101 protein-coding genes, 1 tRNA gene, 2 rRNA genes, 2 pseudogenes and 1 riboswitch (1 of these 107 running past the window's edge) are annotated in these 102,500 nt (G+C 57.3%); of the genes and pseudogenes, 60 read left to right on the forward strand and 46 right to left on the reverse strand.

The window, feature by feature from the left end:
• Positions 1–237 precede the first annotated feature (237 nt).
• Together EO133_RS06495 and EO133_RS06500 are read left to right on the forward strand one after the other, a co-directional pair.
• Positions 238–1,833: an L-aspartate oxidase gene (locus EO133_RS06495; protein WP_127071856.1), complete on the forward strand. Its 1,596-nt coding sequence runs from the start codon at positions 238–240 to the stop codon at positions 1,831–1,833.
• Between the two features lie 112 nt (positions 1,834–1,945).
• The gene (locus tag EO133_RS06500) at positions 1,946–2,983 is read left to right on the forward strand and encodes a sulfate/molybdate ABC transporter ATP-binding protein (protein WP_127071857.1); all 1,038 of its coding nucleotides are present in this window, start codon (positions 1,946–1,948) and stop codon (positions 2,981–2,983) included.
• A gap of 67 nt (positions 2,984–3,050) precedes the next feature.
• Here the strand turns inward: EO133_RS06500 and EO133_RS06505 are convergent, their stop codons facing one another.
• Complete coding sequence (locus EO133_RS06505) at positions 3,051–4,019, reverse strand: helix-turn-helix transcriptional regulator (RefSeq protein WP_127071858.1); 969 nt, start codon at positions 4,017–4,019, stop codon at positions 3,051–3,053.
• Positions 4,020–4,171: 152 nt separating this feature from the next.
• On the opposite strand from EO133_RS06505, the gene EO133_RS06510 reads away from it, so the two are divergent.
• Positions 4,172–4,657 (forward strand): RidA family protein, encoded by a 486-nt coding sequence (locus EO133_RS06510; RefSeq protein WP_127071859.1) that lies wholly within the window; start codon positions 4,172–4,174, stop codon positions 4,655–4,657.
• A 206-nt stretch (positions 4,658–4,863) separates the two neighbouring features.
• Here EO133_RS06510 and EO133_RS06515 read toward each other — a convergent pair whose 3' ends face one another.
• Positions 4,864–5,898 carry an aldo/keto reductase gene (locus EO133_RS06515; RefSeq protein WP_127071860.1) on the reverse strand — a complete coding sequence of 345 codons (1,035 nt, stop codon included), beginning with the start codon at positions 5,896–5,898 and terminating at the stop codon, positions 4,864–4,866.
• Between the two features lie 259 nt (positions 5,899–6,157).
• Here EO133_RS06515 and EO133_RS06520 point away from each other — a divergent pair.
• Positions 6,158–6,234: transfer RNA gene (locus EO133_RS06520), tRNA-Met, on the forward strand.
• Here EO133_RS06520 and EO133_RS20510 read toward each other — a convergent pair.
• Positions 6,191–7,000 (reverse strand): recombinase zinc ribbon domain-containing protein, encoded by an 810-nt coding sequence (locus EO133_RS20510; RefSeq protein ID WP_127071945.1) that lies wholly within the window; start codon positions 6,998–7,000, stop codon positions 6,191–6,193. The two genes, EO133_RS06520 and EO133_RS20510, sit on opposite strands and share 44 nt — an antisense overlap.
• 160 nt (positions 7,001–7,160) lie before the next feature.
• Here EO133_RS20510 and EO133_RS06530 point away from each other — a divergent pair, with 160 nt between their 5' ends.
• Genes EO133_RS06530 through EO133_RS06540 form a run of 3 tightly spaced genes read left to right on the forward strand, consistent with a single transcriptional unit; the run spans position 7,161 to position 8,639 of the window.
• The gene (locus EO133_RS06530; RefSeq protein ID WP_127071861.1) at positions 7,161–7,796 is read left to right on the forward strand and encodes a TetR/AcrR family transcriptional regulator; all 636 of its coding nucleotides are present in this window, start codon (positions 7,161–7,163) and stop codon (positions 7,794–7,796) included.
• A complete protein-coding gene (locus EO133_RS06535) occupies positions 7,793–8,338 on the forward strand; it encodes a GFA family protein (protein WP_164734912.1) in 546 nt (181 codons plus the stop codon). Before EO133_RS06530 ends, EO133_RS06535 begins: the two co-directional genes overlap by 4 nt.
• Positions 8,325–8,639, forward strand: coding sequence for a DUF6958 family protein (locus EO133_RS06540; RefSeq protein WP_127071862.1), 315 nt, complete (start codon positions 8,325–8,327; stop codon positions 8,637–8,639). The genes EO133_RS06535 and EO133_RS06540 overlap by 14 nt, the downstream gene beginning before the upstream one ends.
• 760 nt (positions 8,640–9,399) lie before the next feature.
• On the opposite strand, the gene EO133_RS06550 is transcribed toward EO133_RS06540, so the two are convergent.
• Positions 9,400–10,305 carry a LysR substrate-binding domain-containing protein gene (locus tag EO133_RS06550; protein ID WP_127071864.1) on the reverse strand — a complete coding sequence of 302 codons (906 nt, stop codon included), beginning with the start codon at positions 10,303–10,305 and terminating at the stop codon, positions 9,400–9,402.
• Between the two features lie 104 nt (positions 10,306–10,409).
• On the opposite strand from EO133_RS06550, the gene EO133_RS06555 reads away from it, so the two are divergent.
• Positions 10,410–11,285 (forward strand): NAD(P)-dependent oxidoreductase, encoded by an 876-nt coding sequence (locus EO133_RS06555; RefSeq protein ID WP_127071865.1) that lies wholly within the window; start codon positions 10,410–10,412, stop codon positions 11,283–11,285.
• Positions 11,282–12,268: an alcohol dehydrogenase catalytic domain-containing protein gene (locus EO133_RS06560; RefSeq protein WP_127071866.1), complete on the forward strand. Its 987-nt coding sequence runs from the start codon at positions 11,282–11,284 to the stop codon at positions 12,266–12,268. The genes EO133_RS06555 and EO133_RS06560 overlap by 4 nt, the downstream gene beginning before the upstream one ends.
• A 70-nt stretch (positions 12,269–12,338) precedes the next feature.
• Here the strand turns inward: EO133_RS06560 and EO133_RS06565 are convergent, their stop codons facing one another.
• Together EO133_RS06565 and EO133_RS06570 are read right to left on the reverse strand one after the other, a co-directional pair.
• Entirely contained in the window at positions 12,339–12,620 is a 282-nt protein-coding gene (locus EO133_RS06565; protein WP_127071867.1) for a hypothetical protein, read from the reverse strand.
• A 6-nt stretch (positions 12,621–12,626) separates the two neighbouring features.
• Positions 12,627–14,063: an MFS transporter gene (locus EO133_RS06570; RefSeq protein WP_127071868.1), complete on the reverse strand. Its 1,437-nt coding sequence runs from the start codon at positions 14,061–14,063 to the stop codon at positions 12,627–12,629.
• Between the two features lie 104 nt (positions 14,064–14,167).
• On the opposite strand from EO133_RS06570, the gene EO133_RS06575 reads away from it, so the two are divergent.
• Entirely contained in the window at positions 14,168–14,764 is a 597-nt protein-coding gene (locus EO133_RS06575) for a TetR/AcrR family transcriptional regulator (RefSeq protein WP_127071869.1), read from the forward strand.
• A gap of 262 nt (positions 14,765–15,026) precedes the next feature.
• Here the strand turns inward: EO133_RS06575 and EO133_RS06580 are convergent, their stop codons facing one another.
• Entirely contained in the window at positions 15,027–15,506 is a 480-nt protein-coding gene (locus EO133_RS06580) for an Lrp/AsnC family transcriptional regulator (RefSeq protein ID WP_127071870.1), read from the reverse strand.
• A 105-nt stretch (positions 15,507–15,611) separates the two neighbouring features.
• On the opposite strand from EO133_RS06580, the gene EO133_RS06585 reads away from it, so the two are divergent.
• Complete coding sequence (locus tag EO133_RS06585; protein WP_127071871.1) at positions 15,612–16,526, forward strand: EamA family transporter; 915 nt, start codon at positions 15,612–15,614, stop codon at positions 16,524–16,526.
• A 138-nt stretch (positions 16,527–16,664) separates the two neighbouring features.
• Here EO133_RS06585 and EO133_RS06590 read toward each other — a convergent pair whose 3' ends face one another.
• Complete coding sequence (locus EO133_RS06590) at positions 16,665–17,579, reverse strand: LysR family transcriptional regulator (protein ID WP_127071947.1); 915 nt, start codon at positions 17,577–17,579, stop codon at positions 16,665–16,667.
• Between the two features lie 80 nt (positions 17,580–17,659).
• On the opposite strand from EO133_RS06590, the gene EO133_RS06595 reads away from it, so the two are divergent.
• Positions 17,660–18,550 (forward strand): NmrA family NAD(P)-binding protein, encoded by an 891-nt coding sequence (locus tag EO133_RS06595; protein ID WP_127071872.1) that lies wholly within the window; start codon positions 17,660–17,662, stop codon positions 18,548–18,550.
• 237 nt (positions 18,551–18,787) lie between these two features.
• Here EO133_RS06595 and EO133_RS06600 read toward each other — a convergent pair whose 3' ends face one another.
• The 3 genes from EO133_RS06600 to EO133_RS06610 form a co-directional block, all read right to left on the reverse strand.
• On the reverse strand, positions 18,788–19,762 hold the full coding sequence (locus tag EO133_RS06600; RefSeq protein WP_127071873.1) for a DMT family transporter: 975 nt from the start codon (positions 19,760–19,762) through the stop codon (positions 18,788–18,790).
• Between the two features lie 98 nt (positions 19,763–19,860).
• Positions 19,861–20,388 (reverse strand): MarR family winged helix-turn-helix transcriptional regulator, encoded by a 528-nt coding sequence (locus EO133_RS06605; protein ID WP_127071874.1) that lies wholly within the window; start codon positions 20,386–20,388, stop codon positions 19,861–19,863.
• Between the two features lie 172 nt (positions 20,389–20,560).
• Positions 20,561–21,661, reverse strand: coding sequence for an alpha/beta fold hydrolase (locus EO133_RS06610; RefSeq protein ID WP_206513469.1), 1,101 nt, complete (start codon positions 21,659–21,661; stop codon positions 20,561–20,563).
• 123 nt (positions 21,662–21,784) lie between these two features.
• Between EO133_RS06610 and EO133_RS06615 the strand changes: the two genes are divergently transcribed.
• Positions 21,785–22,480, forward strand: coding sequence for a TetR/AcrR family transcriptional regulator (locus EO133_RS06615; RefSeq protein ID WP_127071875.1), 696 nt, complete (start codon positions 21,785–21,787; stop codon positions 22,478–22,480).
• A gap of 21 nt (positions 22,481–22,501) precedes the next feature.
• Positions 22,502–22,843 (forward strand): annotated as a pseudogene (locus tag EO133_RS06620) (integrase core domain-containing protein); the annotation flags it as partial.
• Positions 22,844–23,065: 222 nt separating this feature from the next.
• Here the strand turns inward: EO133_RS06620 and EO133_RS06625 are convergent.
• Together EO133_RS06625 and EO133_RS06630 are read right to left on the reverse strand one after the other, a co-directional pair.
• On the reverse strand, positions 23,066–23,407 hold the full coding sequence (locus EO133_RS06625; RefSeq protein WP_127071877.1) for a YciI family protein: 342 nt from the start codon (positions 23,405–23,407) through the stop codon (positions 23,066–23,068).
• A gap of 130 nt (positions 23,408–23,537) precedes the next feature.
• A complete protein-coding gene (locus EO133_RS06630) occupies positions 23,538–23,861 on the reverse strand; it encodes an ArsR/SmtB family transcription factor (protein WP_127071878.1) in 324 nt (107 codons plus the stop codon).
• Positions 23,862–24,097: 236 nt separating this feature from the next.
• Between EO133_RS06630 and EO133_RS06635 the strand changes: the two genes are divergently transcribed.
• From EO133_RS06635 to EO133_RS06660, 5 genes are all read left to right on the forward strand, one after another.
• Complete coding sequence (locus tag EO133_RS06635; protein ID WP_127071879.1) at positions 24,098–24,523, forward strand: YdeI/OmpD-associated family protein; 426 nt, start codon at positions 24,098–24,100, stop codon at positions 24,521–24,523.
• Positions 24,524–24,767: 244 nt separating this feature from the next.
• Positions 24,768–25,193 (forward strand): SRPBCC domain-containing protein, encoded by a 426-nt coding sequence (locus EO133_RS20815; RefSeq protein ID WP_371870934.1) that lies wholly within the window; start codon positions 24,768–24,770, stop codon positions 25,191–25,193.
• A gap of 291 nt (positions 25,194–25,484) precedes the next feature.
• Positions 25,485–25,658 (forward strand): DUF4180 domain-containing protein, encoded by a 174-nt coding sequence (locus EO133_RS20725; protein WP_345842242.1) that lies wholly within the window; start codon positions 25,485–25,487, stop codon positions 25,656–25,658.
• 126 nt (positions 25,659–25,784) lie between these two features.
• Entirely contained in the window at positions 25,785–26,210 is a 426-nt protein-coding gene (locus tag EO133_RS06655) for a VOC family protein (protein ID WP_127071880.1), read from the forward strand.
• Positions 26,211–26,212: 2 nt separating this feature from the next.
• Positions 26,213–26,668, forward strand: a complete 456-nt coding sequence (locus EO133_RS06660; protein WP_206513470.1) for a hypothetical protein — start codon at positions 26,213–26,215, stop codon at positions 26,666–26,668.
• 763 nt (positions 26,669–27,431) lie between these two features.
• On the opposite strand, the gene EO133_RS06665 is transcribed toward EO133_RS06660, so the two are convergent.
• Positions 27,432–28,163, reverse strand: a complete 732-nt coding sequence (locus EO133_RS06665; protein WP_244640849.1) for a FadR/GntR family transcriptional regulator — start codon at positions 28,161–28,163, stop codon at positions 27,432–27,434.
• Between the two features lie 180 nt (positions 28,164–28,343).
• Between EO133_RS06665 and EO133_RS06670 the strand changes: the two genes are divergently transcribed.
• The gene (locus tag EO133_RS06670) at positions 28,344–29,492 is read left to right on the forward strand and encodes a mandelate racemase family protein (RefSeq protein WP_127071882.1); all 1,149 of its coding nucleotides are present in this window, start codon (positions 28,344–28,346) and stop codon (positions 29,490–29,492) included.
• Positions 29,493–29,530: 38 nt separating this feature from the next.
• On the forward strand, positions 29,531–31,120 hold the full coding sequence (locus EO133_RS06675) for an ABC transporter substrate-binding protein (RefSeq protein ID WP_127071883.1): 1,590 nt from the start codon (positions 29,531–29,533) through the stop codon (positions 31,118–31,120).
• A 108-nt stretch (positions 31,121–31,228) separates the two neighbouring features.
• Here the strand turns inward: EO133_RS06675 and EO133_RS06680 are convergent, their stop codons facing one another.
• The 5 genes from EO133_RS06680 to EO133_RS06700 all read right to left on the reverse strand — a co-directional run bounded on the left by EO133_RS06680 (position 31,229) and on the right by EO133_RS06700 (position 35,854).
• Entirely contained in the window at positions 31,229–31,975 is a 747-nt protein-coding gene (locus tag EO133_RS06680) for an ABC transporter ATP-binding protein (RefSeq protein ID WP_127071884.1), read from the reverse strand.
• Complete coding sequence (locus EO133_RS06685; RefSeq protein WP_127071885.1) at positions 31,972–32,814, reverse strand: ABC transporter ATP-binding protein; 843 nt, start codon at positions 32,812–32,814, stop codon at positions 31,972–31,974. The genes EO133_RS06680 and EO133_RS06685 overlap by 4 nt, the downstream gene beginning before the upstream one ends.
• Before the next feature lie 6 nt (positions 32,815–32,820).
• The gene (gene nikC, locus EO133_RS06690; RefSeq protein WP_127071886.1) at positions 32,821–33,723 is read right to left on the reverse strand and encodes a nickel transporter permease; all 903 of its coding nucleotides are present in this window, start codon (positions 33,721–33,723) and stop codon (positions 32,821–32,823) included.
• Positions 33,720–34,742: an ABC transporter permease gene (locus EO133_RS06695; protein ID WP_127071887.1), complete on the reverse strand. Its 1,023-nt coding sequence runs from the start codon at positions 34,740–34,742 to the stop codon at positions 33,720–33,722. The genes nikC and EO133_RS06695 overlap by 4 nt, the downstream gene beginning before the upstream one ends.
• A gap of 197 nt (positions 34,743–34,939) precedes the next feature.
• Positions 34,940–35,854 carry an AraC family transcriptional regulator gene (locus EO133_RS06700; protein ID WP_127071888.1) on the reverse strand — a complete coding sequence of 305 codons (915 nt, stop codon included), beginning with the start codon at positions 35,852–35,854 and terminating at the stop codon, positions 34,940–34,942.
• Between the two features lie 263 nt (positions 35,855–36,117).
• Between EO133_RS06700 and EO133_RS06705 the strand changes: the two genes are divergently transcribed.
• From EO133_RS06705 to EO133_RS06730, 6 genes are all read left to right on the forward strand, one after another.
• Complete coding sequence (locus tag EO133_RS06705) at positions 36,118–37,011, forward strand: carbohydrate ABC transporter permease (RefSeq protein WP_127071889.1); 894 nt, start codon at positions 36,118–36,120, stop codon at positions 37,009–37,011.
• 8 nt (positions 37,012–37,019) lie between these two features.
• Positions 37,020–37,925 carry a carbohydrate ABC transporter permease gene (locus EO133_RS06710; RefSeq protein WP_164734914.1) on the forward strand — a complete coding sequence of 302 codons (906 nt, stop codon included), beginning with the start codon at positions 37,020–37,022 and terminating at the stop codon, positions 37,923–37,925.
• A 5-nt stretch (positions 37,926–37,930) separates the two neighbouring features.
• Positions 37,931–39,055, forward strand: coding sequence for an ABC transporter ATP-binding protein (locus tag EO133_RS06715; RefSeq protein WP_127071890.1), 1,125 nt, complete (start codon positions 37,931–37,933; stop codon positions 39,053–39,055).
• Between the two features lie 23 nt (positions 39,056–39,078).
• Entirely contained in the window at positions 39,079–40,347 is a 1,269-nt protein-coding gene (locus tag EO133_RS06720; protein WP_127071891.1) for an ABC transporter substrate-binding protein, read from the forward strand.
• Between the two features lie 68 nt (positions 40,348–40,415).
• Positions 40,416–41,942: a polygalacturonase PglA gene (pglA, locus tag EO133_RS06725; protein ID WP_127071892.1), complete on the forward strand. Its 1,527-nt coding sequence runs from the start codon at positions 40,416–40,418 to the stop codon at positions 41,940–41,942.
• Positions 41,936–43,054 carry a glycoside hydrolase family 88/105 protein gene (locus EO133_RS06730; RefSeq protein WP_127071893.1) on the forward strand — a complete coding sequence of 373 codons (1,119 nt, stop codon included), beginning with the start codon at positions 41,936–41,938 and terminating at the stop codon, positions 43,052–43,054. The genes pglA and EO133_RS06730 overlap by 7 nt, the downstream gene beginning before the upstream one ends.
• 499 nt (positions 43,055–43,553) lie before the next feature.
• Here the strand turns inward: EO133_RS06730 and EO133_RS06735 are convergent, their stop codons facing one another.
• Positions 43,554–44,576, reverse strand: coding sequence for a LacI family DNA-binding transcriptional regulator (locus EO133_RS06735; RefSeq protein WP_248297987.1), 1,023 nt, complete (start codon positions 44,574–44,576; stop codon positions 43,554–43,556).
• A 290-nt stretch (positions 44,577–44,866) separates the two neighbouring features.
• On the opposite strand from EO133_RS06735, the gene EO133_RS06740 reads away from it, so the two are divergent.
• The 13 genes from EO133_RS06740 to EO133_RS06800 all read left to right on the forward strand — a co-directional run bounded on the left by EO133_RS06740 (position 44,867) and on the right by EO133_RS06800 (position 59,008).
• Entirely contained in the window at positions 44,867–47,191 is a 2,325-nt protein-coding gene (locus EO133_RS06740) for an alpha-L-rhamnosidase (protein ID WP_127071952.1), read from the forward strand.
• Positions 47,192–47,248: 57 nt separating this feature from the next.
• Positions 47,249–48,538, forward strand: coding sequence for an ABC transporter substrate-binding protein (locus EO133_RS06745; RefSeq protein ID WP_127071895.1), 1,290 nt, complete (start codon positions 47,249–47,251; stop codon positions 48,536–48,538).
• A gap of 76 nt (positions 48,539–48,614) precedes the next feature.
• On the forward strand, positions 48,615–49,526 hold the full coding sequence (locus EO133_RS06750; protein ID WP_371870935.1) for a carbohydrate ABC transporter permease: 912 nt from the start codon (positions 48,615–48,617) through the stop codon (positions 49,524–49,526).
• Positions 49,523–50,350 carry a carbohydrate ABC transporter permease gene (locus tag EO133_RS06755; RefSeq protein ID WP_127071896.1) on the forward strand — a complete coding sequence of 276 codons (828 nt, stop codon included), beginning with the start codon at positions 49,523–49,525 and terminating at the stop codon, positions 50,348–50,350. Before EO133_RS06750 ends, EO133_RS06755 begins: the two co-directional genes overlap by 4 nt.
• 22 nt (positions 50,351–50,372) lie before the next feature.
• On the forward strand, positions 50,373–51,479 hold the full coding sequence (locus EO133_RS06760) for an ABC transporter ATP-binding protein (RefSeq protein ID WP_127071897.1): 1,107 nt from the start codon (positions 50,373–50,375) through the stop codon (positions 51,477–51,479).
• Between the two features lie 638 nt (positions 51,480–52,117).
• Positions 52,118–52,828: a FadR/GntR family transcriptional regulator gene (locus EO133_RS06765; protein ID WP_127071898.1), complete on the forward strand. Its 711-nt coding sequence runs from the start codon at positions 52,118–52,120 to the stop codon at positions 52,826–52,828.
• Positions 52,828–53,847: a zinc-binding alcohol dehydrogenase family protein gene (locus EO133_RS06770; RefSeq protein ID WP_127071899.1), complete on the forward strand. Its 1,020-nt coding sequence runs from the start codon at positions 52,828–52,830 to the stop codon at positions 53,845–53,847. Before EO133_RS06765 ends, EO133_RS06770 begins: the two co-directional genes overlap by 1 nt.
• 136 nt (positions 53,848–53,983) lie before the next feature.
• Positions 53,984–54,961: a C4-dicarboxylate TRAP transporter substrate-binding protein gene (locus tag EO133_RS06775; RefSeq protein ID WP_127071900.1), complete on the forward strand. Its 978-nt coding sequence runs from the start codon at positions 53,984–53,986 to the stop codon at positions 54,959–54,961.
• 86 nt (positions 54,962–55,047) lie between these two features.
• Positions 55,048–55,521 carry a TRAP transporter small permease gene (locus tag EO133_RS06780; protein WP_127071901.1) on the forward strand — a complete coding sequence of 158 codons (474 nt, stop codon included), beginning with the start codon at positions 55,048–55,050 and terminating at the stop codon, positions 55,519–55,521.
• Positions 55,514–56,791 carry a TRAP transporter large permease gene (locus EO133_RS06785; RefSeq protein WP_127071902.1) on the forward strand — a complete coding sequence of 426 codons (1,278 nt, stop codon included), beginning with the start codon at positions 55,514–55,516 and terminating at the stop codon, positions 56,789–56,791. Before EO133_RS06780 ends, EO133_RS06785 begins: the two co-directional genes overlap by 8 nt.
• 19 nt (positions 56,792–56,810) lie before the next feature.
• Positions 56,811–57,503 carry an RraA family protein gene (locus EO133_RS06790; protein WP_127071903.1) on the forward strand — a complete coding sequence of 231 codons (693 nt, stop codon included), beginning with the start codon at positions 56,811–56,813 and terminating at the stop codon, positions 57,501–57,503.
• Positions 57,504–57,506: 3 nt separating this feature from the next.
• The gene (locus EO133_RS06795; protein WP_206513471.1) at positions 57,507–57,812 is read left to right on the forward strand and encodes a UxaA family hydrolase; all 306 of its coding nucleotides are present in this window, start codon (positions 57,507–57,509) and stop codon (positions 57,810–57,812) included.
• Positions 57,809–59,008, forward strand: coding sequence for a UxaA family hydrolase (locus EO133_RS06800; RefSeq protein WP_127071905.1), 1,200 nt, complete (start codon positions 57,809–57,811; stop codon positions 59,006–59,008). The genes EO133_RS06795 and EO133_RS06800 overlap by 4 nt, the downstream gene beginning before the upstream one ends.
• A gap of 76 nt (positions 59,009–59,084) precedes the next feature.
• Here EO133_RS06800 and EO133_RS20395 read toward each other — a convergent pair.
• The 3 genes and pseudogenes from EO133_RS20395 to EO133_RS06815 form a co-directional block, all read right to left on the reverse strand.
• Positions 59,085–59,228, reverse strand: a pseudogene (locus tag EO133_RS20395) (transposase); the annotation flags it as partial.
• Positions 59,229–60,116: an inositol monophosphatase family protein gene (locus EO133_RS06810; protein WP_127071906.1), complete on the reverse strand. Its 888-nt coding sequence runs from the start codon at positions 60,114–60,116 to the stop codon at positions 59,229–59,231. It lies immediately after the preceding pseudogene.
• A gap of 4 nt (positions 60,117–60,120) precedes the next feature.
• A complete protein-coding gene (locus EO133_RS06815; RefSeq protein ID WP_127071907.1) occupies positions 60,121–60,939 on the reverse strand; it encodes a phosphodiesterase in 819 nt (272 codons plus the stop codon).
• A gap of 304 nt (positions 60,940–61,243) precedes the next feature.
• Between EO133_RS06815 and EO133_RS06820 the strand changes: the two genes are divergently transcribed.
• The 4 genes from EO133_RS06820 (at position 61,244) to EO133_RS06835 (ending at position 65,497) form a co-directional block, all read left to right on the forward strand.
• The gene (locus EO133_RS06820; RefSeq protein ID WP_127071908.1) at positions 61,244–62,413 is read left to right on the forward strand and encodes an ABC transporter ATP-binding protein; all 1,170 of its coding nucleotides are present in this window, start codon (positions 61,244–61,246) and stop codon (positions 62,411–62,413) included.
• Positions 62,406–63,332, forward strand: coding sequence for a carbohydrate ABC transporter permease (locus EO133_RS06825; protein WP_127071909.1), 927 nt, complete (start codon positions 62,406–62,408; stop codon positions 63,330–63,332). The genes EO133_RS06820 and EO133_RS06825 overlap by 8 nt, the downstream gene beginning before the upstream one ends.
• 14 nt (positions 63,333–63,346) lie before the next feature.
• The gene (locus tag EO133_RS06830; protein WP_371870937.1) at positions 63,347–64,183 is read left to right on the forward strand and encodes a carbohydrate ABC transporter permease; all 837 of its coding nucleotides are present in this window, start codon (positions 63,347–63,349) and stop codon (positions 64,181–64,183) included.
• An 84-nt stretch (positions 64,184–64,267) separates the two neighbouring features.
• Complete coding sequence (locus EO133_RS06835) at positions 64,268–65,497, forward strand: extracellular solute-binding protein (protein ID WP_127071911.1); 1,230 nt, start codon at positions 64,268–64,270, stop codon at positions 65,495–65,497.
• 288 nt (positions 65,498–65,785) lie between these two features.
• On the opposite strand, the gene EO133_RS06840 is transcribed toward EO133_RS06835, so the two are convergent.
• The 10 genes from EO133_RS06840 to EO133_RS06885 all read right to left on the reverse strand — a co-directional run bounded on the left by EO133_RS06840 (position 65,786) and on the right by EO133_RS06885 (position 78,039).
• Positions 65,786–67,231 (reverse strand): ABC transporter ATP-binding protein, encoded by a 1,446-nt coding sequence (locus EO133_RS06840; RefSeq protein WP_127071912.1) that lies wholly within the window; start codon positions 67,229–67,231, stop codon positions 65,786–65,788.
• On the reverse strand, positions 67,228–68,052 hold the full coding sequence (locus EO133_RS06845; RefSeq protein ID WP_244640850.1) for an ABC transporter permease: 825 nt from the start codon (positions 68,050–68,052) through the stop codon (positions 67,228–67,230). Before EO133_RS06845 ends, EO133_RS06840 begins: the two co-directional genes overlap by 4 nt.
• Complete coding sequence (locus tag EO133_RS06850) at positions 68,049–68,984, reverse strand: ABC transporter permease (RefSeq protein WP_127071913.1); 936 nt, start codon at positions 68,982–68,984, stop codon at positions 68,049–68,051. The genes EO133_RS06845 and EO133_RS06850 overlap by 4 nt, the downstream gene beginning before the upstream one ends.
• The gene (locus EO133_RS06855; protein ID WP_127071914.1) at positions 68,981–70,483 is read right to left on the reverse strand and encodes an ABC transporter substrate-binding protein; all 1,503 of its coding nucleotides are present in this window, start codon (positions 70,481–70,483) and stop codon (positions 68,981–68,983) included. The genes EO133_RS06850 and EO133_RS06855 overlap by 4 nt, the downstream gene beginning before the upstream one ends.
• A gap of 110 nt (positions 70,484–70,593) precedes the next feature.
• Complete coding sequence (locus tag EO133_RS06860; protein WP_127071915.1) at positions 70,594–70,932, reverse strand: hypothetical protein; 339 nt, start codon at positions 70,930–70,932, stop codon at positions 70,594–70,596.
• A gap of 34 nt (positions 70,933–70,966) precedes the next feature.
• Positions 70,967–71,293: a hypothetical protein gene (locus tag EO133_RS06865; RefSeq protein WP_127071916.1), complete on the reverse strand. Its 327-nt coding sequence runs from the start codon at positions 71,291–71,293 to the stop codon at positions 70,967–70,969.
• A 178-nt stretch (positions 71,294–71,471) separates the two neighbouring features.
• A riboswitch (cobalamin riboswitch) is annotated at positions 71,472–71,660 on the reverse strand.
• Between the two features lie 328 nt (positions 71,661–71,988).
• On the reverse strand, positions 71,989–75,084 hold the full coding sequence (locus tag EO133_RS06870; RefSeq protein ID WP_127071917.1) for an efflux RND transporter permease subunit: 3,096 nt from the start codon (positions 75,082–75,084) through the stop codon (positions 71,989–71,991).
• Positions 75,081–76,472, reverse strand: coding sequence for an efflux RND transporter periplasmic adaptor subunit (locus EO133_RS06875; protein WP_127071918.1), 1,392 nt, complete (start codon positions 76,470–76,472; stop codon positions 75,081–75,083). Before EO133_RS06875 ends, EO133_RS06870 begins: the two co-directional genes overlap by 4 nt.
• On the reverse strand, positions 76,465–77,106 hold the full coding sequence (locus EO133_RS06880; protein ID WP_206513472.1) for a TetR/AcrR family transcriptional regulator: 642 nt from the start codon (positions 77,104–77,106) through the stop codon (positions 76,465–76,467). The genes EO133_RS06875 and EO133_RS06880 overlap by 8 nt, the downstream gene beginning before the upstream one ends.
• 282 nt (positions 77,107–77,388) lie before the next feature.
• Complete coding sequence (locus tag EO133_RS06885; RefSeq protein ID WP_244640851.1) at positions 77,389–78,039, reverse strand: TetR/AcrR family transcriptional regulator; 651 nt, start codon at positions 78,037–78,039, stop codon at positions 77,389–77,391.
• A 412-nt stretch (positions 78,040–78,451) separates the two neighbouring features.
• Here EO133_RS06885 and EO133_RS06890 point away from each other — a divergent pair, with 412 nt between their 5' ends.
• The 5 genes from EO133_RS06890 (at position 78,452) to bfr (ending at position 80,838) form a co-directional block, all read left to right on the forward strand.
• Positions 78,452–79,120, forward strand: a complete 669-nt coding sequence (locus tag EO133_RS06890; RefSeq protein WP_127071920.1) for a DUF599 domain-containing protein — start codon at positions 78,452–78,454, stop codon at positions 79,118–79,120.
• Between the two features lie 19 nt (positions 79,121–79,139).
• Complete coding sequence (locus EO133_RS06895; protein WP_206513473.1) at positions 79,140–79,685, forward strand: lysozyme inhibitor LprI family protein; 546 nt, start codon at positions 79,140–79,142, stop codon at positions 79,683–79,685.
• Positions 79,686–79,750: 65 nt separating this feature from the next.
• Positions 79,751–79,972 (forward strand): DUF3329 domain-containing protein, encoded by a 222-nt coding sequence (locus EO133_RS06900; protein ID WP_127071921.1) that lies wholly within the window; start codon positions 79,751–79,753, stop codon positions 79,970–79,972.
• A gap of 100 nt (positions 79,973–80,072) precedes the next feature.
• Positions 80,073–80,387: a (2Fe-2S)-binding protein gene (locus EO133_RS20895; RefSeq protein ID WP_127071922.1), complete on the forward strand. Its 315-nt coding sequence runs from the start codon at positions 80,073–80,075 to the stop codon at positions 80,385–80,387.
• Entirely contained in the window at positions 80,353–80,838 is a 486-nt protein-coding gene (bfr, locus tag EO133_RS06910; protein WP_127071923.1) for a bacterioferritin, read from the forward strand. Before EO133_RS20895 ends, bfr begins: the two co-directional genes overlap by 35 nt.
• Positions 80,839–80,900: 62 nt before the next feature.
• On the opposite strand, the gene EO133_RS06915 is transcribed toward bfr, so the two are convergent.
• A complete protein-coding gene (locus EO133_RS06915) occupies positions 80,901–81,935 on the reverse strand; it encodes an NAD(P)H-binding protein (RefSeq protein ID WP_127071924.1) in 1,035 nt (344 codons plus the stop codon).
• A gap of 103 nt (positions 81,936–82,038) precedes the next feature.
• On the opposite strand from EO133_RS06915, the gene EO133_RS06920 reads away from it, so the two are divergent.
• Positions 82,039–82,941 carry a LysR family transcriptional regulator gene (locus EO133_RS06920; protein WP_127071925.1) on the forward strand — a complete coding sequence of 301 codons (903 nt, stop codon included), beginning with the start codon at positions 82,039–82,041 and terminating at the stop codon, positions 82,939–82,941.
• 6 nt (positions 82,942–82,947) lie between these two features.
• Here the strand turns inward: EO133_RS06920 and EO133_RS06925 are convergent, their stop codons facing one another.
• From EO133_RS06925 to EO133_RS06945, 5 genes are read right to left on the reverse strand one after another with little or no spacing between them, the layout of a single operon-like run.
• Positions 82,948–83,361, reverse strand: coding sequence for a DUF1801 domain-containing protein (locus tag EO133_RS06925; protein ID WP_127071926.1), 414 nt, complete (start codon positions 83,359–83,361; stop codon positions 82,948–82,950).
• Between the two features lie 3 nt (positions 83,362–83,364).
• Entirely contained in the window at positions 83,365–83,787 is a 423-nt protein-coding gene (locus EO133_RS06930) for a DUF1801 domain-containing protein (protein ID WP_127071927.1), read from the reverse strand.
• 3 nt (positions 83,788–83,790) lie between these two features.
• Positions 83,791–84,018 carry a hypothetical protein gene (locus tag EO133_RS06935; protein WP_127071928.1) on the reverse strand — a complete coding sequence of 76 codons (228 nt, stop codon included), beginning with the start codon at positions 84,016–84,018 and terminating at the stop codon, positions 83,791–83,793.
• Between the two features lie 23 nt (positions 84,019–84,041).
• A complete protein-coding gene (locus tag EO133_RS06940; RefSeq protein ID WP_127071929.1) occupies positions 84,042–84,470 on the reverse strand; it encodes an SRPBCC family protein in 429 nt (142 codons plus the stop codon).
• Positions 84,467–84,790, reverse strand: coding sequence for an ArsR/SmtB family transcription factor (locus EO133_RS06945; protein WP_127071930.1), 324 nt, complete (start codon positions 84,788–84,790; stop codon positions 84,467–84,469). The genes EO133_RS06940 and EO133_RS06945 overlap by 4 nt, the downstream gene beginning before the upstream one ends.
• A 343-nt stretch (positions 84,791–85,133) precedes the next feature.
• Here EO133_RS06945 and EO133_RS06950 point away from each other — a divergent pair, with 343 nt between their 5' ends.
• The 5 genes from EO133_RS06950 (at position 85,134) to EO133_RS06970 (ending at position 90,378) form a co-directional block, all read left to right on the forward strand.
• Positions 85,134–86,222: a polyamine ABC transporter substrate-binding protein gene (locus EO133_RS06950; RefSeq protein ID WP_127071931.1), complete on the forward strand. Its 1,089-nt coding sequence runs from the start codon at positions 85,134–85,136 to the stop codon at positions 86,220–86,222.
• Between the two features lie 91 nt (positions 86,223–86,313).
• The gene (locus EO133_RS06955) at positions 86,314–87,453 is read left to right on the forward strand and encodes an ABC transporter ATP-binding protein (RefSeq protein ID WP_127071932.1); all 1,140 of its coding nucleotides are present in this window, start codon (positions 86,314–86,316) and stop codon (positions 87,451–87,453) included.
• Positions 87,450–88,406, forward strand: coding sequence for an ABC transporter permease subunit (locus tag EO133_RS06960; protein ID WP_127071933.1), 957 nt, complete (start codon positions 87,450–87,452; stop codon positions 88,404–88,406). The genes EO133_RS06955 and EO133_RS06960 overlap by 4 nt, the downstream gene beginning before the upstream one ends.
• Positions 88,403–89,203, forward strand: a complete 801-nt coding sequence (locus tag EO133_RS06965; protein ID WP_127071934.1) for an ABC transporter permease subunit — start codon at positions 88,403–88,405, stop codon at positions 89,201–89,203. Before EO133_RS06960 ends, EO133_RS06965 begins: the two co-directional genes overlap by 4 nt.
• A complete protein-coding gene (locus EO133_RS06970; protein WP_127071935.1) occupies positions 89,200–90,378 on the forward strand; it encodes a pyridoxal phosphate-dependent aminotransferase in 1,179 nt (392 codons plus the stop codon). The genes EO133_RS06965 and EO133_RS06970 overlap by 4 nt, the downstream gene beginning before the upstream one ends.
• A gap of 4 nt (positions 90,379–90,382) precedes the next feature.
• Here the strand turns inward: EO133_RS06970 and EO133_RS06975 are convergent, their stop codons facing one another.
• From EO133_RS06975 to EO133_RS06990, 4 genes are all read right to left on the reverse strand, one after another.
• The gene (locus tag EO133_RS06975; RefSeq protein WP_127071936.1) at positions 90,383–91,267 is read right to left on the reverse strand and encodes an alpha/beta hydrolase; all 885 of its coding nucleotides are present in this window, start codon (positions 91,265–91,267) and stop codon (positions 90,383–90,385) included.
• A 51-nt stretch (positions 91,268–91,318) separates the two neighbouring features.
• Positions 91,319–92,212, reverse strand: a complete 894-nt coding sequence (locus tag EO133_RS06980) for an alpha/beta hydrolase (protein ID WP_244640853.1) — start codon at positions 92,210–92,212, stop codon at positions 91,319–91,321.
• Positions 92,213–92,313: 101 nt separating this feature from the next.
• Positions 92,314–92,928 (reverse strand): flavin reductase family protein, encoded by a 615-nt coding sequence (locus EO133_RS06985; protein ID WP_127071937.1) that lies wholly within the window; start codon positions 92,926–92,928, stop codon positions 92,314–92,316.
• Positions 92,929–92,955: 27 nt separating this feature from the next.
• Positions 92,956–93,747 carry an IclR family transcriptional regulator gene (locus EO133_RS06990; protein WP_127071938.1) on the reverse strand — a complete coding sequence of 264 codons (792 nt, stop codon included), beginning with the start codon at positions 93,745–93,747 and terminating at the stop codon, positions 92,956–92,958.
• 141 nt (positions 93,748–93,888) lie between these two features.
• Here EO133_RS06990 and EO133_RS06995 point away from each other — a divergent pair, with 141 nt between their 5' ends.
• The 5 genes from EO133_RS06995 to EO133_RS07015 are packed head-to-tail and all read left to right on the forward strand — an operon-like array spanning position 93,889 to position 98,943.
• Positions 93,889–94,659 carry an SDR family NAD(P)-dependent oxidoreductase gene (locus EO133_RS06995; RefSeq protein ID WP_127071939.1) on the forward strand — a complete coding sequence of 257 codons (771 nt, stop codon included), beginning with the start codon at positions 93,889–93,891 and terminating at the stop codon, positions 94,657–94,659.
• A gap of 6 nt (positions 94,660–94,665) precedes the next feature.
• Positions 94,666–95,583 (forward strand): 2-dehydro-3-deoxygalactonokinase, encoded by a 918-nt coding sequence (locus tag EO133_RS07000; RefSeq protein WP_127071940.1) that lies wholly within the window; start codon positions 94,666–94,668, stop codon positions 95,581–95,583.
• Entirely contained in the window at positions 95,580–96,185 is a 606-nt protein-coding gene (locus EO133_RS07005) for a 2-dehydro-3-deoxy-6-phosphogalactonate aldolase (protein ID WP_127071941.1), read from the forward strand. Before EO133_RS07000 ends, EO133_RS07005 begins: the two co-directional genes overlap by 4 nt.
• Entirely contained in the window at positions 96,182–97,045 is an 864-nt protein-coding gene (locus tag EO133_RS07010; RefSeq protein WP_127071942.1) for an SMP-30/gluconolactonase/LRE family protein, read from the forward strand. Before EO133_RS07005 ends, EO133_RS07010 begins: the two co-directional genes overlap by 4 nt.
• Entirely contained in the window at positions 97,042–98,943 is a 1,902-nt protein-coding gene (locus EO133_RS07015) for a beta-galactosidase (RefSeq protein WP_127071943.1), read from the forward strand. Before EO133_RS07010 ends, EO133_RS07015 begins: the two co-directional genes overlap by 4 nt.
• A 49-nt stretch (positions 98,944–98,992) precedes the next feature.
• Here the strand turns inward: EO133_RS07015 and EO133_RS07020 are convergent, their stop codons facing one another.
• From EO133_RS07020 to EO133_RS07030, 3 genes are all read right to left on the reverse strand, one after another.
• Positions 98,993–99,703: an alpha/beta fold hydrolase gene (locus EO133_RS07020; protein ID WP_127071944.1), complete on the reverse strand. Its 711-nt coding sequence runs from the start codon at positions 99,701–99,703 to the stop codon at positions 98,993–98,995.
• A gap of 711 nt (positions 99,704–100,414) precedes the next feature.
• Positions 100,415–100,530, reverse strand: a 5S ribosomal RNA gene (gene rrf, locus EO133_RS07025).
• Positions 100,531–100,617: 87 nt separating this feature from the next.
• Positions 100,618–102,500 (reverse strand): 23S ribosomal RNA (locus tag EO133_RS07030) (it continues 851 nt past the right edge of the window).

Consider the following 102,500-nt stretch of genomic DNA (forward strand, 5'->3'; position numbering starts at 1 on the left):
AGCCGGAGGGCCAGTGAAATCCATAGGGCGGCTTTAGCCCGTCATGGATTTCACGGTACGGCCCGTGAGGCAGAACGATAAGCGAAGCGGTGCGGCCCGTGAGGCAAAACAAAAAAGCGCTACGCGCCGTGAGACAAAACGAGGCTGCGGCACGCAATACAAAACAACCACCGCTATTGATCCCGAACCCGAACCCGCCGATAAAACGGCAACCTTTTGCGGAGGAGCCCGACCGAAGTGGAAATATTTGACAACACCCTGAATGCCGAAGGCGTCGTCATTGTCGGGGCTGGTCTGGCCGGACTGTTCTGCGCCCTGAAACTGAGCCCGCGGCCCGTAACGGTACTGTCCCCCACCCCACTTGGCTCGGGCGCATCCTCGAGTTGGGCGCAAGGCGGAGTTGCGGCGGCGGTCGGCAAGGGCGATAGCGCCCGTGCCCATGCGCGCGACACGCAAATGGCCGGTGCGGGTATTGTCGATCACGGCATTTCCGAATCCGTTACCGCCGAAGCTGCGACCCGGATCGAGGACCTTGCGCAACTCGGCACCCCCTTCGATCGCGACGATTTCGGCAATTATGTGCTCTCGCGTGAAGCGGCCCATTCCATGAACCGGGTTGTGCGGGTGTCCGGCGACCGTGCCGGGCAAGCCATCATGCAGGCGATCATTTCCCAGGTCCGGCAAACGCCCTCGATCCGCATTGTCGAAGGCATTACTGCCGTTGATCTTGCACGCGCAGATGGACGCGTGGTTGGCGTTTTCTGCCGCAAGCTCGGCGATCGCTATGTCGAACCGGTCTTTATCCGCGCCCGCGCCACGGTTCTGGCGGCTGGCGGATTGGGCGGGCTCTATGCCACCACAACCAACCCGCCATCGGTACGTGGACACGCCATGGGTATGGCCGCGCGCGCCGGAGCGGTGATCGCCGATGCTGAATTTGTGCAATTTCACCCAACCGCAATCCTGACGGATCGAGACCCTGCCCCGCTGGCAACCGAAGCCTTGCGCGGAGAAGGCGCCATTCTCGTCAATGATCAGGGTGAGCGCTATATGGCACAAATTCATCCTGATGCCGAACTGGCGCCGCGCGACATCGTGGCCCGCGCCAATTTCCGGCAGATCAAATCGGGCCGGAAAATCTATCTCGATACCCGCAAGGCTTTAGGAAGCCGCATTCTTAAAGCCTATCCGACCGTCGCCCAATATTGCTTTGAAGCAGGGATCGATCCGGCTACCGATCTTATCCCCGTCACCCCTGCTGCCCATTATCATATGGGCGGTGTGAAAGTGGATGGTGATGGCAGATCGTCGCTCCCCGGTCTCTGGGTGTGCGGCGAAGCCTCATGTACGGGGCTGCATGGCGCCAACCGACTGGCGTCGAACTCTCTTCTGGAGGCAATCGTCTATGGCGCACGCATTGCCGAGGATATCTCGGGACTGGAGCCTGCCCGCACAACGCTCCACCCTTTCGAGGGCATCTCTTGGGATGCGGAAAAAGGGGCTCAGGCCGAGGCGCTTCTGCGCAACCTGCCTGCTGTCCGCAATTTACGCGCCATCATGACCGAGCATGTGGGCGTGGAACGCGATGCAGCAGGCTTGCGTAAGGCCCTGCGCGGCCTTGATGAGCTCGAACACACCGCTCAAGGTGTAACCCGCGCCTATCTCAACATGGTGACGTCCGCAACGCTGGTCGCGGCTTCGGCCTTACTGCGCACTGAAAGCCGGGGCGGACATTTTCGCACCGACTTCCCCGAGACCGATGCCACCTGGGAACGGCACACCGAGATCACGCTGCCCCAAGCGCTCGCCATCCGTGCGGAAGCCGCAGGTTAGTCGGAGCGCTTGCCATTCCCGGAAGCCTTGCGATGCGTGTCGATTATGAGTAACGAGGGGCCGACTAGCTCAACCGAAGGGCATCGGCTAGCAGCACGAGGAGCTGATCTGTATGGAAGTTCGCGTAAAAAACGTGCGCAAGGAATTTGACCGCTACCCGGCGCTACACGATCTATCGCTCGATATTCGTTCGGGTGAATTGATTGCGCTGCTTGGCCCCTCCGGCTCGGGCAAGACCACATTGCTTCGCCTTATTGCAGGGCTCGATTTCCCGACCGAGGGCGCAATCTATTTCGGCGATGAGGATGCCTCGCTCAAATCCGTTCAGGAGCGCAATATCGGTTTCGTGTTCCAGCACTACGCGCTGTTCAAGCACATGAGCGTACTCGACAATATCGGTTTCGGTCTCAAGGTGCGTCCACGCTCGACGCGTCCGCCCAAGGCAGAAATCCGCAGCCGCGCACTAGAACTGCTCGATCTGGTGCAGCTCAAGGGTTTGGAAAACCGCTTTCCCAGCCAGCTTTCGGGCGGTCAGCGCCAGCGTGTCGCCCTGGCGCGTGCCCTGGCCATCGAACCCACGGTCTTGTTGCTGGACGAACCCTTCGGCGCGCTCGATGCGCAGGTCCGCAAGGGATTGCGCCGCTGGCTGCGCGAGATTCATGAAAAGACCGGGCATACCACCATTTTTGTGACCCATGACCAGCAAGAAGCGCTGGAACTTGCCGATCGGGTCGTGGTCATGAGCCAGGGCAAGATCGAGCAGGTCGGCGGTCCCGACGAGGTTTACGATCACCCCAATTCTGCGACTGTGTTCTCCTTTATCGGCGAATCTGCCCGACTCCCGGTCACAATCGACAAGGGACAAGTTTATCTGGCCGGCCGTACGCTTGGACTTGATAGCAAGGGCGTTGCCGGCAGAAGCGGAACTTTGTTCTTCCGTCCCCACGACGTCCAAATCGTTGAAAACGACGAAGCGTCAATCGTGGGCACCGTGGTAGGAACCCGGCGAACCGAAGGCACACGTCAGGTGGAACTGGAAGTCGATGGCACGCGCGATCGCGTGGAAATCGAAATTCCGGCGGATCATCCGGCCACCCAAAAGACGCGCATTGCCTTCCGGCCAAAAAAATGGAGCGTTTTTGAAAACTAGAGCCAGTTCACGTTATGCAAGTAGTGGTTGGCTGACCGCGACAAGCCCCCTTGCGCCGGGCGTATCCTTATTGGCTCTCGCTGTCATAGGTCTCGACCAGCAAGGCAACGATCTTGGCCATTTCCGCGCGCAGTTCGGGCGGCCCGACGACCTCGGCTTCCGCGCCAAAGCGTAATATTTCCATAGCTGCATGGGTGGCTGACCCGACCGAAAGCGTAACCCGCTGCCAGCCCCGCGCGTCGGTTTCGCTGGAAACCACCGCGCCTGACCGAACGGACGGCGGAAGAAATTCGTCCATGACCTCGATAGCCCAGGGTGAAAGAAAAAGCTCAGCCTGGTTGGGATGAAGCGCGGTTTCGTAGCGCCGTGTACTCTCCGCCCAATAGGCCTCGAGATCGAAGGCCTCCGGATATCCGAAGCGATCTTCGAGTATGTCGAGTTCGAGAATGCGGGCAATGCGATATGTTCGCGTGTTGCCATCGGCTCGAGCGACCAGATACCAGACACCGCCCTTCAAGACGATGCCGAGCGGCTCGACCCGTCGTTCCGTCTCTGCCGCCCGGCTCTGATACCGCATCCGTATTGCACGCCCGTTCCATACCGCATCGGCAACGTGCGGAAGGTTAGCTAGGGTTTCCCCTTCCGAAAACCAGCCCGGTGCATCGAGGTGGAAGCGCGCCCGCATGGCGCCGGACCGCAATGTTTCGGGCAATGCGGCGAGCAGTTTCTTGCGCGCGCTGGCCGCAACAGAGCCCAATCCCATATCCGCCGCCTGTCGCGTGAGCCCAGCCAAAAACAAGGCTTCAGCCTCTGTGGAGGACAGGCCATTGAGTCGGACCCGATAACCGTCCAGCAACCGGTAGCCGCCACTGCTGCCCCGCTCGCTATAAATCGGGATCCCCGCCGCGCTCAGCGCGTCAACATCGCGATAGATTGTGCGCAACGACACTTCACACTCATCGGCGAGGGCCTGAGCGGTGACATGTCCCTTGGCCTGGAGGGTCGTCAGAATGGAGAGAAGACGGCTTGCACGCATCAAAAAAGCATAATCGAACCTGACACAAATTGACAGGTATCAAGACGTACTGTTTCAGCGCCGACCCAAGCGAACTTCCCGCCGGCGGTCGCTCCGGCTTGTCGAGAAGCCGGAAACCTGAACCAAGACACAACCTGCGAGCTCAACAAACCATGTCACGAGCCATCAACCATTTACTTATTGGGGTGCTGATCACCATGACCACAGGACTTAACCCGGCAACGGCCGGGGAGAACGACCGCAAACTGACCATCGTCAATCCAGCCAATCTCTACGATCCAACGCCGAACGGGTATAGCACGGCCGTGATCACCCCCGCCAACGCGCGGATAGCCTATATCTCCGGACAGGGCGGACAGGATGCCACCGGGAGCCTGTCACCAGACTTCGCCGATCAGGTCAGGCAGGCCTATGCCAATCTGGGCTCCGCGCTCGAAGGGATCGGTGCAAGACCCGATCAGGTGGCTAAGCTGACCGTCTTTGTCGTCGATCACGACATGTCCAAGCTGGAGGTGCTGACCGCCAGCGTCATTGAAATGTTTGGCGAGAACCTGCCGGCTCAAACGCTGGTTCCCGTTCCAAAGCTCGCCATTGATCCGATGCTCTTTGAGGTCGAAGCCATGGTGGTGCTCGACTGACAGGAACATTAGACCCGCTGCGAACCAGGATCGCCCAAGAGGGCAGCAATGCCGGGACAGCGGATGGCGTGCGTTCTCGTCGCCATCCGTATCCCAGCAGGGTTCACCGCTTCACTTGTGTCCATGATGCAGCCCGATTGAGCAATGGCAAATCCCCGGATACCCCGCAAGTCCTCGCGGCTCTCGAGAAGCGGTGTCTGCCGTGCTCAGACAGGCTTGGGGAACTGCCTGTGGATGGCTTCGATACCATCGAGCACGGCATCGGACAGCTTAATATCATAGGCACCAATATCGGCCTTGAGCTGTTCCATTGAGGTCGCGCCGATAATGACCGAGCCCATGAAGGGCTTGCTAAGGCAATAGGCAATTGCCATCTGGCATGGATCGAGGTTGTGGGACTTTGCCAGTTCCACATAGGCGCGGGTCGCTGCATCGGAATACGGGTTCTGCCGCCACATCTCGCCGATATCGCCACGCGATCCTTTGGGGCAGGCCCCATCGAGATATTTTCCGCTCAAGAGCCCCGCAGCAAGCGGGGAATAGGCAAGCAAGGAGACATCTTCAAAAAAGCTCACCTCCGCCAGATCGTGATCGTATTGGCGGCGCAGGAGGTTGTATTCGTTCTGTATGGAAGCGACACGCGGCAGGCCATGCTGTTCTGCGAGCCGGATAAATTCGAGAGTCCCCCAGCTTGTATCATTCGACAGACCGATTGCACGAATCTTGCCGGCTTTGACCTGCCGGTCGAGCGCATAAAGAATATCCGCGATATTTTCCCGCACCGCATCGCGATCCTGCCCGTAAGGATCGAACGTCCAGCCGTTGGAAAAATTGTAGTGCTCGCGATTGGGCCAATGAATCTGGTAAAGGTCGACATAATCGGTCTGCAGGCGCTTGAGACTTTCATTAAGGGCCAGTTCAACCGATTCGCCGTCGGCCGGTGCTCCGTTGCGAAGCCAGGGCCTGCCAGGTCCGGCAATCTTTGTTGCCAGCACCCAGTCCTCGCGACGGCCATTTGCAGCAAACCAATTCCCGATGATCGTTTCGGTTGCGCCCTGAGTTTCGGCGCGGGGTGGGACGGCGTACATTTCGGCAGTGTCGATGAAATTGATACCCCGATCGAGCGCATAATTCATCTGGGCGTGGCCTTCGGCCTGGGTATTCTGCTCGCCCCAGGTCATGGAACCGAGGCAAATGCGGCTCACGGAGATGCCGGTGCGGCCAAGTTCGCTCATTTGCATTGTGATGCCCTCATCGGAAATGATTTGCGCGCCGGAAACGGCGAAAAGAAGTGGCTCTGCATAACCCGGGATCGGCCATGGCGCAAATGCCGCGCGTTTAAAAATAACGGAAAGAGGCCGTAAAGTTCGAAACTATTTTCACAGGTGTCAAAAAAATGTCGTGCTTTGGTCGTGCGAGGGGTTTCCAAATCGAAATTGCCCCCCTATATAAGCGGCGTCCAAGCGGTTCATTCAGCCGCTGCACGATGGCACACATTGGCGCGGGGTGGAGCAGCCCGGTAGCTCGTCAGGCTCATAACCTGAAGGTCGCAGGTTCAAATCCTGCCCCCGCAACCAACGATACTTGCGATACCTCCGTAGGCCCAGCCGCGGAGGTTTTTGCATTTCTACGGCCACCCTTCCGCGAAGCACCCGACTGTGCCAGCAGGTTGTCCAGTGCCTCGACTTCCGCAAGGAAGTCGGGGTTGTTCTTTCCGGCTGCAAACCGCAGGATCGCATCCATGATCTTGTCGAGTTCTCGGTCGACGCGCTGGAGTTCATGCTTCCATCCCTCAAGGTCGGCGCCACGCTCGATGCGCAGCCGGTTCACCTCTTTGGTCAACTCGTCGCAGAACTCCCTGAACGACGCGGGCTCCATCAAGTGCTTGCGCAGCCCGTTCAGGATCGACGCTTCCAGCGCATCGCGCCGGATGTTGAGGCGGTTGTCGCAGGTGCCCTTGTTGCGCGCCGTCGCACAGCCGAGCAGGTCCTTCGAGATCATCGAATAGCCGCCCCCGCGGCAACCGCATTTGACCAGACCTGCGAAGAGGTGATTCGGGCGCCGCCGGTCATTCATGGGGTTCGGCCTGGTCTCGACCACATCATAGGCGAGCCGCTTCTGGCGTGCCTTGACCGCATCCCAGACGTCTTGGTCTATGAGGCGCAGTTCAGGCACGTCGTGGATCACCCATTCGCTTTCCGGGTTCACTCCAATCCCGGGGCACTTCTCAACGACAATCAACATATCACCGATCTCGCGCGCGATTTGGCCAGCGTCGGCGAGAGGGAAGAGGCGTTCCCGCAGCCCCACGCACGGGGAGACGAGTTCTGGCACGGCCGCCATCGTCGGATTCGCCCGGCAATGGCATCAGGGTACGGACGCGGGATTTCCGGTGAGGGTCGGTTTGGGCCCATCTTGTACTTTTGCTGCGACCTGACGAAGGGTCGCTTTGCGTCGAAATACGGGCTTGAATTACATACCAACCGTATAGTATGTATTTTTCATGCCGAGACCGTCCAAACTCTCCCCAGAACGCGGCGATGCCCGCACCCGCCTTCTTGAGGCAGCGCGCGATATCATCCGTGCAAAGGGATTTGCTGCCACCACCGTTGACGATCTGTGCAAGCAGGCCGAGGTCACAAAAGGCGCGTTCTTTCATCATTTTGGCTCGAAAGAAGCCCTCGGTGTCGGAGCGGCCGAATTCTGGACGGAGACGACCTCGGCGTTTTTCGAGGCGGCGCCCTACCACCTGCCCGACGATCCGCTGGACCGTGTGTTGGCGTACGTAGCCTTCCGCAAGGCGATCATCGTTGGCAAACTCGCCGAATTCACCTGCCTGGTCGGAACCATGGCGCAGGAGGTCTATGTCACCTCGCCCGATATTTGCGAAGCATGTGGCAAAAGCATATTCGGGCATGCCGCAACGCTGGAGGCGGATATCGAGGCGGCCATGCGGGCTCGCGGCATTCGCGGCGACTGGACGCCGGAGAGCCTTGCCCGTCATACGCAGGCCGTCATCCAAGGAGGCTTCGTATTGGCCAAGGCCGGCAACGACCCCGATCTTGCCCGCGAAAGTCTCGATCACCTGGATCGGTACATCCGCGGCCTGTTCAATTTGCCCGAGAGGTTTGATGCATGAGCAACGTGATACGCATACAATGCCGCTGCGGCGAGGTCGAGATGGAGGTCGAGAACCCGCCCATCATGAGCACCGAGTGCCTGTGCAACTCGTGCCGGACCGCCGCGGGTGCGATGGAAGCGCTGCCGGGCGCGCCGCGGCTGCGGGAGGCGACGGGCGGCACGCGGACGGAGATGTACCGCAAGGACCGCGTCCGATGCCTAAAGGGCGCCGCCAACCTGCGGGAATTTCGCCTGACGGAGACGACCAAGACCCGCCGGGTGGTGGCGGTTTGCTGCAACACGCCAATGTTCCTCGACTTCACCGATGGTCACTGGGTCGATCTTTATGGTCCGCTCTGGCCCGAAGGCACCCTGCCGCCGCTGCAAATGCGGACGATGACAGGCGATCTCGACGATCCGTCGGCGCTGCCGAACGATGTGCCCAATCTCAAGGGGCATTCGGCCGGGTTCTTCGTCCGCCTGATCGGCGCATGGGCCGCTATGGGGTTTCGCCGACCGAAGATCGACTATGTCCGGGGGGTGCTCGATGTCCGCTACTAACGACAAGATTGAAATCGAGAACGTCAACACGCCGGGAAAAACCGAACGTGTTGACCGCGCGAAGTACGAAGCCATGCGGGTGGCGCTTCTGTCCGTCCTGCCGGACGAAGAGCCAGGTTCGACCGTCGCGGAGGCCAAATCCGCCTTGTTATCCCAATTGCCTGAAGCGCTGTATCCGGAAGGCAAGACCGCCGGGTGGTGGCTGAAAGCGGTTCAGCTCGATCTGGAAGCAAAAGGTATCATAGCACGCGCCCCGACCAAGCCGGTCCGCTTGTACCGGATCGCGCATAGCGCAATCTGATCGCCTCTTGTGTCCCGGCTAACCGACTGCTTGGAAAAATCACCAAGCGATAGCAGGCATTCGTGCAAGCCAGATGAAGGTCGAGTTTGTCCCGCATAGCTGCAAAACTGCCGGAAGGGCGGCATTTGGAGTACTGCAGCGCCAAAAGGCGGCTTGGCGCCCAAATTGCGCAACGCATGAACACCGGCTTTGGTGTCAGTTTCAGCTCATTGGCCAGACTTCGACAACACCATGTGCAACGGCGCAAGGAGGAAAGGATCCGCATCGTGCTTGAGGGCCTGCGAGGCGAGGAGTCGATCGCCGCGCTGTGTCGATGCGAAGGGCCTGCGCGTTTACTTCCAGCAGCGCCATCTGCTTGCTCACCAACAGGGCATCGTTGACGGCGACTACATGAGCCGCGGCGGCGACACGAGCTAAGCGGTTGATCATCACGGATAGCGCGGTCCTGGGGTTCGCCGATCTTGTGGAACAGCTCGGCACCGCACGCCTAGCCCGTTGCATTCTCTGAATAGAACCAGGCTGTAGCCATACGACTCTGCCTTGTGCCGAACACCACCATGTCACCGGTACTGTCGATGGCCGGTCGTCGGCCGGCGCACTGGAAAGATGAAGCTACGATCCATCAAGCCCGAGGAGGCATCCGTTGCCACGTTGGTGGCAATATGCATGGACGAAGGCAACGCTGATACGCTCAAAAAGCCGGGCACGACATGAATTTTGCCGAAGAGTTATTTTCGCGTTTGTTGACGAGGACCCACGATCAGCCAAAAAGCTGCGAGGGCAAGCGACGGGCCAAGAAGTCGACGACCACACGGATCGAGGGGAGCTGTCCGCGTCGGTGGGGCGTGAGGATTGTCGTCGTGGCACCTTGAGCGTGCCAATCTGGTAAAATACGTCGCAGCCTGCCTTCCGAGATCGCCTGAGCGCATAGCCCGCTCGGCAAACAAGCGATGCCAAGCCCAGCGATAGCCGCCTGCATTAATGTCAAGGGTTCATCGGAAACGAACCGGCGCCGCGGTTTCACCTCCGTGATTGCTCCATCGCGATTGTAGAGCGACCAAATCAGTGCCCTATCGGAAGCTCCGCCTAGTAGCCCATCACAACCTTCGAGATCTTCTGGATATCTGTGAGGAGAGCGTGCTTGCAAATACGTGGGTGCAGCGACCAATTGGTTCTGCGCTGTGCCAACCCGGCGCTGCACGAGGTCCGAATCAGACAATGGCCGGTAGTGGGCTCGTATCGCGATGTCGAAACCTTCTTGGGCCAGATCAACAAAGCGGTCCGTGGCATGCAATAAGATCTCAATCTTCGGGTAGAGAAGCGCTACCTCCGGCAGCACTTCCGTAAGGGCCATCTGGGCGACCGTCGCCGACGTGGTGATCCGCACTGACCCGCTAGGCTCCGCCAAGCGCTCTTTCAACATCTGCTCGGCGGCCTCAGCCTCGATCAGCACCGCTGCAGCGTGACGGTACAGATCCTGGCCGATTTCGGTGATCGTAAATCTGCGCGAATTTCGTTGAAAGAGACGAATACCTAGGGTCTCTTCAAAGTCTGCGATGCGTTTCGCTAGCGTCGATTTCGGTATGCCGAGTGAGCGGGACGCACCCGCGAACCCCTGATGGTCCGCGACTTGGACGAAGAGATAGAGGTCGTTCAGATTCAGCATTGGCATATTGTCCAAAAAATGGGACGCTGGGTCCAAAGATTGCCGTATTATCGGCGATCGTGCAACTGGGTATACATTCTTCGAGGCTAACATCGGAGAATGGTATGAAGCACGTTGTTGCAATAATCGGCACGGGTCGGATGGGCTCAGCCCTTGCCACGGCACTTTTGAACGGCGGACATCAGGTCCGCGTCTGGAACCGCAGCCCATCCAAATATGCAGATCTTGTTCGGCTTGGCGCTCAACCATCGGCAACAGTCGCCGAGGCAGTTGCGGATGCCGACGTGGTGATCGTTAACGTCAGCGACTATGCCGCTAGCAGCCAGGTCCTCGATGTTGCGGAGGTCAGAACTGCACTTGCAAGCAAGCTGCTGGTTCAACTGACGTCTGGTTCGCCTCGGCAGGCCCGAGATAGCGCGGCATGGGCTACTGAGCATGGGATACGCTATCTCGATGGCGCGATCATGGGTACGCCCAACTACATCGGTAAGCCCGAAGGAACCATTCTGTACGCCGGCCCGGAAAAGGAATTCAACGACTATCACAACATCTTCCTTGCCCTTGGCGGTAATGCTCGGCACGTCGGAACTGATGTTGGTCATGCTTCAGCACTCGATTGCGCTCTGCTCGGATCGATTGTCGTCGACGTTGAAGGGATTCCACCTGACCTTTTCACGACCTTTTTCGCGGCGTTCAAGCCCGTGGTTGACGATGCTGTGATCGACGTCGCGACCCGGGTGCGCGATGGCCGGCTTAAAGGCGATGAAGCCACGCTCGCCTCGCTCGACGCCCATTACAGCGCATTTAAGCAATTGCTTGAGCTTACCCGAGAGCGCGGCCTTGATCCGACGCTGCCCGATGCCTTCGATCAGTTGTTCCGGCGGGCGATGCATGCAGGGCTGGCACAGGCTGACTTTGCTGCTCTCAGTGCCTTTCTGCGCCGGCCCATCGAGGCGCATCGCGTCGGAGAACTGGCATGAGGGCTGCGATCGCATCGGGAGCAAAACAGCCTTGGCAGGTTCACACCCTCGCCGATCCCGAACCGGGCTTCAACCAGGTGCTTGTCCGCGTGCGTGCGAGCGGCATCTGTCACAACGATCTACGTCAATCGAGCGGCGAATTCGGCGGTCACTTTCCCAAGACTTTGGGCCATGAGCCAGCCGGTGAAATCGTGGCCGTCGGCCCAGGGGTACATCACCGAAAGGTTGGTGATCGTGTGGGCGTGATGCTGTGGCAGGGCGCGTGTGGCCGTTGTGAATGGTGCCAGCGAGGCAAGCCGATCTTTTGCGCTGAGAGTGTTGGGACAAGTATGCATATGCCAGGCAGTCATGCGGAACTGATGATCGCCTTGGCCGACGCGACGGTGCTGCTGCCTGATGGGCTATCATACGAACAGGCGGCTCCGATTTTCTGTGCAGGGTACACTGCCTATTCCGGATTAAGGTCTGCTGAGCCACGCCCCGGGGATATCATCGCCGTCGTGGGCATTGGTGGACTAGGACATCTGGCAATTCAGTACGCTAAGGCTGCAGGATTCCGCACGATTGCACTCTGCCGCAATCCGGACAAGGACTCACTGATCCGGAAGCTTGGCGCGGACGAAATCGTGCGCGATGGCAATGGCCTTGCAGCCGCCGGCGGCGCAGACATTGTCCTGGGCACCAGTGTGTCGACAGAAGCTCAAATTGAAGCAATGCAGGGTCTGCGCCCCGAAGGTCGTCTCGTGGTTATGGGGTTTGAACGTAAACCCCTTCCACTTCCCGTCGGCGCTATGATCGCGAGGCGTCTGCGAGTGATTGGCAGCCAGCACAATGAAAGGGAGCATCTTTATGAAGCACTCGCCCTTTCGGCGCAGGGCAAGGTCACTGCGTTCACCGAAACGTATCGATTGGACGATATCGACACCGCACGGGAGCGACTTGAGCAGGGAAAGGTCCGCTTTCGTGCAGTTGTTGTGATGTAGTTGCACCACCCCTAGCCACTTTAGGGGCGTTGATTGTCACTTATAAATGACCCAGCGGCAGTCAGAATTGTCACCAGGAAATGCCCCAAGTCCAGCCTTGCACCTGGTGGATTTCGCTGGGGGTGGTGACGTACCAGGACGAGATGTAGCTGAGCAGCGCGGTGGTCATCCGCGCTGTCCGGTAGGGTTTGGTTGTCGGCACCAACTCCTGACTGGAAGGAACACCGATGACCGACAACATGATGAATCTGCGCACTCTGATGGAGAAGGCCGTTGACGCTATTCTCTTTGGCGAGATGATCGGTTTTGCCGTCGAAGATATGACGGAAATGGAGGAGGCACGGCCATCCATCCTCACTCACTCGGCAGCAAGCTTGGCTTTGACCGGCAGGGCGAAAGCCGCAACAAGGCTGACAAGGATGCCGACGGCGGCCAGCAGAAAGGCAAATTGTGTGCCCTGCGCCACGGCGTCACGCAGGGCATCGCCCTCCAGCCCACCCACGTGCCGATTGGCGATGGCGATCAAGACAGCGAGGCCGATGGCGTTGCCGACGCTCAGTGTCGTGGATGCCATGCCCGAGGCGACGCCCTGCTCGTCGTGATGCACGCCAGAAGACGCGGCGATGAACATGCCTGTCCAGACAATGCCCTGACCGATGCCAGAAACGACCATGCCGGGGACAATGGCGAGATAGATACTATCCGCATTCGCCCCGGGAACCAGCAATGCTGTGCCTACTGCTCCTACCGCCATGCCCACGATTAGCGTCGTGCGGGTCGAGAGCCGCGTGGCCAATCGCGCACCGATTTGCGTGCCGGTCAGAATAGCGATGGAGGGGACTAGGAAGGCAAAGCCTGTTTGCAGGGCCGAGAGACCTTGCACGGTTTGGAACAGCACGGTCAGGAAGTAAGGTAACGCACCGAAAGTGCCCATGAAGAGGAAAGTGATCGTCATGCCGACGACGAGGCTGCGATTGCGGAACAGCCGCAGCGGCATCAACGGATCGGCGCTGCGGGCCTCGATGACCACGAAAGCGGTAAGAAAGACCACCGACAAAATAAGTGACCAAACCACGCTGATTGCCCCCCAGCCAATTTCCGGCCCTTCGACCAGAGCGAAGACCAGCAGTGTTGCACCGCCCGTCACAGTCAGCGCGCCTGGAAAATCGAAGCTTCGGTGCTGATGGCGCTTCGGATCGCGTGGGATAAGGAAAAAGGCGGCGATGATAGCAACGCCGGCCAGCAGCACGTTGACGTAAAAGACGGCGGGCCAGCCCCAGGTGGCGGTCAGGAAGCCGCCTGCCAGCGCGCCGATGCTCAAACCGCTCGCGCCCGCGCCACCCCACACGGCCAGCGCCCGGTTGCGCTCCGGTCCTTCTGCGAACAGGCGGTTGATGAGCGAGAGCGTTGCCGGAAACAGGAAGGCGGCTCCTATGCCCTGCACGGCGCGCGCCGCGACGATTACCGTGGGCGATGTGGCAAGTCCCCCGGCGAGCGAGGACAGTGCGTAGAGCGATAGTGCGAAGACGAACATGCGGCGCTGGCCGATCAGGTCGGCCGCCCTGCCACCGAATAGGAGGAAGCCGCCGCAAAAGACCATATAGGCGCTGACCACCCATTGCAGGGTATGGCCCGAGAAGCCAAGTTCCGCGCCGATCTCCGGCAAGGCCACAAAGACGATGTTGATGTCCAGCGAATAGATGAGCTGGGCGAAGGCGAGCAACGCGAGAGCAGCTCCCCTTCGGGCGCCGATATCTAATGTCGGCGCTGTGCCGGCGTGTTCCGATGCAGTCATGTCGAACTCCAAGATGACGATTCTTTGTCGATCACTAAAGAATTAGATCTTGCATCGCGCTGTCAAGCGAATTATTTGTGGTTCACTCAAGAATGGAGGTGGCGATGGCGGGGCGCCCAAGAGAGTTTGATCGGGACACTGCACTGGCCAAGGCACGCGATGCCTTCTGGTCGCGTGGCTACGAGGGCGTTTCGATGGCCGACCTGGTGGAGAAGCTAGGGATTGCCTCGGCGCGCATCTATGCCGCGTTCGGATCGAAGGCGGCACTATTCCGTGAAGCTGTCGCGCTCTATGACGCCGAGGAAGGCAGTTTCGCTGCTCGGGCATTGGCGGAAGAACCGAAAGCCACGCAGGCAATCGAGCGGAGTCTGCGTGAAGCGATCGAAAACTGCACGCGAAAAGGACGGCCGCAAGGCTGTATGGTGGTGTCGGCGGCAACCAACTGCGCTGCGGAGAACGATGGTGTGCGGGAGTTTCTGGCCGACCATCGCCGTCGGCGCACGGCGCTGTTGCGCGAACGTCTGGAGCGTGCCGTTGCCGAGGGTGAATTACAACCCGAAGCAGATACTCAGGCTCTTGCCGAGCACTATGCCACGATCTTGCTCGGTATCGCGGTACAGGCGCGCGATGGTGTGTCGCGCCAGCGGCTGATGGCGACGATCCCCGCGGCGATGTTGGCGATCCGCGCCGCCGCGATCTGACTGATTGGCGGACCCAGGTTTTAGAGCAAGTCCGGAAAAGTGGGAACCGGTTTTCCGAAAAAACTTGCGACACAACAAAAGGTTAGATTGTGTCAGTGATTCAATGAAGCGCTGACACGATCTAGAATCGCGGTTGGCTAACTTCAGCCATTGGGCAAAGGTTTCCTTCGGGTAGACAGGGACTTTACGGGCAAGAGTCTGAAGGTCGCGGATGCCGACAATGCTGACATGCAACGCATTTCCGCTTCAACGCGACTGATAGTCATTTCCGGTCAGGGCCGGGTAGTGGCGGCAATCTCTTTTCGACCGGGGAGGACTGAATGATCGATGTATTGGTCATCGCATAAGGCACAATCAGGTCTATCACGCGTTCCATATCCGCGATGGAAGCCAGATGGGCTCGTGCGAGAAAACAGTCCTCGCCTGTCACGCGGTCGCATTGCGTGATTTCTGGAATGCCTTGAATGATCTCGGCCACGCGCTGCATTTCGCCGGGAACCGGACGGACCCGGAGCCAGACAGCGATGGGAAGCCCGATGGCTCTGGGCGAGATTACCGCGCTGTAGCCGGTGATGATCCCCGCCTCTTCCAGCCGCCTGACGCGCTCAGCGACGCTAGGTGAAGACATTTTCACCTTCCGGGCCAGTTCCGCGGTAGTGGTGCGGCCGTTCTCGATCAGCGTTGTCAGAATCACCGCGTCGATCTCGTCCAGACCGGCACTTTCATAGCCAAGGCGTTTCATGCCAAATTGCCTTATTTTACGAGGTAATTAGTCACATAATCCTTATCACATCTATATAAGATGAGAATTCTACCCTTCATACTGTAGATATGAAAGGGATATGTGATGTCATCCGAAATTGCCACACCCACCGGTCTCAACCGCGCAGCACAAGCTGTGCCGCCCCATGCGTGGTTCGGCGTCAGCGCGATATTTCACTATCTAGGCCCGGCCTTTGCCATTCTACTGTTCCCAGTGGTGGGTGTCCTTGGTGTGGCCTGGTTCCGCATCGCGACGGCCGCCCTGATCTTCGCGCCCATCACAAAGCCCTGGCGTACCATTCGGGAGGCAGACGCCAAGACGCGCTGGCTACTGATTGGTTTGGGCATCTGTCTGGCGGTGATGAACACGTCCTTCTATCTCGCCCTCGACAAGCTCCCAATGAGCCTGGTCGCGGCGATGGAGTTCGTCGGAACGATCGGCGTCGCCCTCTTTGGGCTTAGAACCAAACGAAATGCCTTGGCGCTTGTTCTCGCCGTCATAGGCGTGTTCATGCTGATCGACGTGAAATGGGCGTCTGACCCGCTCGGTCTGTTTTGGGCGGCCCTGAATGCCGCTTTATTCGTCGGATACATCATCCTCGGACACAAGGCGTCCGAAGGGGGCGCAAGTGGTGGGGTCGAGCGTCTCGGCGCGGCGATGGCGATCGCCTTCGTGATCCTCATGCCCATCGGTTTCCTGGAGGCGGCCCGGGCCTTCGGAATGCCGTTTGTCGTCTTGGCTGGGATAGGCGTGGGCATTTGCTCGTCGGTGATCCCCTATGTCTGCGACCAACTCGCCATGTCGCGACTGCCACGAGCGTCATTTGCCTTGCTACTGGCGATCCTGCCTGCGACGGCGACGATCATCGCCGCCATCGTCCTGGCGCAGATCCCAACCTTGCAAGACCTTTTTGGCATCGCCCTCGTCATGATAGGGATCGCGCTGCACAGACCGCCACCAATTTCTAAACAGGTAATCAAGCAAGAACGCGTTGCCTGACCTCACTAGCGCGCCGTTCGCTAACTGCGCCAAATGCCGTGGTTGGGCTCAGGTGCTCGTTCACCCAATGTCAGGTGTCCGAAAGCGGGATTTGTTGTCGCGACTATCCCCACGGCGACATGGATCCGGATGGGACTACTACGGCTCATTATTGGTTAGGGCAGCCACAATCGTTTTGCGCAGCCAGACATGTCTTGGGGCATCCTGGTGGCGTGCATGCCAGGCGAGGCTCATGACCACGCTGCCGAGGTCGAGCGGCGGGTGCGCGGTCACGAAGCGCCGCATGTCTGCGGCCGTACGAGCCAGGCTGGAGGGCAGCGTCATGACCAGGTCAGACCGCGCGGCGATTTCGACTGCCGCAAAGAAGCTTGGGACCCGAACCTTTACCCGGCGTTGCCTGCCCGAGCGAGCGAGGACTTCATCGACCCACGCTCGGCCGGTCCCTGTGATGCTGACGACGACATGATCCAACTCCAGGAACCGTTCCAGCGTGAGCTTCCTGCCCGCAGCTGGATGCTCGGCGCGCATCAGGGTCACGAATTGATCCTCGTAGAGCTTGCGTTTCCGGATTCCCGCAGGCGCGTCCTCCACCACGCCGATGAGAGCATCCACAGCATCGGCTTCAAGCAAGTCCAGGGGCCGCGGCCCTGGTGGCACCACTTCGAGATCCATGGCCGGAGCTTGAGCGGCGAGACTGCCAATCAGCTGTGGTGCGAGAACGGCCGCCTCAAGATCCAGCATCGAAAGGCGGACGGGGCCGCTCGCGTGCATCGGATCGAATGTGCTGCCAGCGAGAAGCGCACTCACGCCTACCAAGGTGTGGCGCAGTAAAGGGCGCATCTCCTCTGCGCGGGCAGTGAGGACGTAACCGCCTGGCCCGTCCACCAGAAGCGTATCGGAAAAAAGTAGCCTCAGGCGCGCAAGCGCTCGGCTGGCTGCGGGTTGGCTCATGCCGAGCCGTATTGCGGCGCGCGTTACGCTCCGCTCGTCCAGCAGCACACTGAGTACAACCAGAAGGTTGAGGTCGGCGCCTCTTAAATGCGTTTCATGCATACGAACTATACTAGACATGCATTCGACGCATGACAAGCTATGTCCTAAACTCTTCAGGACCACAAACAAGGAGAACCGACATGTATGTAGTTCTTGGAGCAAACGGGCGAGCCGGCAGCGAGACCGCCCACGCCTTGATCGAATTGGGCAAGCCTGTCCGCGTCGTGCTGCGGCGACCGGAGCGGGCCGAGAAGTGGACGACGCTAGGGGCTGAGGTCGCGATCGGCAGCATTGACGATGCGTCAAGCCTGGCCGCAGCATTGGGAGGTGCAACTGCCGCATTCCTGCTCTCTCCCGCGCCTGCAAGCGGCGATCCCTATCGACGCGCAGACGAGATCGGTAGGGCGCTTGCCGAAGCGGTGCGACAGGCGAGCTTGCCAAAGGTCGTCGCCCTGTCCTCCATCGGTGCCCAGCACGAAACGGGCACAGGCATCGTCGCAACGCTCAACCTCCTCGAGAAGCATCTCGATGGCGCAGCGCCGTCGACCACCTACCTGCGGCCGGGCTATTTCGTCGAGACCTGGGGCGAGGTAGCGTCGGCGGCGATCACCGACGGCGTGCTTCCGAGCTTTCTCGAGCCCGCGCAGAAGATCCCGATGGTGAGCACGATCGATGTCGGGCGCGCCGCTGCCCGGCTGCTCATTGACGACTTCAGCGGCAAGCGGATCGTCGAACTGCGGGGGGCGCAGGACTGGAGCGCGAACGACGTTGCAGCCGCATTCAGCAGGGTGCTCGGTCGCCCTGTGGAAACGGCATTCGTTCGGCCTGAAGCTCGCGCTGCGATCCTGGCGCAAGAAGGTGTCCCTGGGCAAGTCGCCGATGCGCTGCTCGGGATGTATGAAGGCATTGCCAGCGGCAGAGTCGCGCATGAAGAGTGTCACGAAAAGCGTCGCGGCTCCGTTGCCTTGTCCGACGCGGTCCAAAGGATCGTACGCAGATTGGAAGAGGATGCGGGGGGGCTGGCTGCCTGAGGCTGCGCTGCCTCATCCTCAAAGGAATGTGGCCATACCACTCGGTCTTGGTGCTGCCGGATCGAGTGGTATTATCGGATGGTGGATCGTGACGGTATCGCTGAGCTGGACGTTGCAGTGGGTGGTCGCGTCAGTGCTCCGCTCCTTTCTCACAAACATGCACCGCCATTGCAGGCGATGCCTTCTGCGAGGATCGGGCCATGCCACAAAGGTTTCTGGCGCAACATGGCTGCATTATTATCCGCCTACGTGCTGTTTGTCCCGATCCGGAGCGCTTGGTCTGCCGCGACTGAACCACCGCGTCTGAAAGAGGAACAGCCCGAGAATAATAAACACCATCGCTATGCCGGAGTTGTTCGGCAGCGGCTCTCCCAAGAAAAGAAGTGCTGCGGGGATGCCGAAGGCGGCGGCAACAGATCCTATCTGACTAAGATAAACTGGGCCTGCGAGACGCTGAAGTCGAAACAGCAACAGGTACTGGGCCGCGAAGGTTATCACTGCGATTAGCTGGATAGCTAAGCGGCCGCTATCTGTGAAAGCAAGTAAGGCGAGAGGGCCATCGATCCAAAAGGCGAAGGGCAACGTCAGACCACCGCCAGAAATCAGCATCAGGGCAGCCAGGACACGTGAATCCACGCCTACAGGCCAGAACCGGGTCCGGAATACATTGCCGACAGCAAGGATGAGCGGAATTGCACTGGCTGCCAGGATATGCCCACCCATGCCCGGCGGCGTGCTCATACCCTTACTGAACGCTAAAATTGCTCCTCCCACCAGTGCGAAAAGAAGACCGAGTCCACGCAAGAGGTCATACCGTTCGAGCCTGAGCATCAGCGAAAGCCCCCAGGTGATCATTGGGGGGAATGCGATCGCGAGGGATATGTAGGCGGCGCCCACCACATGAATGGTCAGATAGCCGGCCGCACTGCCCAGTGCCATCAGGCCGCCGGCGATTGCACTGTAGATCCACACCTTGCCGCGCAGCGCGGCGCCTTGGTCGCTCCGCCGCAAAACAAAAAGCAAAATCGTACCCGATCCGACCATGGCAAATGCGAGATAAGTCAGCATCGGCATATTCAGACCAAATGCCACCTTTGACAGAAGGACCGAGACCGCCAGAAACGCACCGACCGATAACAGAAGCAGCAGAGGCATCTGACTGTTGCACTGCGGGACGGCGGGAGAAGCTGGCATGCGATTATCAGTTGGCATTTGATACGTCCTTCAAGTCAAAGGCTGCAGTGCCCCTCGGAATTGTGGTTCCTGGAGATGTTGCTGTTCAGTGGCTGTTGATGGCAGAGCGGGGTTGTTTAGCCGTCTGGCTCTTTTGCCTGCGACGCGTCCGGTATGGCTCTGTTCAGCTTTCGCAGCAGAGCCGCCAGTTGGGCGCGCTCGCCGGGCAAGAGTGACGCCAGCCACCGAGCTTCGAGTTGCATATCTTCCTCAAAAGCGGCGCGGGCGCGGGCATTGCCGATATCGGTAAGCTCCACGATGGTGCTGCGCCGGTCATCCGGCGAGGGCACACGACGAATAAAGCCGGCCGCTTCAAGCCGCTTTAGTCGGTGGGTGAGCCCGCCGGATGAGACCATGAGTGAAGTATAGATCGCCGTCGGGGTCATTCTATATGGCGGGCCACCGCGCTGCAGGGTCGCAAGAACATCGAACTCACCGCGCTCTAGGCCATGGCGCGCAAAAATCGCTTCCATATGTGGTTCTATCCGCGTGGCAATACGATAGATGCGCCCGAAAATTGCCATGCCTTCGGTGTCCACGCCCGGCGACTCGACGTCTCGTTGGGCCCGAAACACATCAACCTCATCGCGTTCATAATGGCTCATCGCCGGCCCCATTTATCTTTGCATAAAGGTAAATGGAGTTTATCTTCTCGTCAAGATAAATGTGTTCGGCGTCCAGCATCCGGCTCGAGGAGGGTCACTGGCGTGCAAACGATGGGCGAGGTGTGCTTACAAACCCCTTTCATCGCTACATATCCAATCAAGCCACTACAGATCATTTGATGGCGAAGGGTCGGACCCGGCTCACCAGTTCATCAAGGAACTGATCAGGACGGGTGAAGGCGGCGAGGTGACCGGCTTGTCCGATGGTGACGAACTCCTTATGTGGCGCGTTGACCGCCTCGAAATAGGCCTTTGCGCTCGTGGTGGGCGTGATGCCGTCGGTGTCACCCTGAAGGATGAAGAAGGGGATATCGAACTCTGTGCCGAGAGCGTAGGCGTCGAATGCGACCAACTCAGGATAGAGCTGGCCCATCGAGGCTTCCATGGCGCTCTGGACGTCCTGAATGTCGGCCATTGTGTGAGAGGGAGAGGTCATCAATGCCGGAAAGACGACGTCCATCACCATGTCGGGAATTTTGGGATTGGCCTCGATCGTCCAATGGTTAAGAGCGGCATATTGCGCCAAGGACCACTGTGCTGGATTGCTCCCCATTTCTTCCAATGCCCTGACACCTTTATCGGGGCCGTATTGCGTCAGCCAATCGAGCGTTATCCGCCACGATTCCCCAAAGGCATCCCCGCCCACATTCTGATCTGTGCCGACATAAGCGTGAAACAGTTCGGGATGGTTCCGGGCCAGGCTTAGCCCCACGATGCTTCCGACCGAACTGGCGACGAGAATTACCTTGTCTGCGCCTAGACGTGCCCGCACATACTCGACTGCCTCCAGAGCATCGAGCTCCAGCTGGGCAAAGCTCAGCTCGCCTGACTGCAACTGCGCACCGTTGCGTCGGAATGTCTTGCTCGCCCCGCGCTGGTCGTACTGAACAATGGTGAAGTACCGCTCCCATGGCTGAGTGAGCGGGTTGAACATGGTATGACCAGACCCCGGTCCGCCGTGCAGAAACACTAGCACCGGGTTGCTGCGGTTCTCGCCCCGGATGGTCATCCAGTGCTCTATGCCGCCGATCTCTACGAATTGCTCCTCCACGATGCCGTCGGGTGCCGTCATGCGCAGTGTCTGGGCATTGTAGTGCTGGGCGATGGGGCGCAGGATCATCGCCTTTGTAACGCGGGCTGCGTAGCTATCAGATAACGCGACAAAAAGAGTTGCGGTGCCTACTAACAGGGCGATGGAGGCTACTATGATCATTTTCGGTCGCATTTCTGTTTCCGTGAGTGTGTTGCAGGTCATAATTGTGTCTTGAGGACACAATTAAACTGTGTCCTATATACGCAATTAAATCCGCAATGCAACAGCCATTAGGGAATCGGAATGGATGAGACGATCGCTCAGGCGATGAACATTCTTTGGCGTGGCCCTGCCAGTCCAACAAGGGGACCGAAGCCCAAACTTACCCATGGGATGATTGCGCGGGCGGGGATCGCCCTGGCTGACACCGAAGGTCTTTCCGCCGTCTCGATGCAGCGGATTTCGGAATCTCTCGGGGTGACCAAAATGGCACTCTATCGCTATGTCCCGAGCAAGATTGTGCTTCTTGCGTTGATGACGGATGAGGCGATGCACATGCCCCACGGAATTGATCTCGATCCGAATGACTGGCGCGCCTCCCTGACGCGCTGGGCGCACGGGTTAGCCGATCTTCTGATGCAGCATGGCTGGGTTCTCGAGGTAACCCAGGGGCCCCGTCCGGTCGGGCCGACGGAAACCCTTTGGCTGGACCGGGCGCTTGCCTGCCTCGAACACGCGCGGCTCGACGGACAAGCGCGTATCAGCACGGTGGCGGCGATCGCGGGCATGGTGCGCGGTGTTGTTCAACAGCAACTTGCTGCGCCAAGCGGGGGTGAAGAAAGTTCCCACTTTATTGAGGCAATACGCGATGCCGCCAGACGGGGCAGAAAGTATCCTGCGTTGGCGGCTGCAATCTCTGAGAGGTCAGGGGTCAGAAGGCAGGCTCTGGATCACGGCTTGGATCTCATATTCGACGGACTCGAACGTCACATGGGATGAAGCGGTAGTCGACCCGCTATGATCGCGGCCGACAAACTCGCCGACTGGCGTGAAACACATGAGATAGGACTCGTCCGCGGCTCGCCCAACCATCCCCAGACCCTGGGCAGGATTGAGCGCTGGCACCAGACGTTGAAGAACCGCGTCCTGATGGAAAACGACTTCCTGCCCGGCGACCTCGAGGCTCAGATCGCCGCCTTCGTCGAGCACTACAACCAAAAGCGCTACCACGGGAGTCCTGGCAATCTCACCCCGGCCAACGTCTATTTCGTGGGCGGCCAGACCATCATGCTGGAAAGCGAAAGGATCAAACGCGAAACCTTCAACCAGAGGCGCTTGCCACATCGCAAGGCAGCCGCCTAAAATGCTACAATTGAAGGGCCAGAACTTCCTTTGCATCAGAGCGCCACTGCAGACGAACCGCTCGTTTGCCGTTGCATCCTCAACGGAGACCTCAATCACATCTCAACTGGAATCAATAGGTCCTGCCAGGCAGGCGGTTCCAACTGCTATGTTCCCTATGCACTTAGGAAAACACCGGAAGCACCGGTCGTGAACGCGATGCTTTCGGAAGGTCGTTTTTTGCTACTGCTGGATGGGCCGGATTTCGACGCCACCATAGCGAGCATCAGGCACGCGCTCTGCTATTTTTATGGCCGCGTCAACATCGTCAGCTTCAATGAGGAAAAAGCCGCCGACCTGGTCTCCGGAGGTGACATAGGGCCCCTCGGAGGTAAGTGTTTCGCCATCCCGTAGGCGAACAGTTGTGATATTGGCTGGCCATGTCGCAGTTCCTCGCCCCACGCCATCGTCTTGGTTTAGCAATGCGTTGAGTTCTCCGTATCCCTTGCCGTGTGCCGCCTTGTCTTCCGCGCTGGCTGCCGCCAGCATGGCTTCGTCTTTGTAGATGAGCATCAAATATTGCATGTCTTCTCCTTGGTTGGCGGGCTATCCGCCGGTTAGAACAGCACGCCGGGCGCCACACCCCCGTGGCGGTATGACTAGACCTGCTGTTTGGGATAGGGCGGCACTGGGATAGCCGCTGGTGTGAGCTGCTCTACTGATCCATTCGCTGCAGCAGATCTTCTAGTCGGTCGAACCTACTTTGCCAAAACCCCACCATCTGACTGGTCCAGTCCATTAAAGGGGACAAACCATCGAGCTTTGGGCTGTAGTGGGTTTGCCGCCCCTCATGTCGGGCGCGAATGAGGCCCGCCGACTTCAGCACTCCCAAGTGCTTGGATACACCTGGCTGAGATATTCCCGTCTGTTCGGTCAACTCGGAGACCGTCAACTCGCCTTGACGGCAAAGCCGTTCGAACATGGCCCGCCGGGTCGGGTCGGAAAGGGACTTGAAAAGTAGATCTTGTGTGGCTGACATTGCGATCACTTGACTGTTCGGCTATGTTCATTAGATAGCCAGATAGAAATATGGAGTCAAGCAGGATACCGAAAAAATCGGAAAATTACCTATATATACTGAATATTTGGTGCTTCCGACACATTCGAATTTGGTTATTTGATCTCATGAATATGAAACCACCAAGCCTACCTAATGCGAATCTGGTGATGATAGACAGTCAGTGACTGGCGCAACAAAACGGAGGTGCTCGATCGATGAAGTTTAGCGCAAAAGTTATTCCAGCTGGAAACGCAACGGCAGTCGAGATCCCCGAAGAGGTGATGGAGGTTCTCGGTCCCGAAGGTCGCCCGCCGGTGAGCGTCAAGATCAACGCTCACAGCTGGCGCACTAGGGTCGCGGTAAAGAGCGGGCGAAGGCTGATCGGGATCAGTGCCGCGAACCGTGAGGCGTCAGGCATTAGCGAAGGCGATATTGTCCAGGTGGAGATCGAGCGCGACAACGAATCAAGGGCCATAGTTCTGCCAAGCGATCTTTCTGCTGCTCTGGAGAGCGTCGGGCAGGCAGCCTTTGAACGTTTGCCCTTTGGCCTACGACAAAGGCTCGTCCGAGAGATAGAGCAAGCTAAGTCGCCTGCCGTGCGTCAACGCCGAATCCAAAAACTGGTGAAATCGTTGGGTTAGCAGCAGAGTTTGGCGGCTGACACGATATTTCGGGCGCTTGGCGATCCAATGCGGCGGGCCATGTTCGAGCGGCTCTGCATGACCCGGTACTGGGAAGGCCGCTTCGACGATTTGCTCAAGAGGATAGATGATGACTGCGACTGACGGTGAAACCCTGACATATCTTGTCGAGCGTGAATTCACGCATTCGCCAGAAAAGCTGTGACGGGCTCTGACCCAGCCAGACCTGATCGCTGAATGGCTGATGAAGAATGATTTCCGTGCCGATGTAGGCCACAGGTTCAAGTTTGCCGGTGACTGGGGTGGCGTGCTCAATTGCAAGGTTCTGGAAGTCGAACCGACCACCCGTCTGGCTTACACATGGGACTTTGACCATGATGATCCCACATATGCTCTCCAGAGCGTTGTGACGTTTACACTCAGCCCCACGGCTTCGGGAACGACCGCAGTTGCTTCATCGATCCTGCCGCGTGTCATCTGCCGAGACAGCGCTTCGGCCGCTCCGATGATGCCGACGCAGCTCAGCGTGCAGGTGCGGCAATCATCAAGGCTCCGCAGGACACGTTCTATGGTGGTTACGCCGGGTATTTCTGCGACCTCGACAAACACCTATGGGAAATTGTCTGGAATCACAGATGCTACCCGCGGACGAGTAACATCAACCTCATGATGTCACTGGTTTCCAGATCGGGAACCAGTGACTGCTGACTGCTCGGTGCCTGCGCGCGATGCGGGGCCAATTGGAACCTGGGGCGGACGACATTGAGTGCTGAACGAATGGAAGTCTGAACCTTTACTTCGCTTCCGTGCAGGGGCCAGCACTGGCCAGCGAGCAGGATGCGCTGGTCCTGTTAGGTGCAACTTATGGCATTGGGACGGAAATTTTCGTTGTCCCGGTCCATAGTTTTGCGCCTGCGTTTTTCGACATTAGCAACAGACAAGCCGGGCATTTTTCCAGAAGATGCAGAACTACCGCATGGGCCTGGTCATGCTCGGTGACATCTCCGGTCAGATTGCACGCAGCAAGGCATTCAGCGAATTCGTCGGCGAGATCAATCGTATCGGGTATCATCTGTTCGCTGCTGATCGAAGCGAACATTGTCCCGACAATCTGAACGGCTGCAAACTGGTTTGATGGCAGTCAACTCTACTGACAAGTTCTGTCATCGCATTCTGTTTTATCTCGGCAAAGAGACGGCTGAACGAACCCGTTCGCTCCGCTGTTGTGTCCATTGTCACGTGGTAAAAGCAGGGTTTCATAATGTTGAACGAACAAGCATTTCTAGGTCTCGCCCAAGTAAATCTCTCAGCGGTCGATGTCGCGGCCGCAAGAGATTGGTATGCCAGCTTTCTTGGCATCGATCCCTATTTCCAGCGGCCTGACGAAAGCCGTCCGGCCTATGTCGAGTTTCGACTGGGCGCTTTCCAGGATGAACTGGGGATCATTGATCGCAGATATCTTCCGCCCACGACAGCTCAGCCGTCCGGCGTTATCGCGCGATGGCACGTTGCCGATATCGACGCAACCATGGCGCGGCTTCTCGATCACGGTGCCAGCGAGTATGAACCGGTGACCTTGCGTGAGGCCGGGTTCGCCACGGCATCGGTGACAGACCCCTTCGGCAACATCCTGGGCCTGATCCATAGTCCCCACTTTGCCGATGTGCTTTCCGCGAAAAACGGTTAGGGATGCGGACCGTCGCTGAAAAGATGGGGTTGCGCGATGGCATGCGCGCCTATCTTGCTCGGGCCGATGAGACAGTGCTTGAGGCAATGAAACTACCACGGCTTGAGCTTTCGCCTGAGCTTGTCGGCTGCTTCGACTACCTGCACGTCTTTGTCACTACGCAGGACGCCCTCGAAAATGCGTTTGCCACCATGAGACCGCACTTGGCCAAGCGTGGTTCGCTCTGGGTTTCCTGGCTCAAGGGCACACCCAAAGGGTCCGACCTAAACTTGCAATCGGTGATCCGTATTGGATATGATTACGGTCTCGTCGAAAGCAAGACACTGGCGGTCGACGCGCTCTGGTCGGCCATGAAGTTCACCCATCCAATTCCGGGCAAAAACTACCAGAACAGCTTTGGGTCTCTGAAGGATCCATGCGCGCTGCCATGGCAGTCGTCTTGCCGCAACGGAGGATGACTTGGTTCATGGTCACGAATAGCTAAGTCTTTATTGGCCGCATGGCTGCCGTTAGGCCAGCGTTGGACCGACCATTAAAGTCTGCAATGAGGTCAGAGCTGCCGTTCAGAAGCGGCGTGTTGTCGGCCCATTTATCACCGCACAGCTGCAAATCTGCGCGGGTCAATTGGTCGCTACTGACCGATTCCCAGCTTTTCGTTTATAGGGCTATGGCGAAGACGAAGTTCTCATTTGCGCCCGGTGCGGGGGCGCCATTTGCTTGAGATGACGCCGCGTAAGCATGGGTATTTTAACGAATACAAGCCTAACGGCGTCTTCAAGCACTACGACTGGACGGCATTGTCTTTAGCCTTGATCACGCGGCAGGTGTTTTCCTAGTACCGAGACAGAAGGCTCAACGCATTGGGGGTAGCATATTGATGGCCATAGGGGGGAATGTCGCGCTTGGCCGGCAATAACTGGTGCCGTGCATATAGATCTTGCTTGAGCGCGTCGGTTCTGCAGACGGATGCGCCCTACAAAGGCTGCCAAAGTAGGTTCCCTATCGAAACTTTGGGATGTGTAGTTCAACGATCCCACAGCGACTCCCCTTCCCGTCGAGGCAACCGTCGTGCTGGGCTATAGATCAGGAAGCGGGCCTGATTTGGCGCGGCTCAGGCAGCAAGCTTCAGGATCTGGCGCTCGACCAATCGCAAGTATCGTTGGCTGACGCGCCCTGAAGATATCGGCGCGGGTGTTGCTCGATTGAATAAGGCCCAAAGGGCTACTTGGCCGGATGGCGGAGCAAGGCGCGGTAGCGGTCAAGGCTATCTTCGAGGTGATCTTTCATAGCTCTTTCCGCGGCTTCAGAATCTCCCACAATAATGGCATCGATAATGCGCTCATGTTCTATGACAATGCTGGGATTGGGAACATAGGCTTGCACCGGCCCATCACCTGCTTCCAGTTCCACACGGGGTGTCAGGCTTGGGCGGATAAGCGTTAGCAATTCCGGGAAGAGCATATTCTGCGATGCCTCGGCGATCGCATGGTGGAAAGCGAAATCGGCATCGCGGGTCGATTGCCCGGCTTCCAGCAATTTGGCCAGTCCGGCGTTTGCCGTAACGATTGCGTCGATTTGGGCGCCAGAACGCCGCTTGGCCGCAAGTCCGGCTGCCCTGATTTCAAATGCCGACCGCATTTCGAAAAGCTCGATTACGCCCGACAGGCGCGCCATGTTCAGACCGGAAAACGGTTTTGTGTTTGCTTTGGCCGGATCCAGAGCATAAACGCCCGATCCTTTTTTCGCCTCAATCAGCGCTTCGGCCCGCAATTGACTGAAGGCTTCGCGTACGACCGTTCGGCTGACCGCATATTGGCGCGTGAGTTCGGCTTCACTGGGTAGGCGCGCGCCGGGTTTGAATTGACCAGTCTCGATAGCGAGACGCAGATCACTTGCTATCGTGGCCGCCCGTGTCAGGACCGAACCGTGGAAATTTTCAGAATCTTGCGGCAACGGTGAGGTTATTCCTTTTTGACAGCAGTCACAGACCTTTGCAAATGCGTCGGGTCCGCCTGCCCTCTTATATATGACAGATGGCCTCATGCAAAAGGCATATTGCTCTAGCTTCCCGGGTATGCCATACATGCTGTAATACAAGTTAGATCGACTTATGCGACTGAAGGGGCGAGGCCATTGATTATCACCGACGTGCAGGTTCGTGTATTCAACCACAAGACACGCCGCCATTCCGACAGCGCCGGCCATGCCCATCCCGGTCCCGAGCATACGGTCCAGCAGGCGATGCTGACCATTCGGACCGAAGACGGCCACGAGGGGCACAGCTTCACGGCCCCTGAAGTCGCACGTCCGCATGTGATCGAGAAATTCGTCAAGAAAGTGCTCATCGGGCAGGATCACCGCGACCGTGAACGGCTATGGCAGGACCTCGCGCATTGGCAGCGCGGCTCGGCCGCGCAATTGACCGATCGCACGCTGGCGGTCGTCGACTGCGCCCTCTGGGATCTGGCGGGCCGCACGCTCAACCAACCGGTTTACAAGCTCATCGGCGGCTACCGCGACAAGGTTCTGGCCTATGGCTCGATCATGTGCGGGGATGAGATCGAGGGCGGATTGGCGACTCCGGAGGACTACGGCCGTTTTGCCGAAAAGCTGGTGGCGCGTGGATATAAGGGCATCAAGCTTCATACCTGGATGCCGCCGGTGAGTTGGGCACCAGACGTTCGCATGGACATCAAGGCCTGCGCCGCTGTGCGCGAGGCCGTTGGCCCCAATATTTCCCTGATGCTCGACGCCTTCCACTGGTACACACGCACCGAGGCGCTGGAGCTGGGCCGAGGGCTCGAAAAGCTTGGATTTGACTGGATCGAGGAACCCATGGATGAGCAATCCATGTCGTCCTACAAGTGGCTTTCCGACCAGCTCGATATCCCGGTTGTCGGCCCTGAAAGCGCCGCTGGCAAGCATTGGCATCGCGCCGAATGGCTCAAGAGCGAGGCTTGCGACATCCTGCGTACCGGCGTCAACGACGTGGGTGGCATCACCCCTGCCCTCAAGACCATGCATCTGGCTGAATCCTTTGGCGTGCAATGCGAGGTGCATGGCAACACCGCAATGAATTTGCACGTGGTTGCCGCGACAAAGAATTGCCGCTGGTACGAGCGCGGCCTTTTGCACCCGTTCCTCGAATATGACGACGGGTTCGACTATCTCAACAGCCTTTCCGACCCTATGGACAGCGACGGTTACGTGCATGTGCCGGACCGTCCGGGCCTGGGCGAAGACATCAATTTCGATCACATCGAGAACAACCGGGTGGCCTGATGCCGGCCGGTCAATGCCGACACTATGGAGGAGGTGGCATGAACAAGTTTTTCGCTAGCGTATCGATCGCGGTCCTTTTGGCAGGAACCAGCCCGATCATGGCGCAAACGCCGGCCGATCAGCTGATCGTGGCCATGAACATGAACAATGTGCTGACCATGGACCCTGCCGCAATCACGGGCGGCGAAGCGGTTCAGATCCTGAACAATGTGTATGACAGCCTTGTTTCGCTCGAGCCGCAGAACAAGACATTGCTGCCGCGCCTGGCAGAACGCTGGGAGATTTCGGACGACAATCGTTCAATCACCTTCCACCTGCGCCCCGATGCGGTGTTTGCGTCGGGCAATCCGGTGACGGCAGAGGATGCGAAATTCTCGTTCTCGCGCACGCTTTCGCTCAACCTCGCACAATCGTCGGGCCTCAACAGCCGCGGCTTTACCGCCGATGCAGTGGATGACCTGTTCGTTGTGGTCGACCCGCACACCTTCGTCATCAACCTGCCCCAGGAAGACGATCCGCGCCTGATCCTGATGTACCTCACCCAGGCGGGTATCGGTTCGATCCTGGACAGTCAACTCGTTCAAGAGAACGCCGGGGACGACATGGCGCAGTCCTGGCTGACCACCAACTCCGCAGGCTCGAGCGCATTCATGCTCACCGAATGGCGGTCCAACGAGTATGTGATCCTTTCGCGCAATCAAAATTACTGGGATGCCGCGCCGGAGATGGCGCGTGTTCTGATGCGCCATCTTCCCGAATCTCAATCCCAACGGCTCGGGCTTGAGCGTGGCGACATTGACGTGGGCTTCACTCTGGCCGCCGCCGATCTGCGCGCGCTGACCGATAATCAGCAGATCACGGTTTCGACCGAGCCATCGTCAAATTTCTATTATCTGGCGATGTCCATGCAAGACGAGCGCTTTCAGGATCCTAAGATTCGTGAGGCGTTCCGCTACCTTATCGACTATGACGGCATCAATTCGGCAATCATGCCGTTCTTTGGCGTCAAGCGTCAGATGCCGGTCAATTCGACCGCCTTTGCCGCACTGCCCGATCCCAGGTACACGCTCGATGTTGAACGGGCCAAGGCACTTCTGGCCGAGGGCGGTTATCCCGATGGCTTCGATGTCACCCTGCGCGTGATCTCGACCCAGGAGTTCCTCGACAGCGCCACTGCAATTCAAGGCACGCTGGCGCTGGCCGGGATCAATGCAGAAATCATCACCGGCGACGGCGGGCAAATCTATGGCGCGATGCGCGAGCGCAATTTTGAACTGCTCGTGGGCCGTGGCGGCGGTGGGCAGCAGCCCCACCCAGACAGCAACCTCCGGGCCATGGTTTACAATCCCGACAACAGCCAGGAAGCCGGGCTGGACAATTACCAGGGCTGGCGGACCTCGTTCTACGATGCGGAGCTGAACGCCATGATCGAAGCGGCGCTGATCGAGCGCGACGAGGATGTGCAGCACCAGATGTATGAAGACATCCAGCGTATGACCCAGGACCTCGTTCATCCGATCATCCCGTTCTCCGAACGTGTCGTTACCGCTGCCTACCAGAACGAAGTCAACGGCATCATTATCGATCCCTGGGTGTCGCGCTTCGAATATGTGACCAAGAACCGCTGATACCGGCGACACACGAAAAACATCAAAGGCGCGGGGTCTTCGGAGCCCGCGCCTTTTTCATGTGCATTTGGTTCATGCGAAGGGGAAGTCGGCACAAAAAGGAGGGCCCTAGATGGCCCGTTCATATTCGATGCTGGCGGCGATCAATTCGCGGGCGTAAGGGTCTCTGGCCGATCCGTCCAGTATCGCCTCGCGCGGCAGCACCTCGGCGATCCGGCCGTGCTGCATGATCGCGAAGCGACCGCACATGTGATCGACCACCGCGAGATCGTGACTGACCATAAGGTAGGTCAGCCCTTTCTCCTCGCGCAGACGCACAAGGAGATTGAGGACTTCAGCCTGAACCGAAACGTCCAGCGCAGAGGTCGGCTCATCGAGCAGCAACAAATGAGGTTCGAGTACGAGCGCGCGGGCAATGGCAACGCGCTGCCGCTGGCCGCCGGAAAGCTGGTGGGGATAGCGGTCCAGAAATTCGACTGGCAGGCCCACATCGCGCATGGCCTGCGCCATCTTGGTCTCGCGGTCATCGACCTTGTTGACGATCAGACCGAGTTCGAGCGCAGACCGGATCGAGTGGCGAGGGTGTAGCGAACCGTATGGGTCCTGGAACACCATCTGCATGGTACGGCAGCGCTCCTGTATCGACATGGTGCGAATGTCCTTGCCGTCGATTTCGATTTTCCCGCTCCAGGTTGCGTTAAGCAGGGATGCGCAGCGCAGGACGGTCGACTTGCCCGATCCGCTTTCGCCGACAAGCCCGAAGCACTCCCCGGCGGCGATTTCGAGGTCGACGTCATGAAGCACAGTGACGGCACCGAAGCTAACAGAAAGCTGTTTGATCGAGATTGATTTCATGGGTGGGCCCCATCGGGTTCGAGCCAGCTATCCTGACGCTCGAGAACAGGCAACGGCGTGCGTGCGCCGCCCAGACGCGGTTGCGCTGCAAGCAGGCCACGCGAATAGGGATGCTGCGCGTTGTCGAGATCGCGCGCCGCCAAAGTTTCAACGACCCGACCGGCATACATGATGAGCACCTTGTCGCAGAAATTGCGAACCAGATTGAGGTCGTGCGAGATCATGATGAGGCCGATGCCCTTTTCTCTTACCAGCCCGTCGAGTATCCGCAGCACCTGCAGCCGGATCGTGACGTCGAGTGCTGAGGTCGGCTCATCTGCAATGACGAGTGCCGGATCTGTGAGGAGCATCATGGCGATCATGATGCGCTGCCCCATACCACCAGAAACCTCATGGGGATAGAGATTGTAGACCCGCTCGGGGTCTCTGATATGCACCTGCTCGAGCATTTCGAGCGCCCGGGTTTTCGCTTCCGCTCTGGAAGAACGGAAATGGGTCAGATATGCCTCCGAAATCTGGTCGCCGCAGCGCTGCGTGGGGTTAAGCGAGAACTTGGGATCCTGCAGGATCATCGAAATGCGCTTTCCGCGCACCGAAAGCATTTGCTTTTCGGAAGCGTTGAGCAAATCAATATCCTCGAACCGCATGCGGTCAGCCGTGACGTCGGCGGTGTCGAGCAGCTTGAGCAGCGCGCGCCCGACCGTCGACTTGCCCGATCCGCTTTCTCCCACAATGCCGAGCCGTTCGCGACCAAGCTGGAAACTGACGCCGCCGACAGCAGGATTTGGGGCGCCGCGATAGTGGACCGCGAGATTATGGACATCCAGAATGGGTTCCATCGCCAACTACCTCCGGTTCATCTGTTTGGGGTCGAGTGCATCCCGCAATCCATCGCCGAGAAGGTTGAAAGCGAGGCTGACGGCAAGAATGGCCAGGCCCGGGAAGGTTACGAGCCACCAGCTATCGATCATGTAACGCCGGCCTGTCGCAATCATTGCGCCCCACTCGGGCAGAGGCGGTTGCGCGCCAAGACCGAGAAAGCCCAGTCCCGCGGCCGTCAGGATGACGGTTGCCATGTTGAGCGTCAGACGGATGATGACCGAGGGCAGGCACATGGGGACGATCGAAGTCCAGATGATCCGAGCGGATGACGCGCCCTGCAACCGTGCGGCCGAGACGTAGTCCGCCGAACGGAAGGTGAGCGTTTCGGCGCGAGCCAGACGCGCGATAGGGGGCCAGGACGTCAGCGCGATGGCGATGATTGCGTTGTTGAGACTTGGCCCGAGCGCGGCAACGAAGGCGAGCGACAGGATGAGCGAGGGGAACGAAAGGAAAATGTCGGTTATCCGCATCAGGACAGTATCGATCTTGCCACCGAAATATCCGGCGACCGTACCGAATAAAAGCCCGATGGGACCAACCACGATGCTGACAAGCGCGATGATGGTGAGCGTGATGCGGGCGCCATGCACGAGGCGCGAGAAGATGTCCCGGCCCAGCTCGTCGGTGCCGAAAAGATGCGCCATCGAGGGCGGCTGGAGCGTGTTGGCGAGGTTCTGGATATAGGGGTCATGTGTTGCGATGAGCGGAGCAAAGGCTGCCATCACAACCAGCAGCGCGATTACCACAAGTCCAAAAAGCGAAGTGGGCGTGCGGGCCAATACCGAAAGGATGTTGCCGAGCATCACAAGGCCCTGAGGAAGCCTTGTGCGGTTTGTCGTCAGCGATGGTTCTGGAGCTTGGGTCATCTGGTCCTTGGATCAAACACGCGATAGAGAATGTCGGAAAGAAGGTTTAGGCTGATAAAAATCAGCCCAACGATGAGCACACAGGTCATCACCGCATTCATGTCGCCGATGAGAAGATTGGCCGTGAGGTACTGGCCGAAACCGGGCCATGCAAAGACTGTTTCGATGAGCACGGCGCCTTCGAGCAGCGAGCCATAGGCAAGCGCCACGATGGTCACCAGCTGAACGCGGATATTGGAGAAGGCATGGCGCCAGATGGTCTGGCGGCGGCTGAGGCCCTTGACGCGTGCCGTCGTAATATATTCCTGGTTGAGTTGGTCGAGCATGAAGCTACGCGTCATGCGGGTAATGTAGGCGGCTGATGAATATCCCAGCAGCGAGGCCGGCAGGATGATGTGGTTGAGCGCGGAACGGAATACGTCCCATTGCCCGGCAAGGGCGCTGTCAATGAGCAGGAAGTTGGTCCGTTCGGGCACCATGCCGATATAGAACTGGCTCATCCTGCCTGAGCCGCCAACCCAGCCCAGTCCGGCATAAAAGACCAAAAGCGCGATCATCCCGGTCCAGAAAATCGGCATTGAATGACCCATCAAGCTCAATATGCGCACGAGATGGTCGGGCCAGCGGTCCTTGTTGACCGCTGCGACTACGCCCATGGGGGCGCCGAGGCCGGCCCCGATGATAATGGCGAAGGTGGCGAGTTCAATCGTTGCGGGCAGGACGCGCCCGATATCGTTGAGAACCGGCTGGCCGGTCCTTATCGAATTGCCGAAATTGAGCGTGACCACATCGCGCAGATAGAAGAAGAACTGCTGCCAGATGGGGCGATCGAGGCCAAGCTGGCGATAGACATTTTCATAGACCTCGCGGGTCGCATCTTCGCCGACAATCGCCCGTACTGGATCGACGGGCATAACGCGCCCGATTACAAAGGTCAGCACCAGAAGGCCGAACAATGTGATCAGGATCGAAATGGCCTGATTCCCAAATGCGCTCGCATATCGCTTGCGCTCGATCATGCTACCTCCCTTATGCGAGCAATAGCCACGCAATACAGTCATACACATCCGAATTTTCTGTATGACAAGTTAGCGTCCGTCAAGCAAAATCTCGATTGCGCGTTCTTATGTTCGCATTTTCCGGCCAGCATACCGGCGCAAGTCATTGCGCTTCACTGGCCCCTTGCTCGTTATGCCAATGGTCGAGCGCCTCGGGTCTAAACGTCACCCGAAGCTCTATTTATATCCGCGGGGTAGAAACTGCCGTCGATGAATTGGCCGGATTCCTTAGCGCGGTTACGCAATCGATAGGCCGAGGGCGACGTGCCTATATAGCGCTTGAACTGGCGGGAGAAATAATAGACGTCCGGGTAGCCGGTGAGAGCGGCAGTTTCCTTGACCGAATGGCCCGCAGCCAGGATGTTCATCGCCTGTTCGAGACGCTTGAATTCGAGAAACTTGGTTGGGGTGTAGCCAAGCCGCTCCTTGAAGGCTCGGCGGAAATAGTCGGCGTTGTAGGGCAGCTTGCCCAGCGCTTCGTTCAGGATGTCGCGCTTGAACGGGTTGCCAGTGATCCTTGCGGCGGTCAGCATAACGTGCAGAGACAAGGCATCGGGACCTGCGGTGTTGATGAGAGCCTGCTCACGCCAGCGAATGAATGCCTCTTCAATATATTCAATCAGTATCACCATGAAGAGGTGATACTGCGCCAGCGTTGTCGCAGAGACTGGAGAGGTGTCGCGGTAATGGCGCACCAAAGGCTCAATGACCTCCCATCGGCTAAAGCGAGCTGTGCGTTTGAGATCCATTTGGCTAATGAGATCGACATGACCGAACAAATCCAGCGTGAAATGCTGGGCGAACCCGGAATAGACCGGCCCTTGCTCGATGCGTCCGACAAAACGTGCGCCTGCGGGGATCAACATTGCCTCGCCCGGCGAAAGGGTCGCTGCTTCGCCATCAAGTTCGTAATGGGCTCCGCCAGAAATGCAGACGACGAGATCATGGACCTCGTTGGACTTTTCGACGCGCCAGGTTGAAGTGTGGCGCATCTTGATGGTCGAGCGAGACAGCTTGAGCGAGAGCGCATCGGCAGGAATGCCGGCCAAAACTTGGCCTTCGCTTTTATCCATCTTTTTCTCCAAAAGCGTCAATGTTGTTTTCCGGATATGTAATATTCAATGAAGTCATATGATAACTATGGCCGCAATTGGCGATGTTATATGGGAGGAGCGAGGGAAGCAACGGCGGACCGTATCGTGGCGCGTCTGGTTTGTTGTTGGCCCGAATTTGCCATGATGCACATTTCCGTACCTCTGCCGCGTTTTCAGTTCATGATCCCCTCGGGCGCGCCTGTCCGTAAGGCTGCGAATCTATTTTCTTGGGGAGGCGCATAATGGGTGGCAGTGACAACAGATGGGTCGGCTTGGCCTATGTAGCGCCCTATGTTGTGGGCTTGCTTATCTTTACGGCAATCCCGTTCGGTGCGTCCTTCTACCTCTCGTTTACCGATTATCCCTTGCTACGTGATCCGATCTGGATCGGGCTTCAAAACTATATCGAACTGATCTTTCACGACCGTACGTTCCATCGCGCCCTGCAGGTTACGTTGACATATGTGTTCATAACGGTGCCGCTCAAGCTCACCTTCGCGCTGCTGATCGCCTATGTCCTCAACTACAAGCTCAAGGCCATCGGCTTTTTCAGAACTGCCTATTATGTTCCTTCGATCCTGGGGGGATCTGTCGCCATCGCTGTGCTGTGGCGCTATATTTTCGCCGACATCGGGTTGGTCAACATGATCATCACCGGGTTGGGATTCGAGGCGATCAATTTCTTTGGCGATCCGCGCTATGCGCTTTTCACCATCACCTTGCTGCGCGTCTGGCAGTTCGGTTCGGCCATGGTGATCTTTCTTGCTGCTCTGCAATCGATCCCGGCTCATGTCTATGAAGCTGCAGCCATCGATGGCGCGAACAAAGCGCAGACCTTCTTTTATATTACCCTGCCGCTTATTACCCCGGTAATCTTCTTCAATCTGATCCTTCAGATGGTTGAGGCGTTCCAAGAATTCAACGGGCCGTTCATTATCACTGACGGCACGGGCGCGCCCCTGCGCTCTACTTATCTGGTCCCGCTCTACATCTACGATAAGGCATTCCGCCAGTTCGACATGGGCTATGCCTCGGCCATCGCCTGGATTCTGTTTGCGATCATCATGGTCCTCACCGTTGTTGCCTTCTGGTCGTCGCGCCATTGGGTTTATTACGCCGGCGACAAGCGGAGCTGAGAGAAACAATGACTTCACTTGCCAATCAGCCTCAGACCTTGCTCGAACAGGCCCGCGCTCACAATGCGCGCACCCGCCGCAACCAGATGATTTCGACAGTGGTCCGCTATGGAATCCTCGCCATTGTCGGGTTCATCATGCTCTATCCGCTGCTCTGGCTGGTAGGTGCCTCATTCAAGACAAATGCGGAAATTTTCGCTTCGCCCAGCTTCATTCCGGAAAACCCTACACTGGAGGGTTATCAGCGCGGTTGGGATACTTCGACGCGGTGGAATTTCGGGCACTTCTTTCTGAACACCTTGTGGATCATCATCCCCAAGACAATCGGCACGGCGATTTCGGCAACCCTGGTGGCCTATGGCTTTGCGCGCTTCGAGTTTCCGTTCAAAAAAATTCTGTTCGCGACTGTGATCGCAACGCTGCTTCTGCCCAATGTGGTAACCCGCATTCCCCAATATCTTCTGTTCCGCGACCTGGGTTGGCTCGACACCTATCTGCCACTCTGGGTGCCCTCGGCGCTTGCCGGCGATGCGTTCTTTGTTTTCATGCTGATCCAGTTTCTGCGCGCCATCCCGCGCGACATGGAGGAGGCGGCGCGTGTCGATGGCGCAAACACCATCCAAACCCTAGTTTTCATAGTTATCCCAATGCTGGCCCCGGCCATCATTTCGGTGTGCCTGTTCCAGTTCATGTGGACGATGAACGATTTCCTCGGGCCGCTGATCTACATCTCATCTGTCGAAAAATACCCGGTTTCCCTTGCGCTGCGTCTTTCGCTCGACGTCACAGAAGCTTTCCAATGGAACCAAGTGCTTGCCATGTCGGCACTGACATTGGCGCCATCGCTGATCGTGTTTTTCGTCGCCCAGCGCTACTTCATCGAGGGCATCTCGACTGGCGGCGTGAAAGGATAAAACCAATGGCCAATCTGCAACTCAAAAAGGTCGAGAAAGTCTACGGCAACTCGTTCAAGGCGGTTCATGGCATTGACCTTGATGTCAAGGACGGCGAATTCATGGTGTTGGTCGGCCCGTCGGGCTGCGCCAAATCCACCACCTTGCGCATGATCGCTGGCCTCGAAACCATCACCGGCGGGGAAATTCGCATCGGCGATAAGGTCGTCAACAACCTTGTTCCGGGCGATCGCGGCATAGCAATGGTGTTCCAGAACTATGCTCTTTATCCACATATGAAGGTGAAGAATAATCTCTCTTTCGGGCTCAAGATCAAGCGCACGCCAAAAGAGAAAATCGCAGCAGGGGTCGAGAATGTTTCGGGTATTTTAGAGATCGGCGAACTGCTCGAACGGCTGCCCAAGCAGCTTTCCGGCGGCCAGGCTCAGCGCGTGGCGGTAGGTCGGGCACTGATCAAGCAACCGGAAGTGTTTTTGTTCGACGAACCCCTCTCCAATCTCGACGCCAAGCTGCGCGCTTCGATGCGTGTACGCATCACCGACCTGCACAAGCAGCTAAAGCAATCGGCAACCTCCTCAACCGTGGTTTACGTCACCCATGACCAGACCGAGGCCATGACCATGGGTGATCGGATCTGCGTGATGAAGGACGGGCACATCATGCAGGTGGCCGATCCGGTAACGCTCTATAATCGCCCTGAAAACGAGTTCGTGGCCGGGTTCATCGGTTCGCCCGAAATGAACCTCATACCCGTCAAGCTCAGTCGTAACGGCGCGCCCGCAATCACGCTGGGCGGGCAGACGGTGACCTTCGGCAACCAGCTTGCTTCGCGCCTATCGGCCAATTTGGGCGAGAAGCTGACTATGGGAGTACGCCCGCAACACATGCAGATGGTTTCGTCCGAAACCGAAAACGCGTTTTCGGGCAAGGTCAGCCATGTGGAATTCATGGGCCACGAAGTCAATCTCTACGTCGCTATCGCTGGACATCAGGTCACCGTCGTGATTCCGGGCGACCACTACAATCCATCAATGCTGTCGGACGGGGCCATAAGGCTCGCACCGCATGAATCGCGGCTGCACCTGTTCGATCCTGAAACGGGGCAGAACATTTCGCTGTCTCAAGACTAAAGCTCATCGAAGGGAGGATTACGATGAAAAATACTGTCACCATGGGCACTACGCTCGCACTGATGCTGACAACCGCCTTGGGTTCGGCCCAAGCCGCCGATCTGCGCGTCTCCTGGTGGGGCGGCGACGCCCGCCATGCGGCAACCCAGGAAGCACTGCAGATCTGCGGCGACAAGCACGGGCACAATATCAACCCGGAATTTACTGGCTTCGACGGACATCTTGAACGTCTGACTACCCAGTTGGCTGGCCGGACCTCACCGGATCTGATGCAGGTCAACTGGCCGTGGCTACCACTGTTTTCGCCCGACGGAACGGGACTGGCCGATCTCAATGAGTTTTCCGACATTATCGATCTGAGCCAGTGGGATGCAACGCTGCTCGAGTCGGGCATGCGCAATGGTGCGCTCAACGGTTTGCCTGTATCGATCACCGGGCGGGTTCTGTTCTACAACGCCGATACTTTCTCTGAGGCTGGTGTCGAGCCCCCCGCCACATGGGAAGACATGATCGCTGCTGCCGAGACGTTCAAGTCTGAACTGGGCGACGCCTATTACCCATTCAGCGCCTCGCGCTATAACGCCATGCTCTTGGTTGCGCTTTATGCAACACAGAAGACGGGTGTGGGCTTCATCGATCCTGAAACCAACGAAATAGCATGGGACGAAGCGACGCTTGTTGACGCGATCAACTTCTATCAGAGCCTCGTTGACGCCGGTGTGATGAAGAGTTGGGAACAAGATGCCGCAATGGGTAATCCTGGGCTGCACGAGCGTGGCGACTGGGCATCAGGTGAAATTGGTTCGTCTTATGAATGGGATACCACTGTGTCCCAGATCGCAGGCCCGTGGGGCGCTGACCATCCCTTGGTTCCTGTCATGGCGCCGCGCATAGACGGGGCGGTCAGCGACGGCATCTTCCGCAAACCCTCAATGATGTTTGCGATTTCAGCCAGTTCTCCCAATCAAGAAGCTGCCGCAGAAATCTTGAACTGCTTGATGGTCGAGGATGAAGGTGTGCGTGTGATGGCTAGCCATCGCGGCATTCCGGCTGCGGCTTCGGCTGTAGCGCTTCTAGAAGCCGAGGGGCTGATCGACGCAAACGTCAAGGCTGCAAATGATCTGGTCTTGGCTGCTGACACGCCACCTGCTTCGCCCTATTTCGAGGATCCGGCCGTACGCACCGCCTTTGAAGGCGTACTTGAAGAGTTCGCATATGGCCTGATGTCAGCCGAGGATGCAGCACGCGAAATCATGCGTGGCACTGAACAGGCGCTGCGCCGCGTGCAGTAAAAGCCAAACGACGGGCCGGCTCTTTCCATCGAGTTGGCCCGCGTCTTTTATTCAGAGAGTCTTTCTCCATGTCCGCACGGATCCCTGCAATACTTGTTCTGACTCCGCGCACGGTCACGGTCGAATTGGCCGGCGTCAACGCTCATCACAGACTTGATGAGCCAGTTGCGTTTCACTTGTCGTCAGATGGGGCAACAGTAATCGAGGGCGCGCTGGATTTTCCGGTGAAGACTTTCGAGAACCTTATGCCGGGAACGCGATACCGGCTCGAAATCCAGGGTTGGAATCGTCTTGAGTTCAGCGCTCCGTTCGAGACCGGGTTCGTCGATGTCCGCGATTATGGGGTCAGCGAGGCGGCAGCGGACAATACTTCTGGTTTCAAGGAAGCTATCCAGGCAGCGCCAGACGGGGCGACGCTTTACGTTCCACAGGGCACTTGGCGCACGGGGCCGCTGTTTCTGAAGTCAAACCTCACATTTTGGCTGCCCGAAGGCGCAGTCATCACCGGGCTATCGGATCGTGCTGCCTACCCGATCCTTCAGGCCTTTTCGGAGGATGGCCTTCAGCAGGCGAGCTGGGAGGGGGTGCCCGCCAAATGCTATGCCTCGCTGTTGACAGCGTTCGATACCAGCGGACTTTCTATCGTCGGCAAAGGGATTATTGACGGAGCGGGGGACCGGGGCGATTGGTGGAGTTGGCCCAAGGAAACCCGGAACGGCGCAAGGCGTCCGCGTACGGTTTTTGCCAATCGTTGTACCGGCTTTTCGATGGCGGGGGTGGCGGTGCGCAATTCGCCCAGTTGGACCATACACCCCATCGATTGCAACAAACTGATCTTTGCCGACCTCGACATTTCGAACCCGCCCGACAGTCCCAATACTGATGGGCTAAATCCCGACAGCTGCACCGATGTGACAATCAGCGGCGTCAGGTTTTCGGTGGGCGACGATTGCATCGCTATCAAGGCGGGCAAAATCTGGCCCGATGGCAAAGTTCCCGCGCCGACGCGCAATGTCGGCATCCGCCATTGCCTTATGGAGCGCGGCCATGGTGGGGTGGTCATCGGCTCGGAAATGAGCGGTTCGGTGACCGATGTGACGGTCACCAACTGCACGATGATCGACACCGATCGAGGGCTGCGCATCAAGACCCGGCGCGGCAGAGGCGGACAGGTTGCGCGTATCGCAGTGACCGACTGTGTTATGGATGGGGTTCTAACCCCGCTGTCAATCAACGCTCACTATTTCTGTGATCCTGATGGCAAATCGGATGCGGTACAGAACCGTTCGCCCGCGCCAGTCACGGCGGCCACACCCTGGGTCTCGGAAATCTCCTTCGCGCGCATAGAGGCACGAAATGTCCATCACGCACTGGCTTATGTGCTCGGCCTTGCGGAAGCGCCAGTGACCGAACTGCGGATCGAGGATGTAAGCGTCACCTATGCCGACGATGCTGTGGCCGCTGTGCCCGACATGGCGGTTGGTCTGCCGCTGTTGCGCCATGACCGGATCGTCACAGAAAACGCGATCGAGCCGGTGATCGCCAATATCGATTGGCCAGCAGTGGATGACTATCTGGAGCGCACATCATGCTGAAAGCATTTTTCGACGATTATGTCAGTCGCTATGTGGCCTATAAGAAGGGCGACTGGTGCTACGAGGACGGGTGCATCTATCGTGGTCTTAGCCTTCTCGATGGCGTCGATCCTGATGGTCCATGGTTCGCTCATCTCGTGCGGCTGATTGATCGTCAGGTTGCGGATGATGGCGCTCTGTCGGGCTATGCCCAAGACGAGTTCAACATCGACAACGTCCTTTCGGGCCGGGCACTGATCTGGCTTTACTCGCGCACAGGCCAGGTCAGGTACAGGTTGGCTGCAGATCGCCTAGCAGGACAACTCGCCCGTCATCCGCGCATATCGGCAGGCAATTATTGGCATAAGTTGCGTTACCCTCACCAAGTTTGGCTGGATGGACTTTACATGGGCCTGCCGTTCCAGATCGAATATGGCCAGGCCTACGACCGCCCTGATCTGGTGGCCGATGCTGTTGCGCAGATCACTTCCGCTCTCGAGCTTCTGGCCGATCCGGCGAGCGGGCTTTACAGTCATGGCTATGACGAGGCCCGTAAACAGTTCTGGGCAGACAAGATCACAGGACGCAATGCCGCGCTATGGTCGCGGGCACTGGGCTGGTTGGCCATGGCGCTCGTCGATATCGCCGAGCTGATCGGACATGAAGGGGTTTCCGAAGCAGGACTGGACACAAAAATCGCGGACTTCGCGCGCGTGATGGCAAGCCATCAGCGTGCCGATGGCCGCTGGAACCAAGTGCCCGACCAACCCGATCTTGATGGCAATTATGCTGAATCCTCCGCGACGGCGATGCTGGCCTATTTCTATTTGGCTGGTGGGCGATTGAGATTGCATGGGGTCGATGCCATCATAGGACAAACGGCCTTGAACGGACTGATCGCAAAGGCGTTGATCCCGACAGAACATGGGAGGGTGCTCGACCAAATCGTGCATGTGGCGGGGCTAGGCGGGTTCGAGGGGCGCGAGCGTGACGGCACGGCGGCGTATTATGTCAGCGAGAAGATTGCCCCTAACGATGCAAAAGGCGTCGGGCCGCTAATGATGGCAGTAGCCGAGATTGAGCGTTTGCAGAAAACGCAGTTTGCCAATCCCGCAAACGTTGCCGCGGGCTGAGCCTAAGCTCTGGTTGACACCAAAGGGGTCGGGTCGGCTTCATCTGTCCCAAGACCAGAATAACGACTGCATCAACCATAACCTTGTGTCGGACCTTTTGAGCCGAAACACAAGCCAGCTTGCCGATAACTACCTGACTGTTCTCAACTCTTCTGAAACCGCATGTAGATCAGAAGTCACTAGGCTATAGCTCAGTCCGGCGCGGTTTACCCGGACGTTCGTTTGGCGATAGGCTTTGCTAAAAACAGATGATCCGCTTGTCTTCCCAAGCGCTGCCAGCGTAGGGCAGCTGACTTTGCTTTGCGCTAACCAATTTGGCGGTTGCCGTGAGTTATAGCCTGCCGGGAGAGAGCGTGTCATCGATGCCGCCTTGGTCTTGGCGCTGTTCTGTGCATTTCGGGTCCGAGCCTGCAGACCACCGGTTACCAATGTTTCCAATGGCAACCAAAGCTTCCAATAAAGGCCAGAAACTATGGCAATGCGCCTATGAATCCATGGCTTAGAGATCGTGCCCGGATGCAGTTATTGTGCTTCCGCGAACGATCAGCCTGGTTTCGACTAGAAGATGTTCCGGCTTTTGTCGCCCTTCGATCCTCTCCATGAGCATACGTGCGGATTCCATGCCGAGTTGTCGTCCTGACTGATCGATGCTCGTTAAATTGTTCTGGGCGAGGTCACACGGGGGCGAGTTGTCATAGCCGATCACAGAAAGGCCTTGGGGTACAGAAATGCCTAGTTCCATGGCTGCGCTGATGGCCTCGAAGGCGCAGGAATCGGTCCAGCAGAACAAGGCTTCCGGGCGGTCCGAACGCTTGAGCAGATTGCGTGCCAGATTGCGGGCAAGGGGGCTATGCTCTGCGTAGTGCACGTCGGTGTGGCGCGAAAGTCCGTGCCGTTCCATGGCACGGCGATACCCCAATTCGCGATGCGCAGTCACCGAGTTGTCCTCGCTGGCCGAAATGTCGAGACTGATATGGGTGATCTTTTCTAGTCCCGCCGCAACCAGATGATCGATTGCGTGTTCGGCTCCAGCTTCATCATCACCGTTGACGGTATCGAAATGCATAGCTTGCGGACGGTGATGGCCGATAACGACGGTCGGTATTCTGCGCGCAGCTGCGTCGATTTCTTCGTCAAGCATTCGTGGCGCAACGAATATCAGGCCGTCCATTTGCCTGTCGATCATGGCGTCGATCAATGAGCGCTCCACACCCACTGCCGAATTTGAAACGCCGAGCAGTGGCTGATAGGGCGTATTGGCCAGCGCCTCATTGATCCCGGCCATGATTTCGGAAAAGAACGGGTTGCGTATATCGGACAAAAGAACCCCAAGCGTATAGCTGCGTCCACGCATACCGCGGGCTGATGCGTTGGGGCGATAACCGAGTTTTTCTATCGAGGCATTGACCTTGGCGCGCAGGACGTCGCTTACACCGTAAGCGTTGCGCAGCACTTTCGAGACGGCGGAAACCGACACTCCGGCATCAGCGGCGACGGTACGGATGGTGATCCGTCCCGACATATCGCGTTCAGCCTTTTGTATTGATTTGCTTTGTGAAATTTCGCTCATCCCGCGCCTGAATTTCTCTGAAGTACGTTCGTCATCCTATTGTGTCTATGCGGTTATCGCACCGTCTTCGCCAAAAAGCTATTGCAAGTGCCGAAAAAATGTAGAACGATATACGTAGAACGATGCACAAATGGCTGCCCATGTCGTGGAGGACGATGGCCGCCATTAGGGAGACGACTTTGGACTATATTCTTTCGCGCTCGGAGCATGCCGACGCAGCCCGTCATCATTGGCAAGCCAAGATGGTACGCCCGCAAAGCGATGGAGGTGTCGGCACGCCTGCATCTTTCGTGCGTAAGTCATTTCGGGTCGATCATGTCGGAGGTTCGGAAACGCTCCGGATCAGCGCGTTGGGGCTCTATCGTTGTTTTATCAACGGTCAGCGCGTCGGCAATGATCTATTGACTCCCGGCTGGACCAATTACGACAAGCGGCTTTCCTATCAGACCTACCAGGTCGGCGACCTTTTGGCAGTCGGTGAAAACAGCATTGAAATCTGGCTCGCCGATGGCTGGTATCGCTCGCAGATGATGTGGGGACAAAATCCAATCCTCAATTGCTGGGGCGACAAGATTGCGGCGATTGCGGAGTTGCGCCGCGAGGCAGAAAGCGGAGCCGACCTTCTGCTCGCCACCGATCAGACCTGGTCAAGCGGACATTTGCCCATACAAAGATCGGGCATCTATTTCGGGGAAATCTATGATGCACGGCACGAAAAACTCAGTGACAGTGCCGGTGTTACGCCGCTCGATTTCAACCACGATGTGCTGATCGCCCATGAAACTCAGCCGGTACGCGAACTTGAACCTTTGCAGGTCGTGCGAAAATGGCAGGATGAAGAGGGGCGGCTGCTTTATGATTTCGGCCAGAACTCAGGCGGTTATGTTGCATTAATCGTTTCGGGTGAGGTCGGTACGCGCATCATCGTTGAGCATTCGGAAATTTTGGATGCGGACGGCAAATTTGAAAATACAAATTACCGGACGGCCGAAGCGCGACTTGAATATGTCCTTAAAGGTGAGGCCGAGGAGCATTATCGCCCGACCTTTACATTCCAGGGCTTTCGTTATGCGCGCGTGACGATCGTGGGCAGCGCTGAGATCAGAAATATTGTTTCGATCCCGATAAGTTCGGTCTATCCGCGCAAAGGCACGTTTGCCTCAGGGCACCAGCTTGTTAACCGGCTGGTCGAAAATACATTCTGGTCCCAGCGCGCCAATTTTATCGAAGTGCCCACCGACTGCCCTCAACGTGATGAGCGGCTGGGATGGACAGGCGACGCACAGGTCTTTGCGCCGACGGCGTGCTATCTCCACGATAGCCATGATTTCCTGCGCAAATGGATCCGCGACGTCATTGCCGATCAGCGCGAAGATGGTGCAATCCCCCATGTTTCCCCGGATCCAACCCGGCTGCATCCTGAGCATTTCGCGGGCTTTTATGGCTCGACAGGTTGGGGGGATGCGATCGCAATCGTTCCCTGGACCCTTTACCTGCACTATGGCGATCGCGAGATTTTGGAGCAAGCTCTGCCCGCGATGATAAAGTGGGTTGATTTCGTCTGGTCGATCAGTGATGGACCGATCGTATCGCCGCCTCGTCAATGGGGTTCGCGGGGCTTTAGCTTTGGGGACTGGCTGCAGCCCAAGGGGCCGAGCGCCAAGCCACTGCCAACAATTGGCGATGACGCGGCCGCAACGATCTATCTTTATATCTCGGCTTCGCTGGTTGCCCGTATTGCCAGAATTCTGGGTGAGCCCGAAACCGCAATACGACTGGAAAAAATGGCGGAAGCGGTCAAGCAAGCCTTCGCCAGCGAGTTCATTACGCCCTCTGGCCGCCTCGCCTATGACGATCAGACATCCTATGCGCTGGCCATCCTGCATGACCTTATTCCCGCCGACAAGCTCGAGGCCGCGCGCGGCCACTTTCGCAACACGATTGCGCGCGCCGAAGGCCGGATCGGCACAGGGTTCATCGGTACGCCAGCGCTTTTACCTGCGCTGATCAAGCTTGGCGAAACCGGCCTGGCGCAACAGTTGTTCCTCCAGGAAGAAGTGCCGGGCTGGCTTTATCAGGTAAAGAATGGCGCCACCACCATCTGGGAGCGCTGGGACGCCATCCAGGCCGATGGCACAATCTTTGACCCGCAGATGAATTCTTACAACCACTATGCCTATGGCGCTGTGTGCCAATGGTTGTTTGAAGCGGTTGCCGGCCTTCGGCCCGACGCTGATGCGCCCGGCTTTGATAAGATCATCTTCGAGCCTGTGATTTTGCCGCAATTGAACCCGGTTAGCGCCTGCCATGAAAGCGTTGCTGGTCCAGTCAGGGCCGGTTGGCGGATCGAAGGCGGGCGCGTGATCTACGAAATCGAAATACCGGAGGGCAGACAAGGCGAATTGCGCCTTGGCGCCGAATATACCGATTGCATCATTGATGGGAAGTCTGCGGCCGATGCGCGCTGTGTTGCGCTCTCGCATGGCGTGCACGTGATCAGCTTTGCAATGACACCTTTACGTCCGGGACTGCCCGAAACCGTCAAATCAACGGCGCGGACGCCCTGAACGGATTTAATGGTAACCCTTGGCAATCGTGCCGGGGCCAGACTGGGAGGACTACTGATGAATACCAAAACCGCGCGACACCTGATGGTCGGCAGCGCTGTCTCGGCACTCATGTTGACGAGCACCGCTGTGCAGGCCCAGACAGTCAACCTCACGATGCTGGTGGATAATGCCAGCCACACCGTGGCGATTTCCGAGGCGCTTGTTGCCGCTTTTGAAGCGGACAATCCAGATATCAGTATCGACATCGAAACGCGTCCAGGTGGCGGCGAAGGAGATAATATCGTCAAGACGCGGCTCGCGACCGGCCAGATGACGGACATTTTCTGGTATAATTCGGGGTCGCTGCTACAGGCGCTCAATCCAGCTCAGACGCTTATCGACCTCAGCGATGAGCCATACATGGACGACATCGCGGACAGCTTCAAACAGGTCGTAAGCGTGGGCGAGGAGATCTTCGGCGTGCCGACCCGTCCTGCCGAAGCAGGTGGTATATTTTACAACCGCGCTATCTATGACGAACTCGGGCTTGAGATTCCTTTGACCTGGGACGCATTCATGGCCAATAACGAAGCTATTGCGGCGGCGGGTCATACCCCTGTTATCCAGACCTATCGCGATACGTGGACAAGTCAGCTTTTTGTTCTGGCAGACTTCTACAACGTGCTTGCTCAAGAGCCCGACTGGGCCGAGCGCTATACCAATAATGAGGCCAAATACGCGACCAGCGCGATTGCCTTGCGCGGCTTTGAAAAGCTCGCGGAAGTCCATGATGCAGGCTTTCTCAATGCCGACTTCGGTGCAGCTGGCTATGAAGATGGCTTGCGCATGGTCGTTGAAGGCGAAGGCGCGCATTATCCCATGATTACGTTCGCCATTCCGGCGATTTCCGACACTTTTGGTGATGCCATTGAAAATGTGGGCTTTTTCGCCCAGCCAGGCGATAGTGCCGAGGAAAACGGTCTGACCGTATGGATGCCGGCTGCACTCTACATTCCGCAAACCACATCGGATGAGGAGGCCGCAAGGCGGTTCCTGGCCTTTGTTGCCAGCCCGGAGGGCTGTGCAGTGCAGAACGAGGCCGTCGCGGTCAATGGCCCCTATCTCATCAATGGCTGCGAATTGCCCGAAGACGTAGCCGGGGTTGTCCGTGATTTGCTTCCCTATTTCGAGGAAGGCGGCAACAATGCGCCAGCCCTTGAATTTCTTTCGCCGATCAAGGGCCCCCTGCTTGAGCAGTTGACGGTGGAAGTGGGCTCGGGCATTCGCCCGCCCCAAGACGCTGCGGCGCTCTACGATCAGGATGTTGTGCGTCAGGCTCAGCAGCTTGGTCTTGACGGCTGGTAAGCCTCCCTTTGCCAGCAAAGCGCGGCCTCGGCTTATCGCCGGGGTCGCCGTCATCCCAAATGAGAGGGAAGCCGGTATGATGGCCATGAGCTCAAGCGCAACTGCATCAAACGCGCCGCTTACCAAGCGGCAACGCACAAGTCCTTATCCGACATGGTTTTTCCTGCCGGCTGCTATCATCTATGGGGTACTGTTCCTCTTCCCGACTTTTTCGTCGATCTATTTCAGCCTGACGCGCTGGACGCTGTTTGACTCGACCTTTATCGGGTTGGACAATTTTGCCCAGTTCTTCCGTGAGCCCTTTCTAATTCAGGGCGTGATCAACACCATCATCTTTGCGTTGGTCACCTGCACGCTCAAGGTGGTGTTTGGGCTGGGGCTGGCCGTGCTCTTGACCTCGGACATAAGGATGCGAGCGCTGCTGCGTTCGATTGTCTTTTTCCCTGTGCTTGTAAGTGCCGTCGGCGTTGGCATCGCCTTTACGGCCATGATGCACCCCACGCGCGGCATCATCAATATTGCGCTCGATCTTGTAGGGATTTCCGGTCCTGGTTGGCTCACAAATCCGGCGCTTGCGATCTATTCGGTTGCCCTAGTTGAGGTCTGGCGCGGAGTGGGGCTGGCGACCGTGATCTTCATTGCCGGTATCATGTCCATTCCGCAGGATTATTACGAGGCCGCGCGTATCGATGGTGCATCGGCCTGGGAGCGGTTTTGCTATATCACCCTGCCGCTAAGCCGACCTGCGACCGTGACTGTCATCATCCTCAGCTTCATTCATGGATTGCGCAATTTTGAACTTGTCTGGGCTATGACCCGAGGTGGACCGGGCTTTGCGTCCGATGTTCTGGCGTCTGTCATCTACAAGCAATATCAGGCCGGGTTCTACGGACTTTCGACGGCAGGCAATGTGGTGCTGTTCGTTCTGATCGCACTGATGGCCATTCCGCTTTATATTTATCTCAATCGCCGGGAGGGCCACCAATGATTGCCCTGCGCCGCTACGGATTGACTGTGATTGCCGTGTTTTCAACGGTTATCATATTCATCGTCCCTTTCCTTTTCATCGTGTTGACCGCGATCAAGGATCGAACCGAGGCCGCGCGCCTTGATTTTTCATGGCCGACGAACTTTCCGGTCTGGGAAAATTTCTGGACTGTAATTTCCACCCGCAACTTCATGCTGGTTACGGCCTATATCAACTCCACGCTGATTACGGTGGGCGCGGTCACATTGCTGGTGATCCTCGCGGCAATGGTTGGCTATGTACGTCAGCGGCGGAAAGGCTGGTGGAACGGACTTGTCGATTTTCTGGTGCTGGCAGGTTTGATGATGCCGCCCGCAGTGGTGCCCACGATCTGGCTGCTCCAGGAAATCGGGCTATTTGCAACACTGCATGGCATGGTCTTTATCCAGGTCGCCTACAATCTTTCCTTCTGTATCATCCTTTATCGCGCCTTCATTGCCACCATTCCACGCGAACTGGATGAAGCCGCGATCATTGATGGCGCCCGTCCGCTCGATGTGTTTTTCCGGGTCATTCTGCCGTTGCTCAAACCGGTAACGGTGACTGTAATCGTTGTACAATCGGTCACGATCTTCAATGATTTCGTAAATCCGCTCTATTACCTTCCAGGCAATCAGAACGTCACTGTGCAGCTCACGCTTTACAATTTCCAGAGCCAGTTCAGCACGGCATACAACCTGTTGTTCATGAATATTTTGCTCGTAACCATCCCGCCACTCATTGTCTTCCTGTTCTACAACCGCCAGATAGTTGCAGGCATGACAGCAGGTGCGGTTAAAGGCTAACAACGAAAAACGACGGACAATAATGGCAGATCTAGCACTTAAATCGATCCACAAGAGCTACGGCTCGGTCGAGGTCATCAAGGGCATCGACCTTGACATCGGCCATGGGGAATTCGTCGTCTTTGTAGGGCCTTCCGGCTGTGGGAAGTCGACGCTTCTGCGCATGATCGCAGGGCTTGAGGAGATCACATCCGGAGAGCTCTATATCGGCGAAAAGTTATGCAACAACATGGAGCCACGCGACCGTGGCATCGCCATGGTGTTTCAGTCCTATGCGCTTTATCCGCACATGTCGGTCTATGATAATGTAGGGTTTGGGCTCAAACTTGCCAAGGCGCCCAAGGAGGAACGCGATCGCAAAATCCGCGAGGCGGCCCGCATTCTTCAAATGGAGCACCTGCTTGAACGCCGCCCCAGCCAGCTATCTGGCGGACAGCGCCAGCGTGTAGCGATCGGTCGGGCAATTGTGCGCGAGCCCGAAGTGTTTTTGTTTGACGAGCCGCTCTCCAATCTTGACGCAGCGCTCAGGGTGGATATGCGCATGGAGCTTTCAAAGCTGCATCAACAACTCGGCGCGACAATGATTTATGTCACACACGATCAGGTCGAGGCCATGACCCTGGCTGACAAGATTGTTGTGCTCAACAATGGAGAAGTGCAGCAGACTGGCGCCCCGATTGATCTTTATAAAAACCCGGCCAATCTTTTTGTAGCTGGTTTTATCGGTTCGCCGAAAATGAACCTTTCGCCGGTCATAGCCGGTGAGGTCTCCGGCAGCCGCATAGCCTTGGGCGGTGAAGGGCTGGAACAATTATCCTATGCATTTGATGGTCATAGACAAAAGCCGGGCGATCGCCTTACGCTGGGGATCAGGCCACACGCTCTCAAGATTTCCGAGACGGGACCGGTCAAGGGCAAGGTTGATCTTGTCGAACGGCTTGGCAATGAAACCATCATCAATTTCCGCCTTGGAAATGGCGAGCAATGGCTGGCCGTCGTTGACGGTGACGCGCCGATTGGACGTGGGGGCGCTGTTGCGTTTTCGGTAGCGGAAAGCGATATCATGCTTTTCGATGAAAACGGCGAAAATGTCAGGTGTTTGGTGTCGGCAGTCGATGGGGAGATTTAAGGGGCAGATTGTTGACTTCCATTGAACGCTGAACCGGTATTTTCGGCAAGAGCTGGCTCGATGCCTGGGTATTGGCACACGGGCCGGCGCATTGACAACCGACCGCGAGCCGACGCAAATGTCGGCTCTAAATCCTGCTGCCCTGTCGTTCGCAGTTCGGGCAAATTCCCCAGGATCGGCACCGATCGCAGCCGAATGTACACGCAATCCCCGATAACTCCTAAATCATCGACTGCAAAGCCAAAAGGCGCGACGTCGGCAAATATAAGCCAGAGCCAAATCTCAGTCGAACGTATGGCCCGCCCTGTTCGCAAGTAGTTTTTAGATTCCTGTACGGTTGGCTTCAACGTATCCGGTCTCACGGTCGCGCCGTGGCCAAGATGGATATCCGCACATCCAAAACCTCAATAATCAACACGGTTTCAATGAACCGTTTCCACTGCTGAACTTTCCGAACTCCGATCAACTGCACCCGAAGGGCCGGAATAGGAAGGCGGCCGGGAGAAGCTTTCTTGGTCCGCGAAGAATGGGCGCGCGGCGTTCAGGGGAAGTTGACAGAATCCCACTTGCGGCAAAGTGAAAGCAAGGCTAAGATTTTCCTTGGTCCTATTGTTGGACCAAAGGGAGGAAATTGCAAAATGAGCCGGGTAAGCGCCGTTAAAAGCGTTGTCGATGCGCTTAAGGCCGAGATCCTGGCGGCTTATAAGCCTGGCGATTTCCTGCCCAATGAGCGGCTGTTCGCAGAAAAGTTCGAGGTCAGCCGCAACACCGTTCGTGAGGCACTGGTTTATCTCGAAGCCTACGGCATCGTTGAAAAAACCCAGCGTGGTCCAAAGGTCACTCAGCCTAATTTCGGCATCGCCTTTCACGTCCTTGAGTCCATGTTTGATCGGAGCCTCGAAACATGTCGTGACATCATAAAGTTCAGGCGCTTGATTGAGATAGGCACGCTGCCCGATGTGATCGAGAAAATTACTGATGAAGAAATCGACCGGCTGGAGGTGACCGTTGCGCGGATGGCCAAAGCGTTGACGATCCGCGAGGCGGCAGAAGCCGACTACACCTTCCACATGATCATGGTTGAAGCGTCTGGCAACGCGGTCGTGCGCCAACTCTATCGCGTGCTTGCCGAAACGATTGTCTTTTACATGGAAATTGGCAAGGCCGTGCCCCGGCATGACAAGACAATAGTCGCCGGTCACGGCAGGATTGTCGAAGCATTGCGCAAACGCGACTATGCCGAACTGCTCTCGGCCGCCGACGGCCATTACGATTATTCCGAAGGCGTTCTCAATGAGACGATCGCGGAAAACAGCCCAGAAACACCTCTCAGTCGGAAAGAAGGCTAATGCAGGTTCTCCGGATCGAAGCGGAAAATATAGCGCGACTTGCTAATGTCAAAGCACCTACGCCCAAGTTGGGTGAGGCCCTTGTTGCCATTAGATATGTGGGGCTCTGTGGCAGCGATCTTAATACGTTTAGAGGCCTTAATCCTCTCGTCGAATTGCCGCGCATTCCTGGCCACGAAATCAGTGGAATCGTTGAGGCTGTTGGCCCCAACACCACCGGCAACATTAAGCCGGGCCAGCGCGTTACAATTGTGCCCTATACCCATTGCGGACAATGTTCTGCGTGTCTCAAGGGGCGCTTCAACGCCTGCCGATACAACAAGACGCTCGGCGTGCAGCAGGATGGCGGCCTCGCAGAAAAGATCGTGGTGCCTGTCGAAAAACTCATCGTCAATGACACGCTTGATCCGCGCCACCTGGCATTGGTCGAGCCGCTATCGGTCGGGTTTCATGCTGTGGATCGCGGCTCGGTAACCAAAGAGGATACGGTTGTCGTCATTGGCTGCGGCATGATCGGGATCGGCGCTGTTATCGGAGCGGTTGCCCGCGGCGCCAAAGTTATTGCAATCGATGTCCAGGCATCCAAGGCCAAGTTCGCAAAGCGCCTTGGCGCGAGCGCATCGATTGCAGCGCAATCGGAAGATGTGGCCCAGCGCATTGATGAATTGACTGGCGGCCATGGAGCCGATGTCGTGATCGAAGCGGTCGGACTGCCCATCACATTTACCCAGGCAATCGATTTTGCGGGCTACGCCGGACGCGTGGTCTATGTGGGCTACTCAAAGGCCCCGGTTGCCTATGAGACCCGCTTCTTCAACCTCAAGGAGCTTGACATTCTGGGTTCGCGCAATGCGACGCGCGCCGATTTCGAAGCGGTAATAGCCTATCTCGAACAGATGAAAGATGAGGCCGACGCTCTCATTACAAGAACTTTCGCCTTTTCTGATGCTGAACAAGCGTTGCCGTTTTGGGTAGAGCATCCCGACAGCCTCAAAGTCATGATCGAGGTCAGCTCGTGAGCGCCGGGCACGTCCATCTGACACCGCCGACTGCAAATTATGCAACTGGCCAAACACCCATCGTCGACGGCGGTGGCGTGATCGGTTTTTAACCTGGATCGAAACGGTCCATTTATCCCCAAGGAGGAGTCAAAAAATGAACAAACTCACTACAGGCTTACTTGCTGCGGTCATGCTGTCTGTCAGTCCGTTGGCCGTTCAAGCCCAAGACGTCACCATTCGCGTCGCCTATGAGAATAACCCCGGCGAGCCAACTGACCTTGTAATGCAATATTGGCAGGAGTTGATTGCTGAACGCTCCAATGGCGAGATCGCACTTGAGCTTTACCCCAGCTCCCAGCTTGGTTCAAAGACTGACATCACCGATCAGGCGATCATGGGGCTTAACGTCATCACCATCACCGATGTCGGCTTTCTTGCAGAATATGAACCGGATCTGGGCATTCTTTATGGGCCGTACCTGACCGACGATCCGCAAAAACTCTTCGACATCTATGATGGCGAATGGTTCACGGAAATGAGTGAAAAGCTGCGCACCGAGCATGGCGTACGCATTGTGTTGCCGAACCTTCTTTACGGGGTCCGCCATTTGATCTCAACACGCCCGGTACGTTCCCCCGAGGACATGCAGGGACTCAAGGTTCGCGTGCCAAACAATATCATGCAGATCCGCGCTATCGAAGCCATGGGAGCAGTAGCAACACCAATGCCATTGGGTGACGTTTACACAGCCCTGGCCCAAGGCGTTATCGATGCCGTCGAAAATCCTATTGCCGTGCTTTACGGGCAGCGCTTCCATGAAGAAGCAGATCATTTGAGCCTTATCGGCTATCTCACCAACACGGCCATGTTTGTTGGCGGTGAGGCCTTCTTCTCCACGCTCTCGGATGAACACATGCAGATTGTTGAAGAAACTGCATATGAAGCGGGGCTCTACAGTCAGGAGCTAATTACCAACTTGGACAACGAAATGCTCGAGGAAATGGTTGCCGCCGGGGTCGAGGTCATCGAGGTCGATATAGCTCCATTCCAGGAACTGACTCGGTCCGTCTACGAAGGTTTCCCGGAATGGTCTGAAGGTCTCTACGAGATGATCCAGGCCCAGCTTCAGTAAGCCAAACACAATCCTTCCAGGAGCGGCGGCTATCTGCCGCTCCACACATCCAACCAGCTTAGTGGCAGGTCCAGGGAAGAGTGGACATGAAATTTCTGGAAAAACCAATCAACTGGCTTCTGATGATTCTGCTGACCGCACTCGTTGTGCTGGCCAATTGGGCTGTGGTGCAACGCTATGTGCTGGGCCAGCCATTGCACTTTACCGAAGAGGTGAGCGCAATGCTGCTGATATGGATCGTCATGATCGGTGCGATTGCCGCTGAGCGGGACAATCAGCATCTTTCCATTTCCTTCATCGTTGAGTCTTTGCCCAGCCCTGTAGCCAAAACAATCAATATTGCGATCGGACTCTTGTCACTTGGTATCGTTCTGTTCGTTGCATGGATCGGCTGGCAATTGACTGCCAGCGTGCAGACGCGGGCGACCGATATCCTGCGCATTTCATTTTTCTGGACCTATGTTGCAATGCCTGTCGGGCTATTAGGGATCGCCTTCTACATGGCGGCTCAGGTTGTCGATAATCTCAAAACGCTGAAAAAGGGTGACGAGCATGGATAGTCTTGCAATCGTTGTCCTTGTGATGCTGGCGCTTATTGCGCTCAACATGCGACTCTACCTTGCGATCATCGTCGGGGTCCTTTGCTATTTTCTGTTCATCAACCAGATCCCGATCAACATTGCCGTGCAACGCCTGATCGCGCCGACCCTCAATGTGTCGTTTCTCGCGATCCCGTTCTTCATCATGCTTGGCACCCTTATGAGCTTTACCGGCATTGCCGAACGCATGTTAAAGCTTGCCGATCTTCTGGTGGGAAAACTTACAGGCGGCATGGCTCTGGCCAATGTGATGCTGTCAACGCTTATGGGCGGGCTAAGCGCCTCCAATCTTGCCGATGCGGCTATGACCTCACGCATGCTCGTGCCCGAAATGGAGCGGAATGGCTATAGCCGCAGTTTTTCCGCGGCGGTGACGGCAGCCAGTTCACTGATCACGCCGATCATTCCGCCGGGGATTGCGCTCATCATCTACGCTCTTTTGGCCAATGTTTCGGTCGGCCGCATGTTCCTTGCTGGCATATTGCCCGGCATTCTGCTGGCCTGTTTTCTGATGGTTGCGACCTATGTGATTTCCAAGCGTCGCGGCTACAAGCCCACGCGCGAAAACTGGCCAAAACCAAAGGAAGTCGGCATAACAATCTTCAACGCCTGGCCTGCGTTATTTCTTGTCATCGCTGTTATTGGCGGCATTCGCGCCAATGTTTTCACCCCGACAGAAGCCGGCGCCTTTGCCGTCGTTTTTGTATTGCTGGTCGGGTTCGTCATTTTCCGCGAGATGCGGCCGCACCATGTCGGCTCGGCGCTTGTTGAAACAGGTAAATCGACTGCCTCGGTGATGCTGGTCGTCATGGCCAGTTCGGCCCTTGCCTGGGTGTTTTCTCTCGAGCAGGTCGGGCAAAACCTTGCAACGATCATGGGAGGCTTGACCGACAATCCAATCCTTTTGCTTTTGCTCCTCAACATCTTGTTTCTGGGACTCGGCACGCTGATCGAGGGCACCGCACTGATGATCGTTCTGATTCCGATCCTGATGCCGACCGTTCTGGCTATGGGCATCGATCCCGTCCATTTCGGCATCATCATGATCGTCAACCTTTCGATTGGCACGCTGACGCCGCCGATTGGTACCGTGATGCTTGTGGTGTGCAACATAACCAAGGTGCGAGTCAGCACCTTCATCAAGGAATCGACAGGGATGTATCTGGCTTTGCTTCTCGCATTGCTTATCATCACCTACGTGCCCGAACTTTCGCTCTGGCTGACACGCTAAATGGTCGGGAGACAATACGATGACGGCAACGCGCGATGATCACGAAATTATAAGAGTTCTAAAGCAGGAGCTGTTCACTGCCGTTGTTGGTGATGTGCTCGATGTCATGGGATTGCGCAAGCAATTCCTGCCCGCGCAAATCTCCCCCTTGCAACCACACATGAAAATTGCCGGGCGCGCCATGCCGGTACTGCAAGCCGATATATTTGACGATGCGGCTGAAGCCGCGTGTGGCCCGCTTGCGCGCAAACCTTTCGGATTGATGCTTGAAGCTCTTGACAGTTTGAAGCCCGGCGAAATCTATGTGGCGTCCGGAGCCTCGTTCAACTACGCCCTCTGGGGAGGTCTCATGTCGACCCGCGCCACACAGCTCAGGGCCGGGGGAGCAGTGGTTAATGGCTATGTTCGCGACTCCTGGGACGTAGAACGGCTTGATTATCCAACATTCTGCCGCGGCCTATATGCTCAGGACCAAGGGCCGCGCGGCAAAGTCATCGATTTCAATACGACGGTTGAAATCGGCGCAGCGCGGATCAGACCAGGCGATTTCATTTTCGGAGATCGCGAGGGTGTGCTTGTCATTCCGCGTGAAGCTGAACAGGAAGCAATCGCGCGTGCCCTAGAGAAAGCCGCAACTGAAAACGAGGTAGCCATTGCGATCCGTAACGGCATGGGTGCTGCCGAGGCGTTTGAAAAGTATGGGGTAATGTAGATCGTGACCGATAGCCGGCTACTTTTGCTCGCTCCAGATGACAATGTGCTGGTTGCCCGCCAGTCGATTGATCAAGGCACTATCCTGGAAATCGAAGGGCATACAATTGCACTGGCGGTGGCCCTTGGCATTGGGCACAAGGTCGCGCGCAAGCCAATCTCGTCAGGAGAGAAGGTGCTCAAATATGGCGCGCCGATCGGCTCGGCTACCGCTTTGATAGCTGTAGGAGAGCACGTTCATATCCATAATATGCAAAGCGACTATACCACTACTCACGTCATCGAGCGGCCAGACAGGGCACACTCATGAACACCAGAATGCGTGGCTATTTGCGATCGGATGGACGCAAAGGTATCCGCAACGTCGTTGCAGTCGCCTATCTGGTTGAATGCGCGCATCATGTCGGCCGCAAAATCGTTGAGGCATTCGATGAAAACGAGGTCCACCTCATAGGCTTTCCTGGCTGTTTCCCCAATTCCTATGCGCAGGAAATGATGGAAAAGCTTACCACCCATCCCAATGTCGGGGCCGTTCTTTTGCTATCGCTTGGATGTGAAAGCTTCAACAAATACAAGCTCTCGGATGTGATCGGCGCAAGTGGCAGGCCTGTCCATACATTGACCATTCAGAATGATGGCGGCACCCGCCAGACGATAGAGACCGGACGCGATTGGGTGGCCTCCCAGATCGAAATGCTGGCACAGGCTCAAACGGTTTCGCTCGAACTTGATGAATTGGTTATCGGTACTGTCTGCGGCGGCTCGGATGGCACTTCCGGCCTAACCGGGAATCCTGCCGTCGGGCGTGCTTTCGACAGGCTCGTCGACGCAGGTGCGATCTGCATATTTGAAGAGACAGGGGAACTGATCGGCTGCGAAGAGATCATGGCCTCTCGAGCCGCGACGCCAGAGCTCGCCGATGAATTGCGCGCTTCGATTGCAAAAGCTGCACGATATTACGCGAAACTCGGCTATGGCAGCTTCGCTCCCGGTAATGCGGACGGCGGACTTACGACAATTGAGGAAAAGTCCATGGGCGCCTACGCCAAATCCGGGCGCTCAACGATTTCTGGATTGATCAAGCCCGGAACAATCCCGCCAAAGGGCGGCCTTTATTTAATGGATGTTGTGCCTGATGGCGAAGTGCGGTTTGGCTTTCCAAACATTTCCGACAATGCGGAAATCGTCGAGATGATTGCGTCCGGCTGCCACCTAACGCTCTTTGTTACCGGCCGAGGTTCTGTCGTCGGCTCCGCCATTTCCCCGGTCATTAAGATATGCGCCAATCCCGATACCTATCGCAAACTGGCTGACGATATGGATATCAATGCAGGACGCATTCTCGAGGGGAGTGCCAGTCTCGACGACATCGGAGAGGAAATCCTTGATGCAATTATCGGGCTGGCATCGGGAAATGTGTCCCGGTCCGAAGCACTCGGCCATCGCGAGTTCATCTTGACTTACAAGTCGTTTGAACCTGCTGGCCCAAGCTGCCTGCCGGGTTGACTTCAAATGCTATCCCCACTCCCCAAAACACCGGACTGCCGCCTTGCGGGTGTAATTGTCCATCGACATGAAAGCGCTCGGTCTGTGATCGACGCATTGCCCGCAACCAATGCCTGATTTTGGCGAAGACCTGTTCGATGGGGCTGAGGTCTTAGGCGTATGGCGGCAGGAACCACAGGCGTGCGCCTGCGGCGCGAATGACCTTGCAGTTGTGGCTCCCTCAGCTTGTCCAGAACTGTTTTGTATTTGAGGGCGTTCCAGGGGTGCTCACGTCATTAAACTGCGGGGTCAGCATATTCCGGAGGTCAACCCAGCTTTCTCTACTGGGTGCGAGAAGGAGAGGTCCCTTTGTCAGGCCCGGACGGTAGATTGTTGCGTCGCATAGTGCCGAATAGCCGCCTGCTTCCTGATGGAGCAGTTGTCCTGCGGCATGATCCCAAGGTGCCATAAGGCCGTTCAACGCGAAATCCTTGGCCCCTGTAACCAGCATCCGGTATTCATACGCCGAGCAGAAATAGCTGGTAACGTCGCCAAGTTTGGGGATCTGGGAGGCGATGTGGGTTTTGTGGTCCTCGTCAAATACCGGCAAGGCGAGAAAGCCGGTCATATGCGCCAAAACATTCTGCTTCGATACTCTGCAAGGACTGGAATCGCCCCACGGACCGAGCATGAAGGCACCGGCACCACGTTCGGCGACGAGCGTCTCACCGCTCTGGGGATAGTGAATCCATGCGGCAACTGTCGTGCCATTCATGGTGGCCGCAATGATGCTCCCGAAAAGCGGCATGCCGTGGGCGAAGTTCCAAGTGCCATCAATCGGATCGACGATGAAGGCAAGCTCTGCACGATCAATGGCTTCAAGCAATTGTGGATTTGCAAAGACTGCCTCTTCTCCAATGACGAGAGCTTCAGGAGCAAGCTTGCGCAATCCTCGGGTGAGGGCGACTTCTGCTGCAAGGTCCGCAGCCGTTACCAGGTCATTGTCGGCAGACTTGCGGCTAACGTCGGCAGCGGTGAGCCTACCGCAGCGAGGTAAGATCTGGTTCTGGGCGACGGTGCGCAAAAGCGCCGTCACCGCTTCTAGGAGCGAGGTACGAAAGATTGGCATGGCATCAATTCACGGGCTGCCCGCTTGCAAAGCTGAAGGCAGGACCAAACTCCTCGACATAGTGGGTATGGGAGACAATGGCCTGATTGGCCTGCCAGCGATGGAGCAAGAACGCAGGCGGCTCGAAATTGAAGGACGATGGGCCATCAGGGTTCAGATCGAGGGGAACCTGATGGGCGATTGAAGGCGCGATCATCGCGATCGCGTGCGCCAGCTTGGTCAGCACCGGCCTATGGACATGTCCACATAGCACGCGCTCAATCTGGTTATGGCGCGAGACAATTTTTTCAAACGCATCACCATTGGCACATTTGATTCTGTCCATGTGCTCGATGCCGGTATCGAAGGTCGGATGATGCATGAAGATGATCGTAGGCTGATCCGAGCGTGCTGCCAGTGTCCGTTCCAACCATTCAAGCCGGGACCCGCAAAGAGTTCCCGCGCCGAATTGATCGGGATCGACCGTATCGAGGCCGATCAGCCGAACGGGATGATGCTCTATGGCATAATTGAAAAATGGTGTCTTCGGGTCGAGATACTCGTGATCTGAAAATGCGGCGCGCATCGTCTCGCGATGGTCGTGATTGCCCGGAACCGCGTATAGCGGGATCGACAATGACGCAAGAACACGCCGTACCTGCGCATATTCTTGCGGTGTTCCAGTATCGGTGAGGTCGCCCGTAAACAGCACGACATCCGGGCGTGGTGTGAGCGCGTTTAGTGCGGCAACCGCGTTCGCCAAAGCCATCGCTGTATCGAAGCGATCATAAAACAGGGAGCCGGGGGCACCGACATGAGCATCGGTAATCTGGGCGATGAGCATATTTTGCCTTCTTGGGGTTGGGACAGTCACCGATTTCGACCGGCTCTTAGCCCCCGAACTACAACAACTTTATGACGCTGGCGTCGTCGCGCGCTGCCAGAAAACTATCATCCAACCTTCATGAGCCTGTCAAAAAGCGCGTGGTAGAAGGCGTCATCCGGTCTGTCGCACGGCCCCAAAAAAGGTATGGATCAAATCTGTCCATGCCGGCTCAAGGGCGCCAGGTCGGTTGTTCAACAACTTTCGAGTGCCGTTTCCTTCGGCGCCGGAAGTCGTGTTAGCAACCAGATCAGGCTAGAGTATTATGGCGTCCCTCGACATCGTGTCGCTGAGCAAAACGCTCGGCACTCATGCAATATTGAAATCGGTATCACTAAACGTTCCCGACGGCGCGTTCATGACGCTGGTCGGCCCTTCGGGCTGCGGCAAGTCGACCTTGCTCAAGATCATATCAGGGTTGGAACTTCAGGATGATGGCGACGTCAGGATCGACGGTATGTCGGTCAGTCATCTCCACCCGAAGTTGCGCGATATCGCGATGGTGTTCCAGTCCTATGCACTTTACCCGCACATGACGGTCTATGAGAATATCGCGGTACCACTGGTGCTACGGCGACTGGCTCTTATGGCGCGAATGCCGCTTCTGGGAAAGCTGATGCCGGGCACCGCGGCCGTACGGCAGAAGATCGATAGCGACGTGCGTACGACAGCCGATATGCTCGAGCTCACGCAATTGCTTACTCGCAAGCCAGTGCAGCTTTCCGGCGGTCAACGCCAGCGGGTTGCTCTTGGGCGGGCCATGGTGCGCGATCCCAAAATTTTTCTGATGGACGAGCCTCTTTCCAACCTCGATGCCAAGCTGCGCGTGCATATGCGGGCTGAAATCGCACGTCTGCATAAAAGGCTGGGTGCGACGTTTGTTTATGTGACGCATGACCAGATCGAAGCCATGACAATGTCCACCCACGTGGCCGTGATGATGGAAGGCGAGATACTTCAGGTCGATAGCCCGCAGAGAATTTATGCTGAACCGGCAGATATTCGCGTGGCAGAGTTTATCGGTAGCCCAAAGATCAATGTACTACCCGGTCGCGTGCGTGAAGATGGCGCGCTTGCCGTTCCCGGTTTTACCATCGCAGGACGGACACAACTGCCGACAGGAAGCCAGGCCAGCGTGGGTTTTCGCCCTGAGCATATTACGCTGGCCCAGAAAGGAGTGGCAGCACCCAGCGCAACAATTATCAATCTCGAACATACCGGGCCGGAAGTTTTCGTGCATGCCAGCCTTGAGGGCCTGGGTGCGCCGCTGACCTTCAAGCTTGAGCCGCATCAGGCTATGCATCTTGCTTCTGGCGATCAGGTAGGCCTTGGTCTCTCCCTTGGTCACGCACATCTTTTCGATGCTCAAGGCAAGCGTGCTCCGTTTATGCAGCCGGTTTCCGAGGTCGTCGCAGGCGAGGTGCGCTATGGCTGACGCCAATTTTGCACCGATGCTTGCTGGTGCGCATCGCGCCCGCGCGTTTGGCGCCACACTTTCGGGATGGGGGCTGGCATTGCCGGCGACGATTCTCATGCTGGCGATGATCCTCATTCCAACATTGGTCGCCATGCTTCTCGCCGTGACCGATTATCAGCTTGGCGCGCGAAGCATCCAGTACATCGGTTTGGGCAATTTCGCTGAACTGCTGAATGACCGGGTGTTCTGGCGGGCCTTCAACAATACACTGATCTATACGCTGATGACCGTGCCGACTGCCGTGCTGCTGGGGTTAGGTGTTGCACTGCTGATCGAGGCCGATGCGTTTGGTCGCGGTTTTTTCCGAACAGTCTATTTCCTGCCCGTTACCGCCCTTCTTGTTGCAATGGCGACCGTCTGGGAGTTCATTCTTCACTCCGATCTCGGGCTAGTGAATCAGCTTCTGGCGCGCGTCTTCGGTATTTCCGGGCCAGACTGGCTCTCCGACCCCAACCATGTGCTGTCGTCGCTGGCCTTCATTTTTGTCTGGCAGCAGACCGGCTACAACATGATCCTGTTTCTTGCCGGACTGAAAGCGATCCCAAGTGATCTTTACAGCGCCGCCAAGGTCGATGGTGCAGATCGGGCTATCGACCGCTTTTTGATGGTCACATGGCCAGCGCTTGGCCCCACCATGCTGTTTGTTGTGCTGATCACGACACTTTATTCATTTCGCGTATTCGATACGGTTGCTGCACTCACGCAGGGCGGGCCAGCCAATGCGTCTAATGTTCTGCTCTACAATATCTACCGCGAGGGCTTCGTCTACTTCCGTACAGGTTTTGCCTCGGCGATGACCATGATCTTTCTTGCCCTTATCCTGCTGGTCGCGCTCATTCAGATCCACAGCTTCGAGCGCAAGGAGAAGCGCTCATGAGCCGCTCCACACCACTGCGTCCAAAACGCTGGACGTTTGGCCGCATAACCCGTTTGCTTGTGCTGAGCGCTGGGGCAATGATCATGCTAGCCCCCTTCATCTGGGGATTTTCCGCCTCGCTCAAGCCTCCTGCGGAAATCTGGTCGGGTTCGATCTTGCTCTGGCCCGAGACATTTTACGGGATCGAGAACTACACCCAAGCCTTGACCAGGGCGCCGCTTTGGCTGTTTCTCATTAACGGTGTGCTCGTCTGCATTGGCATCCTGTTCTTCCAGGTGCTCTTTGCGGTGCCTTGCGCCTATGCGCTCTCCAAGACGCGCTTCGCCGGACGCACTGCAATCTTTGCAATGGTGTTGATCGGACTTCTGATCCCAATCCACGTCACAGCCATCCCTCTCTATATCGCTTTCGCCAATCTGGGCCTGCTCAATACCTATACCGCCCTGATTGCCCCTTTTGCGATATCGGTGTTTGGCATTTTCCTTTTTCGCCAGTTCTTTGCTGCGATACCTGACGAATTAATCGCAGCAGCGCGGGTGGATGGCTTCAGTGAATGGACCATCGTCTGGCGGGTGGTTCTGCCCGCTGCGTGGCCTGCAGTGACGGCCTTTGCAATCTTCTCGGTGACCAGTCATTGGAACGATCTGTTCTGGCCTTTCATCGTTATTCAATCCACCGAACTGGCGCCGCCGCCATTAGGTGTCCTCTATTTCCGGCGGGATGAAAGCGGCGTCGATTTTGGTCCTATGATGGCCGCGACAATGATCGTCACTGCCCCGCTGGTCGTCGCGTTCCTCTTGGCGCAGCGCCGTTTCATCGACGGTATCACGCTGAGCGGACTAAAGGGCTGAGTGCCGTGCTCGGCCCATGTTTTCCAATCTGTCCATCATAATTTGCCAAGGAAAGGCTTTCTTTGGCTTTAAGGAGTTTCAATCATGCTCAAGACAATGACCAGCATTGCACTCGTGCTTGCCATGGCCACACAGGCTCAGGCAAAGACCGAGATCACCGTGCAATATGTGCCGTGGATGGATGGCATTTTTCAGGCGCTCAAGGTCGCCTTTGAAGAAGCGCATCCAGAATATCAGCTTACTTTCCTGCCTCCCTATGCCGATTATGATGATGGTTTGCAACAGGTGCTGCGTCAGTCGATCACTGGTCAAATGCCAGATGTTACCAATCAGGCTCTCAATCGTCAGCGCACGCTGATTGATCGTGGCATCGCTGTCGATCTCTTTCCCTTCATCGCCCAGGAAGCAAATTGGGAAGATGAAGGCTTTGGCGGCCCTGTCACCGAAGTGGCCTCCAATGACGACGGAGTCTATGGCCTGGCCGTCGCCTTTTCCTCGCCTGTTGCCTATTACAACATGGACCTGGTCCGCGCGGCTGTCGGTGAGATTGAAACCCTTCCCACCACCTGGGACGAGATGATCGCGCTCGCGGCAAGGATCGATGCGCTCGATGACGAAACCTACGGTCTTTACACGACTGCCGATGAGGACTGGATATTCCAGTCGCTCGTCTATGGATCGGGTGGAGCGATGGCGAGCGAGGACGGCACTGAGGTTTACTTCGATATGGAACCTGGTGCGCAGGCTTTCGATATTTTTCAGGCAATGCTTGATGAAGGTGGTATGCCTGCGACGAGCATGGATAGCGCTACGCAGCTCTTTTATGCGGGTAAGATGGGTGTTTTCCTGCAGTCGATCAACGGATTGCAGCGGCATGAAGAAAATATTGGCGGACGCTTCGAACTCAAGACCGGCCTGTTTCCGCGCAATGATCCAAACGGTACACTTTCAGCCGGCGGCAATGTCAACATGATCCTGACGACAGATCCGGAACGCCAGAAAGCAGCTTGGGACTTTGTGCGCTTTGTGTCCTCGACTGAGGGTGGCAAGGTTCTGGTCAGCGTCTCCGGTTACATGCCTCCCAATACCAATGTCGCTGAAGAGATGGCAGACTTCTACGCGTCCAATCCCAATCAAGCGCTGAGCCTTGAGCAACTGCCGTTCCTTGGTCCCTGGTATGCATTCCCCGGCGATAATGGCCTGCGCATTCACGCCGCCATTACCGATACGCTGCAGGAGCTGATGGCTGGCCAGATCAGCCCTGACGAGGCACGCCAGCAAGCTGCAGCCAGTGTTAATGCGCTCTTGCGTTAAGCCAGACTGATTTTATGGACCAACCGATGGAACGGCGCTCATGCATGCGCGCCGTTCCGTTCGGGCATTCCATGGCAACTAAGCCAGTCAGCTAGACACAATTGTGAGCTTATCGCGGGCCGGAAATCAGCATGGGCTTACCCTGATTTTAGTGTAGGGACATTGCGTCATTTCTAGCCTTTTGGGCCTCAAATGATATCGGGCCGAGGGGGAACGGCGACAGCGTCAGAATTGAAGTCAGACTGGCCGAGGACTCCAAAACCGCTCGCTCATGGCGCTGCACTTGGATCACATCATCTGATTTGCCGATTTCAAATCGCAGTCTGCCCTGACCGCTTCTGTTGCCAGTGTGACAATACTGTCGGCGGTCTTTTTGAGCAGGTCCAGGTCATGGCTCACAATAAGCGTGGCCATTCCGCTGTCTCGTGCGACGTCTTTCAGGAGCGTTATGACTTCCGCCTGGGTGATGAGGTCAAGGCGTGACGTTGGCTCGTCGGCGAAAAGCAGGACTGGATCGAGCAGCAGCGTCCGAAGCAATGCAAGTCGCTGCAGTTCGCCACCCGAAACCTCGTTCGGGTACCGATCGAGGAGGATCGATGACAGACGCAGTCGCTGCATCAGAGCCGGAACACGCTCCTGGCCGATATCGTATCGTTTAACGACATCGCTTATTGCCTGACCTATTCTTAGTTCCGGTGGAAAGGCGCTCGGGGGGTCCTGGTAGAGCTTTTGAAATTGACGAGGGCTGAAATTGGCATCTCGAATGATGCGGCCGCGATCGGGGCGCTTGAGACCGAGAAGAAGGTCGCCCAAGGTGGATTTGCCACACCCGCTTGGGCCGAATATGCCGAGTATTTCGCCACGGCGTAGCGAGATATCCAGATCACCAAACAATAGTCGACCGCCACGCGTAACGCTAAGCTCCTGGGCTGCGATAACCGGTTCTCCGGTCAGCGCAAAAGGACGCGGGACCGGCCAGGAAGACGGGTCCGCAGCGATGAGACGGCGCGTATAATCATGCTGGGGATTGGTGAGAATGGACGAGGCTTCGCCCCTTTCGATGATCTTGCCTTCCAGAACAATGGCGAGCTCACCGCCCAACTGGCGAGCCAGTTCTATATCGTGGGTGATAGTGAGAAGTGCTCCGCCTTCGGCAAGCTCGCGCTGCAGTAAGCCGATGACGTCGTCGCGCCGGATAACATCAAGGCCTTTGGTGGGTTCATCTGCCACAAGAACGCGGGCCCTGCCTGTGCGTGCTGCCGCGAAGGCCACGCGCTGCGCCATGCCGCCTGATAATTGATGAGGCAGCCGTTCCCCGGCTCCGTCGAGGTCAAGCTCGCGCAAATCCCGGTCGGCCTGCTGTCGAGCCTCACGCCAACTGGATTTGGCCAGCAGGGCATAGCCTTCGGCAACCTGCTCGCGCGCTTTCATCAATGGATCAAGGGCGAGCCAGGGCTCTTGTGGCAAAATGGCAATGGACTTGCCCCAGAGCACACGCAGCTTGCCTTGATCAGCCAGATCAAACGCCTCATTTGCGTATTTAACCTGCCCGGACGCTTGCAGCGTTGAGGGCAACGTCCCGATCATGGCTTGGGCCAGCAAGCTCTTGCCAGAGCCCGTTTCACCCAGGATGGTGAAGGGTCGTCCTGAGTGGAGGGTCAAACTCGTTGCGTGCACAAGCTGATCGGCTCCTGCCTGAACCGCAACGTTCTCGGCCTGAAACAGAGCATTCATGAGCGCGCGCCTCCAGCAACAAGATTCAGTCCGAGCAGGACGAAAAAAGTGGCAATAACTGGTGTCATAAGGGCGAAAGGCGCCTCGCGATAGTAAGGCAGCAATTCAACCATCATCAAGCCGAGCTCAGGCGTGGGCGGACGCATTCCAACACTAACAAAGCCAAGTGCGGCAATCGACATGATAGCGGTCGCCATGCCAAAGGCCGCCAAAGTCAGCATCATCGGAGCCAGCGCCGGCCAGAAATGCCGCCGGAAGACATAAATGGGACCAAACCCCAGTAAGCGGGACGCCTCCACCGCCGGGGAATTGATCAGCCGTTGGACGGCTGCGCGTGTCAGGCGAAAATATTCGATCCAAAGCACAAGCGTCAGACCAACCCAAAACGCAAGGGGCTGTAAAGGAACGATGGCGGAAACCATGAGCACAAGCAGCAGTCCCGGCAACGCCAGAAAGCTGTCCGCAACAAGGCTTGCGAACCGGTCCACCCACCCCCCTTGCCATGCAGCGAGGACGCCAATTGCGATTCCCACGACAGAAGATGACAGCACCGCCGCTCCTGCAATACTTAGCGACAAACGCAAGGCATGGGCCAGGCGGGCCATGAGCGACCGGCCAAGATGATCATAGCCAAAGGGCGCGGCCAAATCGGGGCCTGCAAACACGTGGCGCAAACTCTGCTTGGCGGGATCGGCGGGAAATGCAAGCGGTGTAACCAGCGCGAACAGAATGATCGCTCCGACAAGGGTGAACCCCAGCCAACTGGTCGATGCCCAATTTCCCCGTTGCTGCGCTATCGCACTATGTTCAACAGCACTCACCGCTGCGCCCCCCTTGGATCGATCCAGTGCGTTAGCAGATCCACAAGTGCGTTAAGGGCAACAAAACCGATACCCAGCATCAACGCGGTAGCTTGAACCATCGGCACATCCCGGCCAAAAATCGCGTGAACCAAGGCATGGCCAATGCCTGGCCAGGCGAAGATACTCTCGATTACAACCACCCCTTCGACGAGCATGACCAATTGTAGTCCGATGAAGGTGACCAAGGGCACGCCGATATTCCGAAGACCGTGACGGCGAAAAACCTGCCCCTCATCAAGGCCCTTCCAACGCCCAAATGCGTAATAGGAGGAGGATGCCACGCCAGCCATCGCGTCTCGCGCAACGCGCGCCGACACGGCTGCCAGACCGAGTGCCAATGTTGTGGCCGGTAGTATGAAATGAGCGACCTGACCATAGCCGGCAGGAGGTAGCCAACGCAGCTGAATCGATACGATGACAATCAGCAATAGCCCGAGCATAAATTGAGGCACTGACCGGAGAGCAGTCGACACCACAAGCAAGCTGCGATCCAGCCAGCCCCCGGCGCGAAGTCCAGCCAACACGCCGAGAGGGGGGCCTATGAACAGCGATATGGCAAGAGCCGCACCCGCCAACTGCAGACTGGCGCCAAGTTGATGCCGGATTTCTTCAACGACCGGACGACCGGATATGACTGACCTGCCGAAGTCTAAGCGAAGCAAATCGCCGAACCACTGGAAAAACGCGGCCAACGCAGATTGGTCGAGGTTCAGTTCTTGGCGAACTGCTTCTGCAGCCGCTGCATTGACGGCGTCGTAGCCATAACGCCCGGCAGCGATCCGGAACGCAATATCTCCCGGCAAGGCGCGCATCATAAGAAATGTCAGCACGCCGATCAGCGCAGCTACAATCAAGGCCTGGGCCGCACGATAGCCAATGGCCTTTATCATTCGGCCCACCGGATGTATTTTAGCCCGATTGTGCGTTCGAATGGATCCAGGACCGCCCCTGTGATGGCATGAGATATCACCGCGGTCTGCTGGTACCAGGCGACGGGCAAGACGGGCAACTCGGTTTGCAGGATTTCAATAGCTCGGTCACGCTCAGACTGACCTCCCCGCCCCCGTGCCAGGTCCCGGATAAGGTCCACAAACTCAGGATTGTCCCAACCCATGGCGCCCCAGTCGCCATTGGGCGCGTAGTCGGTAAGAAACGTTCCCAATGGGCTTGGAGTCAGGGCGAAGTTACGAGCAAACAATGCCAGCTCCAGAGTACCATCATGGTGCCGAACGGGAATCTCCGAGGAATTCGTCAAATCAATTGTCAGTTCGACACCGATTTCCGCGAACATTTGCTGGATAACTGCCGCGCTGAGCGGCATCTCTGGACGATCGGGATAACTTGTAAGTGTGAGGCTTAGGCGCTGGCCCTCGCGCACCAGAATACCGTCGTCGCCTGGCACCCATCCCGCTTCTGCCAAGAGAGATATGGCCTCATCGGGATCGTAACGCAATGGCTGTACATGTTCCGAGTGCCAGTCCGAGAGCAGCGGCGGAAGAATCTGATCAGCGCCCGCCCGATAGCGCAAGACAGCACTGGCCAGACCGTCCCGATCAAGGGCGAGCGACAGTGCTCTTCGCACATCAAGATCTGAAAGGACTGGATGAGCGGTATTTGCCTTAATCAACATTGCGCGCGGAATTGATACGGAATAAACGTCCAGGCCATCGAGTTCAGCAAGCCTTGCCACTGAGGCCGGATCGAGGTTCACGACATACTCGGCCTCACCGCTTTCAGCCATAAGGGCACGGGTTTCTGCACGACCGACCGACTGGTAGGTGGCATTGGCAATGTGCGCTGGCTCCCCCCAATATCCTTCAAATCGTTCGACCTCCATGCGTAGAGGCGCTTCAATCTTTGTAATCTTGTAGGCGCCGGTGCCAATGACTTCGGTTATCGCACCATCGGCAGCGTATGCAGCAGGCGCATAGATCATATTGCGATATTCTGTGAGGAACGCGGCCAGCGGCTCGAAAGGTTCAGCGAGGTGAAAGACAACCTCATTTCCTTGCCCCTCAATCCTTGTGATCGGCGCCGTTGCAAGCAGCCCCGGCTTTCCTTGAGCCACAGAGAGCGCGTGCGCCGCCGCTGCCGCATCAAGGGGAGTGCCGTCATGAAACGTTACGCCATCGCGCAAGAGGAAACGCCATTCCAGGCCGTCCCCGGAGGTTGTCCATTCGGTTGCGAGTCCAGGAACGAGATTACCCTCCAGGTCGCTGTTCACCAGCGTCTCGATGACGTCCATCTGCAGGTAAATATATCCGGAAACACCGGGCTCGGGACCCTTGAGTTCAAAGGGAGAAACGACATCGAGTACGCGCTCTTGCGCAAATGCCGAAGTGCCAAGCAAAACTGCAACGGCAGAGGATGCGAGTAATCTGAAAAGCATGGAAATGGCCCTGACCAGAAATAATGTTACGTAATTACATTACATCATTTCAGGCGCAAGCCCTGTTGGCATGGAAAATTGCGAATTGGCAAGAATTGATTGGGACGAGGTTATACTGCGTCATGCCACCACCTCGGCGCGGGCCTAGCGCACATCCTTGGTCTGCGGGAAAGAGCCGATGGTGGTGGCGGGAAAGAGCGGCAGATTGAACCGCTTTTTGTGGGTGGTATCGAGGACCGAAAATGGGCTTGTGCGCTCGAGCTGGTCGGTGCGATCTGCAAGCGGTCGGGGCCGATCAGGTTCGGCGCGCGGACGAGATCGACATGAAGATCGGCAACCGGCAGGCCGGCGGCGAGTTCGAGATTGTCGCCCAGAGCACCGATGATCTTGAGTGTGGCAAGGATTTCCGCATAGACGGGAACCACCTTATCGATCATATTGAGCGGCACGGCATCGCCTTGGGCCTTGCCCAGCGAGAGCAGGCTAGCAGGACAGGCGCGTCTCGATGCCGAGCGCGCAGGCGAAATAGAGATCGAGCGGGTCGCCGCCGCGCAAATCGGCGAAGCGCTCGGGAATCGCGCCCAGTGCGAGGGCGGCATCTAAAACGTGATCGTAGAGCGTATAATCGTTGGAAGGAACCATATCGATCCCCGCTTCCTGCTGAAGTTGCCAGTGCCGCACCCGCAATTGCGCGCCGGTCGCTGCAAGCTTGGACTTGGAGGTTGCGCCCTTCCAATGGGATTCGAGAGCGAATTTAAGCTCGCGAAGCGCTCCGATACAGGGGAAGCCGAGGTTGGCTGAAAGAGTCATGGATTGCCTCATGCGAAATCGAACCGCGCACACCAGCAAGGGCCGCGGTAAAAAAGGGAAATGACGCGCCTGCGGTCAGGCGGCACGCATTCGCATGTCGCAATGAGAGCGCGAAAACGGGGAGATTACGTCGATCATCGTCGTATCCTCATACCGATCCATCCCGATCGGTCGAAAAGGGAAACCGAGGTCCGCCGTAGGTCTCCTGACCCGCAGCTAAACGGGGCGTCCGCCTTCCCGGAAGGTTTCAGTGCCCTTTGGACGCCCATCACCACCTACAGTTGCGGGGGCAGCTCCGGACTTTGGTCAAAGTCCTTACCGGATTCCCTGTTATCCCCTCGCGGGGACCGTGGACGAAAGGATACTTGAGCAGGCACCGCCCGACATCAATGATAGATATAAAGATATCTTTATATTATCTCTCCGCAGATTGGTGTTTCCAGCGGGTTGTCGGTTGACGCGAATCTTCGGCCTCAACACTACATATGACGTGCTACGGCTAGGTCATCGCGTGAAAGCGGTGCGGGATGTGGTGAAAATGATCTCTTGTCCGCCGCTCGTTGCGCACGAGAGGGAGGCCGGTCGCAAGCAAAGATGATTGCACGCCCCCGCAACCAATTATTTCAAGGACTTAACCAAGATGGCGGTTAGGTCCTTTTCCTTTATTGAATGCCAAAAGCAAAGCCGCGGCGAAGTCAGACGGGAGCCAGAGATGGCTGTTCCTTACGTCCGATAACGCGTAGGTCGTCGAGAATGACGTAAAGCGCGGGCACAAGAATCAGCACAAGCAGCGTTGCGGCCAGCAGGCCAAAAGCAAGCGAGGCAACCAGCGGCACAAGCACCTGAGCCTGCAGGCTTGTTTCAAAAAGCAGAGGAACGAGCCCTGCAACCGTCGTGGCCGTTGTAACGAAAATCGCGCGGAAGCGCTCAAGCGAGGCTTGGGTCGCTGCTTCGATGACAGAGCGCCCCTGATCGAGATGGCTCCGCATGAAGACCACAAGCAGAATGGCATTGTTCACCACGATCCCTGCCAGCGACACAAAGCCAACAACGCTGGGCATCGACATATCGAGACCCATCAACCAGTGGCCAACGAGTACGCCGGTCAAGGCGAGCGGGATCGAAAGCATGACGATGAGCGGTTCGACGTAAGAGCGGAACTGAAAGCTCAGAATCATGAACATGGCGATCAGCCCGATGACAAAAACCCGCTGCATCGATCCGGCCGTTTCGGCCTGGCTTTGTGCCTGACCGGCAAGCGTCATTGTGATGTCCGGGAAGCGCTCGGAAAGCACAGGGCTGAACTGGTCGACAACCAGCGTAATCAATTCATTGGCATTGACAATTGCAGGGTCGATGTCGCCCGAAATGGTGACGGTTCTCATGCCGTCAACCCGTGGGATCAATGCCATGTCCCGCGAATAGGAAATGTACGCAACAGCGCTGAGCGGCACGCGGCGCCCATCATCGGTCAAAAGTCCGAAATCGTCGATCTGGCCCAGGTCAGCACGCCAATCGGCGCTGTGGCGTACATCGATCCGCACGGTCTCGCTGCCGATCCGCACCTCATCGGCCGTCAGACCATAAAGGCCTGCGCGCAGCTGGGTGGCGATACTCGTTGCATCCAATCCTAGCCGTCCTGCGCCGTCCCTTAAGGTCAGTTGAATTTCGGGCGTGCCCCGATGCAAATCGGTCGTTACATCGGATACGCCGATGTAACCCGTAATGAGATCGCTCAACGCAATCCCGGCCGTTTGGAGCTGATCGAGATCGTTCCCGGCAAGACGGATTTCGATGGGACGGCCAGCCGGTCCGATTGCAGGTTCGGAAAAGGTGAGCGATACGATGTCGGTCAATACGCCAACATCCTGGCGCCAGAGTTGCAAAATCTCATTTACACGAGCCGTGCGGTCTTCGGAGGGCACAAGATCGGCCTTTATGGTCGCCAGATGCGGTCCGCGATCAGAGAAATTGGCATTGCGGGAAAAGTCGACGGCGATGTTTCTCACAATCGTGTAGCCGCCCGCGCCCAGCGCATCATCGGTGCGCTCAAGGGCTGCGATGATTTTTGCAACGGTTTCCTCAGTGCGGTGCAGCGGGGTGCCGGGCGTCATCATCAGTCGGGCCTCGATAATGTCTCCTTCCAGATCGGGGAACGCCTGGAATTTGAGCGTGCCACCCGCGAGAAGCGATATCGCGGCGAGAAAGCACAGTCCCGTCAAGCCGAGCGTGAGGTAGCGCCAGGACACAGCGAGCCGAACGATGTTGCCAACGACCCGATCCCGAAAAGCATCGAATGCTGCATCAAGACGCTGCCTGATGGGATGCGGCGCCGCCGTGTCGAGGGCGCGGGCGGTGAAAAAAGGCAAGACCAGAAAGGACACGACGAGGCTGACACTGAGCACAATCAGCAAAACAACCGGCATGACGCGCAACACGCGTCCGATATCGCCTTCCAGAAAGGCAAGGGGGGCGAAAATGGCAACCGATGTCAGAAACGAGGCAAGCACGGCACCCGAAACCTCTTTCACGCCGCGGTTAGCCGCTTCGATTATGTTCAATCCTGCGGATGCGTGTCGGGCAATATTTTCATTTATCACAACGGCGGAGTCGATCAGCAGGCCGATGGCGATCAACAGCCCCACGGTCGTCAGCAGATTGAGGTCATAGCCCACCACCGACATCAAAAAGACAGCGCCGAGCAGCGAAAGCGGGAGCGCAAGCGCCACCATCAATGAAAAGCGCAGCGAAAAGAATGCCCAAAGAACTAAACAGACGAGGCCAAAGCCTTGCAGCGCGTTGATCGTCAAGAGGCCCAAGCGCTCGGAGATCACCGATGTCATGTCATTGGTAAGGGACAGACTAGCGGTTGCCGGCAACCGCAAGCGCTCCGTTTCGATAAAATACTCGACCTCGGCAAAGACATTGAGCGCATCGGCCTCCGAGTTGCGTAACAGATTGAGTACCGCTGCGCGCTGACCGTTAAACAGGCTGCGGATCTCTGGCTCGACGAAATTTTCGGTGATCGTTGCAATGTCACCGAGACGGATCGCCCCCCCTGCGGCCGTCTCGCGCACCACCATACGTTCAAGTTCGGACACGCTGCGACTGCGTGCCCCGACACGCAGCGCAATGTTGCGTTCGCTGGTTTCGATGGTGCCTGCGGGCAATTCAATATTCTGGCGCCTGATCGCCTGGGCGATCATGCCCGCCGTGAGCCCATATCGCTCAAGATCGATGCTGTTCAATGCGATGTCGAACCGGCGGTCTGAAAATCCTGAAATTGAAACTTCGGCAATTCCGGGTATGCGCAGAATACGCGCGCGCATATCCTCGGCCAGCGATTTGAGAGCCGTTTCGCTCATGGTGCCGGAAACGGCAATGGAAACGAGGGGCTTGGAAACATCGAGCTGGCGGACGATTGGGTCTTCGACGGTATCAGGAAAGGTCGCGATAGCATCGATCTGGGTCTTCACATCAGTCAGAAGCCGACTGACATCATGGCCAAAGGCAACCTCGATGCGGGCGATGCCCACATTGGCGCGGGCAGTGCAGTGCAATTGGTCGATACCTGATACCGCATCCAACGCATCTTCGATGGCGACGCAGATGGTCTCTTCCACTTCCGCCGCGTTTGCGCCGGGATAGGCGGCGGAAATTTCCACCCGATCAGCGAGAAAATCAGGAAAGGTGTCGCGCTGCAATCCGGGCAGGGCCATCAATCCCGAAACCACCAACCCCAGAGCGAGGAGAAACGCAGCGGTTGGATGGGCGGCAAAAAAGCGGATCATGGCCTTGCCCCCGCCGCATAGGCACTCATGCGCTCGGCCAGAACGGCATCTTGCAGGGGCACAATTATCATGCCTTCAATCGCAATGGGCAGCGCGCTGACGACGACGTGCTCACCAGATTCCAGTCCGGCTGAAATAACCGCGGCATTGCCCGCAAAGCCTTCGGTTTGAACCACTCGGTGGCGCAGCCGATCGTCTTCGTCCAGCACATAAAGACCCCAATTGCCGTCAGTGCCGCGTCCCAGCGCCTCGCGGGGTACGATATACCGATCGGGCTGAACAGGGCCAGTAATCAGCACATCCACAAACATGCCCGAGATCAGGGGTGGCCTTTTGTTCAACTCGGCCTGCCGTATCGGATCATCGACCGATACGACTATGCTTGCCATGCGGGTTTGGGGATCAAGGGCGAAGCTCAGCCGGTCAACGCGCGCAGGCCAGCTTGCCTGCAATGAAGCAATGTTTAGCCGCACCTCCGCGGTCAGGCCGATAGATCGCGGTAACGCGTCAATGTCACTGGCGGAAAGGGTGAAGGCTTCAGTGATATCAATGTCCTCGCCAATCAGCCCGCGCATCTGATCGGGGGAAACCGGCACGGCAATTTCAACGCGCGCGATGTCATCGGCGAGGACCAGTTCCTGTCCGGCTCCGGCAAATTGCCCCTGCTCCGCTCCTACAGACGCGATGCGTCCGTCAAACGGCATACTGATGACTGTGTGATCGAGATTGCGCCGGGCCTCTGCCAATTGAGCTTCGGCGATGGCTTGTTCGGCCTGCTGAGTTCGGCGCTGGACCGGTAACATCGCAAGGGCATTTTCAATTTCCTGAACCTGCGCGCGGCGCTCAAGAACCGCGGCTTCCGTCTGATCCACAGCCGATTGGCTGGCCGCGTCCCGCCCCTGGAGTTCTCGCCTGCGCGCCAGTTCGGTTTCGGCCAACGCGAGTCCCCGGCTTGCAATGGCAAGGTTTGCCTCAAGGCTGGTTTTCCGGGTTTCGAGTTCGGCAAGCTGTGCTTGGGCGCCCGCAATTCCCGCCTGCGCACGGGCCAGACCAAGTTCATAATCCGTTGTATCCATCCGCAGGATCTCCGTACCCATGTCGATGAGATGACCTGCGCGCAGGTCCGGATGGATCCATGCAATTTCGGCTGAGACCTGCGAGATTGCGCGCCATGTGCGCGCCGGTGTTACCGTTCCCGACGCCATGAGCAGCGGCGTATAGCTTTGCGGCTCCATGACAAGCACCCGCGCGGCAGTCACTGCTTCGCCACGGTCGGTTTGAGCTGGCGCCGAGCGCATCGACGCACTCTGGGCGACAAAAGCGAGTCCGGCTACCAGCGGTAATATCACGAGCGCAATACGGCCCGCGAAAACAACGGCCCTATTCATCGATCTTGTCCAGATTGATCAACATGCCACGAAGCATGGTTTGCACATGTTGATGCAGGAGATCTTCAAAAGGGATAGGCTCGGCCCCGATGGGCTCCATGATTTCGTGCCAGAGAAAACCGAGCATGACCGGGCCGGCCAATTGCACTGCAAAAAGCCTCGGTTCGCCACTCCGAACCCTGCCACTGTGCTGGGCGGCAGCGATCAGGCCGGTAAAGATGCTCAGCATTGGATTGACCACTTCATTGTGCCAATGCAGGGCCAGCGCAGGAAAGTTGCGGCTTTCGCCAATGACAATCTTGGCCACGGCGCCAACCTGAGACGCTTTGAGAACCTGGCCTAGCAGTCGTGGGAGCATTTCCATCAATTGAACGAAATCGGCATCACCGGAGTGGGCCAGATCGCGAACCATCGCGACATTGGGGGCGATGGATTTTGTGACCACAGCACGGAACAGGTCTTCCTTGCTGGAAAAATGCAGATAGATCGACCCTTTGCTGACCCCAGCACGCTCGGCGATGTCATCAAGCCTGGCCTGCGCAAAGCCATGGTCCGCAAAAACATCCAATGCAGCTTCGATGATCTCACCCGGCCTTGCATCCTTACGGCGACGGAACTTCGGCTTGTCAATCACAATGCGTTCCTTAATTACTGACTGGTCAGTAATATAGACTGACGGCGCTGGTTTGTCCAGCGGGAGATTGAGGCAGCCGAACTTCCCCCGATCAGGTTGCCAAGCAAATCGTTGTTCCCTCGCGTGGGCATTCAAATGCCGCTGAGCCGAGCCACAGCGAAATCCGGCGCGTATCGAGGCGGTTTAGACACTAGACAAGAATTTTTCCGCCATTGAAGACAGCCAGGCGCGATGATGCCATCGCCCACAATCAGTGCTCTCAGAGATGGCGAGCGACCTGTCTTACGCGATCCGGTTGGGGGTATGAGCCGCAAGAAACACCCGCACGGCCTCTTTGGCAAGGCGCTGCATATCGGCGTCGCTCGGCAAACCTGCATCGCCCAGGAGCATGGCACGGTTGACAGGATGGGCCATGAAAAGCCAATTAAAATTCGTTGCCGCGACTGTGGCATCGGGACAAAGCAGCAAGCCCTTGGCCTCCAACCGTTTGAAAACCGCTGCCAATACGGTGATCGCGCGCTCCGGTCCCCGCTCATAAAGAATGCGCGCCAACTCCGGAAACCGTCCAAGTTCGCCGATCACAAGGCGACGCAGTTGCATCAGCTCAGGCGTCAACGCGACCGAAAGCTGCCTATAGGCATATTCAAACAGATATCGTTCCATGGCCTCCGTGCTGTCCGGCTCGGCTGGAGCCGTATGCACTTTCTGGTCTGCCTCGACCATCATCGCCGTCACCACATCGACAAACAGCGCTTCCTTGCTTCCAAAATTCTTGTAAATGGTTTGTTTGGATACACCCGCCCGAACAGCGATCTCATCCATATTGGCACCCAAAAAGCCGGACTTCAGAAACACTTCGGTAGCCGCTGCCACCACGCGCAAACGCTTGCGGCCAGAGTTCGAGCCTGGCGCTTTTCTTGGCTCAACCTGCATGAGATCTCCTTTCGCCTCGCCAGTCATACTGACCAGTCTAGTTTGGTGCAAGTTAGGGGCGGATGGTCCGGCACTTGGCGCTTCGCTTTTGTTTTGTCTCACGGGACGCACCGCTACGGGGCATGACGCTCGTTGCTATGCCCTTCACTGCGCCTGCGACGGCACGGCGCCATGAGGGCGTCGGCTCCTCGGCTTCGCCTAGTCGGGACGGGCAATTCCAGTGCCATCATGCGTTCAAGGTATCGATAACCGACATACCCGATCGCGCCCGCAGACTTAACCCGCGGGTCTTGCGATACCCCTCAAGCGACGCAAAGCCTGATCGCAACGAAAAATCGGATCGCAAGCCAGCTTGTTAATGCTATCGTGCCAAAATCGGCCATTAGCGCAAATCACTGCAAGACAAGATGCGATGAACCTTTTTGCCCTCTTTGCTTCCCTGCTGCCTCTTCTCGCCCTGTTCGGGTACAGCCTGGCCGCCTCGATTCTGGACCGGAGCAGACCGTCGCTTTCCGCGCTGATGAACGAGCAGCGTTTCAATTGGGTAACCCAGGCCTGCCACCGCGAAAGCCCTATGGATGCAATTCTTTCGGGCAATATCATGAGTTCGGTCTCATTTTTCGCCTCCACCACCGCGCTTTTAATCCTGGCGCTCTTTACCGTGATCGGGCAATTGCCGAATTTTGCGCCCGCCCTATCCGCGATCGCCTTTGGCGAAACCTATTCCGAGACTGACTTCCAGATACACAACGTCGCCATGTTGGTGCTTTTCGTTTCCGCCTTTCTCAGCTTCACGCTGTCGCTGCGCCAGTTCAATCATTTCTGCATCCTAATCGGCGCATCCGACCATACGATCACCACCCCGCCAGAAGAAATCCGCACCATCGCCCGCATCAACGCTATGGCCGCCCAGAGCTTCAATGCCGGCATCAGGGCCTATTATTTTGCCATTCCCATGGTGGCGTGGTTTGTTTCATCCTGGGCCGCGATAATCGTTACAGCGATAACGATTTTCTTTCTGCTGCACCGCGAATATTTTTCTGAAGCACGCTGGCTGGTCAGCCGGATCACGCCGCATTGACACAATGGAAGCCCCTGCCATGCACAAGAAAGTCGTTTCAGCGCTTATAATAGCCATGCTCGCCAGCCCTGCCATCGCGCAGCAAGCGGATCAGGACGTGACCGGATTTTCATCCGCTGACCGGCAGGCCATGGAACAATGCACCAATCACGCAAGGCTTGTCGAAAGCCAGACCCAAGCGCTGAACGACGCCGGTCAGGCGGTGCCCGAGGACATGCCCCGCAGCCTTGCCGACTGCATCGGGGTGGCCTCCAATATCTGCCAGGAACAGCCCGGAGGCGCCTCCACTATCGGGATTGTCGATTGCCTTGCGCGCGAAACCGCATGGTGGGATGGGCTGCTCAATAGCCATTATCAGGATTTGCTGGCCACCAACGATCCCGAACCAGCCGACGGCCTGCGCAAGGCCCAAAGAGCTTGGATGGCCTTCCGCGATGCCGATTGCGCCTTCCAGTATAGCGTCTGGGGGGAGGGCTCGATGCGCTCGATCGCCGGCGCAAGCTGCACACTGGACCATACGGCCCGTCGCGCGATCGATCTTGAAGCGCTGCTTGCCACCCATTGACCCCCGCCCTTGCGCCCTGCCCCGCCCCGTGGCAAAAGCGCGGGACCGCAAGGAGATTACGATACGTGAGCAACGACATTAATCATCCCTGGCTGCAACCGCTTTGGCGGCGGGTCTTGATCGTGGCCATTTGCGCCGCCATTGCGCTCTGGGATATTTCCCGCGGCGATTTCGGCTGGGCGCTGATCTTTGGCGGCATGGCCGCTTACGGCATCTACATATTCTTCATCGCCTGGAACAAGAACGAGACGGCGGAAAAGCCGGACGAGGACGCCGACCCCAAATAGGCATTGCGGCGCCGACTGCGACAAACCTGACATTGACAATCACATTATCATGCGTATGTATGAGGCAGTTTTTCGCCGCACAGCATGAGTTTTGCCGCGTATGCTTGTTTGCCAATGCAACATGATCTCAACCAGGGATATTGAGGATATCGTCCTTTCGATCCTCGATGAGGACCCTTGGCAGCTTGTTGTTCCCGCACGCATCTATCGCGAGTTGGGAAAACGCGGACAATGTGCGGGCTGCGTGCCAAACCTTGTGGACATTATCCAAAAGGTCACAGAGAATTATCACCTCAGGCTTGCCGGGAACGCTGAAAACCTTATTGACGTTAGAGTAAGGGTAAAGGCACTGCGCAAGTCCACGCGCAAAGGAGGCGATAATGAAGGGCGACACAAAAATCATCGAGCGGCTTAACGAGGCTCTTTTCCTTGAGCTTGGCGCGGTCAACCAATATTGGGTACATTTCCGCCTGCTCGACGACTGGGGCTATAAGCGCCTGGCTGCCAAAGAGCGTGCGGAATCGATCGAGGAAATGCAGCACGCCGACAAGTTGATCGAGCGGATAATTTTCCTTGAAGGCCACCCTAACCTGCAGCGTGTTGCACCCCTGCGCATCGGTCAGACCATCAAGGAAGTGCTCGAAGCCGATCTCGCCGGTGAGTACGACGCGCGCGAAAATTACAAGAAGTCTCGCGAAATCTGCAACGAGCTTGGCGATTATGTCACCATGAAGCTGTTTGAAGAGCTTCTGGCCGACGAAGAAGGTCATATCGATTTTCTCGAAACCGAACTCGATCTCCTCAGCAAGCTCGGCGACCAACAATACGGCCTGCTCAACGCAAAGCCCGCCGACGAAGCCGAATAAGACCCATTTGGTTCACGATTTTTCAATGCCCCCTGCCATCACCGGCAAGGGGCATTTTTGTTTCAGGTGGTAGCGTGTCCGGATGAGGATGCACCAGCTTCTTCACGGCTGCCGATCATCAAGGATCCGGGCATGGACGTGGCCTTGAGGCATCCCATATCGATGAGGCTGTCGCGGATCGCGTCGTCGAGCGGAGTGCGTGGCTCCGAACCAATCAGCTTTTCCAGCCGGCCATTGTCGAAACGCCCCGGATATCGCCATACCGGGGCAATTTCGGCCACCTCGCGCGGAAAACCGCCAAAGGGCGCCATAAGGGTCATCAACCACCAGGGGAAGCGATAGACCGGCAATTTTCTCCCCACCACCCGACCGATGGCATCAATCAAGGCTGTGCCGCTTTCATCATAAAACCCTTCAAAACCGAGCCGTTCGAACGGCTGCAAACGATCGGGCGCTTCAAGCAAGCGGGCAATAGCCTCAGTCAGATCGGGCAGGTAAGCCCAGCTATGGCCGCCGCCCCGCGCCGGATTGATGATGCGGGTCAGAGGCTTGCCCGGCGTAACCATGCCTTGGGCAAACCAGCTCGACCCAACGCCAGGGCCGAAGAAATCTCCTGCCCGCACGATCAGCGCGGGCACATCCGGCGCCGCCTGTTCGAGGCGCTGTTCCAGCGCAACACGGATTTTACCCTTGCGGCTTTTGGCCTGCTGGGGCGTATCCGCGCTAATCACCGGGGTCTTTGCAACATCGTAATTATAGATCGTGCCCGGCAAGACGACCCGCGCGCCACCAGCAGCGCGCGCCGCTGCGATCGTGTTGTCGATCATGGGCAGAACCAGCTTGTCCCAGTTTTTGTATTTGGGCGGGTTGACCCCATGGACGATGACTGAAGCCCCGTGCGCTGCCGAAATGACATCGGCGCGCTTCAGGGCATCGCCAGCCACCCACTCGATCTGCGCAATGCCTTTGCGCCGGGCGGCAGTCACATCGCGTGCCAAGCCACGCACATGCCAGCCCCTACCGACCAAAGCCCTAGCTATGCTACCGCCGACACCGCCGGTGGCGCCGAGCACCAGTGCCGTCCTTGTCGCTTCCATTACCGATACTCCTCATCGTGAAACAATTTCGATGAGGCAAATCTGGCCTCCGCGCGCTTAAAAAGGAATTGCAAATAATCTGTCAGAAGCTAGTAATAATTTTATGAGCAAGGACATTTCGTGGGACGATCAGCGCATCTTTCTGGCCGTGCTTGAAGAGGGAAGCCTCTCGGCGGCGGCGCGCAGGCTCGGTCTCTCGCACCCGACGGTGCGCACCCGCCTCGAAATGCTTGAGGAGCGGCTGGGTACCGTGCTGTTTACCCGGTCCGTCAACGGGCTGAAACCCACCGAGACAGGACACTCCCTGCGCGACCCGGCCCGCGCGATGGCCATGGCGTCCGACCTTTTTATCCGGCAGGCCTCGGCCCCGAGCGGGGAAATCGCCGGAACGGTGCGGATCAGCGTGCCCGAACTCATGGGCGTTGAAATCATCCCGCATATGCTTGCAAAGCTGCGCCGCGACCACCCCGCAATCCGCATCGAGATGGCGCTGAGCAATCTGCCGGCGGACCTGCTGGCCCAGGAGGTCGATCTGGCGGTCAGAACCGTAACCCCGAAGCAAGAAGCTCTGGTTGCCCGAAAGGTGGCATCAATCCCCTTGGGATTTTTCGCTGCCCCTGACTATATCGCGCGCAAAGGCCGCCCCATCGATCTTGAGGATCTCGTCAATCACGATGTGATCGGGCCCGACAAAAGTCGGCCCGATCTCGCCTATGCGGAAAGGCTGGGAAGCGGCTTCGCACGCGAGAAATTCGTCTTGCGTACCGATAGCCATCCTGCCCATATTGCCGCCGCGCGCGCGGGGTTAGGCATTGCAGCGACACAAGTGCCGCTGGGAGAACGCGATCCCCTGCTGGTGCGTGTTCTTCCCGAACTGGAGATCGGCCTGCTCGATACCTGGATTGTGACCCATGAAAATCTTGCGCGCGTGCCGCGTGTGCGCGCCGTTTTCGACGGGTTTGTCGCCGCGTTCCGGGAATATGCTACAGGCAAAATCCGGCCCTGAGACTGTTCAGGTATCGGTACTCGTCTTTGGTCTCGCGCTCTTTTTTGCCTTGGCCGCAGCCTTCTCGCGGTTAAAAGCCACCGCGCGGCGGACCAGCGCGGTCAGGGCGGCCTCATCGAGGCTGTCGCCTTGATGAAGATCGATCGCACGCCAGACCTTGCCGCCGAACCCGTTATTGAACAGCCCAGCCGGATCGGCAAGGCTTGCGCCCTGGGAAAAGGTGAGCTTGACCTTGTCCTTATGGGCGTTGCCGACCACGAGGTTTCCCGCACAGCACCAGACGGGACTGCCCATCCACTTCCACTCTTCGGTGATTTCGGCGTCGGCCGCCAAAATGGCCTTGCGCAATCTGGCCAACGCGTCTCCACGCCAATCGCCAAGTCCATCGATCAAGGCATCGATCTGCTGGGATGGCGTCATGGCCTACATCCGCTCGCCGGGCAATTGACTGGCCTGTCTGACCCAATCGGCGAACTGCGCCTCGTCAAGCGTGTCATCCTCATGGATATGAAAATACCGGATCGCCTCATATTTGGATTTTTCCCTTGGTACAGGCTTGAGCAAAGCGCCTTGGAAGAAGGTGACTTTTATGTAGCGGGTGAAACAGTGATAGCTCAAAAACCAGCTATCCTCTGCAATCCCGTAAAAGGGCGAGTTCCATTTGACCGCCTTTTTGACGCCCGGCACCGTCTTTTCGATGATGGTATCAAGTTTATGACCCACCGCGCTTTTCCAGCCCGGCATGGCCGCAATATAGGCCTTGACCGGCCCATCGCCATAGCCCTTTGCGATCTGCGGGTTGCCGCCCGAAAGCAGCACCGGCTCCGTTGATGATTTCCCAGCCATCTCCTACTCCGTCGCGCGTAGATTGCGACCGCCGCGCCACCTTGTGACATAGGGCTGCACGAACAGATATAGCCCGGTAAACAGCAACAAAAACAGCGGCAAAAGTGGCGAATAGACCACCAGCGCCGGCGGCTCTCCAAAGGCCATCGCAACGAAATTTGCGATAACAGTCAAGGTGAAAACAACAGCAACAAAACGATGCGCCCGGCGCAAAACGGTGCCTGCATTCATGCTTGAAACTCCACTACCCACGGTTAGTCCAGCCGCTCGAGCACCTTCTCGAGATTGTCGAAATGCAGCTTCCAACCATGCTGTGCGCCGCCAAAAGCCTGCTTTTGTTCGGGACGGAAACCCACCTGCTCCATGCGCAGATGTGTGCCCTGGCCAGTTTGCGTCAGGGTAAAGGTCACGACGCTTTCCAGTGCAAAAGCCGGGTCCGCATGCTCGTGGTTCCAAGTGTAGGAAAGGCTCCGTTGCTGCTCGATCTCAAGCACCTGACACGTTACCCCGCCCCAATCGCCCTTGAGAAAAAACCGGTGCCCAAGCTCGGGTTTGAAATCGGTGTTCATGAGCCACTCGGAAATAAGATGCGGCTGGGTCAGAGCGCGCCAGAGTTTTTCGGGCGGATAGGGAAATTCCCGCTCGATTGTGACGGTGCGTGTTTCATTAAACGGTGCGTTCATTGGTCCATCCTTTTCAACAAATCTTCCAAAGCGTCGAACCGGCTCTCCCAGAATGCCGTCATTTCGCTGGTCCAGTCGACAAGCGGAGCCAGTGCCTGAAATTGCGCGCTGTAATGAGTCTGCCGACCGTCGCGCCGGTCGGCGACAAGCCCGGCCTGCTTGAGAATGCCGAGATGCTTTGAAACGACAGGCTGGGACACGCCCGCTTTCGTCGTCAACATGCCGACAGTCTTTTCGCCCTCCCTGCAGAGATTTTCAAAAATCGCGCGCCGGGTCGGGTCGGCCAGTGCCCTGAAAAGCATATCCTGCATCTGCCGCATCTCAATCCATACCCAAATGACTATGAATTAACTCATAGCCAATAAGCTATGGATCGGTCAAGCCCTGAATCGCCCAGTGTTGATGCGGTACGACAATGACAAAAAAACTGCGCGAACAGGTGGGCTTGCAGCAGTTTTTTCTTTTCACTGTCACGCGTTGGCTGTAATGCGGAAATCGACCTTTTTATGCCTAGCGGTCGGGTTCGTGCGCGGGGTTCCCCGTACTCGATTGGTGAAGCGGCGAAGGGAGTGCCAAGCGATTCAAGCGACACTTCCGAAGAATCGCGCGGAAAATCGCCAACACCTTTTTTTCACATCTGTCTGGAGAAAGGACCCCTCCATCATGGCCAAGCCCATCATGCTTGCTCTCGCTGCCACGCTGGTTTCCGGCACGGCTCTCGCACAGGATCAGGTTGTCAACGTTTACAACTGGTCCGACTATATCGCCGAAGACACCATCGCCAAATTCGAGGCAGAAACCGGCATTCGCGTCAATTACGACGTATTCGATTCCAATGAAATCGTCGAAGCCAAGCTGCTTGCCGGCAATTCCGGCTATGACGTTGTTGTTCCCTCGGGCTTTTTCCTTGAGCGCCAGATCGAGGTGGGATTGTTCCAGCCGCTCAACAAGTCGCTTTTGCCCAACCTTTCCAATCTCGATCCCGAAATCAACGAAATCGTTGCCGAGCACGATCCGGGCAATGAATATGCCGTGACCTATATGTGGGGCACCACCGGGCTCGGCTACAATGTCGGCGCGATCACCGAACGGCTGGGCGAAGACGGCCCGCTCGAAAGCTGGGATCTGCTGTTTGATCCCGAAATCGCGGCCCAACTGACAGATTGCGGCATTGCCGTGCTCGACGCGCCGGTGGAGATGGTCGCCGCAGCGCTCAACTATCTTGGCCGCGACCCCAATTCCGAAGCCCAGGACGATCTCGACGCGGCAGAAGAACTGATCGGCCAGATCCGCCCCTATATCCGCTATTTCCACTCGTCCCAATACATCACCGATCTTGCCAATGGCGATATCTGCCTTGCCGTCGGCTATTCGGGCGACGTCTTTATCGCTGCCGACCGGGCAGCCGAAGCCGATCGGGGCGTGGAAGTGGCCTATATCATCCCGGACGAAGGCGCGAGCCTGTGGTTCGACATGATGGCGATCCCCTCCGATGCGCCCAATGTCGAGGCTGCGCACGCCTTCATCAATTTCATTCTCGAGCCTGAAATTGCCGCCGACATCACCAACTATGTCTGGTACGCCAATCCCAACGCGGCCTCGATGGAGTTTGTGGACCCCGAAATTGCAGCAGACCCGGCGATCTTCCCCACCGAGGAAGTTATGGACAACCTGTTTGCATTGAAGGCCAAGTCGCCGCAATTCGACCGCTTGATGACGCGGAGCTGGACCCGTATCAAGACCGGCCAGTAATCGGCCTCTTCAAGACGATCGGAAATTGACTTCACGTGCAGGGCATTGTCATGATGCCCTGCCAGACCTGCTTGGGCTTGGGAACAAAGCATTGAAAAAGCCGCAAATCGCCGCCGACACGCGCCCCTGGCGCGACGTGGACGCCAAACCGTTTGTGCGTATCGCCAATGTCACAAAGACATTTGGCGATGTTTACGCCGTCGATGACGTCTCGCTCGATATCTATAAGGGCGAGCTCTTTTGCCTGCTCGGTGGATCGGGTTCGGGCAAATCGACCCTGTTGCGGATGCTGGCCGGGTTCGAGACCATAACCTCGGGCACCATCGAGATCGACGGACAAGACATGGCCAATGTGCCGCCCTACGAGCGGCCGGTGAACATGATGTTCCAGTCCTACGCGCTTTTCCCCCATATGAGCGTGGAAAACAACATCGCCTATGGTCTCAAGCGCGAAGGCCTGCCCAAAGGCGAAATCGCCGACCGGGTGGCCGAACTTTTGAAACTGACCCGTCTGGAAAATTTCAAAGCCCGTAAACCCCATCAGCTTTCGGGCGGACAGCGCCAGCGCGTGGCACTCGCCCGCGCGCTCGCAAAGCGCCCCAAACTTTTGCTGCTCGATGAGCCTTTGGGCGCGCTCGATAAAAAACTGCGCGAAGACACCCAATACGAGTTGGTCAAAATTCAGGAGACCCTTGGCGTGACCTTTGTGGTCGTCACCCACGACCAGGAAGAGGCCATGAGCCTTGCCACCCGCATTGGCGTGATGACCGATGGCAAGATTGCCCAGATCGGCGAACCCCAGGAAATCTATGAATTTCCCAATTCGCGCTTCGTTGCCGGGTTCGTGGGCTCAGTCAATATGTTCGAGGGCACCGTGACCGAAGACGAGGACGACCATATCCGCATCGCTTCCCAGGAAGCGGGGTGCGACATCTATGTCGGCCACGGTGTCGATTGCGCGCCCGAACAGATCCTCTGGTATGCGGTACGGCCCGAAAAAATGGTGCTCTCGCGCGAGCGGCCCGAGGGCGATGCCAATATCACCCACGGTTTTGTGCAGGACGTTGCCTATCTAGGCGATATGTCGGTGTTCCGCATCCTGCTCGATAGCGGCAAGCGGGTACATGTGACCCAGACAAATTCATCCCGCTATGACCCCGACGCCATTAGCTGGGACGAAAAGGTCTATATTTCTTGGGCGTCCGACGCCGGTGCGGTGCTGACGTCATGAGCACGGGCGTCGTCCAGCCCCGCCCCGGTCGCATCTGGGGCTTTATCGCCAATGCGCTTAGGCGCATGGGCCTGTCGGGCCGCACGGCAATCATTCTTGCGCCGACGCTCTGGCTGGTGATCTTTTTTCTGATCCCGCTAATCGTGGTTTTCAAGATCGCCCTGAGCGCCTTTGCCATGGGACGACCGCCCTATCTGCCCATGTTTGAATGGGGCGCCGATGAATCGCTGACCATAACGCTGCACTTTTCAAACTTCCTGTTTCTCGTGCGCGACAGCCTTTACGCCAATGCCTATATCAACTCGGTCAGGATCGCAGCGATCTCGACCATAATCGCCTTGGTGATTGCCTATCCCATGGCTTGGTTTATCGCCCGATCCGAGGAAAAGCACCGCAATCTGCTGCTCATGCTGGTGATCCTGCCTTTCTGGACCTCGTTTCTTTTACGCGTTTATGCCTGGATGGGCTTTTTGGGGCGCAACGGGATCATCAACAATACGCTGATGGGGTTAGGGATCATCGATGAGCCGCTCGTCATGCTCCAGACCGAAGGGGCTGTGTTTGTCGGTATCGTTTATACCTACCTGCCCTTCATGGTGCTGCCCCTTTATACCGCCCTGGTCAAGCTCGACCAGAGCCTGATCGAGGCCTCGGCCGATCTTGGTGCCAGACCCTTCGTCACGTTCCTGACCGTCATCCTGCCGCTGTCGCTGCCCGGCATCATCGCCGGCTCGATGCTGGTCTTTATCCCGGCCATCGGGGAATTCGTCATTCCATCGCTCTTGGGCGGAGCCGACACACTGATGATCGGGCGCGTGCTCTGGGACGAATTCTTTGCCAATCGCGACTGGCCGGTGGCTTCCGCAGTTGCCATCGTGATGCTGATCATTCTGATCATACCCATCATGCTCCTCTCCATTGCCCAGAATGCAGTTGTGGAGAAGAACCAATGAGGCGCGGGCTGGCACTGCCCATCATCGCGGTTTTGGGCTTTGCATTCCTTTATGCGCCCATCATTTCGCTGGTGGTGTTTTCGTTCAATGAAAGCAGACTCGTAACCGTCTGGACCGGCTTTTCATTGCAATGGTACGCGGCATTGTTCCAGGATTCCCAGATCGTTTCGGCAGCGATCCTGAGCCTTCAGATCGCCGCGACCAGCGCCACCATCGCGACCGTGCTGGGCACGCTGGCCGGGCTGGCGCTGACCCGGCTGGGCCGGTTCCGCGGCAAGACGGCCTTGACCGGCATGGTATCTGCTCCGCTGGTCATGCCGGAAGTCATCACTGGGCTTTCGCTGCTCCTGCTATTCGTTGCCATGGAAGCGACGTTCGGCTGGCCGTCCGGGCGCGGCTTCACAACCATCGTTCTGGCGCACACGACCTTTTGTATGGCCTATGTGACCGTGGTCGTCCGCTCGCGGCTGATCGATATGGATCGTTCGCTTGATGAGGCGGCAATGGACCTTGGCGCCACACCCTTGCGAGTCTTTTTCGATATCACCCTGCCGATCATTTCCCCCGCCCTGATCTCAGGCTGGCTTCTGGCCTTTACGCTCTCGCTCGACGATCTTGTGATCGCGAGCTTTGTATCGGGGCCAGGATCGTCCACCCTGCCCATGGTGATCTTTTCTAAAATCCGCCTCGGTGTTTCTCCCGACGTCAACGCGCTGGCAACGATCATCATCGTCGTTGTGGCGATCGGCGTTGCCGGAGCGACATGGTTCGGAATGCGCAAACCTAAAAACCGATGACCGATATGTTCCCACCGCACGAGCGCGCTACGATCTCGACCCTGGCGGCATCCCGCATCCGCGAGATCGCCAATGCCGGGATGGGGCGCAGCGATGTTGCTGCCTTCTGGTTCGGTGAAAGCGATCTGCCGACGCCAGAATTCATCATTGAGGCTGCCCGCAACGCGCTGGCGGAACAGAAAACCTTCTATACGCAAAACCTTGGGCGGCCCGATCTGCGCGCGGCCATCGCCGCCTATAGCACGCAATTGCACGGCACCGGGATCGACATGGAGCGCATAGGGGTGACCGGCTCAGGTGTCTCCGCGCTCATGCTTGCGGCGCAGCTTGTTGTCAGCCCCGCTGACAGGGTAATGGTCGTCACACCCATCTGGCCCAATATCGCAGAAATACCCAAAATTCTCGGCGCCCAGGTTGAACGCTTCCCCCTAACAATTGCCAATGATCGCTGGACGCTCGACCTTGAGGCGCTGATCGCAAGACTGACACCCGACATCAAGATGCTGGTCATCAATGCGCCCAACAATCCGACCGGATTTACGCTCGATGCGCAAAGCCAGAAGGCCTTGCTCGAACATTGCCGCAAGCTCGGTATCTGGGTGCTTTCCGATGAAGTTTACGAGCGGCTGGTGTTCGATGGGGCAAAAGCCGCGCCATCCATGCTTGCCCATGCCGAACCGGAAGACCGTCTCATCGTGGTCAACTCCTTTTCCAAGACATGGCGCATGACCGGTTGGCGGATCGGCTGGCTGACCTTGCCTGCCCAGCTTATGCCAGCGCTTGAAAAGATCGTTGAATACAACACCTCTTGCGTGCCGGGCTTTGTGCAGGACGGTGCGCTGGCCGCCCTGACCCAGCCCGAAGGCGAAGACGAAGTTTCCGCCTTGCGTGCAGGACTTGAGGCCTCGCGACGCCTGCTGCTTGATGGCCTTGCATCGACCAACCGGATCGCCGTACCGGAGACCGGCGGCGCCATGTACGGCTTTTTCAGGATCGATGGCTTTGACGACGATATGGCGCTGGCGCGCGCTCTGGTCGCAGAGGCCGGCCTGGGCCTGGCTCCAGGCAGCGCATTCGGCCCCGAAGGGGCGGGCTGGCTGCGTTGGTGTTTTGCTGCGCAGCCGGAAAAAATCGCGGATGGGCTGGAAAGGCTGAACAGATTTCTTGCACGCTGAAGCGCTATAGGTTTTGCGCCAGAAACCTCAAGACATCCTCATAGACCGGGTTCATCCATCGCAATGGTCGCGCAAACCCGATCAGCACACCCGCATGATCCACACGCTCATACAGCGCGATTTCCACATGATTGCCCTGAGCGGTAAGGCCCTGCGCCAAGGCCAGTGAATTGCGTGGCAGGACGGTTCCGTCACGATCCCCATGCACCAGCAGAACTGGGGGCAACCCTTCTCTGATATGATTAACCGGCTGGGTTTCTGCCGGCTCGGGATACTGACCGAAAGCATCAATCGTTGCATCCACATCGAAGGGATAAAAATCATAAGGGCCAGCCAATCCCGCAAAGGCCCTGACCGTGAGATTGCTCTCGGGTGCCGGACGGAACCTGTCAGCCAGCAGCACCATCGCAACATTATAGGCCCCGGCCGAATGCCCGATCAGCCCGACCCTTTGCGGATTCCCGCCGTAAGTCGCGATGTTGCTGCCCACCCATTCGAGCGCCAAGCGCATATCGTCCACGAAATCGGGATAAATGTGTTCAGGCACCAGGCGATAATCAGCAATAACGGTCACATAGCCGCGCGCGGCAAAGGCCCGGCCGACAAATTCGTAATTAGCCTTTTCTCCTTCCGCCCAGGAACCGCCATAGGCAAAAAAGACAACGGGTAGATCGTCGTCGCCATCTTGCGGGCGGTAGACGTCGAGCTGCTGGCGGGGATCGGGACCATAGGCGATGTCGGCATCCTGCACGACACCGCCATCCTTGGGCACCAGCGTGCCAAAGAGTGCCACGGCAGAAAATGCCTGCGCCGTTAGTCCCAAACCCGCTAAAAGCACGCCTGCAATTATGATGACCACCCCGAAACGGGACCTGAACAAAAAAGACATTATTCAGGTTACGAAGCAAAGGGATGAACAGTTTCCAACGGAAGACAAAAATCAGCCGTCGAGCGCACCAAGACTGGCAAAGAAATTGACGATGTCATCGAGTACCGGCGCGCGCCAGCGCATCATCGCACCCAAGGACGTGACGATTTCCATATGCCCGATGCCAGAATAATAGCGCTCATCGACCGGCACGTTCTGGTCGCGCAGCCTGCTCGAGAGCGTTCTTGTATTGATCGGCTTGACGATGAGATCGTTCTCGCCGGTCGCAAGAAACATCGGCGGCGCTTCCGGTGAAACGAGCCGGACCGGCTGCGTGCCTTCTGGATTGGGCGCGTAACCGAAAGCGTTGCGCACTTCATCGAACTCGAACGGGTAAAAATCATAAGGCCCGGCAAGCCCGGCAATGCCGCGGATCTTGAGCCGCGTACCTGCTTCGCGGAAAAAGGCCGGATCGAGCCCAAGCATGACAGCATTATAGGCGCCAGCCGAATGGCCCGCGAGATAGAGCTTATTGGGATCGCCGCCGAAAGCCGAGATGTTGTCCTGAATCCACCGCGCAGCCACCGCGCTGTCGTAAAGGAAGCCCGGATAGGTGACTTCCGGCACAAGGCGATAATCGTTGATCACGGTGACGAAACCGCGCGCAGCAAAAGCCCTTCCCACGAACTGATAATCGGCGCGCTCACCCCGGTTCCAACCGCCACCATAAATGAACTGCAGCACCGGTGCATTGCCGCGCGGATTTTGCGGCGTATAGACATCGAGCATCCCCCGCGATCCGCCCGCATAGGGAATGGAGTCGCCCAGCTTGACCACCCCGCTATCCATAGCGGTGCCGACGTTGAAAGGGTCCATCAGTGAAAATGCATAGGCAGGGCCGGGCAGACTTGCACCAAGAGCGCCGGCACCCAACAGAGCCAAAGCGGAACGGCGGGACAGTGTCATCTCAAAACTTTTTGGAGTGGTAGAAACTCAGCGCAATTTCGCCAATAATAACGGCGGATTTGCGTCGAAATTGTTTCCAAATCCTTTCACAACCGGCCGTTTCAGACCTTTGGGCGGATCATCTCGAACATGTGATCGGCAATTACGTAATCGCCTCTATAACCACAGCGGGCAATGGTTTGCGCTTTGGCGATATCGAAAAGCCCATCGGCAAGATAGCTCTTTTCGATGTGAACGGCGACAACCTGCCCCAGAACGAGGAAATTGCCGACCGGATTGCCATCCAAATCGTGCAATGGCTTTATCTCGATGAGCTTGCATTCCATTGCAGCTGCCACCCCTGCAACACGCGGTGCCGACACGTTCTCGCTCGGCATTTTTTCCAGCCCCGCCTTTGCGAACTCATCGGTGCCTTGCGCAAAATCGCCCGAAGAGAGGTTCATGGCCTGCGCAAGACGAGCCGTTGCAAGGTTGAAGACAAACTCACCGGTCGCCTCGATATTGGCAACACTGTGCTTCCAGCCTTCCGACGAAAAGCCCAGTATTGGCGGTTTGCTGGCGAAAATATTGAAAAAACTATAGGGCGCGAGATTGGCCCGTCCGTTCGCATCGAGCGATGAAATCCAGCCAATTGGGCGCGGCGCAACGATCGCCTTTACCGGATCGTGGGGCAAACCATGCCCCTCTGCCGGGTCGAAAGAATGATATTGGCTCATGAAGTGAATATGCGTCCTTGCCGGTGTTCAGGATGGGGCCTGCCAGATTTGCGCATCCTTGCCGATCTGCTCTGCTGCGGCAAGCAGCGTCGGCAGATGCGCCTCCAGATCGGAGAGCGCGAGACGCGCGGTCGAGCCTGTAATGGAAATTGCGCCAAAAAGCCTCCCCATCGACCCAAGGATCGGCACTGCAATGCAGATTATGCCCTCCTCATGTTCCTGATTGTCGATGGCATAGCCGCGTTGAGCGGTCAATCGTAAGTCCGCTTCGAGCGCCTCGGGCGAGACCAGCGTTGCCGCGGTAAAGCGCTCGAACGACTGTTGGGTGATGGCACGATCGATGGCCGGTCCCGGCAGGAAAGCCAGCATGGCCTTGCCTACCCCGGTACAATAGGCCGGCGCGATCTTTCCGGTCTGGGAATACATTGCAATTGGCTGGCCTGCACTGCGCTTGTCGAGATAAAGGACATGACCATTGTCGAGTTGGGCCAGATGGATCGTTTCGCCAATTGTTTCGGCCAGCGCATCGATATAGGGCCGGGCCAATGGCGCAAGCGAGAATTGCTGCCACGCTGTATGGGCAAGCGAGACAAGCCGCGAACCCAAACCGTATGTCTGCATTTCCTCGTTATAAACGAGCAATCTCTGCTCAGTGAGCGTCTGGAGAAGCCTGTGCAGCGTGGCCTTGGGCAAAGCCGATGCCTTGAGCAGAGCAGTGAACCGGACGGGCCGCTCATAGGAGGCAACCAGATCAAGCAAAGACAATGCCTTGGCAACCGTTCCCGGCCCTGTCCGTTCTCTTTGCTGAACCGCTTTCATATGAAACGCACCCCGGTTGACTTGGGCATATGAGGCTAGCATAGTTCATGACAAAATCAAAACTCAGTTCCAAATATTGGAACTAGCGATTTGCCGTGAACGGGGCCGAGGGATCATCGTTTCGGCAAATGGAGGACAGACATGGATTTACCGGCAAAGTTTCATGACCTTGAAGGCGCATCGGTCTTCATTACCGGCGGCGGGTCTGGCATTGGCGCCTCGCTCACCGAGGGCTTTCTGCGTCAGGGCGCCAAGGTTGCTTTCGTCCAGCGTTCTGACGCCAACCCATTTTGCGATGAAATGGAAGACGCAACGGGCCTGCGCCCACTGTTTATCAAGTGCGATGTGACCGACACCAAAGCGCTGCAAGACGCCATCAAACAGAGCGCAGAGGCGCATGGGCCCATAACCGTTCTGGTCAACAATGCCGCCAACGATCAACGCCACAAGACCGAAGAAGTCGACGACCAATTCTGGGACTGGTCGGTCGCGCTCAACCTCAAGCACTATTTCTTTTCGGCACAAGCCGCCATTCCCTATATGAAGCAAGCCGGTGGCGGCTCGATCATCAATTTTTCCTCGATCAGCTACATGATGGGCGCGGATGGCTTCCCCGCCTACGCATCTTCCAATGCCGGGATCACCGGGCTGAGCCGCGCACTGGCGCGGGAATTCGGCCCCGACAAAATCCGCTGCAACGCGCTGATGCCCGGCTGGGTTCTGACCGAGCGTCAGAGAGAGCTCTGGGCCAATCCGCAAGCGCTGGAAAAGCATCTGGACAAGCAGTGTCTCAAGGAGCACCTCGTGCCCGAAGATATAGTTGGTGGCGTGCTGTTTCTCGCTTCCAACATCTCCCGCATGCTGACCGGACAGGCGCTGGTGATCGATGGTGGCGTGGTGGTGACGGGCTAACCCGATATGCATGTAATCAATCCCTCCTGGATCGCTATCGACTGGGGCACGACCAACCTGCGGGTATGGGCAATGGGGCCGGACAATCAGGTGCTCGATCACAAGGGCTCTACTGATGGCATGGGTTCGCTTGAGCGCGAGGGTTTCGAGCCTGCACTTTTGAGACTCGTGGCGCCATGGCTCGCCGATGACAAAACCACGCCGGCGGTGGCCTGCGGCATGGTGGGAGCAAGACAGGGCTGGATCGAAGCACCCTATTGCGCCGTGCCTTGCGCGCCGATCGATGCCACGTTTTGCGCCGCACCGGTAAGCGACAAGCGCATAAGCGTGCAAATCGTTCCCGGCCTCAGTCAGTTGGACCCCGCCGATGTGATGCGCGGCGAGGAAACCCAGATCGCGGGGCTTATGGCCGCCCTGGATATAACGGACGGCATCCTTTGCCTGCCGGGCACCCACACCAAATGGGTGGCCGTTGAAAGCGGCATCGTGAACCGCTTTCTGACCGTAATGACCGGTGAACTGTTTGCCCTTTTGTCAAAGCAATCGGTCTTGCGGCACGGCATGGCACAAGAGGGTTGGGATGACGCAGCCTTTACACTCGGCCTTGAAACGGCGCTCGATAATCCGGCCGGCCTGACGGCAAATCTTTTTGCCCTGCGTGCCGAAGGGCTTCTCAAGGGGCTTCCTCCGCAAAGCGCACGGGCCCGGCTTTCAGGTCTTTTGATGGGGATCGAACTTTCCGGCACCAAGACCTATTGGCAGAAGGCTGCCAAGGTTCATTTGATCGGCGACGGCACACTCTCACGTCTTTATGCTAAGGCATTGGCCCATCGCTCGGTCGATGTGCAAATCCATGATGCCGACAGGATAACCCTTGCCGGTCTTTGCAACGCCTATCAACGCTACAAGGATACCGCCCAATGAGCCGCCCCCTGATCGCAATCTTGCGCGGCATCAGCCCCAATGAGGCGCTGCCAGTCACCGAGGCTCTTATCAAGGCCGGGATTACCCGGATAGAAGTGCCGCTCAATTCTCCCGAGCCGCTGACCAGCATCGCAGCCATGGCCCAGCAATTCGGCAATGACGCGCTGATTGGGGCAGGAACCGTATTGACGACCGACGAGGTGGCCGAGGTTGCTGCGGCAGGCGGCCAGTTGATTGTTTCCCCCAATGCAGACAGCGCCGTCATAAAACGCAGCAAGGATCTCGATCTGCAATCGTTTCCCGGTGTTTTCACCGCCACCGAATGTTTCGCCGCGCTGAAGGCGGGAGCCGACGGACTGAAAATTTTCCCCGCCTCGATCATGGGGCCGGGCGGGCTTTCCGCACTCAAGGCCGTATTGCCGGCCGGCACTGCAATTTTCGCTGTTGGCGGCGTGGACGCGGGCAATTTCGCCCAGTGGCACAAGGCCGGCGCTACAGGTTTTGGCATCGGCACCGCACTTTACAAACCAGGCCTTTCGGCAAATGAGGTTGCAGCCCGCGCTTCGGAAATGGTCACAGCATTTGATGAGGCGTTTCAATGAACGCGCGCGTATTTGACGACCGCCCCTGCTTTCTCGGTGAGGGGCCGCTCTGGCATCCCTTGCGCCAGCAATTGTTCTGGTTCGACATCATCAACAAGAAACTGCTGACCCAGGCCCGCGGTGCAAAAAAGAGCTGGGATTTCGATTTCATCGTTTCGGCGGCGGGCTGGGTCGATCACGGTACTTTGCTGATCGGCTCTGAAAACGGCTTCCTTAAATTCGATATCGAAACGGGCACCCATTCCCATCTGGCCGATGTGGAAGCCAACAATCAAGATACCCGCTCCAACGACGGACGGGCCGACCCTTGGGGCGGCTTTTGGCTCGGCACAATGGGCAAGAAGGCAGAGAACGAGGCCGGTTCGATCTATCGCTATTACAAGGGCAAAGTGGAAAGGCTCTTCACCGGCATCACCATCACCAATGCCATCTGTTTTACCCCCGACCGCCAATTTGCCTATTTCGCCGATACCGAAATCGGCATCGTCAACCGCGTGGCACTCGATCCCCATACAGGAGCGCCGACCGGCCAGCCTGAAGTGTTCCTTGACCTGTCAGGCGAAGGACTGAACCCCGATGGCGCCGTTGTCGATGCAAACGGGGTTATCTGGATTGCCCAATGGGGCGCCGGACGGGTGGCTGCGTATGACAGTGCGGGCCGATTCGTGCGTGAAATTGCTATAGGCGCGCCACACTCCTCCTGCCCTGCCTTTGGCGGCGACAATCTCACGACACTTTTTTGCACATCGGCCCAGCAAGGCATGACCGTTGCCCAGCTTGAAGCCCATCCCTTGGCCGGGCAGGTCTTTTGCGCGCCCGATATTGCCAAGGGCCAGCAGGAACATCAGGTGATCCTATGAAGCGCGCGTTGGGGGTATGCTATTATCCTGAGCATTGGCCGGAAGAAAAATGGGCCGAAGACGCAGCATTGATGGCCAGGACCGGCTTGGTCTGGGTGCGGATCGGTGAATTTGCCTGGTCACGGCTCGAGCCCCAACCGGGACAACTCGATTTCGCATGGCTCGACCGTGCCATTGAAACACTTGGCGCGGCCGGGCTTAAAGTCGTGCTCGGAACGCCAACGGCAACCCCGCCACGCTGGATGCTCGACCAGCATCCCGACATGCTTGCCGTAGATCGCGAGGGGCGCACCCGAAAATTCGGATCGCGGCGCCATTATTGTTTTTCCCACATAGGTTATCGGAAAGCCTGCGCGCGTATCGTGACGCTATTGGCAGAGCGCTACGGCCGCAATCGGCATGTCGCTGCATGGCAGACCGATAACGAATATGGCTGCCACGACACTGTTATCTCCTATTCCGACGCCGCGCGCGCTGAATTCCGCAACTGGCTGGCGCAGCGCTATCAATCGCCCCAAGCGCTCAACCGGGCCTGGGGTAACGTGTTCTGGTCCATGGACTATGAGAGTTTCGAGCAGATCGATCTGCCGAACCTGACCGTCTGCGAGGCCAACCCCGCCCACGAGATGGCATTCCGGCGCTTTTCATCCGATCAGGTTGTGAGTTTTAATCGGCTGCAAACCGAGATATTGCGGCGCCACACCGACGCGCCGATCATTCACAATTACATGTCACGCTATACCGATTTCGATCATTTCGATGTCGGCGCCGATCTCGACATTGCCTCTTGGGATTCTTATCCGCTCGGGCATCTGATAACGCGCACGGACGCGAGCGAAGAAGACAAGAAGCACTATCTGCGTCAGGGCGACCCGGACAACCAGGCCTTTCATCACGATCTTTATCGCGCCGTTGGCAAAGGACGCTGGTGGATCATGGAACAGCAGCCCGGTCCGGTAAACTGGGCTGATTATAATCCCGCACCTTTGCCGGGCATGGCACGGCTCTGGGCATGGGAAGCCTTCGCCCATGGAGCAGAAGCCGTCTGCTACTTCCGCTGGCGGCAAGCGCCTTTTGCGCAGGAACAGATGCACGCGGGCCTTTTGCGGCCTGACAGCGAACCCGCACCGGCACTGGCTGAAGCTGCACAAGTCGCGCAGGAACTGGCCGACATGCCAGAGGTCGAGACTGGCAAGGCGGATGCAGCGATCATCTTCGATTATCCCTCCGCTTGGGCTTGGTCGATCCAGCCACAGGGCAAGGATTTCGACTACGTAGCGCTGGTTTTTGCCTATTATCGCGCCATGCGCCAATTGGGTCTCAATATCGATATTGTCCCTGCATCCGACCCCGATATTGCACGTTACAAGCTGGTGGCTATCCCTGGCCTCATGACGGTTCCCGAGCGCCTCTCTGCCCAGTTGGAGCGGTTTGAAGGCGTTGTGCTCGCCGGGCCGCGCACCGGGTGCAAGACCGAAGAATTTTCCATTCCGGTTCCGCTGCCCCCTGCCCTTCCCGGCCTCGATACGCGCGTTGCTTACGTGGAATCGCTGCCGCCAGACGCTCCTGTGGCTCTTGAAGCGGGCGGACATTTCATGAGCTGGCGCGAAAAGCTTGAGGGCAGCGCCGAAGCTCTTGAACGGTGTAGCGATGGCTGGCCGGCGCTGGTTGGTTCCGGCCGGATGTTTTACGTCGGCGGTTGGGGCGATCGGGTTGCGCTGAGCCGAATTGTTGGTATGGCGTGTCGGCGGGCGGGGATCGAAACGCTGAATCTGCCGCGTGATGTTCGCGTGCGGACGACTGCGACTCATCGATTTTATTTCAACTATGGCGGCGAACAGATTGCGTTTGCTGGCAATGATTTGGCGCCGGGCGGAGTTGGGTGGGAGCGGCTCTAGCGCTTTCGCGCTGCTGGCGCGTAAGAACACGGTGAGAGCGTACTGGACCCTACAACTGTGCAATGTTCCTTCGGTCAAGCCACTGCAGAATCGTCCTGGTAACGGCTTGTGGCTGCTCGAATGGCAGCAGATGCCCCGAACCTTCAATGACTATAGATTCTGCATCCTTGAGTAAGCTGGCAATTTCGCCGTGAGACGCTTCAGTCGAAAGATGATCTTCATCGCCGGTAATCAGCAGCACCGGGAAGTTGAACTCACCCAAGTATAGCGAAGCATCGGGACGCGCTAGCAAGGCACGGTTCTGCCGCTCATGAACTTCGGCAGAACAGTCCTCAACCATTTTTCGTATAGATGCGACAAGAGTTTCGTTCCGAGTATTGGCCTTGGAAAGGACCTTTGGCACCCAGTTGCGCGCATACTCTGCCATGCCTGCATTGCCTTCAGCGATACGGGCGAGTCGCACGGGCTCCTCCTCGGCGGAAGCACTTTTATGCCCCGTACTGGCGAGCACCATCGCCTTGACCCGCTCCGGCGCTAGCCGTCCCATTTCCATAGCAACCCGACCGCCCATCGAGTGCGCGATTACAACTAGATCATCGTCGGTCTCCGCAATTGCGCGGCGGGCCATCGCCTCGAGAGTAGTATCCTGTGTTGTGTCCGCATTGTGAATTGCTGCGACGCGAGTCTTGATAGCCTCAGAGAAGTCCTCCCAAGTCCTGCCGTCAGACATGATTCCTGGGATCGTAACGAGGGTCGTCATCTGAAATTCTCCGTTTCTCGTCTTGACCAACAGCACATCCAAACCAGTGGGTCTTGGAGTCACTGGTCCGGAGAAAGACACGTGATGATTGCTGGCTTAAACACGCTACGACCACCATGCGTATATGACTATTGTTACGCGGTGGGCTGCAGTGCAGCAAGCGCCCCAACCAATGGTTTTCTGTTTGCCCGCCAGCTTCTTCAGCTTTGGGACAGGAAGCTGACTGCACCTGGCCGAGCTTGCCAGAAGCTGTTTGGTTTGAGTTATGTGGCCATGACTGATGCGCCCAGCATGACGTAATAGTTCTCTTCGGCTTCGCTTGGCGTCAGGTGAGTGACCACGAGACCTATGGCCGACTGGTGGATCGGGACAAAACTCCGGCTCGCATTGTTTGCGACTTCGTTTTTATTGAATGTCAGAGAAGGGATACTGTTTGCACTTTCTAGCCTTGGCGTCAGCCGGCCCTGTACTTGACCTCGCGACCGCCTCTGCCGCGCCTTACTTCGCCGCCGGTACGCGTAAAGCGTAGCGATCGATCCGGTGGATCGATCGCAGGCTATGAGCGCTCTGCCTGAGTGGTTTGGTTGTTTGATTGTTGTGTTATGTCGGCAGCGGGTGAGGTCATCGTGGTTTTGAACGCAAAAAGCCCCTCGTTTTACGGAGGGGCTTTTTTTGTTGCGTGTTTGTATTGAGAAGGTGTGTGTTTGTTAGACTTGGCGGCGACCTACTCTCCCGTGCCTTAAGACACAGTACCATTGGCGCAGAAGCGTTTAACGGTCGAGTTCGGAATGGGATCGGGTTCTGGGCGCTTCGCCATAGCCACCAAGTCGAACAAACACACATTGGTTCGTGATACTGGTCTTTTTATATGATCTGGGTAAATCCTCTGGATTTACGGATATAGGTAAATGAGAACGATCAAGCCGATCGAGCTATTAGTACTGGTAAGCTTCATGCATTGCTGCACTTCCACACCCAGCCTATCAACGTGGTGGTCTTCCACGGCTCTGATAGGGAATACTAGTTTTGAAGGAGGCTTCCCGCTTAGATGCTTTCAGCGGTTATCCCGTCCGAACTTAGCTACCCTGCAATGCGGCTGGCGCCACAACAGGTCCACCAGAGGTTCGTCCATCCCGGTCCTCTCGTACTAGGGACAGCTCTTCTCAATATTCCAACACCCACGGCAGATAGGGACCGAACTGTCTCACGACGTTCTAAACCCAGCTCACGTACCACTTTAAATGGCGAACAGCCATACCCTTGGGACCTGCTCCAGCCCCAGGATGTGATGAGCCGACATCGAGGTGCCAAACGATGCCGTCGATAAGGACTCTTGGGCATCATCAGCCTGTTATCCCCGGCGTACCTTTTATCCGTTGAGCGATGGCCCTTCCACGCGGGACCACCGGATCACTATGACCGACTTTCGTCTCTGCTCGAGTTGTCACTCTCGCAGTCAGGCAGGCTTATGCCATTGCACTCAACGAGCGATTTCCGACCGCTCTGAGCCCACCATCGCGCGCCTCCGTTACTCTTTGGGAGGCGACCGCCCCAGTCAAACTACCCACCACACGCTGTCCCGGACACTGTTATGCCGCGGTTAGACATCCATGACGATAAGGGTGGTATCTCACATTGCGGCTCCATGAGAACTGGCGTTCCCACTTCAAAGCCTACCACCTATTCTGCACATGCCGACACGAATGCCAGCGTGAAGCTATAGTAAAGGTGCACGGGGTCTTTCCGTCTGACCGCAGGAACCCCGCATCTTCACGGGGAATTCAATTTCGCTGAGTCGATGCTGGAGACAGTGGGGAAGTCGTTACGCCATTCGTGCAGGTCGGAACTTACCCGACAAGGAATTTCGCTACCTTAGGACCGTTATAGTTACGGCCGCCGTTTACCGGGGCTTCAATTCAAGGCTTGCACCTCTCCTTTTAACCTTCCGGCACCGGGCAGGCGTCAGACCCTATACGTCGCCTTACGGCTTCGCAGAGCCCTGTGTTTTTAATAAACAGTCGCCACCCCCTCTTTTGTGCCACCCGCCAATGGTTGCCCACAGACGGGTCACGCTTATCCCGAAGTTACGCGTGCAATTTGCCGAGTTCCTTCAGCATCGTTCTCTCAAGCGCCTTGGTATGCTCTACCAGTCCACCTGTGTCGGTTTCGGGTACGGTCTATATGCTGGGGCTATTTCCTGGAACCGCCTCACTGCACATCCAATCCAATAAGGACATACAACTCTGGCAATCCGTCACTTCCCAGCAGGCTCACGAATATTAACGTGATTCCCATCGACTACGCCTTTCGGCCTCGCCTTAGGAGCCGGCTAACCCTGCGCTGATTAGCATTGCGCAGGAACCCTTGGACTTTCGGCGAGAGTGTCTCTCACACTCTTTATCGCTACTCATGTCAGCATTCGCACTTCTGATATCTCCAGGACCCCTCACGGGTATCCCTTCGCAGACTTACAGAACGCTCCGCTACCGCGTACAGCAAAAGCTGCACACCCTAAGCTTCGGTGCATGGTTTGAGCCCCGTTACATTTTCGCCGCAGGAACGCTTGACCAGTGAGCTGTTACGCTATCTTTAAAGGATGGCTGCTTCTAAGCCAACCTCCTGGTTGTCTAAGCATTCCCACATGCTTTCCCACTTAACCATGACTTGGGGACCTTAGCTGTAGGTCAGGGCTGTTTCCCTTTCCACGACGGACCTTAGCACCCGCCGTGTGTCTGCCAGATAGTACTCTTGGGTATTCGGAGTTTGGTTAGGTTTGGTAAGTCGGTGAGACCCCCTA

This window comes from Pelagibacterium lentulum (assembly GCF_003992625.1).
Lineage (GTDB): Bacteria > Pseudomonadota > Alphaproteobacteria > Rhizobiales > Devosiaceae > Pelagibacterium > Pelagibacterium lentulum.

Excerpts from the sequence above, each read along its gene's own strand:
- EO133_RS20725 (WP_345842242.1), top strand. The coding sequence starts at position 25,485 with ATGCAGAACTACCGCATGGGCCTGGTCATGCTCGGTGACATCTCCGGT.
- EO133_RS06810 (WP_127071906.1), bottom strand. The coding sequence starts at position 60,116 with ATGCCAATCTTTCGTACCTCGCTCCTAGAAGCGGTGACGGCGCTTTTG.
- EO133_RS06720 (WP_127071891.1), top strand. The coding sequence starts at position 39,079 with ATGAAAAATACTGTCACCATGGGCACTACGCTCGCACTGATGCTGACA.
- EO133_RS06885 (WP_244640851.1), bottom strand. The coding sequence starts at position 78,039 with ATGCAGGTTGAGCCAAGAAAAGCGCCAGGCTCGAACTCTGGCCGCAAG.
- EO133_RS06850 (WP_127071913.1), bottom strand. The coding sequence starts at position 68,984 with ATGATAAAGGCCATTGGCTATCGTGCGGCCCAGGCCTTGATTGTAGCT.
- EO133_RS06950 (WP_127071931.1), top strand. The coding sequence starts at position 85,134 with ATGGCCAAGCCCATCATGCTTGCTCTCGCTGCCACGCTGGTTTCCGGC.
- EO133_RS06930 (WP_127071927.1), bottom strand. The coding sequence starts at position 83,787 with ATGGCTGGGAAATCATCAACGGAGCCGGTGCTGCTTTCGGGCGGCAAC.
- EO133_RS06595 (WP_127071872.1), top strand. The coding sequence starts at position 17,660 with ATGTATGTAGTTCTTGGAGCAAACGGGCGAGCCGGCAGCGAGACCGCC.
- EO133_RS06770 (WP_127071899.1), top strand. The coding sequence starts at position 52,828 with ATGCAGGTTCTCCGGATCGAAGCGGAAAATATAGCGCGACTTGCTAAT.
- EO133_RS06680 (WP_127071884.1), bottom strand. The coding sequence starts at position 31,975 with ATGAAATCAATCTCGATCAAACAGCTTTCTGTTAGCTTCGGTGCCGTC.
- EO133_RS06560 (WP_127071866.1), top strand. The coding sequence starts at position 11,282 with ATGAGGGCTGCGATCGCATCGGGAGCAAAACAGCCTTGGCAGGTTCAC.
- EO133_RS06540 (WP_127071862.1), top strand. The coding sequence starts at position 8,325 with ATGTCCGCTACTAACGACAAGATTGAAATCGAGAACGTCAACACGCCG.
- EO133_RS06600 (WP_127071873.1), bottom strand. The coding sequence starts at position 19,762 with ATGCCAACTGATAATCGCATGCCAGCTTCTCCCGCCGTCCCGCAGTGC.
- EO133_RS06710 (WP_164734914.1), top strand. The coding sequence starts at position 37,020 with ATGACTTCACTTGCCAATCAGCCTCAGACCTTGCTCGAACAGGCCCGC.
- EO133_RS06705 (WP_127071889.1), top strand. The coding sequence starts at position 36,118 with ATGGGTGGCAGTGACAACAGATGGGTCGGCTTGGCCTATGTAGCGCCC.
- EO133_RS06890 (WP_127071920.1), top strand. The coding sequence starts at position 78,452 with ATGAACCTTTTTGCCCTCTTTGCTTCCCTGCTGCCTCTTCTCGCCCTG.
- EO133_RS06835 (WP_127071911.1), top strand. The coding sequence starts at position 64,268 with ATGCTCAAGACAATGACCAGCATTGCACTCGTGCTTGCCATGGCCACA.
- EO133_RS06685 (WP_127071885.1), bottom strand. The coding sequence starts at position 32,814 with ATGGAACCCATTCTGGATGTCCATAATCTCGCGGTCCACTATCGCGGC.
- EO133_RS07000 (WP_127071940.1), top strand. The coding sequence starts at position 94,666 with ATGCATGTAATCAATCCCTCCTGGATCGCTATCGACTGGGGCACGACC.
- EO133_RS06555 (WP_127071865.1), top strand. The coding sequence starts at position 10,410 with ATGAAGCACGTTGTTGCAATAATCGGCACGGGTCGGATGGGCTCAGCC.
- EO133_RS06500 (WP_127071857.1), top strand. The coding sequence starts at position 1,946 with ATGGAAGTTCGCGTAAAAAACGTGCGCAAGGAATTTGACCGCTACCCG.
- EO133_RS06790 (WP_127071903.1), top strand. The coding sequence starts at position 56,811 with ATGACGGCAACGCGCGATGATCACGAAATTATAAGAGTTCTAAAGCAG.
- EO133_RS06895 (WP_206513473.1), top strand. The coding sequence starts at position 79,140 with ATGCACAAGAAAGTCGTTTCAGCGCTTATAATAGCCATGCTCGCCAGC.
- EO133_RS06750 (WP_371870935.1), top strand. The coding sequence starts at position 48,615 with ATGATGGCCATGAGCTCAAGCGCAACTGCATCAAACGCGCCGCTTACC.
- EO133_RS06780 (WP_127071901.1), top strand. The coding sequence starts at position 55,048 with ATGAAATTTCTGGAAAAACCAATCAACTGGCTTCTGATGATTCTGCTG.
- EO133_RS06960 (WP_127071933.1), top strand. The coding sequence starts at position 87,450 with ATGAGCACGGGCGTCGTCCAGCCCCGCCCCGGTCGCATCTGGGGCTTT.
- EO133_RS06505 (WP_127071858.1), bottom strand. The coding sequence starts at position 4,019 with ATGCGTGCAAGCCGTCTTCTCTCCATTCTGACGACCCTCCAGGCCAAG.
- EO133_RS06925 (WP_127071926.1), bottom strand. The coding sequence starts at position 83,361 with ATGACGCCATCCCAGCAGATCGATGCCTTGATCGATGGACTTGGCGAT.
- EO133_RS06655 (WP_127071880.1), top strand. The coding sequence starts at position 25,785 with ATGTTGAACGAACAAGCATTTCTAGGTCTCGCCCAAGTAAATCTCTCA.
- nikC (WP_127071886.1), bottom strand. The coding sequence starts at position 33,723 with ATGACCCAAGCTCCAGAACCATCGCTGACGACAAACCGCACAAGGCTT.
- EO133_RS06700 (WP_127071888.1), bottom strand. The coding sequence starts at position 35,854 with ATGGATAAAAGCGAAGGCCAAGTTTTGGCCGGCATTCCTGCCGATGCG.
- EO133_RS06740 (WP_127071952.1), top strand. The coding sequence starts at position 44,867 with ATGGTACGCCCGCAAAGCGATGGAGGTGTCGGCACGCCTGCATCTTTC.
- pglA (WP_127071892.1), top strand. The coding sequence starts at position 40,416 with ATGTCCGCACGGATCCCTGCAATACTTGTTCTGACTCCGCGCACGGTC.
- EO133_RS07020 (WP_127071944.1), bottom strand. The coding sequence starts at position 99,703 with ATGACGACCCTCGTTACGATCCCAGGAATCATGTCTGACGGCAGGACT.
- EO133_RS06695 (WP_127071887.1), bottom strand. The coding sequence starts at position 34,742 with ATGATCGAGCGCAAGCGATATGCGAGCGCATTTGGGAATCAGGCCATT.
- EO133_RS06715 (WP_127071890.1), top strand. The coding sequence starts at position 37,931 with ATGGCCAATCTGCAACTCAAAAAGGTCGAGAAAGTCTACGGCAACTCG.
- EO133_RS06870 (WP_127071917.1), bottom strand. The coding sequence starts at position 75,084 with ATGATCCGCTTTTTTGCCGCCCATCCAACCGCTGCGTTTCTCCTCGCT.
- EO133_RS06965 (WP_127071934.1), top strand. The coding sequence starts at position 88,403 with ATGAGGCGCGGGCTGGCACTGCCCATCATCGCGGTTTTGGGCTTTGCA.
- EO133_RS06535 (WP_164734912.1), top strand. The coding sequence starts at position 7,793 with ATGAGCAACGTGATACGCATACAATGCCGCTGCGGCGAGGTCGAGATG.
- EO133_RS06515 (WP_127071860.1), bottom strand. The coding sequence starts at position 5,898 with ATGCAAATGAGCGAACTTGGCCGCACCGGCATCTCCGTGAGCCGCATT.
- EO133_RS06815 (WP_127071907.1), bottom strand. The coding sequence starts at position 60,939 with ATGCTCATCGCCCAGATTACCGATGCTCATGTCGGTGCCCCCGGCTCC.
- EO133_RS06615 (WP_127071875.1), top strand. The coding sequence starts at position 21,785 with ATGGATGAGACGATCGCTCAGGCGATGAACATTCTTTGGCGTGGCCCT.
- EO133_RS06760 (WP_127071897.1), top strand. The coding sequence starts at position 50,373 with ATGGCAGATCTAGCACTTAAATCGATCCACAAGAGCTACGGCTCGGTC.
- EO133_RS06590 (WP_127071947.1), bottom strand. The coding sequence starts at position 17,579 with ATGCATGAAACGCATTTAAGAGGCGCCGACCTCAACCTTCTGGTTGTA.
- EO133_RS06975 (WP_127071936.1), bottom strand. The coding sequence starts at position 91,267 with ATGTCTTTTTTGTTCAGGTCCCGTTTCGGGGTGGTCATCATAATTGCA.
- EO133_RS06755 (WP_127071896.1), top strand. The coding sequence starts at position 49,523 with ATGATTGCCCTGCGCCGCTACGGATTGACTGTGATTGCCGTGTTTTCA.
- EO133_RS06735 (WP_248297987.1), bottom strand. The coding sequence starts at position 44,576 with ATGTCGGGACGGATCACCATCCGTACCGTCGCCGCTGATGCCGGAGTG.
- EO133_RS06970 (WP_127071935.1), top strand. The coding sequence starts at position 89,200 with ATGACCGATATGTTCCCACCGCACGAGCGCGCTACGATCTCGACCCTG.
- EO133_RS06610 (WP_206513469.1), bottom strand. The coding sequence starts at position 21,661 with ATGATCATAGTAGCCTCCATCGCCCTGTTAGTAGGCACCGCAACTCTT.
- EO133_RS06785 (WP_127071902.1), top strand. The coding sequence starts at position 55,514 with ATGGATAGTCTTGCAATCGTTGTCCTTGTGATGCTGGCGCTTATTGCG.
- EO133_RS06565 (WP_127071867.1), bottom strand. The coding sequence starts at position 12,620 with ATGGATGGCCGTGCCTCCTCCATTTCCGTCATATCTTCGACGGCAAAA.
- EO133_RS06625 (WP_127071877.1), bottom strand. The coding sequence starts at position 23,407 with ATGCAATATTTGATGCTCATCTACAAAGACGAAGCCATGCTGGCGGCA.
- EO133_RS06990 (WP_127071938.1), bottom strand. The coding sequence starts at position 93,747 with ATGAAAGCGGTTCAGCAAAGAGAACGGACAGGGCCGGGAACGGTTGCC.
- EO133_RS06865 (WP_127071916.1), bottom strand. The coding sequence starts at position 71,293 with ATGACTCTTTCAGCCAACCTCGGCTTCCCCTGTATCGGAGCGCTTCGC.
- EO133_RS07010 (WP_127071942.1), top strand. The coding sequence starts at position 96,182 with ATGAACGCGCGCGTATTTGACGACCGCCCCTGCTTTCTCGGTGAGGGG.
- EO133_RS06550 (WP_127071864.1), bottom strand. The coding sequence starts at position 10,305 with ATGCTGAATCTGAACGACCTCTATCTCTTCGTCCAAGTCGCGGACCAT.
- EO133_RS06820 (WP_127071908.1), top strand. The coding sequence starts at position 61,244 with ATGGCGTCCCTCGACATCGTGTCGCTGAGCAAAACGCTCGGCACTCAT.
- EO133_RS06510 (WP_127071859.1), top strand. The coding sequence starts at position 4,172 with ATGTCACGAGCCATCAACCATTTACTTATTGGGGTGCTGATCACCATG.
- EO133_RS20510 (WP_127071945.1), bottom strand. The coding sequence starts at position 7,000 with ATGGCGGCCGTGCCAGAACTCGTCTCCCCGTGCGTGGGGCTGCGGGAA.
- EO133_RS06765 (WP_127071898.1), top strand. The coding sequence starts at position 52,118 with ATGAGCCGGGTAAGCGCCGTTAAAAGCGTTGTCGATGCGCTTAAGGCC.
- EO133_RS06730 (WP_127071893.1), top strand. The coding sequence starts at position 41,936 with ATGCTGAAAGCATTTTTCGACGATTATGTCAGTCGCTATGTGGCCTAT.
- EO133_RS06935 (WP_127071928.1), bottom strand. The coding sequence starts at position 84,018 with ATGAATGCAGGCACCGTTTTGCGCCGGGCGCATCGTTTTGTTGCTGTT.
- EO133_RS07005 (WP_127071941.1), top strand. The coding sequence starts at position 95,580 with ATGAGCCGCCCCCTGATCGCAATCTTGCGCGGCATCAGCCCCAATGAG.
- EO133_RS06630 (WP_127071878.1), bottom strand. The coding sequence starts at position 23,861 with ATGTCAGCCACACAAGATCTACTTTTCAAGTCCCTTTCCGACCCGACC.
- EO133_RS06605 (WP_127071874.1), bottom strand. The coding sequence starts at position 20,388 with ATGAGCCATTATGAACGCGATGAGGTTGATGTGTTTCGGGCCCAACGA.
- EO133_RS06775 (WP_127071900.1), top strand. The coding sequence starts at position 53,984 with ATGAACAAACTCACTACAGGCTTACTTGCTGCGGTCATGCTGTCTGTC.
- EO133_RS06980 (WP_244640853.1), bottom strand. The coding sequence starts at position 92,212 with ATGACACTGTCCCGCCGTTCCGCTTTGGCTCTGTTGGGTGCCGGCGCT.
- bfr (WP_127071923.1), top strand. The coding sequence starts at position 80,353 with ATGAAGGGCGACACAAAAATCATCGAGCGGCTTAACGAGGCTCTTTTC.
- EO133_RS06530 (WP_127071861.1), top strand. The coding sequence starts at position 7,161 with ATGCCGAGACCGTCCAAACTCTCCCCAGAACGCGGCGATGCCCGCACC.
- EO133_RS06920 (WP_127071925.1), top strand. The coding sequence starts at position 82,039 with ATGAGCAAGGACATTTCGTGGGACGATCAGCGCATCTTTCTGGCCGTG.
- EO133_RS06570 (WP_127071868.1), bottom strand. The coding sequence starts at position 14,063 with ATGACTGCATCGGAACACGCCGGCACAGCGCCGACATTAGATATCGGC.
- EO133_RS06675 (WP_127071883.1), top strand. The coding sequence starts at position 29,531 with ATGAACAAGTTTTTCGCTAGCGTATCGATCGCGGTCCTTTTGGCAGGA.
- EO133_RS06985 (WP_127071937.1), bottom strand. The coding sequence starts at position 92,928 with ATGAGCCAATATCATTCTTTCGACCCGGCAGAGGGGCATGGTTTGCCC.
- EO133_RS06825 (WP_127071909.1), top strand. The coding sequence starts at position 62,406 with ATGGCTGACGCCAATTTTGCACCGATGCTTGCTGGTGCGCATCGCGCC.
- EO133_RS06995 (WP_127071939.1), top strand. The coding sequence starts at position 93,889 with ATGGATTTACCGGCAAAGTTTCATGACCTTGAAGGCGCATCGGTCTTC.
- EO133_RS06660 (WP_206513470.1), top strand. The coding sequence starts at position 26,213 with ATGCGGACCGTCGCTGAAAAGATGGGGTTGCGCGATGGCATGCGCGCC.
- EO133_RS06875 (WP_127071918.1), bottom strand. The coding sequence starts at position 76,472 with ATGAATAGGGCCGTTGTTTTCGCGGGCCGTATTGCGCTCGTGATATTA.
- EO133_RS06575 (WP_127071869.1), top strand. The coding sequence starts at position 14,168 with ATGGCGGGGCGCCCAAGAGAGTTTGATCGGGACACTGCACTGGCCAAG.
- EO133_RS06745 (WP_127071895.1), top strand. The coding sequence starts at position 47,249 with ATGAATACCAAAACCGCGCGACACCTGATGGTCGGCAGCGCTGTCTCG.
- EO133_RS20895 (WP_127071922.1), top strand. The coding sequence starts at position 80,073 with ATGCTTGTTTGCCAATGCAACATGATCTCAACCAGGGATATTGAGGAT.
- EO133_RS06800 (WP_127071905.1), top strand. The coding sequence starts at position 57,809 with ATGAACACCAGAATGCGTGGCTATTTGCGATCGGATGGACGCAAAGGT.
- EO133_RS06635 (WP_127071879.1), top strand. The coding sequence starts at position 24,098 with ATGAAGTTTAGCGCAAAAGTTATTCCAGCTGGAAACGCAACGGCAGTC.
- EO133_RS06915 (WP_127071924.1), bottom strand. The coding sequence starts at position 81,935 with ATGGAAGCGACAAGGACGGCACTGGTGCTCGGCGCCACCGGCGGTGTC.
- EO133_RS06940 (WP_127071929.1), bottom strand. The coding sequence starts at position 84,470 with ATGAACGCACCGTTTAATGAAACACGCACCGTCACAATCGAGCGGGAA.
- EO133_RS06945 (WP_127071930.1), bottom strand. The coding sequence starts at position 84,790 with ATGCGGCAGATGCAGGATATGCTTTTCAGGGCACTGGCCGACCCGACC.
- EO133_RS06840 (WP_127071912.1), bottom strand. The coding sequence starts at position 67,231 with ATGAATGCTCTGTTTCAGGCCGAGAACGTTGCGGTTCAGGCAGGAGCC.
- EO133_RS20815 (WP_371870934.1), top strand. The coding sequence starts at position 24,768 with ATGAAGAATGATTTCCGTGCCGATGTAGGCCACAGGTTCAAGTTTGCC.
- EO133_RS07015 (WP_127071943.1), top strand. The coding sequence starts at position 97,042 with ATGAAGCGCGCGTTGGGGGTATGCTATTATCCTGAGCATTGGCCGGAA.
- EO133_RS06580 (WP_127071870.1), bottom strand. The coding sequence starts at position 15,506 with ATGAAACGCCTTGGCTATGAAAGTGCCGGTCTGGACGAGATCGACGCG.
- EO133_RS06855 (WP_127071914.1), bottom strand. The coding sequence starts at position 70,483 with ATGCTTTTCAGATTACTCGCATCCTCTGCCGTTGCAGTTTTGCTTGGC.
- EO133_RS06585 (WP_127071871.1), top strand. The coding sequence starts at position 15,612 with ATGTCATCCGAAATTGCCACACCCACCGGTCTCAACCGCGCAGCACAA.